Below are 98301 nucleotides of genomic sequence, written 5' to 3' on the forward strand. Positions count from 1 at the left end.
CAGTGTGGGTCCTTATCGACCGGATCAGCATGTTGTCGTAAGCGCGCTTGCCGGTCTGAACCGAGATGAGCTCGGCGCTGCGCTGCAGACTGATCAGCTTCTCGTACAGGTCGCGCAGCGGCTTCGCGCCGTCCTCGATGCCGGTTTGCTGATCCTGCGTTGCGGCGATGGTGGCGACGATGCCTGCCAGCGTTGCCGAAGCCTCCGGGCTGAACTCGTCGATCACCGGCGCGATCTGGCCATAGAGGTCGTTCAGGTTCTGCGTCGACGACCGCGAAGTCAGCGCGTTGCCCAGCGCAATCGTGTTGTAGGCAGTCGACAGCTTGGTAACAGCGCTGCTTCCGCCAGTTGCGGCGACGACAGGCAGGATCTGGTTGTAGGCGTCCGTCAGCTTCTGGAAATTGGACTTTGGCTTGGCGCCGGCCCTAAGCGAATTGGCCTGATCGTACGCGCCAGCTGCCGACCACCCGGCTTCGATCGTGAGCAGCGCCGGCATCCTGAAGGCATGGTCCGAGATTGGTGCACCGCGTTCCACCGGGTGCGTCGTGATGGTGAGATCATCGCTGTGCTGTTCACGGACCGTCACTTCGGCAATGAAACCGCCGAACACGCGGAGGATGCCGGTGTTTGAAATCATTGCACAATCAGTCCAAAGTTGGCGACCAAGCGCTGGTTGATGTCGTGCTGATTGGCCGCGATTTCGTGCGCGACGGCGCGCGGATCGGCATTGCTGTTGACGGTGTAGTTGTTGGTTTGGTTGACGGTGGCCGACCGGCCCGCGCCCGATACGCCGAGGCCACGGAAGCCTTCATGCTGAGCCATGGCCGCAGCAACCCGCTGGAGGTCGGATATCTGCAGCTGGTCGAACCTGCCGATGCCAGTTAGCTGCTCAACATGCGCAACATATGCGCCGACGTTGTTCTCGCTCGACGGTGCCCACTTCGCGATGATTTCGGCAATCGTATCGCGGCCCCGTGCCATGTAGCTCTTGAGAAGCCGTTCCATGGCATTCAGGCCGCTTGCCACGTCGTCGAAGATGGCAAACCGCCCGTCACTCCCGGCATAGCCGGGCTGGCTGCGCGCGAACGATCCATCGTTGATGTTACCGGGGTTGTTGTTTCGCTCGGCGCGGGTACCGCGACCTCGGCGGCCGGGCGCGTTGCTGCCGCCTCGCGTGTTGTCGTTGGCACCGCCGCCTCCGCCTGCGGCAGGAGCACTTTCACCGGGAATCGCATAACGCGTCAGATTATCCGGGCGCATAAAGCTCGGCAGTAGCTCTCTGCCAGCTTGCACTACATCGGCTGCAAGATTGTTCATCGCGATGCTAGACGCCCACCAATCCTTCTTGGCTTTGGAAAAGTCGCCGTTTTTTATGTCTGCAACCACTTCAATAAGATAGCCGATGGACTTAAAGATATCAGCGAATCCACGTGTCACGCCGCTTATGAAGTTGCCGATCCCGCTGCCCGCTGTGAGATCTCCAAACGCCTTGTTGAGATCATCGATTGCCTTGCGGAGAACGCCGACGCCGTCCGCAAGGTCCCTGACATCGCGAGCAATGCCAGTCAGATTTTTGCCCTTGTTGATATTCTCCACGATCTGCGCAAGCTCATTGAGCTTGGGCAGGAGCCACTTCAAGACCTCAAACTGCGCTGCCTCAAACGTGGTGTTTGCCTGCTCTCGCAGTTCTCTGAGTCGTTGCTGAAACTCCGCGGCTTTTTTCGCCGCTTCGTCGAAATTGAGGCCGGATGCCTTGGCCATCTCTTCAAGTTGCTTCTCGAATTCTCCGGTGTCCCGGATCATCGCCTGAAGCGTAAGCGGGTCAATACCGATCACACTGGCGATGTTCTTGGCCTGCCAATAGGGCATGCGCTTAAAGGTCTTCTCGAGATCGATCAGCGACTTTTCGGCATTGCCGATGTGTTCCGGCGAAACGCCGTACTGCAATAGGAAGTCAACGTTGCCCGGCGAACTTTTGAGAAATTCCGCAATGTTCTCAAGGGAAGCCCTCGCGCCTTGTGCACTGCCGCCAAGCTGCGAAATCGCATATTCAAATGCCTTTACATCGACGGCGGACGAGCCAAGGCGCTGGGTTCGCCAGTACAGTGTGTCAAGGTCCTGGGCCATCGAGACGACGGCGGCCGTGACCTGCTTGGCGACATCGTACATTGCTTCGCCGAGCGCGACGGCTTTCGTGGCGGCGAAATCGAGGCCTTCCTCGAACTTCTTCTGGCTCTTGGTGTCGACCTTGAAGCCGAGGCCGACCAGAAACTCGCGGATCACATTGTCGGCCATCAGTCAGTTCCAATGAAAAAGGGCGGCCCCGAAGGACCGCCCTTGTTGATTGCCGGCCATGCCGCGCCTAGCCCCGCAAAGCCGCGCCTTGCCATGCCTGCCGCGCCAAACCTAGCCTTGACTAGCCCGGCCTTGCCGTGCCTGCCGGGCCATGCCCCGCCCAGACCCACCTTACCTCACCTAGCCCCACCTGGACTTGCCTGCCATGTTTCGGGCCCTTTCAGGCGGCCCGAGCCTCGTCGATCGCGGCAAACACCGTCGCCAGTTCCACGAGCTCTGCGTAGCGCTTCCGCCACGCTTCCAGTTCCGTCAATGCCTGCTTGACGACCTGAGCGCGAAGTTGTGCGTCCGTCATCGCGTCGCGGATCGAGGTGTACCCTCGCTCCCGATCCTTCACAACCGAGACGAACGCGCGCACCGGTTTTGCCTTCGGCGTCTCTTCGACCACGACTTCAATCGAACGGATCACCTGCCGGGCCTGATCGACCCGGTAGTTTTGCGCCGCGACATTGTCGTCCCACTCAAACAGGTCGTGCAGCGGGTGGTTCGACGACTTGGCATAGTGCACGACCATGTCCGCATCGAGCCGACCGGCATGCTTTTCGCGAATGCGTTCAAGTTCGGTGCCAACGGTCTGCGCCGGTACCGCGTAGGAGCGGCTTTCCTTCCACTTGTAGATCATTGGTCCGCACCCCCGACATGGAAGCGGCCATAGGAGCCGTTCCGTTCCGGGCGCCATTCGCCGATGCCGACGCCGAAGCCTGCCACGTTGAGTAAGTTGGCGATTTGCTCCGGGCTGATCGCGCTCGCGTTGAACTTGATGGTGACCGGTATTCGCCAATCCGGAAACTCCGGGCGATAGCGGATGTCCGCCGTGCCCATGCCAACCCGGACCATGTCCTCCCGAGGGCGGGGTTCGCCGATCACTGTCAACATCTCGACATCGATGTGGAAGGCGCCGCGCAGGACGGTCATCTTCGCATCGACATAGCGCGCCGCCGAAACCATTGCCGCCTTCACCCCGATGGCGGGAAAACCATAGGCGCCGGTGTCGGTGCGGTAGAAACAGGCTTGGTAGTCGGCCTCGGGGTCTCTGGTCTCCCGGCCTTTGGTCGCCTTTTTCATCATTTTATCGAGCATCAGCTTCTTGGCCTTTTCGGACCAGGCATGCACGATCAGCGGGCTGTCCCCGATCAGCATCAGCGTGATCTGCTCGATCTGGAGCGCGGGAAGCTCAATCTTTTGGGTGGCAGCCATTTATGCCGCCTCCTTCAAACCAAGCCGGTGGAAGTCCGAAGCAAGGACCCCCATCGCCAGCGGCCCGACACCAGCGTCGCAGAACAGATCTTCCTTGAAGATCATGTTCGACTTGAACAGCGCGGCGGCGAGCGTAGGCGCCGGAGTGTGCATCAGATTGCTCGCGGCATCCCAATACGGTTTCAGGTACTGGGCTACGCGTGCTTCTTCGACGATGCCCGTCTCGCGCTGGGCCTCCTTGAAGCGCGTCATCGCTTCAGGGTACTGGGTGAAGTTCTTCCCGAAATCGATTTCGATATCGATCTTTGCCCGCGCCTCCTTTTCGAGAACGTCGGCCGTCACCCCGAACTCCATGTCCGCGAAAGCGAGGCCTTCCGCAGCCAGATATGCGGTGAGGCGCTTGTCCCATTCGGGATCGACGCCCATCGTGGCGAGTGCCTGCGCAACGTAGGAGCTGCGCTGGGCGAGTGTTTCCTGAACGCTCATCAGCTGCGCCCTCCGGTCTTGACCAGCTGGCGCATGATTTCGCGGATCGTGGCAGCGCGCTCCGGGTCGGTCGGGATGGATGGCGTAGGGGCTTCGAGTGGGGTAAAGACGAAAGAAGTCACGGCGATCTCCTCGGGTTCGCGGTGGTTAGGGCCGGTGCAAGGGTTAGGCTCCTTGCGCTGGCCCGACTTATATGGCACACATAAAATATGTCGTCAATATCTGTCCCACATAAAAAAAGGGGTCGGCCAGCTACTGGTCACTCACCCCGCATCGGCGTCAGATTTGCTGACGACCTCAAAGAGCGGATTGAGCGGTACGCCGAAACCCAAAACGTTTCGGTTTCGGAGGCGATTCGTCAGTTAGTCGAGGCTGGACTCTCTGCCATCTCAAAGTAGCTTCACCCCGAAGAATCGGGGGTAGGTATGCGCAAAATTGTTGCTGTGCTTCTCGCTCTGGCGCCAGCCGCTGCGCTTGCTCAGTCCATGATGCCTATCCGGCTTGTAGCTGGAGTGAATGTTGTCCGCGATGCAGTAGGGCCCGGCCAACACGCCACGATCGACTTGGCGTGGCGTGAGAACGGCAACGCGTGGGGCTATGATATCTATTCGGTGTCAGTTCGCGGCTCCATCGCCACCATCGACGGGCGCGATCATATCACGGATCAACCGCACGTCGGCGAGGACATGATTAAGTCGGTCCGATTTGCCAGAGTAAGTTTTAGGGGAAGGCCAACAATCATGTTGCTTCAAGCCGAACGGCATATCGAAACATCTACCTACGATCCGGCGCGAACGACTATAAGTGCTTACGTGCTTGAGCGAAATACTGGCGGCCTTGGAACGACTTATGAGTTTGTTCCGATCCGGCGATACTCGGCACAGCGCGCCTACTGCAATGCTGAAATGGCATTGAAGGTAGAAGAAGGTCTAGACCTTCCAAGATCATATTCAGGTCAAATGACTGTTTCCGGGTGTTAGGCGAATTTTGCTCATGTATTGGATATCTTATGAAGCACGGTAGGATCGTTTTTCGTGGAAACTTTTTTGAATATTTCCTTATCAGTCTGTTACTTATGATACTGAGTGTCGCAACACTTGGCCTATTTGCCCCATACCTGCTCTATTGGTCATTCAAGTACTTCTTCACACACATGACGATCGAGATGTACGACTAACGCCGCCGCGCCGCTTCCTCCATCCGCCGCTGATTCTCGTTCCGGACCGAGATCGCGTCGTTCATCCGCGCGACGTCGACCAAGCCAATCGACCCATCAATCAGCGACTCATACTTGCAGAGCCCCTCGACTACCGGCTGCATCAACCAGTCCTCGCCGTCGGGGAGTGATACCGGCGCGAAGCTCAGCTCGCCGCCGGGAGCGAACCCGAGCGGAGGCCGGTAAAAAAATCGCTGAGATTGCTCTGCAGCGTGGCCCAAACCAACTGGATCATGTCCGGCATCGATATGTCCGCAAACATGATCTGACCGTGGCGGAACACGGCGGCCCAACCGGCGTCACCGTCCTGACGGCGAGTGCAGCCGTTGAGGCACTTCGCGATGATGTATTCGCTGTCGGCGTCTGACATTTCGCCAATCGCCTGCATCAGGACGGCGAAGATATCGCCGCTTTCGGCTCCACCACGGATCGCCGCGAGGACACCACCTAGACGTCGGGTGATATGGAACTGCGTCATCGCGTCGAGCTTCGCCAGCCGGTAGCTATGGCCGTTGACCTCGATTTCCTCGGCGGCGGTCATCAGATACCTCCGATCACGGCCGCCGGCGTGCCGGTGCCGAGGCGTTCTTCGACCCGGGTGGCATCCCAGGTCCATTCGACCACTGCACCTTCCTTGTCCCAAGTCAGGTCCGGTGCCTTCTGGAAGGCGCAGCCGTAGCAAGTGACGTGGTCCCCGCGCGCGTAGTCGCGGATCGAGATCACGTTCTTGCCCCAGACGATCGAACTTGCCTTGTCGGCGTTGTACATCGACATCAGCAGCGCATTGACCGGCGAGGTTTTCAGGAGGCGCACGGTGACAGTGCCTGAGTTGTCGGCGTGGAGACTGTTCATGCCGGAACCATCAGCGCCGACCGTCAGCGTGTTCTTGGCCGCGCGCATAGCCACCGAAATGCCGCCTTCAGCAGTCCCGGACCCGGCACCAAGCTGGATATTGCCGTTGGGGCCCGCGATGCCTGCGACGACGTTCTGGAAAGAGTAGGATCCCATCGGTCAGGACTCCTTAGCGGTTGACGTTGAGGACGGCGTTCACGGTGTGGACCGCGCCCGCGAGCTTGACGGCCACCTGGATCGGCGGCGACTTTCGGGCGGCGCGGTCCGGCGCACTCTGGGTCGAGATCGGCGGGGCATAGATGTAGTAGCCGGTCGACAAGGTATCGCCGGTCTGAAGCTGGCCGAAGCCCGCTGCCTGCCAAGTACCCGGTGCCACGAGGCCATTGGTGATCGCTGCTTCCATCGACTGGTCGATGACGTTGACGATCTGGTGAATGCCCGGATCGGTCTGCGGCACCTTGGGCTGAGATGCGAGCAGGTTGAAGAGGTTGGTCTGAATTCGGTTCTGCAGCCAGTCGAGCCCGAAGATCTCGTCGATGTAGGCCTGACCGAAGCAGCACCCGTTCACCAGAACCGAAGCGCCGTTCTGGAAATTGGCAAAGTAGCAATACCTCTTCGTGTCGAGCACGCTCGCGGCATTCTGCGACAGCGGCTCGTAGGGCACGCCGGGCTCCACCTTCCACGCGACCGTGGGCATGGTGTTCGACCCGTTGAACTGGGTCGTGAGGATTGAGCCGAAGATCGAGATCACCGCGTAGGGATTGGTGGTCGAGAACTGGCCGAAGGTCCGCGTGTACCCGGCTGCGATCAGCTGCGAACCGATATCGGTGTTCGACGCGCTGTTGACCGCATTTGCGTCAGCCGTGGTCAGGCCGAAGATGTGCGTAGTCGCTTCGATGAAGGCCGCGACCGCGAGATAGTCCGAATTGCTGGGCATCGTCGCGGCCGCGAAAGTGAGGCCGTACCAGTAGGTCGGCAGCGCATCGAGCGCGACCACCGCGTTGAGCGCGCTTTCGGCCGCAATTCCCGCGACGGCGTATGCGCCTGCGGCAGCGGTGCCGCCAAGCAACCCGGAAATGTCCGATCCGCTCGCCGGGGCCTGGAGCAGCGATACCGCGGAGCTTGTGCCGGTCGTGGTCGATACGATTTGAAACTGGCTGCCCGTCCAGATGCAGGTTGCAGCGAGCGAAGCCCCCGTCAGTGCGGTCGTGATCAGCGAGGCGACCTGCGAGAGGCTTGTCGCGGTGGACAGGTTGATCCCGGTGACGCCCGTCAGCGAACCGCCGTTGACCTGCACCTTGAACCCGCCCGAGGTCACCGCCGTGAAGTTAGCGAGCGCTTGCTGCGCCGCTGTCAGCGGCGCGCCATAGACCGCGCCCGCCGTAGCGGTGCGGGCCCAGCGGCCAATGTATAGCTGCGTCGGCTGCGGGCTCTGGCCGAAGAACAGCTGGGCCGCGGCATATTCAGGCGCGCTGGTGCCGAAGTCGGCCGCGACGCCGGCGAGCGTATTGTAGCTGCGGATCCGGGTCAGAGTGTCGATGACGGGGGAGTCGCCGAGCAGCAGGAGGGTTTCAATGTTCGCATACTGCGCACCCGCAGGCGTCAGGTTCACACTTGCGGTGATCAGCCGCGAGACGGGAAGTCCAGTGGTCATGTGTCAGCCTCCGGGAGGTCAGTGGGGCGGATTGTCGGTGTTCAGCGGAAGCTGAGTGCCGGTGGTGTTCTTGATGCTGCCAACCACGCTCGCGACGGGCAGGATCGCGAAGGTGTCTGCGGTCTGGCGCTTGAAAGTGAAGGTGACGTCGATCCGATTGGCCCACCGACTGTTGATCATTTCCGGGGCCCGGACAGGCCTGCCGGCGTCCTGAAGGACGATTCCGGCCGCCGTCAGCGCCTCGCGGTTCTGAGCGATCTGAAGGCCGTTCCGCGCCGCACGCGCCGCCTGCTGTGCCTTGGCGCCGTAGAAGCTTGCCATCACCTGCAGGACTTCGTGCTGGACCAGCTTGTAGGTGTTGTCGGCTTGCATGACCTGATACGGAAAATCGTCGTCATCGATCGCGAGCACGCCGACGGCGGCCCATGTGCCATCGAACTGCGGCGGTGCACCCGGCTCCGCATTGAACCGGCGCACGACGTTGCGAGGCGTGAGGCCCGTCACTGCCGAAATGACGCCCCGGAATAGATCGTCCAGCGCCTCGTCGTTGATCGGGGCGGTGCCAGTCGGCAGCAGATAGCCGCCCGTACTGCTGTCATTGCTCATTGCGCGACCCGCCCGCGGTTCACCTTGCGCGCCAGTGCCTCGACGAAACCGGCTCCGTAGGTCGTCCAATCCTGCACGAGGAACACCTGATAGACATCGCCCTGAAAGACGACCGTGTCGGCCTTGAACCGCTCCAGATCGCTAGGCTCGATCGCGTTGCCGTAAGTGTCTGTCGCGACCGGTCCGAACGGAAGCGGCCCAGTGTCGCTGGCGAACTCGCCCTCGCGGTAGAAGCGGAAGGCGGTGTAGATCGTGATCAGATCCTCGGCCGTGGTCAGGTTGGCCTGGCGAAGCATTTCCGGATTTGCGCCAGACTGGATTGAGCCAAGTGGGGCGGGGCTGATCAGCGTCGGCGTGATCACTTCCGCGCCGCTTGTGTCGTAGGCGATCTGGCGCCGCCAGACAGTCATGGGCTGGAAGAAATCGTCGTCGCCGACCAGCTCGTCCATGTCGATCATGAGCGCGTGGCCTTGTCCTGTCCGGCTTTGCGAATGACGAAGTCAATGTTGCGGCGGTACTGGCCGGTGTCGAGCAGTGGTGTCTCTCCATCGCGGCCGCGGCGCTTGCGCTGCTTGATGGTCCGTTCCGCCAGCGGTGGATCGATACCGTCGGTGATGAGGCCCTTGACCGCCGACGTGACCGTGAAGCCCACTTTGCCGTGCGCGGCGCGGATAGCGGCCGCATCGCCGTCGAGCGCTTTGGGAGCAGCATCGCGGTAAATCTTTTCGACCTTCGGCAGCGCGCTCTGTGTGCCCGGAACTAGGTGAGGGCGTGCAGGGATATTTGCATCTGGCGCGCCGAACTCATTCAGGTAGCCGATCTCGGCATTGTTCAGGTGCGGAGTTGGGTCCTCGTCGTCGGGGTCACGGAACGCGTGTTCCGACGCGATGCCGACCAGTACGCGATCCTGCACCAACGCCTTGATTGCAGACTTGACGGCGGCGGTGCGGTCCAAGGTGACCTTGACATTCTTCACAGCTGCAGGCCGCCGGCGCCGACGATCTGAGCCAGCTGCCAGAATTGCACACCATAGGTCGTCGCGTTCCAATCGCCCGCGCCTTCCAGCGTGACTGCCGAGGCGTCCTGGCTCTTGGACAGCTTGTCGATCGACTTGGCGGTCGTCGGCCCTTCGATCGCGCCCACCGTGTTGCCCTTGGCGGCCGCTTTGGCGTTGCGGCGCTGCACCGCCATGTTGTGAGCCACGAACAGCATCGACCCGTGATCGAGCAGCTCGGCCCAGCGATCAGCGGGCAGACGCAGGACCGCGATGCCCTTCCAAAAATCGAAACTGGCCTCAGGATAGGCCGCCGTGTCCGAGAACTCCGGGAAAGCAGCGGTGAAGTCGCTGTAGGTGAAGCTCATCGGGCCAAGTCCTGAAAAACGACGGGAGCGCCGCGCTGGACGCCCCCGCCTTCTTGTCGGTGACCGGCTCTATCAGCCGATGCCGTCGCGGTAGCCGATCGTCTCCGGATAGACGGTCTCAACCCGGCCAAGGCGGCCGTAGTAGGGGACATCGATCCAGATGCCGCGGTACTGGGGCTGCATCGACTGCAGCGGCACCATCGGATAGCGAACATACGGCTCGTAGCGAGTGTATGCGGCCATGCGGTCGTAGGTCGCAGCCGCGCCGCCCGGACCGTTGAGGTTGGCCTTGTCGAGCCACTTCACCGGGTAGATTTCCAGCTCGATGTTCTTCTGGGCGGTGAAGACGTTGTTCTGCTTCACGTAATCCAGAATACTGACGTTGCCCGCCTCGGAGACCTTAGTGGTGGCGATGTAACCGAAGGGGTTGGGCGCGATGAGGACGTTCTTCGGCGGGGCCTTGTAGCCCGTCGCGGCCCACACCGACACGAGCAGCTCGTTGAAGTCGGCCGTGATCTCATCGGGCGTCTTCGTGATCCACGGCAGCGACGTGGCGGCGCCCGCAGCGACGTTGCCGGTGTTGATCACCAGCGCACCGTTGATGAGGCCGGTCGCGCTGATGGTCGGATCACCGACATAGACCATCTGGTCGACGTCCATCTGGTGCTTGAGGTTCAGGCCTGCAAGCATCTGGCTGTCGATCGGTCGACCGAGCTGCTGTGCGCTCAGCAGTTCGGTGATGGTGTAGCTCACCGTCTCGGTCCAGAGCGTGAGCGGGTTCACCTTCTTGTCGATGTCGACGTTGATGCGCGGCAGGGTCGTGGATTCCTTGCCGGCCCAGCTGATGCCGCTCGACGACGGTCCGCCCGTCGAGGCGAACGTCGACGTGGTGTAGGACGAACTCTCGTCGCCCATGGTCACGTCGGTGCGCAGGTCGATGTCACGATCCCAGGTCATGTCGACCAGGGGCTCATGGATCATCGGGTCAAGGCGTTCGAGTTCGCCGACGAGGAACGCACCGGCGCTGTCGATAGTGGCTTGGTCGAAGGTCTGGAACGCATCGCGCAGGTAGCGAGTGGCCTTGCGGTTATCGCCCCACGCGATCGCGGCGGCGATGGCAGGTGCGGCGGCCGATGCGACGAGCGCAATCGACGGCACGATAATGGCGGGACCGCTCCCCCGCAGGTGGTGGGTATTCATGACTGCAGTCTCCTCAGGAGAACGGCCCGGCCATTTCGGCCGGTGCCAGATGGGTGGATCAGTACGGGATGCCGATCGCGAGCTCGACGTTGCCCGCCGCGTCGGCAGGCCCCGTGAAAGTGAGCAGGGCGGGGGCAACCTGGCCGGAGCTGGTCGTGTTGTCCTCGATGCCGCCGATCGCGAGACCGCCGTTGACGGTGGTGCGGACATAGGCCTGCGCGCCGCGCGCGGCCGTGCCGTTCGCGAGCGTAGCACCGAGGAATCCGACCTTCATGATGTCGATCAGACCGGAGGTGGGCGGAGTGCCGCCCCCAAGCGTCGACGTGGCACCCGAAGCATCCTGCGTGGGATACGGGCGAACCGTATACCCGTAGATGACGCCGGCTGCGTCGCCGCTTGCAAGCGTGCGTACCTTGCCGTTGACCAGCTTCACGGGCTGGCCGTAGGCGGTAGGCGGGTTGGCAGTGTCGATGATCTCCTGCGAGATCACCTGGCCGGGGAAGGAGCGGCTGACGGCGCCCGGAATGGCAACGTTCATCCGCGTGGTAATTGCCGTCATGTCGGCTTCCTTTCGTTCGGAGGTGGTGGGCTGTGCGATCAGCGACCCGACGCCTTGGCACGGCGAGCTGCGATCTTCTCCTGCATGAGGGCGGCGGTCATCGGCCCCTGCGGGATGGCGGTGACGCGCGGGCGCGTGTTGTGCGCCTTTGCGACGGCGGCGGCGGCGTCGAAGAGCACGCGGACCTGCGCGGGCTTCGAGGTGGCCAGATCGACACCGGCGAGGATTGCCTCGACAGGTGCCTTGCGGGCGCTGTCCGTCAGAGCGCGGGTCAGCACATCGCGGCGCATATCGGTAATCGCGCGCCGCTTCGGCTGCCCGTCCATTGTGCCGGTCTTGTAGCCGGGAAAGATGATCTCGGCCTTGGCGGCCGCGTCCATCACTTCCTTGCTGTCCGCCGGATCGTCTTCCTCGGCGTCCTCGTCGGTGACCGCTACAACCGGATCGCTCGGGGCGCGAGCGGCGGCCATCTCGTCGAACTTGGCACTCATGCCGGCGATCGCATCCTCGAGAGCCTTGAAGCGGGCTTCATAGGGGTTTTCGTCGGTGTCGACGGTCGCGGCGGCGGCAGGCGTAACCGGGTCTGCAGGCGCGTTGTGGATGTGGACGTGAACACCGCCCTCATCGCCGTCCAGCTCTTCGGTGAGGCCTTCCGGTGCGTCGGCAAGGGCGCTCTCGAATGCGGTTTCATCATTGTCCCGAAAGGCGGCCCGAAGGCGGTCCATCAGGGACATCTTGCGAGGCTTCGCCATATCAGTCTCCTTGTCTTGGATGGCGCAGGTGGAGCCACCCCGACCGCGGTCGACGATGGCAAGGTGGTTTCCGAGAATGGAGGTTTGGCGCCCCAGGCCCGGCTTCACTTCTTCGAGTTCGGCGTCATAGCCGGGGCTGACCTCGCGCTTCTTCCTGGCAACGATCAGCGCAATTGTGGCCGCATCGGTGATGAGCAGGTCGGCCATCAGGTATTCGGAGTCGACGCCCTCGCCGCGACGCGGATTGAGCAGCACCCCGATCTGATACTTGCGGGTGTCGGTCTCGCTCAGCAGGGCCGGCGGGTGATCATTGGTGACCGGCTTGCCGCTGAAGCTTGCGATGGTCTCCGGCGCGAACAGGACGTCGGCATCGCGAATGATGACGACCATCTGGCCGTTGGCGGCCGGGCGAACCTCGGGCACCTCTTCGGGCCGGTAGAGCATCGCACCGGTGCGGGCGATGCGCACGTCGGAGCAAAGCAGGTAGCCCTCAGGCGTGAAGGCCTGGGTACGTCCGATCTGCTCCGGCGCGTAAGTTGCCTGCGAGCCACGGTCCAGCACCATGGCCCGGTCATGCTGGACCGTCATGGTCAGGCGCTGGGGACGCCGAGCTGCGCCGACGTAATCGCCGTCGCGCTCTTGCAGAAGAACGTCGCGCGCTTGGCATTGGTCAGCGTGACCGCTGCGCCCGCCGAGCCGCCATCGATCTGCACGTTGGCAGCAGCCGGGAACACCTTGATCGGGTTTGCACCATCATTGAACACGGTGACCGACTGGCCCGGTACAAGCGCGGGCAGCGATACCGCGTCGCCTGAGTTCGCCGAGGTGGCGACGAAGTTGAGCTTGGTGGTCAGAGCCGTCGCGCCGGCAAGCGTCTGCGTCGTGCTGGCCGTGATGCCGGTGGTGACACTTTGCGCATCGCCGACCGGCGAGAACCGCGGTGTCCAGACGGGCGAAGCCTGCGTGCCGGTGTTCTGGTAGACCACGCCTGCAGTGCTATCGAGCAGCAGATGGCCGGGCAGGGCGGTACCGGCTCCGGTACCGTTCGTGCCGTTGGTCGGCGCGCCGGCTTTGGTGAGGGTGACCGTCGCGGACAGGCCGTTGAGAAGAAATGCGGTAGCGTCGAGCAGGGCGCGACGGATCGCACCCTTCCGCTTGTAGGCGGCAAGAGCCATGGGTATCGTCCTTTGCTATGAGGCATGCACCGGATGACATCGTCGATCAGCTGCGGGCCATTGCCGCGCTGGACGCTGTCGAGCTTCCCGACCTTGCGGCCGAGGATCTCGTGGAGTTCGATGCCGCCGAGTACATCGAATACCTGTGGGGCTATTTGACCCGCATCAGGGACGGGGACGGCGACCCGGTTGAGCTGGCGCGCGAGGCGCTGGATTTCAGGAAATGGATTCTGGAGGCTTAGGCCTGCGCACCCTTGCCCGCGAACACGCGCGGCTTCGGTGCGGCACCCCCGTTCTTGATCAGCGCGATGTCGGCTTCGATCGCCTCCGCCTCGGCATTGTCCGCATCGGCGAGCGCCTGTGCTTCTTCGGCCTGGGCGAGCAACTGCTCCGACTTCTCGATATGACCGCGCGCGCTCTCGCGCTTGGCTGCGGCGGCTTCGGTGAGGATCTTGATCGACGACATGATGCTTCCTTTCCTTGCCGCTTACACGGCGACGACATGGCCGAGCGTGGCGGCCACCCCCGGGTGCAGCGGTGATGGTGCCTGATCTGGCAGTGCCCAGATGGCGTGGGTGTGTTCGCCGTTGAGGCGGGGTTCGAATGGTTCGGCGAGGTCGGCCCGGTAGGTCGCGAAACCCGACCTGGTATCGATCAGGCGCAGCGGCCAATCAGCAGTGACGCCCGCTTCCTCGCCGGTTTCGCGCCGGGCGGCTTCGACAGGGCTTTCGCCGTCCTCGATCTTTCCGCCGGGAAAGCACCACGTACCGCGATGGTCCCCTGCGCGCTCGCTACGCTTCAGGAACAGCATCCGGCCATCGCGGGTCACACACATGATTCCGGCCGCGCGCACCAGTTCGGCGCCGCTGTCACGGAGGTAGACATGGACGTGCATCGTCGCCTCAGAACACGGGTTCAGGGTAGCAGCGGCAATTCCAGATCGCGCCTGGCAGCGCGTGGTGACCCGGATCGCACTCGGGCGGTTCGTCCCAGCGGAACGTTTTGCCTTCGAGAGGCTTGTGGCTTTGCCGCACATCACTGTCGCGCGAGGTGCGCCAGATGAAGTGGGTCGAGCCGATATCCTCGGCACGGGCCCTCGTGAACTCGGTCGAGGTGCGGGCTACCTCGGTCCGGGCAATCAGGTTGGCGCGGCTCTTCGCCACGTCGCCCGATCGCATGATCTCGGACGCGATGTCCTTTGCCCGGGTGCCCTGTGTCAGGCCCTCAAGGGTCAGCTTTTGCACCCGCTCAGCGGCATCGCGGGGCAGGCTGGTGATCAGCCTGACCTGATCGGCGAGCCGCTGCTGTGTCAGCTGGCCGACGTCGCTTGCATCGAGCTGCACCTGCATGATGCGGGACATTTCCGCCGACACTTCCCGCCAGGCGCGCCGGTCCCGCGAATCGATTTCCTCGACCATCCGTCGCCCGACCACACGGGCCCATGGCTCGATGATCTGGGCATAGCGCTCCAGCGCCTGCCCGATCCGGTCAGCAACCGCCGGGTCATCCGGCGTCCAGACCGTGGCGACGAGTTCGCCGATATGCGTCGCGATCTTACGCAGCTGGCTCGCGTACTGCCGCTCCACCTTCGTCGTCTGGACCAGTCGGCGCGACGCCCTGGCCCGGTCCATCACCGCTGTCCGGCTGCAAGTCGGGATCAAGCTCGGTCGGGCGAGGGGGCGCAAGTTCAGCCTCCTTGATTTCCTCGTCGGTGATGTTCGAGAACACACCGGTCTGTTCGGCCGACTGCCTGAGCTCGCGCATTGCCGATGGCGCGCTGATCAGCCCCAGTTCCGAGGCGGTTCCAACGGCTTCAACAATGGTCTTTGCCAGTGCGCCCTTTTCGGTGTCGGACATCTGCCAGAGCGGGTTGAACTCTGCCCGGAAGCCTTCTGGCGGGTTACCCCCGACGGCTGAGCGGTAAAGGATCGTCGAGAGCTTGTTGACCGGCTCTCGCAGGTCCTTCTGCTGCTTGGCTTTGATGGCATCGTAGTAGTTGCGCAGGTCGCTCTCGCCGGTGCTGTTCAGCCCCGCTGGCGACTGACCGAAGAGGCGGACGAGCGGGATCTGCGTCGCGCCGGACAATTGCTGACCAAAGCCGAGCAGCAGATCGTTCAATCCCGCGAACGAGTAGGTGTGGGTCTCGAAATCATCGTCGGCATCGAGCAGGGTCAGGCCCTCGCTGGACTGGAACTTGCGGATAGCCTCGACATGCTTTTCAACCGCGGTTTGCGCCGCACCGCCTGCGGCGAGAATGCTCCGCAGCCCTTTGATCTTTAGCGTACGCAGGTAGGCCTTGTAGATCAGCTGCGCCGATCCCTGACTGGCGCTATCGTAGGCCACGAGGCGGTCATACATACGCTCGACCACCGACATGCCCCACCCCGATTCGGCGAGGCGCTGGAAGTACGGCAGTTTGACGCCTTCGATCCGGATCACGCGCGAGTGATGGATGTCCTGCATCGAAAACGCGGAGGCTTGTGGGCCAACCTTGTACAATTCGGGGCGGCCAACAATTTTGCCGTCGGTCGATACGACGTCGGTGGTGATCGGCAGCAATTCCCAGCGGCCGAGCGGCACCACACCGAGAAATTGGTCGCGATCAATCGTCTCGACACGGAGCGGCGTCGCCATGTCCTGGCCATCGATCGCGATCACGCCGATCGCGCCGCCGTAAAGCCGGCCCCACTGGATGGTTTCCTGCAGCGACTGCCAGATCTGTAGATCATCCTCGGCAGCGCGCATCAACTCGATAGCGTCGGGCTTGATCGTTGAGCCGAAATCGACGCCCTCGCGCGTCATGTCCTCGGCCACGGCATCGACCACGGCGCCGACCACCCACGAACCGCGGTACATCGCCTCCAGCGTGCGCGGCTGCCGAGTGAGCAGGTTCGACAACGCGTAGGTGTTGCTGTCGCTCATGTTGCCGGTACCGACGCCGAGGCGAGCCTGCATGTTCTGAAAGCTGTCTGCGGTCGCCCGGTCCATCTGCGGCCGCGCGGCGGCGGCGCGGCCACGGGCACGGCGCTGAGATCGTCGGCTCATGCGTAGGCCTTGATGTAGGTGTTGAGGTCGAACCCGTCAGGGGCGAAGGTCAGGCCGAGCGAGTCGGCGATGTCCGGCGAGCGCAGGCCGCGCTTCTTCATGTCAGCCTTGCCTTCGACCACGATCCGGCCGGAACTGTCGATGCGGTATCGAGGCGAAGTCAGCTCACCAGCGAGGTCCTCGGCGATTTCGCGCGGAAGGGCCCCAAAGCTCGGCTCCTCGGTTCGCACCCACTGGGCGACTTCAAGCCAGAGGTAATCGCGCAGCTTGAACGCTTGGCCATCGACCAAGTCCCATTGCGTGCGTTCCGGGGCTGACTCCGACACCATGACTGCGACAACTGGCTCACCCATCTCGATGAGCCGATCCGCGACGCCGGCGCCCAGGCCGTTGGCATCGACGTAGATCTTGTCAGCGCCCCACTGCTCCCGAAAGAGCTTGGCCTGGCCGGCTGTGGTCATCGTGTCCTGCTTGGACCTGATCTCGCACTTCTCAATGACGTTGCCGACGCGCAGGATAAACACGGTCCGGTCATCACCGAAGCGGGCGACGTCGACACCGAGCCGTCGCTCCATGCCGGGCTTGGCCGGTTCGTTCCGGGCAATTGCGGTTTCGGCATCCTCAAGCGCGATGAGGGTGTCATCGTCCTGCTTCGGGAAGTCGCCGTCGGCGCGAACGCGGACAACGTTCGAGCCTTCGCCGAACTTGCGGACGAGGCGCTCGCGGTAGGTCGGATCGACCAGCGGGCTGTCGGCGCAGCGGAAGTGCAGGGCGGTGAAGTCGGCCCGGTCCTGTTTGTGCGAGCGGGAAAAATACCCGGTATTGCGGGTCGGGTTTCCGACCATGAGCAGCCGCGCGCCGTGCGAGGACAGCGCGCCTTCAGCCACTTCGAAAATCTTGTCGTCGACGCCGCTCGCTTCTTCGACAACGAACATGATCTGACCGTCGTCCTCGATCTCCTCGATCGACGAGCCGTCCTGACTGATCAGGATGCCGCTGGCGTGGAACCCCTGCAGGGCGTCCGGGTTCTCTTTCCGCGCGGTCCGCGCCACCGCGAACCACTGATCCGGCGAGCCCTTGTCAGCGATCCTGTCTTGGTTGATCGTGAACAGGTTCGAAAGCCAGAGTTCGGGCGGCAGACCGTTCGCGCGGCTCAGCGCATCGGACTTGCGCGCCCATTTCCCAAGCTCTGACCACAGAACGTCGCGCAGCTGGCTGGCACTCGGCGCGGTGCAGGGGATCTTCGGATAGTCGAAACATTCGAGCATCCACCAGATCGCGGCGGAGACCGAGCCGGATTTGCCGACGCCGTGTCCGGCGCGGGCGCTGACTTTGGCACCGTCAGGCTGGATCGCTTCAAGCAGCTGGGTCTGCTGCGTGGTGGGGTTCAGACCAAGGCGTTGCTTGGCGTAGAGGACGTTGTTCTTGCGCCAGATTCCCCGAAGCTGCTGATACTCATCAAGCTGGGCTTCGGTCAGCATCTTCTGCGGCCTGCCTTGCAGCAGCCAGAAGTCCGGAGACGCCGCCGGTGCTGTTGATTTCGACCGGGCCGCCATCCTTGCCGGTCAGCTCAAGGCGATCCTTGAACATGCCGAGGTGGCGCGCGACGCTGTCCCAGGCCTTCTCGCGATCGTGCATCAGCACCTCGAGTCCGTCGCGGCCTTGCTTGATGCCAGCGTAGAGCGCTTTCCCCTTGGCGCTGAGGCGGCGGCTGTCGGCGAAGAATGTCCGCTCGACGCCGTCACCATCGCAGCGCGGGCAGTGCGGGGCGGGGGCCGCATGTGTGGTGTACCCGTACCCACCTTCGTCGGTGGGAAGCGCCCGCTTGTTCTGCGTCGCCTTGGCCGCTGCTTCCTCGAACTCGCCGATATCGCGCCACTGATAGGCGTGATCCTTGCCATGGCAGTGTCGACAGGCGTGGCGGCGGTACTGCACCAGCTCGTTCGGGTCTGCAGTGGCGAGGTCGTACCAATGTTGCAACACCATGTCCGCCGTGATCTCGGTCCGCTCGGAGCGCTGCTCCATTGCCAGCTTGATGGCGGCCTGGATCTCGGTCTTTTCGAGCAGCTCTACCGCGATCCGGCGGGCTGATTTGGCGCTGTAGCCGGCGCGGGTGGCAGCTTTTGAGCCGCATAGGTCGATCAGGTACTCGTTGACGAACGCCTGCTGTTTGGGCGTGAGGGCCATGGTTGAAGACCTTTCCGCCGGAGGCCCGAAAAATTATTTTCGACCCTGCATCGGCGATGACGGCCACGCTCAGGATCGGTGGACAGGATCACCTCCCTTCGATGGGCGGAAACGTAGGATTTCCGCGCTTTGCGTGGCCTGAAAACAACGAAGCCCGGACGCTGTTTCCAGCTCCGGGCATAGTTCGTGCGCCGACATTTATGCCCGTTCCCACTCACCTCCGCAAGAGCAAATCACAAGAGCACCCCGCAACCGATCATCGCATACCGCTGGAGCACGTCCCGCTCGTCCACATTCCGCCATGTCCGCTCCCGGATATCGATCCAGCGATCAAGGGCCGCGATCAGCCGTTTGCGCGCGGTTGGCCAACTGACCCGGAACACTCGGGCAGTCGCGAAGAGGTCTCGATCGGCGAGCACCATATCGATCACCATGCGCCGCGGCATCGGCAGAAAGCGGCGCCAATCCGAATAGGCACGCTCGAGCCTGACGATAGCCAGGCGCTCGACCAGAACATCCCGGCCCGAACCTGAACTATCCACCCGGGCTTCAAGGCTGGCTCCGCGAACCGACACGCTCCGCTCGATGAGCTCGGCAACCAGCGCGATCTCCATGGCAGCGGCGTGCTGGTCGGCGGTGATCTGTCCGTTCTCGTGCATCCTCGCCATCGATGACGCCGATCGCCGGCGCTTGGTCTTGGTGAGATGACCACCTTCGTCGGGCACGAAAACATCGTCGAACTCGCCGTGCGCCTCAGCCTCCGGCGTGATGATCGGCTCGCCGGTTTCCCGCTCGAAATCGCTCATCGCATCCATACGAGCCTGCCACTGGGCATGTGTTTCGTCCCGGCGCTTGACCCGAGGATCTCGTTTGCGGCTGAACGTCCGAGGCTGCATTTTTCCCCCTTGGTGGTGACCCGAGCGCCGTAGAGACCCAGGCGGCTTGGTTGTTGAGTTTCGTTGACAGGTCAGCGGATCATCGTCGGCGGCCGTAGAGCCGCTTGCCGATGGCTTCGATCCACATCGCGTCGACCTTGGCGACGTCGTTCGGAAAGATGACCACGATCCCGTGCTCGTCGTAGAGCTCCTGCGCGGCGCGGCGAGCACCGGCAGGGTCCGGATCGCGCATCGACCTCGCGAATGGTGTAAGGCTGGTGCGGGTCAAGTTCATGCCTGCGCCCCGATCTGGCGAGCCTGCCAGCGTTGGAAATCCTCCGGTGGCATCAGGGCGCGAGCTTCAAACTCGGACATCTGGCGCGGCGGGTACCGGGCGTCGAACAGGGCATCTGCCTGCCGCTGCTCCTCGGCGCGCTGGCTCGCCTCCTGCGCCAATCGGGTGAGGATGGACTGGATGTACCCCGCTGGCCGCTCCGGCTTGGCGACGAGGGCGCGGTCAAACGCTTCCGCCACGATCTCGGATCCGTGGGTCTTGATCCACCTCGCGATCTGGGGGCGCGCCGTCTCGCCGAGCAGCGCGACGCCGTTCAGCCACAGGGCGCGGTTGGGGTCGGGGGGATGGCTTGGCTCGCTCCGGGGTTGTTCCGGTGGGGGTTTGTCCTGCGAACGATTTTCGCCAGCGTCGCCGGTATCGCTAGATACCGTATATTCTCCCTCTCCCTCTCCCTCTCCCTTGGAGCCAATGTCACAGCCTTTTTTGTGTGACGTCCCATGAGACAGGCTATCACTGTCCCTTGGGACAACTTCGCTCTGTCCCAGAGACAGGAATGGGACAGACAGGGGGAAGTCACTAGCAACAAAATCGGAAAAAGCGGGCTGAATCAATTCAGTGCTGTGGCGCTGATTGTGCTTTCTCACCCGCGCGCATTCGGTCTTCCAGCGCTGATCGAGCTTGCGCATCCATGATGTCATGGCGCGCTCTGCTACAACGGGATGATACAGCCTTCCGTCGGAACATTTCACAAAACCGCGCAGCGAACCTCCGCGATGCTTCCGAAACGTCTTCAAATCGCGGCCCAGACCGATCAGCTTGCAGAGCACCGCATCGTTGTCCGGAAGGCTTGCAGCAGGCACCTGATGCCACGATGCCGCCCACAGCAGCACCGCATACCAGCATGCCTCAGGGTCTTCCTCGGCAGCGAGATCGCTATCGCGCAGACGGGCAACATGCAGCGGCATGAACTCGAAATCACGCAGATCGCAGTCGGCCGGGGTGAGGGGGTCGGGTAGATCTGTCATGGTCATCTCACGGCCTGGTAGGGTGCAAAGAACCGCCCGCGCGCGATCCCGGTTGTCCCGTTGCGACGCTTGGCGAGGATGAATTCGAGAACGCCGCGGATGCGCTCCATGCGGTCTTCCCAGCGCTCGTGCGCCTCGGGGTCGTTCTGCGGCTCGGTCTGGGCGAGGTAGTATTCCTCCCGGAGCAGGAAGAGCACAACGTCGGCATCCTGCTCGATCTGGCCGCTGTCGCGCAGGTCGGAAAGCTGTGGGCGCTTGTCCTGCCTCTGTTCGACGCTGCGGCTCAGCTGGGCCAGCGCCATGATGGCGACGTCCTCGTCCTTGGCGATGGCCTTCAGCCGTTTGGAGACCTCGGAGGTCGCCTGATAGGCGTCCTTCATCTTGGTGTCGGGATGGAGCAGCTGCAGGTAGTCGACGATGACAAGGTCCAGCGGGTGACCGCGCGCGGCCATGCGCCGCTTGTGACGGCGCACCAGCGTTTGGAGGCGCCCAATCGCAAGTGTGCCGGCATCGACGACGGTGAGAGGGATGCGGGACAGCAGCGAACCCGCCTCAGCAACCCGTTCCCGCTCCCAGTTGTTGAGCCGCCGGCGCTGCAGCACCGAGTAGGGGATACGGCAGCTCTCGTGGTCGAACAGGCTGTCCGATATCATACGTCCGATCAGATCCTCCTTCGACATCTCGAGGCTGACGAACAGGGTGCCATGACCACGGGAGGCGGCGCCGCGGGCGTAGGAGCAGGCGAAGGCGGTCTTACCCATGCCGGGTCGCCCGGCGACGATATTGAGGCTCTTGGGTCTGAGCTGGCCGAGCAACTCGTCGACGTTCGGGATGATGTGGCAGCTGACGCCGGTGACATCGGCATCAAGCTCGGCGAGCCAGGCATCGACGCACTCGGCCGCGTCCGCCTCGACGACACTGCTCTCAGCGCGCGCGGTGACTGCTGCGTCGGCAAGCGTGCTGATCTCCGGCAAGCTGGTGCCAAGGTCCGCGCACGCCTCGACGGCCTCGATGAGACCGGAGCGCATGCGGCGCCGATCGGCAAGGTCCGTGATCTGGCGGGCGAGATCCCGCACGTCGCTGACCATCGCCACAGGATTGCCGGTGAGGCGAGCAAGGTAAGCGGGGCCCCCAAGCTGCTCGAGCTGCGGGTCACCGTCGAAGTACCCCTTGATGGCGACGGGTGATGTGCCCCGACCGAGAGCGGCCTCGCGCACAATGACCTCAAACAGATGGCTGTGCAGCGCGATGGAGAAGTCATCTGGTTTGACTCGATCAGCGATGCGATCAATGAGGAGCGCATCCATCATCATTGCGCCGAGCAGCGTCGCCTCGGCCTCGACGTTGACGATCGCGGCCGGCGGAAGCTCGATAGGCGTCTGCATCCTCGAAATGGTGGCGATCCCCGAATTCATGCAATCTTGTCCATGGCGACGTAGAATTCCTCGAAGCTGTCCTGGCGCAGGATCAGCCAGAGGGGGTTGTTCTTGAGCTTCGGGTTCAAGGCTTCGGTCCGCAGCAACGCGGCGTGCACTTCGAACGCGAGGGTCGCTCGTTCCTCATCGGTCAGCCGCGCCGGCGCACTCATTCCGCAATCCTTTTCAGGTCGAGGGATGTTTCCGTCGCGCGGGTGAGGCGGCCGTTACGCAGCCAGTGCACAAGCCGCTTGCGATCGGCACCCATGACATAGCCGCGGAGCAAGCCCTTGTGGCGATGGACGTCAAAGGTGCGCTGTCCCTCGCGCGTGACCACGGCATGGATACGCTCCTCGTCTGGACAGCAGCGCGCCGGGGCATCGTCATCGTCATCGATCATCGGCGGCCACCCCCGCCAAGCATCGGCTGCAAGACCTCATCAGCGCGCCAGGGCGGGACGACACCGCGCATCGAGACGCAGTAGTCGAGGATGCCAAGCGCATCAGCCTCATCGGTCGTTCGCGGGTGGAACCCGAGCTGGCGGCAACGCTCCATGGTCAGCGATTTGAGGCTGTCCGTGGCGCTCTTGCCGGCGGCCTTAGCCTTGCGCTTGGCCTCCGAGGAGTTGATGCGGCCGATGAAGGCGGGACGCCATGAATCGATGTTGATGCCCTGGACAATGCGCAAACCCATGGCGTGGCCGAAGCTCTCGGCGTGGGCGGCGAGGCCGGACAGCACCCGCAGCGTATCGATGTTGGTGTGCCCCTTGAGTTTATTCGGGTTCAGCGGCTCTTCAAAGTAGAGCGCTTCGAACCGCGACACCGCACGTAGATCGAGCAGGTTGGCATGGAGCTTGGCGTAGGTCTGGCCGCGCCCGGTATATTCGGAGCCAAGCTCCCACGAGCCGAAGCGCGGCGCGGTGTCGTCGCCCATCCAGACAGCCCAGCCTGTGGAGCGCTTCGATAAATCGAGCGCGATCATTGGGATTCCGCTCACTTCGGCTCTCTCCGCGCGGCAGAGGCGGCGCTTGGAACGCCGCCCCCCGTCTCTTCAGTTCAGCTGCAGGCTGGTCGGCTCGGTGCCGCCGGCGAGCGCGAGGTCATCGTCGCCGGCGGTGTGGGGCTGCAGCGTCGCCATGCGGGGCTTGTCGGCCTTGCCGCCGCCCGGGACGACATCGCCACCGGCTTGGCCCGACGCGAGCGTGAGCAAGTCGGTGGGGCGCTTGAAGTTCATCTCAGTCAGGCCCTGATGCAGGGCGGTCAGGAAATGATCGCGCTTGGCATCCTCGCAGCCTTCGAGGAAGAACAGGAAATCGATGACCTTGCGCGGGAAGTTGCAGTCTTCCTTGATCCGCTTGTACGGGTCGGACAGGTCACCGCTCTTTTCCGAGATGAACGCTTTGCGGGGCGCGATCTCGTTGCGGTAAATCTTGATCGCCTCGGCGGCGTTGGGGGCATTGTAGACGCCGCCGTCATCGGGCGCTCCGGTATCGGACTCTTTCTTCGGTCTGGCCACAGCGGCCTCCTTTGCTTGGGTGGTGGAAGGGATTGGCAGGAGTTCGAACGCCTCTGCCGGCGGCGGATTGAGCTCTTCATCGCGCTGCTGAAGCCGGGCTTCGGCCAGCGACATGCCTGACTCTTCGGCTGCTGCCTCGATGCTCCATCCCAGTCGCAATGCGCGGCGCAGGATGCGGGCCTGCTGACTGCCGCCGATCATCCGCGCGGCTCCAGCAGCGGCGACGGGGGCAAGCCCATTTGCTCGCGCATCAGTCGGGCGCGGCCAGCATCTGCAGGGGTGGGCGCGCGGCGGCGGAAGAGGTTCATGTCAGTGCCTCCGGATAGTCGCCGGGGCGCTCAAGGCGTTTTCGGCAAGGCGCAATCCAGTCGAACCGCGTCAGTTCTTCGCCATCGATCCAGACCAGCCAGGCATAGGCCGTTGCCGTGCTGCCCTCGGGCGCGAGCCGCCCCTTGTGCATCACCACCCGCTCGGCAAACTGCAGCACGAAGCTAGGCGGATTGACCTTGAACAGGCTCTCGTATCGCGCCTTCCCTTCCAGAAACGCCGTGCGCGCGATCATCGCAAAGCCATGGCGGCTGCTGGCCGCCGCGCGCGCGATGAACTGCTCGGCAAGGCGGAACGGCGGATTGGTGATCGTCCAGTCGACCATTGGCGGCACCGGGCCCCACAGATAGTCAACCACCGGATAGCCCGCGCCATAATCGTGAACGTCCGCAGCCTCGACGGTGCCGAAATACTCGGCCAGCGGGCGCGCCATGTGTCCGCGGTTCGCAGCGGGTTCGCGGCAGGTGAACTCCTGCCAGTCGTCCGGCTCCCAGCACCAGTTCGAGCGCAGCCATTCGCACAGTGCCCGCGTGGCCCAAGGCGGCGTCGGAAAGTCATCGAGGCTGTCGTGGGGCTCGCTGCGCTGCTGCATGACGGCCGAAGACCGGTTCTGGCCGCTCATTGCGTGCCTCCCCGCACTTGCCCGGCGAGCTGCTCGTATGCGGTGTCGGACAGGCCATAGCGGTCCATGACTTCCGACTTTGGCCAGCCGGCAGCGATCGCCCGGCGCGCAGCATCATTGCGCTCGCGCACACGGGTTTCGCGCTCGGCCCGACGGTCCAGAAAGTCGAGGATGCGATCGCGAGGGGCCTCGCTGCCCAGCCGCATCGAGGTGCGATAAGCGGATTCGATGGGATCTGCCATCACGCCAGCGCCTCCAACGCGTGCGCTACGACCGGATTGCGGTCGGCGTATTTCGAAAAGTTGGCGATCAGATGCTTTATCGAGCTGTGCTCGCGGCCAAGCCGGATGCCTATCTTGTGCAGGGACAAGCCCCGGCGACGCAGTGCTACGGCGATCACGCAGCGTGCTTCGACTGCGGCAGGTAGTCTCGACTGGCCGATGATGTCGGCGCTGGTCAGTTCGAATTTCGGTGCGATCTTCGCCAGCATCATGCGGACCGTATCGTTGAGCTGCGGTGCGTGCTCCTTCGGCCTGCGATGCTCTGTGCACCGGCCCGACCTGTTCTTACGGTTCAGCGGAACCTGGCACACCGCGCACTTCCTTCGCGCCGGGCGCAGGTGAGCCTGAACGCACTTGAGGCAGCGCCCGGTCTTGTGCTTGCGGTTGTTAAGCGGGGTACCGCAATCAACGCAGTCGCACTTGAACGGAGAGGCCTGTAGCGGCGCCCGCTTCACGTTGTCGTTGATGTGCGGCAGCCCGATCGGCCCCAGTCCGCGCGCGACCAGGATGCTGTCGCGCAGCTTGGCAGATCCGCGGAGCATCGCGGTGTAGTCGCGGAAATCGGCGTGACGGAGCGCGGCGTTGTCGACAGGCTTGTACTGGGGGCGCGCCATCATGCAGCCACCTGCCAGACGTAGCCGACGCCGCGCTGGGTGGCGATCGGGCAAGGCGCGCTAATCTCTGCGCAAGCATCGCGGGCTCTATGGACCTGCACTGCCAGCGTATTCAGGTCCTCGCTCGCGCTGACACGCGCAAGCAAGGCCTCGCCCCGTACCGCCCGGTTCGACGCGGCAAGGGCATGCATGATACGAGCAGGTGTGGCTGCCATACGAAGCCGCTTGCCCTCGTAAAGCACCGTCGCCGCCCGCGGATCGATCTTGAAGCCGTCGCGCTCGACAACCTCGTCCTCGCGGAAATTGTACCCGCAGCACGGGCAGAAGGCAGGGGCGTTCACGCTGCGAGCCCCATCTTCGCACCTGCGGCGCGCAGGCCGGTAATCGCCGCATCAGCGGCGCGCAGCTCCGGCAGGAATGTCGCGATCGTCCGGTGATTGATCCCATCTGCCGCGATGGCGGCGAGCTTGGCAGCCAGAGCCGTCACAGCCGGGAGGGCCTCGACGATATCGATGGCGGCGATCGGTACCGCGCGGCAGCCGAACAGCTCGAAGTAGGGCTGCACATATTGCGGACCGAACTTCGCCGCGATGCCGCTGATGACAGAGGCCGGAACCTTGGCCGTCATTCCGCCTTCCAGCCGGTCGATTGTATCCGACGAGACACCGCCGATCACGACACCGAGCTGAGCGTTGTTCAGCGGACCGTTGTCGAGCTTCACCGCGCGGATGATGTCACGGACAACTTCCGCAATTTTGCCCGCGCTCGGCGCGTCGAAGAGGCTGTTTTGCAACGCCTTGTCAGGCATCTGTCTCTCCATGGAAACGCGAAAAAATCCGGGACAGCACGGCGCGCCAGCCTTTGGGCTTTGGGCAAGCCGCACTGTCCCGGTCAGGTGCCGCGCCGAGCGTTTGGGTGTCAGGGGCGCGGAATTCGGACACAGTGATGCTGTGGGGATAGGTGAGCGCTTCTGCCCACGATCCGGCGAGGCTCTCGTCGTCGATCATGCGGAAAACCCTCCGCCGGCAGGGTTGTTGGCCCCGCCGGCTTCGGTCATCCTGCGGTTCTCGACACCAACAGGAGAAACTGCATGTCCACTCAGGATATCCGCGTCACCAGCATGCCCGATAACTCGACTGCCGCCGTGGCATTTCAGCTGTGGGACGTTCTTCGCACCCTGCACGGGGGCGAGACGCTTGAAACCAAGCTCAAGCTCTACGTCGCATGCCGAAAAGCCGCAGTTGGCTCGTCTTATGACATTAGCGGCCTTAGCTGACTGCATCTCGGACGGCGTCCAGCTTGCGCCTGGCGTCGTCCACGTCCTGCCCCGCGACGAAAGCGTAAAATGTCGCCGCCCGCTGAACGACGTCCTCAACCCGGGCTTCCGGATTGTGCGCCAGCTTGAGGCATTCGAGCGCGACGTTCTGCTCTTCAATCGAGCGCATGAGTCGTTCCTTTCGGTGGGGAGGGAGGGCGCCATCGCTCAGCACCCTCCGCTGGGGGCAATTGACTTGCCCCCAGCTTCGGTCATCCTGTCGGTGCGACCCGAGACAGGAGAAAGGACAGGCCAACCATGGCTGATGATGGCGCAATCATTTCCGTGCAGTGCGGCAAATGCGGCGAACAGTTCGAGGTACCCATCGGCGGGGTGGTGCTCGAGACGGTGGACATTACCTGCGATCACTGCGGATCCAGCCGGCGCCTCACTGCAGACGAGATCGAAGGGCTCATCGCTGGATACAAGGCGCTCGAAGAAAAGGCGCGCGCTGCCTTGGAGGCTTTCCGCCGCCGTCTCTGACGGAACAAGGACCGCAAAATCGCGGATCGACGCAGCCATGGCTTCGAGGCTTGGCACGCGGATGGTGGTGGGGATTTGCCCCATCGCTCAGGCCGCCTGCTGGGGTGAGGCGGGGGTGTCGCTCGGCGTCGGCTTCTCGCTGCGCGGCGCCGGTGCATCAGGTCGATACGTTGCCATGAAGCGACGAACCCTCTGCTCCGTCTCGGGCCAGATGCGGCGAGGACGACCGTTGTCTCCGCGCAAATCGCGGATGAATGCCCAATCATTGACGGCGAGCCGTCCGAAGGTGCTTTCCTTGAGACCATGGGTCTCGACGAACGCCAGAACGTCGGCGAGGAGCGGGTGACTTTCCATGGCGCGATCTTATCGCGGGTAGCTACCCGCACGTCAACTCAAAATGCGGGATGCGTCCCTTTATTGCGGGACGTTGCCCGCTGGCCGACAATGGCAGGCATGCAAAAGCCTGTTCATATCGACGTTCCCAAGCTCCGCCGCGACGTACTCGCATGGCTGGAGAAGAACCCCGATGAGACCAGACGCGGGCTTTCACTCGCTGCCAGCGCCGGTCGAAACCCTGATGTGATCCGCGACCTGTTTCGGGTCGATAAACGAATGCCGACCTACGCGACCGTCGCTTCATTGGCTGAGGCTATTGATCAGGACGTGAGCAACTATGTGACGGGTGGTGTAATCGCAACGCAGGCGGAAGCGTGGCTTACCGTCTCCGGTGCGGTTGTAGCTGGCGTCTGGCGCGAGCAAGCCAATTGGCATCCTGATGACTGGTATCAGATTCGAGTGGACGGCCTGAGTGGGACCGGAGAGCTTGGCTTTGTTGTTGAGGGGCGGTCGATGGATCGGACGCTTCCTCCCGGTACAATTCTACGTTGCGTAGATGTGCTCCGATCTGACTTCCCCCCAGAAAGTGGGGATTATGTCATTGTCGAGCAAAAGCGCGGCGACCTCTATCAGGTGACCTGCAAACGGTTAAACCAACGGCGCAACGGCGACTGGGAACTGCTCTGTGAATCTAGCCTTCCAGAGTTTCAAGAACCCATATTTCTTGGCCGACCATACGACGAGAATGAAGCATTCGACCCCGTCATAGACGATGAGATTCGGGTGAAGTGCATTGTTATCGACGCCTACTTGCCACTTCGTCGGCGAATCACACGTCCGGTTCCTAGTAGCGGGTAGCATCCCGCATTTTGCGATTGACGCGGGCAGCGACCCGCACTAATGCTGTCTCCAACAGCCGCCGATCTCCTCCGGGACGAAGAAGTGGCCAGTTTGGAGACTTCCGATGGCAACCCCTGTCACCACCGCTGAACTGATCGCGATCCTCGCGCCGTTCGCTGGCTACAAGCTCAACCCGCCGCGCAGCCCCGAGGGCTATCCTCGCCAGAACGTCGCGGTCGATATTTACGCCCGCGCCGAGCACATGATCGACTGCGACCTTCGCGGCGTCGATGCCGATGGCGTCGTGGTGTTCTTCTACAACGCCCGCGAGGTCACGCCGTGGGACCGCATCCGCGAGGTCCGCATCGCTGGCCTTGATACCGATGGCGAGCGGGTCTCGACGCGCGTGTTCCAGCACGTCGGCGCTGCGAAGGTGGCCGCGTGATGGCCAAAAGTCTCATCCAGCGCGCCCGCGACATCGCGGCGGACCAGTACGTCCGCTTGTCGATGAAGAACCCGACGCCCTACCGGACCCTTGCCGATTGGGCTGACCAGATCGTCACTTACAGCGGCATGCTCCGCGACGGTCGCCTTGACCACGACCGCGAAGTCCAAACCGCGCTCGCTGCTCTCCGGAGCGCCGCGTGATGGCCTCCGCAGCCCGCACCGAGGCAGCTTGCACTGCCGACGCGATCCGCGCCCAGCGCCTTCGACCGATGCAGCCCGAGACGTTTCGGGCATGGCGCGACAACGGCACCGCGCTTGATGTCGCCGCTGCCACCACGCTCGCGGAAGCGGTCGATCTGGCCAAGCCCAACTGCTCGCACAAGACCTTCTTCGTGATCGAGCAGACCAAGGGCGCGCGCCGGTACCAGCATCACTACGCGGTCACCAAGTCCACGAGCAAGGGCTTCTACCGCGACAGCTACGATGGCGGGCCGCGCGTATTCGTCGGCTTCTGCGAGGCGAAGTTCCTGTTCACGATGCAGGTCTACGCACCGCTTGAGCCGGTCGCGCCGTGGCAGTGGTCCGACGCCGATCGCACCGGCGAGAAGCATGGTCTGTGCCCTGATCTCCTCGCTGCAGGAGGGCTCGCAGCATGATCGATACCTACAAGCGCCTGCACCGCGAAGAGCAGGAAACGCGCGTCGCCGCCGGCCTGGAGCCGAGCCGCATTGGCCCGATGATGGGCCTCGCGATCGGCGTAGGCGCGACCATCGCGGGCCTCGCAGCCATCACCATCGTTCTAGCCTTCATCGGGTGGGTCGTGTCGTGAGCCGGGCCTCCTACATCCTCATCCACCAGAGCCGCGCCGGGACCGCATTCCCGCCCGTGCGCGGCGGTGCCCCCACCATGGAGGAATGGGCCCGGCTCCGCGCCGCCCGCCGCCCATGGTGGAAGCGCCTGTTCTCTCTCCCCCGCGCAGCCTCGCCGATCCCGCACGGTGCGCGCCCCTCCCACATCGAAGCCGTCGAGGCCGGTTTCGATAACGGGGCATCGTCCGATGCGGAATGATGCCGTCCCCTATGCTGAGCTGCCCGTGTGCCCCGTTGCGGTGGCCGGCGCGGTCGACGTCACCCGGCCTGCCGAGGGCTACTATCGGTTTCGCCTTCGCTCGGGTTCCGTCTTCGGCGGCGTGCGCATTTGGTACGGTGCCCCGCTGGATCCGGTCACCGGTGAGGAACTCGATCGCTCCTGGCGCTGGCAGGCGCTTTTCAACGGCGAGATGATCGATCTCGATTGCGTCTGGCCGACCTGCGCCGGCGATCCGATCTCCGAGGATGAGTACCGCACATACTGCGCTCGCCAACACTGGGCCGCGCAGCACGCGCCGTGCAGCGCCTACGCCGACCCGCGCAAGCGGATCGACCCCCTTTCCACAAACGACCCCCAACTTTTCTAGCCGAGGAGCCATTTGCCATGGGCATCACTACTGCACGCAAGCTCGAGGACGAGGCAATTGCCCCGGCGCCGCGCGATCACAACAAGCCGCCGCTCGAAGAATTGATTCCGCTCGAATTCCGCGAGCAGCTGACGGCCGAGCACCCCGACTTTCTAGTGCTGGTCGACAACCGTTGCGGTGCCGGCGATCGCAACAGCGAGGACTATCAGACCGGCGAAGCCGATCGGGCCAATTGCGTCGATCAGGACACCTACGAGCGGTGCGGCAAGCTGGCGAAGAAGCTCCGCGCGATGGAGCAGCACGTCGATGCCACGCACACCGTCGTCAAGGCTCCTTACCTGCAGGGCGGCCGTATGGTCGATGCCGAGCGCAATGCGCTTCTCGGGCGGATCAAGGCAGCCCGCGACCGGGTGCAGGCCCAGATGGACAGCTACCTTGAAGCCGAACGCAAGAAGCAGCGCGAGGCCGAGCTGGAGCGTCAGGCCGAACTGCAGCGGCAGGAAGAGGAGCGCCGGAAGGCTGCCGAAGTGCTGCGCGAGAACGGCATCAGCGCCGACGTTCTCCCTGAAGCGCCGCCGCCTCCGCCGCTCGCCGCCCCCGCACCGCTTGCCGGTCCGGTCCGCACCGACGGCGCGACGATTTCCTCGGGGATCGAATGGCGCTCGCAGGTCACCGACTACGCCAAAGCCTTCAGGAAGGTGAAGGACGACGCGTCGGTGCGCGAGGCGATCGACAAGGCGATCCAGCGGTTCGTGAAGGCGACCAAGGGCCAGGTCGCAATTCCCGGCGTCACCATCACCGACCACGCGCGCGCCAGCGTCCGCTGAGCCGCGCCAACCATCCAGCCAGCGAACAAAGCAGGAATACCGCCATGCAGTACGTGAAGTGCAAGTTCCGCCCGTCCGACACCCGGACCTATACCTACCAGTGGGATGGCGAGCCGCTCCAGAAGGGCGATGTCGTCAAGGTCGCTGACAACCGCGACCCGACCGCATGGAAGCGCGTCTGGGTCGACGAGGTCACCAGCGAAGCGCCGTCCTTCGCCTGCAAGCCGATCCTCGGGATCTACAACCCGGACGCCGAAGCGGCAGACCGGCCTGCGGCTGCCGCCGCGCCCGCGACCGCAGACATGATCGGCGACCTTCTCGGCGACGAAGCCGACTTCTGATCCCTCATTTCAACCGGAGAAAATGAACATGAACGCCCGTAGCCAAGCCGTCCAGCGTGCCGATGCGCAGATTGAAGAGAGCCGCCTGCGCGCGGTTACTGCGCGCGAAACGCAGCGCCCCAAGCCCATGAGCGCGCTGGAATCGCTTGCCGCTCGCCTCGCGCTTGATCCCCAGAAGCTGCAGGACACTCTGGCGAAGACGGCCTTCGCCAGCTGCACCAGCTACGAAGAATTCATGGTCTGCGTGATGGTGGCGAATGAGTACGAGCTCAACCCGCTCACCAAGGAAATCTACGCGTTCCCGAAGCGCGGCGGCGGCGTGGTGCCCATGGTGGCCTACGATGGCTGGATCAAGATCATGAACCGCCACCCGCAGTTCGATGGCATCGAATACGAGCACATCGAGGACGAGAACGGCGAGATCAAGGCGGTCGAGGGAATCATCTATCGCAAGGACCGCACCCGGCCGACCAAGAAGATGGTCTATCTCGACGAATTCAAGATGAACACCGACCCGTGGAAGCAGAAGCCGCGCCACATGCTCGATGTGCGCTGCACCTGTCAGGCGGTGCGTCTTGCCTTCGGGATCACGGCGGGCATCGAGGGCGTCGACGATACTGACGGCGGTGAAGTGCGGCAAACTTCGACGCTCGTCATGCCCACTTTCACCGGTGCGATTGAGCAGAGCGCCAGCGCGCAGATCATCGACCAGCACAACCCGCAGACCGGTGAGGTGCTCCCGCGCGATCCTCGCACCGGCATGACCGAAGTCGACGAGGAAACCGCGCGCGAGCTCGATGCCGGCGAAGGCCGCGCCGACTACGAGCACGGCGACCAGCATGACGGCACGGCGGCGAACGGCGCCGAAGATCGCCCCACGCTCGACCAGGCTCTCGAATACCTGCAGTCGGCCACCACCATCATCGACCTGAACAAGCGCTTCGATGAGGTGAAGGGCTACTTCGTTGACGACGCCTACGCGGCGGTGAGCGACGAACGCGACGGCTGCGCCAAGCGCCTGCGCGGCGGGAAGGCCTGACCCATGGCCAGCACCGCACTCACCACCGCCGATCGTCTCCCCACCCTGATCAAGGAGCATTTCGGCGCCGATCTGCGCGACTTTCCGGAGCCGATGAAGGTCAACCTGATCGCCGATCTCAAGCTCGACAGCCTCGACCTGGTCGAGCTGATCATGGCGATCGAGGAAGAGTTCGGCATTGAGATCAGCGACGACGAGGCGAACCCGTTTGTCACCGACAACGGCGTCACGGCTCCGCATGCGCTGTCCGAGTTGGTCGAGCTGGTCGACCGCAAGCTGGCGAAGGTTTCGGCGTGAGCGCGGGTGCCATCAAGCCCACGCCGACGTTGGAGGCTCCAGCTGACTTGATGGCGGCGGCGCGGGCCAACTGCGCCGCGCGCGTCGCAGCGCGCGGGCAGGACGCCGAAGCAAAGCGCTACAACGCAGGCGAGAACGATCAGGGCTGGGCGCTTAGGCACGAGGTCGCAAAGCTCCGGGCGGAGCAGGCGCGATGATCCAGGTTGATCCTCGCGATTTCACGCCCGAAGCGTTGCGCAAGGTTGCGCCGGCATGCGGTGAATGCACCGGTCAGGGCGCGAGCGTCGTTGAGCTGGTCGCCGGTGCGGTGATTTACCCGCACCGGCCTGAGCTCTGGCAGAAGGATGGCGTCGACCGCTGGTGGTGGCGCTGTGAGAACTGCGGCGCCTACGTTGGAACTCACCAAGGTACGATCAACCCGCTTGGCACACCCTGCGGTCCCGAGACACGCCGGGCGCGCGAAGCGGCGCACGCTGCGTTCGATCCCATGTGGCGCAAGCGGATGCGGCTCTCCGGCCTCAAGCAGAGCGTCGCGCGTGGCCGCGGCTACAAGTGGCTGGCCGCGCAGATGGGGCTCAGCCGGAAGGACTGCCACATCGGTATGATGACCGCCGAACAGGCGTGGCGCGTCGTCGAGCTTTGCCGGGCGCGAGAGGCCGCCTGATGTGCCGTACCTCGGAAACCCAGGCTCGCTCCCGCCCGAGTGCGAAATCCTCGACGCCGAGGGCCACGTCATCGGCTTCCGAGCTGTCCACGTCCGGCTCTTCAACGGGTGGGACAGCCGCAAGGCCGGCTCCGGCCCTTGGCCCGCTCGCGACGGACGTCCTCCGACAAATTGGAGCATCCGCCGCCCGGTGCCTCACCCCTTCGACATCAAGGAATTCGAGCCACAATGACTATCAACCATAGCACCGCCGACAACCTGATTGCCGACGCGATCTGGTGGCTCAAAGGCTTCCGTGCTGCGCAGCCTGCCGACGCGAGCGACCCGACCGACAATCTCGGGGCGAGCCTGCTTCGCGTTCGTGAATGGCTCAATCGTCTGCCGCTGGGCGTGAGCAGATTGCTTGGCACCAATGAGCGCACGTTCGCCTGCGTGATCACCGAGCACGAGCTCGAAGTGATTATCGATGGCCTGCGCAGCAACACCAACGAGGACCGCGACTTGGCGCTGACCAAGGTCCGCGAGATCCACAAGCAGTTCATCGCCGAGTGCAATGAAGTGACGGCGCGGGTCTATGTCGAGATGCCGTTCTGATGAACGCGATCGCGCTTCCCCTGACCGTTGCTGACATCGTCGCCGAGTACGAGGCGAAGGACAGCGCCATGGCCGCCGAGATCAAGGCGCTGGAGGATGCCTTCACGCGGATTGATCACGCGACCACGGTGCAGGGTACCTATGTCGAGCGCGTCGCCCAGCGGCCCTACCTGCATCTCGATACGCTGCGGAAGAACCTGCTCAAGTCGGCTTGGCGCGCGGTTTACGAGCGCCTGCAGATCGACAGCATCGCCAGCGCCAAGGACAAGAAGCTCTTCGATCAGGCATTGGCCAATCCGCCGCCGCTGTCCGTCGAAACCGCCAAGGCCACCTTCGGCGATTACCTGATCCGCCCGCGCTTCCACATTCTGCGCGGCCTCGCCGAAGCCTTCTGCGCGCTCGATCCAGCCTACAAGTCGCACAGCCGGGTGCGCGTCGGGGTCAAGGGCCTGCCCAAGCGCGTTGTCCTGAACAACTGGGGCGGGTTTTCCAGCACATACGGTCGCGATCGGTTTCAGGACATGGCCAACGCCCTTGCCGCGTTCCGCCGCCAGCCGCGCGTCGAGTGGTGCGAGATGCTCGACATCGACGACCAGCACAAGCTCGGCAGCGATGCCGTGATGAATGGCCGCACCCTGTCGCGGTACAGGTCCGGCGTGGGCGAGGAAAAGTACCACGCCCCGGACCGTGGCCTCACCATCCGCAAGTTCGGCAACGGCAACGCCCATGTCTATTTCGACAAGGATGCCCTGCACGCCGTCAACCGCGCGCTGGCCGAGTTCTACGGCGAAGTGCTGCCCGATGCTGAACCCGAAGGCGTGAAGCCCAGCGCCAGCACGGCGGTGTCGAAGGACCTGCAGTTCTACTGGTCACCGCCTGAAGTGATCGAACGCGCGCTGGCTTTCGCCGGCGTGCCCGACTTGCGCGGATGGCGGCACAATCCGCCCGCACCGATGAACGTGCTGGAGCCCAGCTGCGGTGACGGCCGCATCCTCAACGTGCTGCGCACCTACGGCCACGCCGGATACGGGATCGAATACCACCCCAGCCGCGCGGCCGAGGCGAAGGCCAAGGGCCACAGCGTGCTATGCGCCAACTTCCTCGATTGCGAGCCGATGCCGTTCGAGACGGTCGTGATGAACCCGCCGTTCTATGGCCGGCACTACCTCCAGCACGTCCGCCATGCCCTGCGCTTCGTCCAGCCGGGCGGCGTGCTGGTGGCCATCCTCCCCGCCACCGCGCGCTACGACCACGGCGAGCTTGATGGCGACTGGGAAGACCTGCCGGTCGCCAGCTTCGCCGAGGCCGGTACCAACGTCCCCACCACCATGCTCAAGATCAGGAAGCCTGCATGAGGGCGGGCGAGCCTCTAACCGTGCACGGCGTCTCGCACGAAGGCGTCGAGCTGACGCTGCAATCGCTGCTCGCCTACTGGGGCAACCACCAGCACTTCGCCGTGGCATGGTCCGGCGGGAAAGACAGTACCGCACTGCTCACCCTGATCATCCACCTGATAGATGCCGGCTATCTGCCGCAGCCCGAATGCCTGCATGTGTTCTATGCCGACACCCGGCAGGAGCTTCCGCCGATCCAGCTCGCCGCCGAGCAAATCATGGCGCGGCTTAGCACCCGCAACTGGATCAAGTTCCATGTTGTGCGCGCCGCGCTCGACAAGCGCTTTATGGTCTACATTCTGGGGCGCGGCGTTCCCCCGCCGAACAATAACACGCTGCGCTGGTGCACTCGCCAGATCAAGGTAGAGCCGATGGCAGCCGCGCTGGCCGAGGCCATGGCCGAGCTGCCCGGCACTGCCCTTATGCTCACCGGCGTGCGCCAGGGCGAAAGCGCGATCCGCGATGGTCGGATTGCCATGTCCTGCTCGAAGGACGGGGCCGAGTGCGGGCAGGGCTGGTATCAGCAGGTTCTGCCCGAAGCGAAGGGGATCAAGGGCCGCATCGCCACGCTGGCACCGCTGCTGCACTGGCGCGTCTGCTGGATCTGGGATTGGCTGAAGATCTTCGCGCCCATGCCCGAGTTCGGGGGCTGGCCGACGCAAATCCTCGCCGATGCTTACGGCGGCGATGATGCGACGGAAATCAACGCCCGCACCGGCTGCATCGGTTGTCCCCTCGCGTCGAAGGACACCGCGCTCGAAACCGTGGTCGCCACGCCGCACTGGGCGCATCTGGCGCCGCTCATGGAGCTCAAGCCGCTCTATCGCTGGATGCGCAAGCCAAGCCAGCGCCTGCGCAAAAGCGGCGTGGAGCGGCTGAAGGATGGATCGATCGCCAAGAACCCGCAGCGCATGGGGCCGCTTACCTTGGAGGCCCGCAGCGAGGCACTGGAGCGCATTCTCGATATCCAGCGCCGCGCCCGCATCGATCTCATCAATGCCGAGGAAGAGGCCCGCATCCGCGAACTGATCGCCGCGCGCACCTTCCCCGACAAATGGGACGGCGACGAACCCCGCGCCGATCTCTGGCTTGATGCCGTCTACGGCGACGGCACCGAACAGCCCATCCTTTTCAGGGAGCTTGTAGGATCATGACCAATACTATCGAACTACAGCGGAAGATTCTGCTGTCAGCCATCAAGGCGGGCAGCAACCCGCGCCGCTACTTCAATCCCGACAAGCATGCCGAGCTGGTGGCATCGATCCGGCGCAACGGCGTGCTGCAGCCGATCTTGGTGCGCCCGATCGGATATGACGATGCGTTTGGTGGCGAGGTGTTTGAGCTCGTAGCCGGCGGCCGGCGCTTCCGCGCTGCAGAGGAAGCGTTCGGCACCGATGGCCTGATCCCCGCCATCATCCGCACCATGACCGATCAGGAAGCGCTCGAGGCGGCGATCGACGAGAACGATGTCCGCGAAGATGCCTCGGAAACCGAACAGGCCGATGCCGCGCTCCGCGTGCTCGCCGCATGCCAGGACGATCGGGCCGAAGCCGCGCGGCGTCTGGGCTGGTCGACCGCGAAGCTCGATCGCCGTCTCGCCCTTGCCGGTCTCTCTGATGCGGTGAAGGCCGCGCTGGACGAGCGCCGGATCAAGGTCGGCCATGCCGAGCTGCTAGCTGCCGTCCCGGCCGACAAGCAGGACAAGGCGCTCGATACGATCCTCACCTCCGGCATCGATGTCGCGAAAACGCGCGAGCTGCTGATGCGCGTGACGCAGAACCTCGCGGCGGCGACTTTCGACAAAACCGAATGCGCCGGCTGCGGTTACAACTCCGCCCGCCAGCGCGCACTGTTCGAAACGCACGTCGACGACGGCCACTGCACCAACGGCGCCTGCTTTGCGCTGAAGGTCGAAGCGGCAGCCAAGCTGGCGGTCGACCAGGCACCCCCGGCTACAGCCGAGCCGGGCGGAGCCACTTCCGGTTTTGACGCCTCGGATGAGGGCGAAAAACCGGAAGCGCCTGCCTCGGTCGCAAAGCAGGGCAAGTGCCGTATCTGCGGCTGCACCGAGGATCGCGCCTGCGAAGGCGGTTGCAGCTGGGCCGATGAGGCGCAAACGCTGTGCACGAACTGCAAGGCTACGAGCCCAGCCGCTCTTCCCAAGCCCAAGGTCACCGCCGAAGGCCTGCGCGCCAAGCTCAAGACCACGCGCGAACAGGCCTGGCGCAGTGCCGTCGCCGCCTTGCTGGCCGATAGCGCCGATACCATCCGGATCGCGGACTTTGCCGCCAAGTGCATCACCAGCAACGCCCCGGTGGCATTTCTGGACGTCGCCGATCTGGCGCGTGATCTCGAGGTCGATCTGCGCACCAGCTGGACGCTCGACGAGAGCGTGCTCGATCAGCTCAACAAGGACGAGCTGAAGTTCATCGCCGAGGAATGCGGCCTCATCGCTCACATGGGTGCGAAGAAGTTCGCACAGATCTTCGGCCAGACCACGCAATCGGTCGCCAGTTCGATGTTTCACGCCACCGGCTTCGACTGGGCCGGCCGCATCCCGAGCTGCATGTCGCTCGACGGCAAGTACGGGCCCCCACCCACTGCCGACACGCCCACCGGCGATGCACTAGCCGCTGCCGAGGCGGCTGCCGAACCCGCCACCCCCGAAACCGAAGAGGCCTGATCCGATGCTGATTACCAACCTGCTGCCGCTGCTCGTCCGATATTCGCTCAGCTTCGATCTCGTCGCCAGTGATTCCCATCTTGTCACGCTGACGATCATTCCGCGCAAGGCCGAAGGATCAAAGGCCACGGCGGAACCGGCAGAGGTCCGCCCGATCTCCATCACCGCCACGGCGGTCGAGATCGATGCCGAGCTCGCCTTGGGAGAAGCCGGCGCGCTTGGCCAGATCTTCATGGCGCGCAAGGCGCTGGGCGATCAGCTCGCCGAACAGCGCGCCGCTGCCGAGGCAGCGAAGACTGCTGCCACCAGCAAGGCCAAGCCCGCTGCCAAGGCACCTGAACTCAAGCCAGAACCCGCCCCTGCAGCTGCTGCCCCGGCGAAGCCCGGCGAGCCCGTTGCCCTGTTCTGAAGGACAAGTCCATGCAAGTCACCACGCTCACCCGCGTCTACCGCTACGACGGCATCGATCTGCCGGTCCCGCCGCATCTTGCCGGGGATGCCGCCGCGCTGCGCGCCTACCACTCCACGCTCTACCCCGCGATCCTGAACGCCGAGGCGGTCGATGCCGGCGTCAGCGGTGGCGTGCTCGTCACCGAGTACCGCCGCGCCGTCGGCACCAAGGGCCGATGAGTCCAGCCGTCCCGCCGCCGCCCCGCAAAACCCTGCTCGAATGGATCACCGATGATGATGGCAACCAGCTCAGCGATACCCGGCCTGTCTGCAGCCCGGCCATCGGCGCGCTTCATGCATGCATCGGCGGCAGTATCGAAGGCCAGCGCGAGCCGCTCGCGCCGCCCGCAGGCCTCGCCCTCGCGCCGCTCGGTTGATCTCCCCGGCCGCGCGGTGCGGCTGTCTCCGGCGGTGCCAGCCCAGTTCGATGCGCCGCTCGCACCGCACCACCGGATCATCGGCCAGTGGGTGGCCCGCCAGATGCCAGCCGGTCAGCTGCTCACCCGCGCCGAGGCACGCCGCCACATCGAGCAGAGCTTCCAGCAGGCCGTGCTCGATATCATCGGCATCAACACCCTCGCCGATCTGCGCGTCGTCGTCCTTGCTGGCGACGGCGCCGAGCAGCCGCCCGCGATCGCGATCATCTGCGACAGTGTCGGCCAGATCGATCTGGGCTGGATTGAGCTGACCAATGTGCTGGCCAACACCCTGAACGGTTTTGTCGCCCCGGTGGGCTGGCGCGCCGCAGCCTACAAGGTGCTGTGGCAGCTCGCAGCCGTCCTCCCGATGTTCGGCTTCGAAGAAATGATGGAAGAGCTGTCCGGCTATTACTGGGACGGCGAGATCGAGGATGAGGGCGCCAGGCACGCGCTGGTCACCTTTCACGGCCACGATCCCGACGACGTGATCCTGCCGTCGCAGATCAGGGACCGCCGCCCCGACTATATGCTGCCGAAAAATGCTGCTCCGCTGAAAGCCCTGCCGCGCGCGCTGCAGGCTGCCATGCGCCGAGTCAACGCCGCTTGGAACGCGGTGGAGGGTCACAAGGCTCCGGGCAATGCCTGGCACTTCGATTTCGATCAGATCACGGATTATATGCCGGAGTACCATGACGCCGCGACGCTCCCGGCGCTGACAATCGTCCCGTTCGATGTCTTCGCCGAAGAGCTCGACAACATCGCTCAGACCGGCATGGAAGTGGGCTTCCACAACATCGCCGGCATCTGCCTGCTGACCGGCCCGGACGTGCTGGACCAGTGGTTCGCCTCGCTCCGCCTCGGGGCCGAGCTGATCGCTGCCGCGCAGGATCTGATCGACCTCGATGTCGCCAAGGTGCGGCCATGACTGGCGTCGCCGAACTGCGCGCGGCCAGCAACAAGGTCGAATTCGAAACAGTGGGCTGCGGTCTCACGCTGACAAACGCGATCCTGCTCTATGGCCCGGATGGGGCAGGGCGCCCGATGACCGGGGCCGCCTTCGCCAGCATTCACGATGTCGAGCACGGCGACGCTGGCCCGGTCATCGCCGCCGGCAAGCCGCTGACCCGGCAGCACCTCCGCCGCTGGACCGAAGCGCTCGGCCGCAATGCCCCGCCAGAGGTACTGCCCGCGAACGTGATCGCCGCGCACCCCGATGTGCTGGCCTGGTGGGTGCCGGCGCAGGTCCGCAACGCCTATTTCGATCTCAGCCCGCACTACCGGAAGAGGTGCAAGGCGCTGGGTCAGAAGACCAACGTCCCAGTGCCGTACCCGGCGCACCTGTTCGTTGCCACGCGGCGCGGCCTCGGCGTCTATGCGCTGCCCGAAAGCGCGCGGCCGACGGCAGACACACCTGTCCTGCACTCGCCGGTGCTGAACGTCTTCATCAACGGCCAGCTCTGCTGGGGCTCTGTCGCCAAGCCCAAGGCGCTGAACGTCGCATCCATGGCGCAATTCGAAGCGGCGGTGTTCGACTCCTGGTCGACCCATCCCAACGCCGGGCAGGACCAGAGCGTCACCGGAAAAGGCGGCTTGGTGCGCCTGTGGGACATCCTCGCCGCGTCTGGCGTCAAGACGTTCCCGGTCGCCCGCCTCAAGCCCTTCCATCCCGATCAACGTCGCCCCGCCGCGCCTCAGCCGGTCACCGTGGCGCAGCTTCTCGCAAAGGCCGCATGATGCTGAAAACCCGTGAGCCCGACGCTACCCATGAACGCCTGCGCAAGGCCGTGGAGAAGAAGCGGTCGTCCTATCTCTGGACGCCGCGCGACATGATCACGTTCACGCCGCGCCTGCTGCCGGTGATCTATGGCGATGGCCGCGCGCTGTTCGCCATCGCCACAATAAACCAGCGTCCCAGATATTGGGTCATCCGGGGATGCAGCACGTGGGGCTGCGGGTGCGATCGCGAGGACTCGTCGGGCCCCGACTTTGCCGAGCTTACCGATGACCTGATGTCCGAACTTGAGGACCATTTCGGGCGCGGGCGGTGCGGCTACTCCGGCAACAGCCTGTTCTACCCGCGCCGGGAACGCATCCAATCGTGCGAATGTGAGGAGTGCGACGAGAAGCGCTGGAAAGCCAGTTGGCCGATGGTCGACGATGACGGCGGTTGTTCTTGGAGCCGTATGGACTGGCCGAAGGGCTTTCCCACCGTTCGGCACCCGCTGAGCTGGCAGGGCAATCTTCTCGACAACCAGCCGCGCTGGCCAGCCGATGTCGCGGTGCCGCTGCGCGCGCTTGATGCGCAGGGGGCGGCATGATGCTGGCCTCCGATCCCACCGCCGCCGCCGTGCTCGATGCGGTGCCGTGCTATCCGGTTCCGCCCAGCGGCCGCTCACCCGCCATCGATGCCTTGCGCGCCAGCCGGGCAGGGCATGGCTTCATCGTCGGCCGTGACGGCATGATGCTGATCCTGCGCCGCCCATGGCTCGCGCTTGATTGGCGCGTCACCGAAGGGCCGGAATGCCATGCGCCCTATGGCGAGGTCGGCGCCGATGGGGTCGTGATGCGCTGCGGCCTGATCCCGGGCGAGTTATTTGAGCAAGCGCGCCAGCATTTCGCGGCGGCGCTGCCGAACGAGGCGGCGGCATTCATTCTCTGGAACGACCAGACTCGCGAGTTCGCGCTGGAATTTCCCACGATCGATGAGGCGACGCCTTCGCGCCTTGTCTACCGGACACCGCAGCCCGGGCCCGATTGGCACGTCGTTGTAGACATCCACAGCCATGGCCGGGGCGGGGCCTTCTTCAGCGCGACTGACAATATCGACGATGCCAACGCGACCAAGATCGCGATGGTCATGGGTCGCTTCGATCTGCCTGAGGTCCAGATCGTCACCCGGCTTTGTGCATGCGGCATGTTTCTACCGCTGAACCGTATTCCAACCGATCTGGCGGAGGAACCGGCCGATGCAGCCTGAGCGCCACTTCCTCCCCGCCAAGCTCCAGAACGGCACCATCCGGCTGCTGCTCGTCGGCTGCGGCGGCAACGGCGCCCAGATGCTCATGGGGCTGGCGTCGCTCGATACGGCGCTGCGCGCCATCTCTAGCCGTTCGCTGCAGGTCACCGTTGTTGACGACGACATCGTGAGCGAGGCGAACCTCGGTCGCCAGCCGTTCTACCGCTGCGATCTCGGCGCATCAAAGGCGCGCACGCTCGTCGAGCGCGTCAACCTCGCCCATGGGCTGGACTGGACGGCGGTGCATGGCCGCGCGCCTGGCGCGGTCAATCTCCAGACCTTCGACCTGCTGATCACCTGCGTCGATACCGCCGCCGCCCGCCGCGCGATCGGTGCCGCCGTCGAGGCCAAGCCCGAGCGCTATGACCGTTATCCGCCGCACTACTGGATGGATCTCGGCAACCGTGCCACCGATGGGCAGTTCCTGATCGGTCAACCCGCACGCCCGCACGATCGCGACGATCTGGTCCGCCTGCCCACCGTGCTCGAATACTTCCCCGAGCTGGCAGACGAAGGCGTGCCCGAAGACGACACGCCCAGCTGTTCGGTCGCCGAAGCGCTCGAGCGCCAGTCCCTCTTCGTCAACCGCGTCGTCGCCAGCCACGCCCTGGCGCTGCTGTTCGAGCTGCTCGGCCGCGGTTCGATCGGACACGCCGGCGGGTTCATCAATCTCGCCAGCGGGCAGGCGGTGCCGATCCCCTTGCCACTCACCGCGAACACCACCGCGCAGGAGGCGCAAGCAGCATGATTTCCCTATTTGGCGATCTCAGTGAAGCGCAGCCGGAGCACGTCTTTGGGAGGCCGCCGATTTTCAAACCTTCCCTCGATCAAGTTTCTCACCTGATCCTTCCATCCAATTGGCATCAACTGTTGATGGGACGGCAGTTTGATCTCGACATTGATCGTGCAGGATTCGGTCAGCCAGACCTGTCCGTGCTGAATAGCACCCCCGGGTCCAACTCTGGCCTCTTCCCAGTAGTCGAGCTGTCGCAATGTATTGCGATCCATCGTTATACTCCGATCAAGCAAATGTTATGCAGGATAGCAGAGGCGGCAACAATACGGCACTTTTGCCCCTTAGGGCAGCGGAAATCGAGTACTGAGGCGCTGGCGCACGTGCTGAACGGGCAGGTGGTTCTCCCAGCGCTGCCGATCGACAAGCAGGAATGGATCGCGGAGGCGCTTTGGCCTGATCTCTGGTGCTGGGGGAGGACCGGCAGCGGCGCGCACCGCATCGCGCCGGATCAGCAGCCGATCCTGTGGAGGGCTGCATGAGCGAGCGCTTCACTACCTGCGGCAAGGAAGTCCTCCGCGACGACGAGCACTTCGCCGACATGCGCTCGCCCGGCGCGGCGGTCGCGGCCGCGCTGCTGTTCAACCGCGGCGTCCTGATTTGCCAGAACGTAGACGAGACCGAATTTGCGCTGGTGCGCGAGGAGTTGTGGGGATGAGTTACGCCGAGAACACGTCCGTCTCAGTCGAGCGATCGATCGCCGACATCATCACGCTGGTGAAGCGTGCCGGTGCCAGCCAGATCGGCCAGATGGACGACGACGCCTTCTACGCGATCCAGTTCACGCTCGCCGACCGGATGATCCGGTTCCGGCTGCCGTGGCCCAAGCTGGACGCCATGCCGACGCACAATGGCAGGCATCAGGCGCTCACCCGGGCGCAGCGCCTGGACAAGCTCGAGCAGGTGAAGCGGTCGAAGGCGCGCGCTCTGTTGCTGGTGATCAAGGCGAAGCTCGAGAGCGTCGAGAGCGGCATCGAGACGATGGAGCAGGCGTTCCTTGCCAACGTGGTGCTGCACGGCGGGCAGACGGTCTATGACCGCATCGCCGAGCCGATCGCTCTCGAATACCAGACGGGCAGGCCGACCGTCGCCGGATTGCTGGCGGGGCCAAGCACATGACAACACCCCAAGACTTGGTCAGCCTTGACCGGAAAGTTAGCCGCGCGCTCAACGCCGGCAAGGGCATCAAGCTCACAGCCGAGGAGTTGGAACTTCTCGCCGGGCTCGGCATGATCGAACAGCTCGCCGATTCGAAGGCGAAGGCATTGAAGGAACAGGCGCGGTGTCGGCAGTTAAGGGTGGTATCTACCAGCGAGGGCCTTTCTGGCTCGACTACGTCAGGGGCGCCGACGGCCAGCCAGCCAGCGATCGGTGGTACATCTGGTGGTACGATGCCGCCGCCGGTCGGCAGCAACGGCGAAGCACGCGCACGTCAGATATTCGGCTAGCCTGCGATAAGCTCGACGAACACTACCTTGCCACACACCGCCCGACGCCAGCCGATCAGGCCGTCTACAGCGTGCACGATGCGCTGACCGACTACTACCTTGAGCACGGCCAGAACCTGCCCAGCGCCGAACCGATTCGCGCGCGGTTCAAGCTGCTCACCCGCTTTCTGGAGATCGAGCGCGCTGCGGGCCGCGTTTCCTCTCCGCTCCTCCCAGATCACATCGATGACCAGCTGCTCGAGCGTTTCCGCGCATGGGGCGCAGCGGATCCGATCGTCGCGCGGCGCAAGGATGCGGACGGCAACTGGATCAATGGCAAGTCCCGCGCGCGCAGCCCCTCGACGGTCGAGGAATCGGTCATCCAGCTGAAGGCCGCGCTGAACCATGCGTTCAAGGCACGCCGCGTCCGCTACGTGCCACCGCTGCGCCACAAGACACGCGATCAAGTGACGCCGGAGCGGTCCTTCCGCCTAAGCCTCGATGCGCTGGGCGAGCTGCTGGACTACAGCCTGCGCGGGGCGGGGAACTATGCGGGACACGGCGACCGGCTATTGCCGCTGCGGCGCTACCTCATCGGCGCGATCTGCACGCTGGGCCGCCCTGACGCCATCCTCGACATGAACGTGTCGCCGGAGCGCGGGCAATGGCTGAAAGCTGAAGACCTGTTCGCGCTCAACCCTGCGAATCGGCCCCAGACGCCCAAGCGCCGCCCAGTCATGCCGGTCGTCCCGCTCCTGCGCTCATGGCTGGAGGTGACGGACGAATGGTTCGTCTGCGCCGAGCGCATGCAGTGGGATCCGAAGCAGAAGATCGATGTCGTCGAGCAGCACGGCGTGACCGGCATCCGCACAGCCTGGGGGGGCGCTTGCGAGCGGTTCAAGATACCGGCCGGGTGGGGGCCCAAGCTGATCCGGCATTCCATGGCGACGATTCTCGCCAATCGCGGTGTTGATCTGATCCAGCTCGAAATGGCGCTCGGCCACCGCGTTCTGGGCAAGACATCCAGCCGCTATGCGATCTTCGGACCGGACTATCTGAGCAGCGTCCGCGCCGGTATCGAGGACGTGATCGCGGACCTCACCAAGGCCGCTGGACCGGCACTTCACGCAAAGGTCACGCAAAAGACTGCGGATGTCGCCGTGCTGCGGGCATGAAAAAGCCCCGCAAAAGCGAGGCTTTTCAATCATCTGGCGATGGTGGGCGTAGCAAGGATTGAACTTGCGACCCCTACGATGTCAACATAGTGCTCTACCACTGAGCTATACGCCCGCACCATCAAGCTTCCGCCGCGCCGGAGCGCTTTGGAGAGGCAGCCCATTAGCCTTGGGCGGCTGGGCTGGCAAGGGGGGTTTTTCTGACTCCTCCGACCGTGCGATTGGAAGAAGTTACCCCTCTGTCAGTCCTGCGGACTGCCGCCGCCCCATTTGTGCTGCGCAAAAATGGAGAGGATCAGGACGTCAGCGCAAATTGCCGGTCATCGGCGAATCGGCGAAGACGCGTTCCACTTCCATCACGAGATCGCGCAAGTGGAAGGGTTTCGACAGCACGCGCGCGCTTGGTGCCTCGCGGTTGGCCTTGAGCGTGACGGCAGCAAAGCCAGTGATGAACATGACCTTGGTGGCCGGACTGATCTCCGCGCAGCGCTGTGCGAGTTCGATCCCGTCCATTTCGGGCATGACAATGTCGGACAGCAGCAGATCGAAATGCTGGCTTTCCAGCAGGGGTACCGCCTCGGTGCCGCGATCGACCGACACCACTTCGTAGCCCGCGTTCTCAAGCGCGCGTGCGAGGTAGGTGCGCATCGCTTCTTCGTCTTCGGCGAGGAGGATTCGAATCATGGTCACCTTCAATCGTCTTGCCAGTCTGCCTGGACCCGGTCAGCCTGGGTTTCTGTGCCCGCGAGCCGTAGCTGACGGCATTCCTTACCCGATTGCCTAAACCCGCGCAGGTTAAGATTCCGTCCAGATCGGCTCCCGGGACTTAATCGCGATCGCAAAAGGGCAAACTCTGAACCCGCGCCGGACAAGGACGATTTCCGGCCTGCAAAGCACCATGGAGCACTTTGACATACGCGCCAAACCCCGGCAGCTTTTGGTCATGGATCGACTTTTTGCGTCGCCGGGCGAATCGCCTGCGCACGGCAGTGCCGCAAGCTTCAACGGGGCCACCGCCTCGAGTGGAGGAAGTGTCCCCGGTCTGGAGGGTTCACCTGCCTTCACCGTGTGGCAGAGCGATCCTTCGCCGGTGCCGGTGGTGATCGCGGTGCCGCATGCCGGACGCAGCTATCCACCCGAACTGGTTTCGCGCATGCGCCAGCCTGCCTATAGCGCGCCGCGGCTGGAGGACCGGCTGGTCGATCTGGTCGGCCGCGCGGTGGCGGACCGCACCGGGGCGGCGCTGCTGGTGGCGCATGCGCCGCGCGCGATGATCGATCTCAACCGCGCTAGCGACGATGTCGATTGGGACATGGTCGGCGGCGGGGCGCCGGATGCGAGCTCGCTCCCGGTTGCTTCTTCAACCTGGCGCCGTGCGCGCAGCGGGCTCGGCCTCGTGCCGCGGCGGCTGCCGGGGTTGGGCGAACTGTGGAAATGGCCGATCGCGCACGATGACCTCGCCGCGCGGATCGAAGGGGTGCACCAGCCTTATCACACCACGCTGGCGGCCCTGCTAGAAAACGTGCGAGAGCGCTGGGGCGCGGCGCTGCTGATCGACCTGCATTCGATGCCGCCGCTGCCGGCGCGCGCGGGTGAACAGGCGGCGGAGTTCGTGGTGGGCGACCGGTTCGGCGCAGCCTGCGACGGCGCGCTGGTTGCGGAGGCCTTTGCCGCGCTGGGGCAGGCGCGGCGGCTGACAGCGCACAACCGTCCTTACGCGGGCGGTTATGTGCTGGAGCGGCATGCGCGCCGCCAGGCCGGTGTGCATTGCCTGCAGCTGGAAATCGACCGCCGGACCTACCTTGACGCCGCTCTGGCCGAACCGGGGCCGGGGCTTGATGAAACGATCGAGGTGGTTGCAGCGCTCGTCCAGCGCATGGCGATTGCAGTCGCCGATCTGGGCCGCGAGCGTGGCTTCTGGCGCGCGGCCGCGGAGTAAATCCTTGAATCCAAGAAAAAACCGCCTGGAGCTTTGCTCCAGGCGGCCAAGGTTCAGGGAGGAGGTGCACCAGGTGCACCCGCCGCGCCGAGCCATGAGGGGAGCCCGTCGCGACTTACGGAAGATAGGTTGCGTCCTTCGACAGTGCAAGCAGTTTTGCCGCTCGCACTGTCGCGAATGGTAACAGCAACCGATCTGATCTGTAATACTGGCGATCAGAACGCCGGCAGCGGCGGCGTGGGGCCGACGCCCTGCTCAACCTGCTTGCCGAAAATCGTGCTCATCAGATCGAGCGAGAAGATGTGCGCATAGACCAGCGGCAGCAGGCCGCTCTGCGCCCAGCCGCGCAGGACATCGCCGCGCATGTCGCGCAGCTTTTCCTGATTCACCATCTGGAAGCCGCGGTAGACGAAAGGCTGCTCGACACCGGGCTGCTGGATCGCAGCTTCGCCGTCCATCAGCAGATCATGCTTGGCAAGTTCTTCGACGAAGGCCTGCGTGCGCTGGCCGGCCTGCTCGAACTGCTCGCAGAACTGCAGGACGTTGCGGGTGGCTTCCGAAGGCTCCTCACCGCTGAACAGGGGTTCGCCTTCGGGGAAATCGCCGAGCAGGCCCGAGGAGGGATCGAAGCACAGCGAAAGATCGGTGGTTTCCTGCGTCAGCTTCGCGAGGAGGAAGGGATAGCGGCGGGCATAGGCCGGCACGTAGGCACCGGGGGCCACGTTGCCTTCGGCATCGACAAACACGTTGATGCCTTCGTTGAGGCCCATCAGCGCCAGCGGCACCGGGTTGTCGCCCGCAGCGAAGATGATCGGGAAGTGGCGCGCGGCCTGCGGAAATTCCTCAACCGTCAGCGGCACGGCATGCTGGCCGACCATCCATGTCGCGGTCTGCGAGGCACGGGCCTTCCAGTTCGCATGATCGCGCAGGTTGAGCGGCGTGAGATCGTTGTAGAACAGGGGCAGGGATGCTTGCGGCGCGCTCGCCATGAAATTCTCTCCGTCAGACTGGTTGCCATGCACGCGCCAGAGCCGGCGGGATTGCGGCGGGAATTGGCCGTTTAGGGATTGTCCGTAGCCTGCGCAAGAGTGCCTGAAACAGCGGTGTCACACGCCGGGACTGGTCCCATCAAATCAGCTTGCCGGGATTGAGCAGTCCGTGCGGATCCAGCGCGGCCTTGATCTGGCGAAGCAGCGCCAGCGCGACCGGATCGCCAAGGCGCGCAAGCTCGTCGCGCTTGAGCTGGCCGATGCCGTGCTCGGCCGAAATCGAGCCGCCCCACCGGGTGACGAGATCGTGGACTTCGGCGCTGATCGCCTTGCCATCGCCCTGCTGCCATGTGGCCGGATCGACCCCGGCAGGCGCGATGACGTGGAAGTGGATGTTGCCATCGCCAAGGTGGCCGAAGCCGACCGCGCGCGTGCCGGGCCACGCCGCCTCGATCTGCGGCACCGCCTGCTCGACGAAATCCGGCATCAGGTGCGTGGGCACGCTGATATCGTGCTGGACGGCGGGGCCTAGCGCCCGCTCTGCCGGGGCGATGCTGTCGCGCAAGGTCCAGAAGGCTTCGGCTTGCGTTTCGCTGGCGGCGATGGTCGCATCGGCAATCAGACCGGCCTCGAAGGCGGAGGCCAGCAAGGCTTCGGCGCGTTCGGGCAGGGTGGCGGCAGCGGCTTCGTTGGTTGCGACGAGCTCGATGAGGGCGTGCCAGGCGTGGGGCTCTGCCAGCGGAGGGCGGGCGGAAGGGAGGTAGGTGCAGACCGCTTCGAGCGAATGGCGCGGCATGACCTCGAACCCTTCGAGCGCGGCGGCGGCGTGGCGTTCGGCATGGAGCAGCAGCGCGCGGGCGGCGTGGAGCGATGCCAGGCCAGCCCAGAGCACGGCGCGCCCCGCAATGCGCGGCTCGAGCCGGAGCGTGGCGGCGGTGACGATGCCCATGGTGCCTTCCGAGCCGATCAGCACTTGCTTCAGGTCGAAGCCGCGATTGTCCTTCTTGAGCGGGGTGAGGGTATCGAGCACCGAGCCATCGGCCATGACCGCCTCGAGCCCGAGCACCATCGCGCGCATCGTGCCGTGGCGCAGCACTTGCGTGCCGCCGGCATTGGTGGAGACAAGGCCGCCGATTGTGGCCGAACCCTTGCCGCCGAGGGTGAGGGCAAAGCGCAGACCGGCCGCGTCCGCCGCTTCGTGAAGCGTTTGCAGGACGACCCCCGCATCGGCGGTGACCATGTGGTTTTCGGCATCGAGCACGCGGATCGTGTTCATCCGGCGCAGGCTGAGCAGCAGGGCGTGGCCGCCGCTATCGGGCGTGGCGCCGCCCGACATCCCGCTATTGCCGCCCTGCGGCACCAGGGCCACGCGGTGCTGGGCGCAAAGCTTCACCAGCGCGGCGACTTCGGCAGTGGAGGCGGGCGAGGCCATGGCCATCGCGCGGCCAGTGAAGCGCCCGCGCCAATCGGTGAGCCAGGGAGCCATGAGATCGGCATCGGCCGTGAAGCCGCGCGGGCCAAGCAGCGCGGCAGCCGCCGCAAGGAACGGGGTGTGATCGGTATCAGCCATCGCCTGCCGGGCTAATCCCGCCAGGGTGTTGTGGGCAATTCATTTTTTCTGAAAGGCGAGTTAAGCCGGGGTTCAATCAAAAGTGCTAACGGGGACAGGCGATTCTCCGGTGGCTTTCAGGGCCTGAAAAAGAGTCGGGGCGGGAAAAGAGTTTCGAGGGACCACACTGCTGTTGCAGTCATCATGACAACGTTATTCGATCTTTTTGCGAGCATCGCCCTGACCTTGCCGGGATTCCCGGCAGGCGAGAGCGCGTTTGCGCCGATCGATGACGCGGCGGTGGCGCAGGATGTGTGGGACGTGGCGGCGTTGCCGGCAGGCACGCTCCTGCTGGTCAACCCGCCGGCCTCCGCGCCGGCCGCAAGCGCTGCAGGGATCAACCCGATCGCGCCCGATGTGTGGGATCAGGTGCGCATCGAACAGCAAGTAATCATCCGCGTGACGCCGCGCGATGCCGGACGCAATGCAGTGGCGCCGCAAATCATGCCGCTTCAGCCGATGCAGCCGATCCTGCAGCCGATGCTGCCGCAGGCGCGCTCGAATGCCGTGCGGTTCCGCGAGCGCAAGACGGGCAAGTGCATGCCCGCAATGGGAATCGCCGCAGTTCAGCCGATCACCGATGGGCGGCTGATGTTCTACATGCGCGATCGGCGGATGCTGGCGGCGGGCCTCGAAAAGGCCTGCAGCGCGCGCGATTTCTACCTTGGCTTCTACATGTCGAAGACAACGGACGGCCAGCTTTGCGTGGGCCGCGATGCCATCCATTCGCGCGCAGGGACGACCTGCAAGCTCAAGGATGTGCGCGAATACGTTCCGGTTGACGGAAACTGACGTTCGGGCGGCGGCCTCCGTAACCACTTTCCTTGACTTTCTAGGCCGTTTGGGACTAGGCGCGGGGCCACGATGGCGGTCCGCGAGGTCCGGCCTTCCGCGCGCCGGACAATCTGGCACGCATCTGCTTTTCGGAAAAACCACCACCCATGAAATTTGCCGATCTCGGCCTGTCTGACGAATTGCTCCAGTCGGTTCTCGACGCGGGCTACGATACCCCGACCGCGATCCAGGCGCAGGCCATCCCCTCGGTGCTGATGATGCGCGATATCATCGGCATTGCGCAGACGGGGACGGGCAAGACGGCGAGCTTCGTGCTGCCGATGATCGACATTCTGGCGCATGGCCGCCGCCGCGCGCTGATGCCGCGCTCCTTGATCCTTGAGCCGACGCGCGAGCTTGCCGCGCAAGTCGCCGAGAATTTCGAGAAGTATGGCAAGAACCACGACCTGAAGATGGCGCTGCTGATCGGCGGCGTGCAGATGGGCGATCAGGTGAAAGCGCTGCAGGACGGCGTGGACGTGCTGATCGCGACGCCGGGCCGGCTGATGGACTTGTTCGAGCGCGGCAAGATCATGCTCAACGGTTGCAGCCTGCTGGTGATCGACGAGGCGGACCGCATGCTCGACATGGGGTTCATCCCGGACATCGAGACGATCTGTTCGAAGCTGCCCCCGCAGCGCCAGACGCTGCTGTTTTCGGCGACGATGCCGCCGGTGATCAAGAAGCTGGCGGACAAGTTCCTCAGCAATCCGAAAAGCATCGAGGTGGCGCGGCCCGCATCGAACAACACCAATATCGCCCAGCACAAGGTGCATGTCTCCACGCGCGGCAAGCGTGAAGCGCTGCGGCACCTTCTGCGCACCGACAACGTGGGCACCGCGATCATCTTCGCCAACCGCAAGACGACGGTGCGCGAACTGGCCAAGAGCCTGCAGCAGAGCGGCTTTTCGGCGGGCGAGATCCATGGCGACATGGACCAGAACGCACGCAATGCCGAACTGCAGAAGTTCAAGGACGGGGTGATCTCGATCCTCGTCGCGTCCGATGTCGCCGCGCGCGGGCTGGACGTGAAGGGCGTGAGCCACGTGTTCAACTATGACACGCCGTGGCACCCCGATGACTATGTCCACCGCATCGGCCGCACGGGCCGCGCAGGCGCGACGGGGCGGGCGTTTACGTTCGTGACCGACGACGATGCCGAAGCGATCGCCAACGTCGAGAAGCTGACGGGGATGAAGATCCCGGTGTTCACGCTCGATGGCGCGGACGCGGCGGCTGCGCCGGTGGCGGAGAAGCGCGAGCGGGCGCCGTGTGCCGAACGTGCGCCGCGTGCTGAAAAGGCCCCGCGCCGTGAGCGGGCACCGAAGGTTGCGGCGCCGGTTGACGAGATCGAGGTTTCGCCTGAACTGGCCGAGGCTCCGGCAGTAGCACCGGCGCGGGCACCCCGCGCGCGGCGCGACGAGCCGCGTCCGCCCAAGGATGTGCTGACCGAGCTGCCTTCGCAGCCGGGCGAATGGAACGGTCCGGTTCCGGGGTTCCTTAGCGTTTCGGCGCTTTAGAGCGTTGGCTTGATCTCGAGGTCGGTGAACAGAAACTCACCGGTTGAGCAGATCACCCGAACTACCGGCTCTGCCGTCTTGAGCGGAAATCTCCGTGTTTCCTCACCGAGCGTGACTGTAACTTCGCTGCCAGAGTAGGTCAGTTTGAACGGCTGGACCGTGCCTGGCTTGGTAAGCATGGAAAACGGCAGCATCTCGTCCTCCGCGCCCCGATTGGTGAATTTCAGAGCCTGGACAACCTCCTCGCCGGTTGGCGACTTGCGCTTGTCTATTGGCAGGGCAATCATCGAGAAACCGGCGAAAGCTTCAGGGGAAGCACCGGGCTGGAAAGCAGAGCTGATATCAACGCGGCCAAGCGGGGCCCATTTCTTGACCTCTGCGATCGTGCGCAGCTGAAGATTGCCGGTGACCGTGAAGGGGCTGGACGGTGCAGGGAGTACGAGTTCGGAAAAGTGCTGGCTGGCCGTATCGCAATCGTATGTGATCCCTGCAGCTCTTGCCGATACTGGGAAGGCAGCGCCGGCAAGAGCCGCAACTGCGAGTAAGGGAAGCGCTCTCATTCCAGACTCTCCGTTTGTGCCGGCCTCGGTGCGCCGGAGGCGAACGATGGTGGGGTCGGCCTCGTTGGACAAGGGGAATTGCAGCCGGATCAGTGTTATTGGTCTCAAGCAGCCTTCACAAAACTATCAATCACCCGCTTCCGATCCCCGGTCTCGAAATCGATCTCCAGCTTGTTGCCTTCCTGCGCGGCGACCACGCCGTAGCCGAACTTGTCGTGGAACACGCGGGTGCCGATGGTGATGTCGGTACGGGGCTTGGCGGCAAAGCTGGCGGCGCTGCGGCTGGGTTCGGCGATGCGTTTGGGGGTGGCATCGTAGGTCGTGGCGGCGGCGCGTTGCCAGCCGGGGCCGCGGGTGAGGTTGCGCGCGGGGTTGGCGCGGGCGACTTCGGCGAAGGGGTCCGAGTGTTCGGACCACTGTGCGCGCCACAGGGATGCTCCGCCGCTCATCGTGGTTTCTTCCTCGATATGATCGGCGGGCAGTTCGCCGACGAAGCGGCTGGGGATCGAGCTGGTCCACTGGCCATAGATGCGGCGGTTGGCGGCGTGGAGAATGGTGCAGCGTTTGCGCGCGCGGGTGATCGCGACATAGGCGAGGCGGCGTTCCTCCTCGAGGCTGGCGAGGCCGCCTTCATCGAGCGCGCGCTGCGAGGGGAACACGCCTTCTTCCCAGCCGGGTAGGAACACGTTGTCGAATTCGAGGCCCTTGGCGGCGTGGATGGTCATCACGGTGACCTTCTCGGTATCCGCCGCGGCGTCGTTGTCCATGACAAGGCTGACGTGTTCGAGGAAATCGCCGAGCGTCTCGTATTCCTCCATCGCGCGGGCGAGTTCGGTGAGGTTTTCGAGGCGACCTGAGGCTTCGGTGCTTTTTTCGGCCTGCAAGGCGGCGGTGTAGCCAGATTCATCGAGCACGGTGCGCATCAGTTCGGCGGGGGTGAGCGTCGCGATCCCGTCGCGCCAGCCGATGAAGCTGCGCATCAGGCTGGACAGCGTGGCGCGGGCGCGGGCGGGGAGTTCGTCGGTATCGCACAGTTCGATTGCGGCGGCGGCCAGCGGAATGCCGCGCGCGCGGGCGTGGCGATGAAGCTTCTCCAGCGTCTTGTCACCCAGCCCGCGCTTGGGGGCGTTGTAGATGCGCTCGAAGGCGAGGTCGTCTTGCGGGGAGGCGATGACGCGCAAGTAGGCGAGCGCGTCGCGCACTTCGGCGCGTTCGTAGAAGCGGAAGCCGCCGACGATCTTGTAGGACAGGCCGATCTGGATGAAGCGGTCCTCGAACTCGCGCGTCTGGAACGAGGCGCGCACGAGGATGGCGATGCGGTCCAGCGGCGCGCCTTCGCGCTCGAGGCGCTCGATGTCCTCGCCGACGCGGCGGGCTTCCTCGGGGCCGTCCCACACGCCGATGACGCGGACCTTGTCGCCGCCGTTCACCTCGGTCCACAGCGTCTTGCCGAGGCGCTGGCTGTTTTCCGCGATGACCCCGCCGGCGGCGGCGAGGATGTGCGGGGTAGAGCGGTAGTTCTGCTCCAGCCGGATCACCTTGGCGCCGGGAAAATCCTTTTCGAAGCGCAGGATATTGGCGACTTCTGCGCCGCGCCATGAGTAGATCGACTGGTCGTCATCGCCCACTACGCAGATGTTCTTGCGCCCTTGCGCGAGGAGGCGGAGCCAGAGGTACTGGACGGCGTTGGTGTCCTGATATTCGTCCACCATCACGTATTTGAAGCGGCTCTGCCAAGATTCCAGCACTTCGCGGTGCTGCTTGAAGATGGTGAGCATGTGGAGCGTGAGATCGCCGAAATCGCAGGCATTGAGCGCGCGCAGGCGGTCTTGATAGAGCGCGTAGAACTTCGCGCCCTTGCCGTTTGCATAGGCCTCGTTGTCGAGCGCATCCAAGTCCTTGGGGCCGAGGCCACGGTTTTTCCAGCGGTCGATCAGGCCCGCGAGCTGGCGCGGGGGCCAGCGCTTGTCGTCGATCCCTTCGGCCTGGATGAGCTGCTTCAGCAGGCGCAGCTGGTCGTCCGTGTCGATGATCGTGAAGGTGCTTTGCAGGCCGACCAGTTCGGCATGGCGGCGCAGCATCTTGGCGGCGACCGAGTGGAACGTGCCGAGCCAGGGCATACCTTCTACCGAAGGGCCGATCAGCTGGCCGACACGCTCACGCATTTCGCGCGCGGCCTTGTTGGTGAAAGTGACGCAGAGAATCTCGGGCGGCCAGGCGAGGCGCGAGCGCAGCAGGTGCGCAAGGCGCGCGGTGAGCGCGGCGGTCTTGCCGGTGCCCGCGCCCGCGAGCATGAGCACGGGGCCTTCGGTCGTCAGCACGGCCTCGCGCTGCGGGGGATTGAGGCCTTCAAGCCAGGCGGAATCAGGTGCGGTTACAAGCGTCACACCGGAACAAGTAGGGAACTTCGCCGGTGCGTGCAAGTCTGCGGGGAGGAGGCTGGTTGCGCCAACCGAAGCGAGCGGGCATGGCACCCATGAAGCCGGGGTAGGGGATATATGAACACTGCAAATCCGTTCGTGGTCCACGCGCGTGTGCTCATGGCCAGCCTCGTCGGCACGGCGGTCGAGTTCTACGATTTCTACATCTTCGGCACCGCCGCCGCGCTGGTAATCGGGCCGCTGTTCTTCCCCGCCGAGAGCCAGGCCGCGCAAACGCTGCTGGCGCTGATGACCTTCGGGATCGCGTTCTTTGCGCGTCCGGTGGGCGCGGTGGCGTTCGGCCATTTCGGGGACCGGATCGGGCGCAAATCAACGCTGGTCGTCTCGCTGCTATTGATGGGTGTCTCGACCTTTCTGGTCGCCTTCCTGCCCGGTTATGCGGTGGCAGGATGGCTTGCACCTGCGATGCTGTGCTTGCTGCGCTTTGGCCAGGGGTTCGGCCTTGGCGGTGAATGGGGCGGGGCGTCGCTGCTCGCGGTCGAGAATGCGCCAAAGGGTATGGAAGCCCGGTTTGGCATTGCCGCGCCGCTGGGGGCACCGCTGGGGTTCCTGTTTGCCAATGGGTTGTTCCTGCTGCTGGGGCTCTTCCTGTCCGAGTCGGACTTCCTCAGCTGGGGGTGGCGCGTGCCGTTTCTGGCGAGTTCGCTGTTGGTGATCCTGGGGCTGTGGATCCGGCTGCGTATCGGCGAGACGCCCGCGTTCAAGGCCTCGCTGGAAGCCGCGCCGCCGCCGCGCGTGCCGCTGGGCAAGCTGCTGGCAGACCATCCCGGCGCGGTGCTGGCGGGCACGATGGGCGTGATCGCGTGCTTTTCGCTGTTCTATCTTGCGACGACCTTCGCGCTTTCATTCGCGACGACCAAGCTGGGTTACCCGCGCGAGACGGTGCTGGCGATCCAGCTGGGCGCGGACGTGGTGTTTGCGATCGGCATCGTGGTTTCGGGCTGGTGGTCCGATGCCGCCTCGCCGCGGCTGGTGATGGCGGTGGGGGCGGCGCTGACCGGGCTGGTAGGGCTTGTCTTTGGCAGCGGGCTTGCGGCGGGATCGCTGCCGGTGCTGTTCCTGACGCTCTCGGCCACGCTGTTCGTGATGGGGCTGTGCTATGGCCCGATCGGGGCTTGGCTGCCTTCGCTCTATCCGGTGGATGTGCGCTATACGGGCATTTCGCTGGCGTTCAATCTGGGCGGGATCGTCGGCGGAGCGCTGGCGCCGCTGGGAGCCGCGTGGCTTGCGGTGCATGGCGGTGTGGTGTGGACAGGGCTGGTGCTGACGGCGGCTGGGGTGGTGACGCTGGTGGGGGTGCTGGCGGCGCCGCGGGGGGTTTAGGAAGATTACCCCTCCGACCCGCCTGCGGCGGGCCACCTCCCCATTTGTGCTTTGCAAAAATGGGGAGGACCGTATTGCCCTCCCCATTTTCACGAAGTGCAAATGGGGAGGTGCCTGAGCGAAGCGAAGGCGGAGGGGTTATTCCGCCACCCGCATCAGTGTCAGCCTTGCCTTGCCGACCTTTCGCTCCGCATCGATTTCAAGGCTGCGCACGCCGGCGGGTTCATCGGCATGGGTTTCAAGGCTGACCCAGGTGCCGGGACCGATCCAGCCGAGCCGCAGCAAGCGGTCGATGGCAACTGCGCCCGCGCCCGAGCCGTAGGGCGGATCGAGCATCACCACATCGAGCGGGGCTGGCACGGGGCCGAGCGCGAGGACCGAGGCGGCGCGCACGTCGCACTGGGCCTGCGCATGAAGCGCGGCGATATTGGCGCGAAGGGCGCGGATCGCGGCGGCGTCCTGCTCCACGAACACGGCCTTGGCCGCGCCGCGTGAAAGCGCTTCGAGGCCGAGCGCGCCCGAGCCTGCGAAGAGGTCCGCAACCGTGAGCTCCTCGAAGCTGCCTAGGCGGCTGGTGAGCATCGAGAACAGCGTTTCGCGCGTACGGTCTGCGGTCGGCCGCGTGGTGTCGCCCGCCGGGGCCGAGAGCTTGCGACCGCGCCAGGTGCCGGCAATGATCCGCAGCATCAGCGCTTGGCTCCGGGCCGCCCGCCGGGCTTTCTGGGCGAACTGCGCAGCGTCCTGCTCGGCGCGCGTTGATCGGGCCCGGGTGACGGCGCCTCGGCGGGAGTCTTGGCATAAGGCCGGTTGGGATAGGTTTTCGCGGGCTGCTTGGGTGCGGAAGGCTTGGCGACAAACTGACCAGCATCGGCGGAAGGCCGCACACGTTCGGCGCGCGCGCGCGAAGGCCGTTCGGGCTCGCGCAGCGGGCGCGCCGGCCTTGCGGGCTTGGCGGCTTCTTCAACCGGCTTCGGCGCGCGCGGCGCATAGGCCTTTCCGGCGTGGACGGCCTGCTGCACGCGGGTGGCGTGATCGCCGGCGAGGCCCTTGCGGAAGCGCTCGACCACGACCTGCGGCACTTCCTCAGCGCCCCCGCGCGGCAATTCGCCGAGATCGAAGGGGCCATAGCGCAGGCGCAGCAGGCGCGAGACTTCGAGGCCGAGATGTTCGAGCACGCGGCGGACTTCGCGGTTCTTGCCTTCGGTGAGGGTCAGCTCGATCCACTTGTTGCGGCCGGCGCTGCGTTCGAGATTGGCGTTGATCGGGCCGTAGTGGATGCCCTCGATCTCGATCCCCTGCATCAGATCGTCGAGCTGGATCTGCGAGACATCGCCGAACGTGCGCGCGCGGTAGGTACGCGGCACGGCGTTGGCGGGCAGTTCCATCGCGCGCTTCAATTCGCCGTCGTTGGTGAGGAGGAGCAGCCCCTCGGTGTTGATGTCGAGCCGGCCGACCGGCATCACGCGGCCAGCGCCTTCGGGCAGGGCATTGCGCAGCGCGGTGTAGATCGTCGGGCGGCCGGTGGGATCGCGCTCGGCCGTGATCAGGCCCGAGGGCTTGTGGAACATGAACAGGCGCGGAGGTTCCGGGGCGGCGACGGGATTGCCGTCAACCGTTACGCCGCGCAGGTTCTTGAGGATCGTGGCGGGGGTGGTGATCACCTCGCCGTCGAGCGCGATGCGCCCTTCGGCGATATAGCGCTCTATCTCGCGGCGGCTGGCAACGCCGGCGCGGGCGAGGAGTTTCGCGATCCGGTCGCCTTCGCGCGGGGTGCCATCTTCCGCCAGCGCGCGGGTCTGCGGCACGGCGGCGGCCTTGGGCAGGCGCGGCTTGGGGATCTTGTAGGGGGCGGGGGCTGCCGGGTTGCGGCGCGAGCCTGCAGCGTTAGGAGCCGCGGGCCTTCCCGGGCGGCCGCTCCTGTCTTTGGGGGGGAATGCCATGGCTAGCCCTTACGCCGGAGAGTGCGCGCCGTCACCCTGCTTCGTGCAGGGCGATCTCACGCTGGCAGATTTCGTGGAAACGGCGGATGCCGCCTTCGAGCGTGCCGAGGGTAAGCTGGGGCACCGCGCCGGTGGCGAGGCCCTGCTGGCCGAGTTCGGCAGCGCGGAAGTCTTCCGAACCGAAGACCTGCCCGTCGAGCAGTTCCCAGCTGCGACGCCAGTGATCCTCGGCCTTGGGGGTGGCCGGGGCTTCGGCAATCAGCATGAAGTCCTCGACGAGGGTGAGATCGTGCGCCTGCGGCATGATCGTCATCAGGTTCACATAGTCCGGGCTGATCACGATGACGGTGGCGGGAAAGAGCTGGTAAGCAAACGTGGCGACACGGCGCAGCGCGGGCCAGTCCGCCAGATCGAGCCCTTCGAGTTCGGTCGCGCGGCCGACCAGCGAGCGCATGTGCGGGCCGACTTCGTCGCCCGCCGTCACCCCGTCCTTGAAGTAGGGGCCGATGGTGCGGGCGTGGAGGCGCTGCACGTGGTAGCTTTCGAGGAAGGCGTCCATGATCAGCTTCCAGTTGGAGGCGACCCGGTGCGTGCGGCGGGCGTAAAGATGGTGCGCGCCAAGGTCTGCGGCGGCGAAATCGGCGCTGATCTCGGTCGCCTGCGCGAAATCTGTCTGCTGGGGCGCGAACCAGATCAGGCCGCCGGCTTCGAGGCTGGGCAGTTCGATCAGGCCCAATGCGGGCTGGTCGAGGCCGGGGAATGTATCAGGGCGCGGGAGCGCGAGGAGCTTGCCATCGGTGCCGTAGGTCCAGGCGTGATAGGGGCAGACGAGCCGCTTGGCGCATTGCACCTCACCGCCTTCGACCAGCCGCGTGCCGCGGTGGCGGCAGACGTTCATGAAGACGTGCAGCTTGCCGGCGGTATCGCGGGTGAGGAGCAGCGGGCGGCCAGTGGCATCGTGGGGCACGGCCATGCCCGGCTCGGGCAGCAGGGCAGATGGCGCGAGGACTTGCGGGAAGCGATCAAACAGCGCCGCCTTCTCACGCGCCCAGTGTGCGGGGTCGGTATAGACGCTGGCGGGCACGTGGCTGATTGACGTGCCCTTGCGGCCCGCGCCTGCCGCGACAAGGCGGGCCAGTTCCAGCTGGCCATCCGTGGGCCGCTTCGCTCTTTCAGTGGTGGCCATTTCGCGGCTCTCCCCGGATTTCATCACTCTCCGCCGCTAGGCATAGCGCAATTTGCCGCTTAGCATGCAGGGTAAATTGAAAGCGGGGACAAGGGTTTCGCATGGCTTCGACCGGGGCATCGACAACAGCAGAAGCGGAGAAGCCGCCGCGCCCCAAGGGCTTTCGGCTGCTGATGATCGCGCTGGCGACGCGCAAATCCGCCACGATGCTGGGCTTCGGGTTTTCGTCCGGCCTGCCTTACGCGCTGCTGATCGGCACCCTCAATGCCTGGCTGGGCGAAGTGAAGATCGATCTGGCGACCATCGGCGTGCTTTCATGGATCGGGCTTTCCTATTCGTTCAAGTTCCTGTGGTCGCCGCTGGTGGACCGCATGGCGCTGCCGGGGCTGGAGGCGCTGGGGCGGCGCAAGAGCTGGATCCTGCTGTGCCAGATCACGATGGTGTTGGGCTTTTCGGGCCTCGCCGCGACCGATCCGGCGCATGCCATCGGCACCTTTGCGCTGTTCGCCTTCCTCGCCGCGCTGGCTTCGGCGACGCAGGACGTGGCAGTGGATGCCTGGCGGATCGATGTGGCGGACGCGGATACGCCTGTCGAGCTGCTCTCTTCGATCTACCAGTTCGGGTACCGGATTGCCTCGATTGTCGGCGGCGCGCTGGCGCTGGTGCTGGCGGGGCGCATGTCGTGGCCGCTGGTCTATTGCCTGATGGCGGGGCTGATCGGGTTGATCTGCATCGTTACCCTGCGCGCGCCCGATACGCCGCGGCCCGAGCAGGGCACCTTGCACGAGGCACTGGCGCAGCCGGGTGAACTGGAACCACGCGCGCGGTGGCTGGCGCTGCTGATCGTCGGCACGAGCTGGGCCTGGGCCATCGGCACAATCATCCGCTTCATGGTGACGATGCTGAGCCCGCTGGGGCCGGGCGAGAAGCACCCCTCGGTTGGCGATTTCACGCGCGAATATGCCCCGTTGATCGTTCTGGCGACGGTGGCCGTGCCGCTGCTGGTAGCTGCGACCACCAATGTGCTGAAGCGGAATGGCCGCGCGGTGCTGACCGAACCTGACCGCAGCGTTTCCCCTGCGCGGACGGCTGCGAACCATCTCTATGTTGCTTTGATTTCGCCGCTGGCCGAACTGGTGGCGCGGCTCGGCTGGGGGGTGCTGGTGGTGATCGGCATGATCCTGACCTACACCTTGTGCTACAATGTGTGGTCGAGTTTTGCCTTCCCGTTCTACCTTGATTTCCTGCACTATTCGAAGGACGAGGTTGCCTTCGCCTCCAAGCTCTTTGGTATTTTCATGACGATCGCGGGGATCAGCCTGGGCGGCTATCTGTTCCTGCGGCTGGGGCGGATGCCGACGATCCTGATCGGCGCGATCCTGCCGATGCTGGGCAATTTCGTCTATGCCGATCTGGCCGAGGGCGCGGTGCATATCGATGCGGTGGGGCAGACGCTGGGGCTGCATTGGCTGTTCGCGCTGTTCGGCTTCGATCCGCGCATGGTGCGGCTGCTGCTGGCGATTTCGTTCGAGAACATCTCCACCGGCATCGCGGGGGCGGCCTTCGTGGCCTATCTCTCCGGCATCGTTTCCAAGCGCTACACGGCGGTGCAATATGCGCTGATGTCGTCGCTGACGTTCCTGATCGGCTCGCTCGGGCGCGGGATCGCGGGGGAGGCGTTCGATCTCTACGGCTATGCGACGGTATTCCGCTGGACGGCGGCGGCGGGGCTGGTGGCGGTGCTGTTCGTGTGTCTGGAATGGGTGCGGGTGAGCCGCGAGGTGGTGGTGGTTGTTCCCACCGAAGTCTGACGTTGCGCCTGATCCTTCGACAAGCTCGGGATGAGCGGGCCTTGGGCTCTTCGTAAACCAGACCTTGCTCGGGATGAGCGCGTCTTGGTCTTTCTCACAATCACAAACCCCGCTCAGGACGAGCGAATCTTGGTTTTTCCGCAATCACAAACCTCGCTCACCCTGAGCTTGTCGAAGGGTGCTCGCGCTGCGGTTCAGTCCGGCGCTTCGTCGTTGCGCTTCAGCACATCGCCCGCGAGGTAGAGCGAACCCGCGATCAATACGTCGCCTTCAGGCGGCAGCGCGGCGAGGGCTTCGGCCACATTGGCGAAACTGTGCACGCGCAGCGAGGTGAATGGCGCGAAGTCTGCCGGGGTGTGCGCTTCGTGGCCGGGGGCGGGGACGATGGAGACCGAAGCGACTTTGCCGGCAAGGGGGCGCAGGATGGCGCTGGGGTCCTTGCTCGTGAGCATGCCCATGACGAGATGGAGCGGGGCGCTGTCCGTGAAGTGGCGGGCGATGGCCTGGCCTGCATCGGGATTGTGCCCGCCGTCTAGCCAGACGGTGCGCTGACCGGCGAGCGCGGTGAGCGGTCCTGAGCCAAGGCGCTGGAGGCGGGCGGGCCAGCGGGCGGCGCGGATGCCTTGGGCCATGGCTTCGGGGGTGACGGGGACCACGCTTTGGTGGCGCAGCATGGCGATAGCGAGCGCGGCGTTGTCGGCCTGATGCGCGCCAACCAGCGAAGGGAGCGGGAGTTCGAGCGTGCCGTGGGAGTCGCGATATTCGATGGTTTCACCAACCTCGGCCCACCAGTCGCGGCCGCGCAGGTGGACGGGCGCGCCGATGTGGCTCGCGGTGGCGAGAACGCTGGCGAGCGGGCTTGCGGCATAGCTTTGCACCACGAGCGGCGCGCCGGGCTTGGCGATGCTGGCTTTTTCGAAGGCGATGCGGGCAAGGGGCTCTGCGGGTGTGCCTTCCTCCGGCACCAGCAGGAAGGACTCGTGGTCGATGCCCAGGGTAGCGATGCCGCAGACGGCGGGGTTTTCGAGGACGTTGGTTGCGTCCAGCCTGCCGCCGAGGCCGGTTTCGATGACGCAAGCGTCTGCCGGTGTCTCGGCGAAGGCGAGGAAGGTGGCGACGGTGGTGACTTCGAAGAAGCTGGGGCCAAGGTCTTCGGCAGCATCGAGAACGCGTTCGAGGAGATCGGCGAGGCTTTCGTCGCTGATGAGTTTTCCGGCGATGCGGATGCGTTCGTTGTAGCGCACGAGGTGCGGCTTGGTGGCGGTGTGGACCACGAGGCCCTGTGCTTCGAGGATGGCGCGCAAGTAGGCGCAGGTCGAGCCTTTGCCGTTGGTTCCCGCGACGTGGAACACCGGCGGCAGGCGGCGCTGCGGATTGCCGAGGCGCGCGCAGATCTCGCGTACGGTATCGAGGCCGAGGCGACCCTGGGGCAGGGACAGTGCGCCGAGACGGTCGAGCTGCGCCTGCACGCGCTGGTTTTCGGAAATGGCGAAGTCGCGCAAGATTACCCCTCCGTCAGCGCTTCGCGCTGCCACCTCCCCATTTGCACTTCGCGAAAATGGGGAGGACCTTTCTTGTTCCTCCCTGTTTTGGCGAAGCCCAAACGGGGAGGGGGACCGCCCGCGTCAGCGGGTGGTGGAGGGGTCTACGCCGCCTGCGCGGCCATCAGGTAGCCGATGGTGCGGGCGAGGGTGGCCTTCAGCATGTGGCGGCTGACGACCATGTCGATCATGCCGTGCGCGTGGAGGTATTCGGCGCGCTGGAAGCCTTCGGGAAGCTTTTCGCGGATCGTGTCCTGGATCACGCGCTGGCCGGCAAAGCCGATGAGGGCGCCGGGTTCGGCAATCTGGATATCGCCGAGCATGGCGTAGCTCGCAGTAACGCCGCCGGTGGTCGGATCGGTGAGGACGACGATATAAGGCAGGCCCGCCGCGCGCATGCGATTGATGGCCACGGTGGTGCGCGGCATCTGCATGAGGCTCAAGATGCCTTCCTGCATGCGCGCACCGCCTGCCGCCGTCACGGCAATGAAGGGGCACTTGTTGGCGATGGCGGCCTCGGTCGCGGCGATGAAGGCATCGCCCACGGCCATGCCCATCGAGCCGCCCATGAAGCCGAAATCCTGCACGCCGACGACGGCCTTGTGGCCATCGATCTTGCCGACCGCGGCGGTTAGCGCATCAGGCAGCGGGTTGGCGGCGCGGGCGGCCTTGAGGCGATCCGTATAGCGCTTGGTATCGCGGAACTTGAGCGGGTCTTCGCGCACCTTGGGGGCGGGCAGGATCTCGAACCCGGCGTCGAGCAGCTGGGTGAGGCGCTCCGTCGCGCCGATGCGGCCGTGGTGATCGCAGCGCGGGCAGACCGAGAGGTTTTCCTCATACTCCTTGGTGAACAGCATTTCGCTGCACGAAGGGCACTTGATCCAGAGGTTGTCCGGCGTGTCGCGCTTGGGCGAGAACGGCAGCGAATTGCGGACGCGGGTTAGCCAGCTCATGCATCAACCTTTCGTGCCGAATGGACGGCCTTGGCTAGCGCGGAAACGAGATCGCGTACAGGTCCGGCGGCGTTTTCGCCGTGCTCGGCGATGATGTCGATCAGCGCGGAGCCGACGACGACGCCGTCTGCCACCTGGGCAATGGGGCCGGCCTGCTCGGGCGTGCGCACGCCGAAGCCGACGGCGACGGGGATCTGGGCGGTCTGCTTGATGCGGTCGACGGCCTCTTCGATGGATGCGAGCGCGGCGGACTGCTTGCCGGTGATGCCTGCGACCGACACGTAGTAGAGGAAGCCCGAGGAGCCTTCGAGCACGGCGGGCAGCCGCGCGGCGTCGGTTGTCGGCGTCGCGAGGCGGATCGGGCTGATCCCGGCCTTGCGCAGATAGGGGCCGAGTTCGCCGTCTTCCTCGGGCGGGATATCGACGCAGATCACCCCGTCGACCCCGGCCTTGGCGGCCTCGGCGGCGAACCATTCCGGCCCGCGCGTGATCATCGGGTTGGCATAGCCCATGAGGACCAAAGGCACATCCGGGTGGCGCGCGCGGAAATCGGTGGCCATCTGCAGGATGTCGGCGGTCTTGGTACCGGCGGCAAGGCTGCGCAGATTGGCGCGCTGGATCGCCGGGCCATCGGCCATCGGATCGGTGAAAGGCATGCCAAGCTCGATCACATCGGCGCCGCCTTCGACGAGCGCATCGAGGATCGCGGGCGTGGCGGCGGGCGTTGGATCACCTGCGGTGACGAAGCAGACGAGGGCGGGGTGGCCCTTGGCGAAGGCGGCGGACAAACGCGTCACTGAGCCCTCTCCCCTTCAGGGGAGAGGGTTGGGAGAGGGGGCAGCATCTCGGCAATCACCCCGGTCAGATGGATCAAAACGCCCTCCAGATTCTGCATAACGTCAATATTCGAATAGCGTACGACTCGATAGCCTTGCGCTTCCAGAAAGCGAGTCCTCATCGCGTCGTGAGCATCATCGACGTCGTGGGTTCCACCGTCGATTTCGATCACCAGCTTCGGTTCGTTGGCCGCGAAATCGGCAATGAAGTTGCCAATCACCTTTTGCCGCCGGAACTTGATGCCTGCAAATCGTTCGGCCCGCAGCGCCAGCCACATGCGGGTTTCGGGTTCGGTCATGTGCTTGCGGTTATCCCGGGCGTGGCCCGTGAGCTTCGCGTCGCGCATTTCCCCTCTGCCCCTTTTTGCCCCTCTCCCAACCCTCTCCCCTGAAGGGGAGAGGGCCTTTTAGAGCTTCACCCCCAGATGCTCGGCGACCGAGAAGATGTCCTTGTCGCCGCGTCCGCAGAGGTTGGCGAGGATGATTGCGTCCTTGTCCATGGTCGGCGCGATCTTCTTGACCGCGGCGATGGCGTGGGCGGGTTCCAGCGCGGGGATGATGCCTTCGGTGCGGCAGAGCAGCTGGAAGCCATCGAGCGCTTCGGTGTCGGTTACCGAGGTGTATTCGACGCGGCCCGTTTCCTTGAGCCAGGCGTGTTCGGGGCCGATGCCGGGATAATCGAGGCCCGCCGAGATCGAGTGGCCCTCGAGGATCTGGCCGTCCTCGTCCTGCAGGAGGTAGGTCTTGTTGCCGTGGAGCACGCCGGGGCGCCCGCCCGCGAGGCTGGCGGCGTGGAGCTGGTCGAGCCCGTGGCCCGCAGCTTCGACGCCCATCATCTTGACGCTGGGATCATCGAGGAACGGGTGGAACAGGCCGATGGCATTGCTGCCGCCGCCGATGGCCGCGACGAGGAGATCAGGCAGGCGGCCGACGCGGCTCAGCATCTGGGCGCGGGCTTCCTTGCCGATCACGCTCTGAAAATCGCGGACGAGCTCCGGATAGGGGTGCGGGCCAGCGGCGGTGCCGATGATGTAGAAGGTGTTGTGGACGTTGGCGACCCAATCGCGCAGCGCCTCGTTCATCGCGTCCTTAAGCGTCGCGGCACCGGCGGTGACGGGGACGACTTCGGCGCCGAGGAGCTTCATGCGGAACACGTTGGGTGCCTGGCGCGCCACGTCCGTCGCGCCCATGAAGATCACGCAGGGCAGGCCAAAGCGCGCGCAGACGGTGGCGGTGGCGACGCCGTGCTGCCCCGCGCCGGTTTCCGCGATGATCCGCGTCTTGCCCATGCGGATGGCGAGGAGGATCTGGCCGATGCAGTTGTTGATCTTGTGCGCGCCGGTGTGATTGAGCTCGTCGCGCTTGAACCAGACTTGCGCGCCGCCCAGTTCCTCGGTGAGGCGCGGTGCGAAATAGAGCGGGCTGGGGCGGCCTACGTAGTGTTCGAGGAGATCGTCGAATTCGGCATGGAAGGCGGGATCGGCCTTGGCCTTGCGATATTCCGCTTCCAGATCGAGGATCAGCGGCATCAGCGTTTCGGCGACATAGCGGCCGCCGAACTGGCCGAAGTGGCCCTGTGCGTCAGGCTGGTTGCGGAAGCTGTTGGGGATGGGCGCGTTCATGGCGCCTCGCTTGGCAGAGGGGCGCGCGCTTGTCCAGATTCGTGGGCTTAAGGGAAGGTCAGGCGGCGCGGGCAGCCTTGCAGAACTGAGTGATGAGGGCATCGTCCTTCACGCCGGGCGCAGATTCGACGCCGGAGGAGACGTCGACCAGCGGGGCCTGTGTTACGCGGACGGCTTCGGAGACGTTGGCGGGGGAGAGGCCGCCGGCGAGGCCCCAGGGGAGCGGGGCCTTGTAGCCTGCGAGCAGGGTCCAATCGAACACGAGGCCGAGGCCGCCGGGTATTGCGGCGCCTTTGGGGGGCTTGGCATCGAACAGGACGAGATCGGCGGCGCCCGCGAAGGTTTCAGCGCGGGCGATGTCCGCAGCGGTCGAGACGGCGGTGGCTTTCCACACCGGCTTGCCGAAAGCGGCGCGGATCGCGGCGACGCGGGCTGGGTCTTCCTTGCCGTGGAGCTGGATCACATCGAGCTCCACGGCGGCGACGACTTCGGCGATCAGGCTTTCTGCGGCATCGACGAAGAGGCCGACGAGCTTGATCCGGCCCGCGGCACGAGCGCCGAGTGCTGCCGCATCCTTGAGCGCGAGGTGGCGCGCGCTGGCCGGAAATATCACGAGGCCCGCATAATCGGCGTGCGCGGCGATCGTCGCTTCGAGGGCGACGGGGGTTGTGAGGCCGCAGATCTTGATTTGGGGGGCGGGCATGAGGTGCGGATAGGGGTTGGATATGCGGTCTGTCCACCTCTTCGTCATTGCGAGGAGCGGAGCGACGAAGCAATCCAGAGCGGTTGTGCGTGCCGCTCTGGATTGCTTCGCTGCGCTCGCAATGACGAGGTCTTGGGTGTCTTACTGCCCCAGTTCGAACGTCACCGTCACATTCGCAGCCACCTGCACTTCGCCTGCTGCGATGGGGCTGGGGGCGCCGGCCATCGCCTTTTCGGCGCGGGCGTACATCACCATCGGCTGGGGGGCATAGCCGCCGCTTTCGCTGATGGTGAGGATGCGCTTGACGGTGAGGCCAGCCGCCTTGGCATAGAGCTCAGCGCGCGCGCGGGCCTTTTTCATCGCTTCGAGCCGGGCTTCGTCGCTTGCCGTATCGGGGTTGTCGAGCTGGAACGAGGGGCCGCTGACCTGATTGGCGCCGGCGTTCACCAGTGTGTCGATCGTCTTGCCGTAGTTGCCGATCTTGCGCTGCTTGACCTCGACCTGGTTGTTGGCCTGATAGCCGATGATGACCGGATCGCCGCTGACGTTGCCGTTCGCATCCGCACGCGGCTGGCCGTAGACCGGGTTCACCGAAAGGTTGCTGGTCTGGATGTCGCGCTCGGCAATGCCCGAGGCCTTGAGCGCGGTGATCACCGCGTTCATGCGGTCGGCGTTTTCGGAGAGCGCGGCAGCGGCGGTCTTGGCCTGCGTGGTGACGCCAGCGCTGAACACGGCGAGGTCCGGCGTGCGGCTCGACTTGCCATCAGCGCTGAGCGTGAGCACGGCATTGCCGGGGGCGACCACGGGGGCGGGTGAAACGGCCTGCGCCATGGCGGGCGAGACGGCCCCGGAAACGGCGAACCCAGCGGCAAGCGCGGCGGCCATCAGGAGCGAGGTGGAGGTAGTCGTCATCGGTTGGTCCCCTTGAGAATATGCCGCCCATGTGGGGCGAGGGGGCTTTCGCGGGGCTGAACCGCGATGACAGGAGCGCTTCAGGAGATGGACCGTTCGAGCACGACCATCTGGAAGGGCACGTCCATCGGCAGCGGGAAGGGGCGCAGCTCTCCGGTGCGGGTGTAGCCGCGCCGTTCGTACCACGCGATCAGTTCCTCGCGCACGTCGACGACGATGAGTTCCATGCGAGTGGCGGCGAATTCGCGGACGGCAAGCCGTTCGACTTCGCTGACGAGAGCGCGGCCGAGGCCGCCGGCCTGGCGCTCGGGATCGATGCAGAGCAGGCCCATGTAGGCGAGGCCCTGCCCGAGATCGGTGATCGTGACCGTGCCGACGAGTGTGCCGCACTGTTCGGCAAGCAGCACGCGCTTTTCGGGTGCGGCGACCATCGCGGCGACTTCTGCGGGCGTGGTGCGGTCGCCGCCGAGGAGGTCCGCTTCGTTGGTCCAGCCCTTGCGGGCGCTGTCGCCGCGGTAGCCGCTCTCGATCAGGGCGCGTAACGCGGGCGCGTCGGCAGGCTGCGCAATACGGTAGGTCGTCATGGCTCGGTTCAGAGCGTGGCCTCGATGGCGCGGGCGGCAGCGACCGGGTCTTCGGCACGGCTGATCGGGCGGCCGATGACGAGGACGCTGGCGCCGTCCCGCCGCGCGGCGCCGGGAGTGACGATGCGCTTCTGATCGGCGGTATGACCCGTATCTGGTCTGAGGCCGGGGACGACGAAGAAGCCGTTCTTCCAGCGCTTGTGGATCGCGCCGACTTCGTGGCCCGAGCAGACGATACCGTCGAGCCCGGCTTCCTGCGCCAGATCGGCAAGCCGCAGCGCCTGATCGTGCGCGCCGCCGGGGACGCCGACGCCGGCGAGGTCGTCGTCATCGAGGCTGGTGAGCACGGTGACGGCGACGACCTTGCAATGCTCGCCCGCCGCGGCCTTGGCGTCTTCCATCATTGCGCGCCCCCCCGCAGCGTGAATCGTGACGATGGCGGGTTCGAGCACGTGGATCGACTGCATCGCGGCGGCGACGGTGTTCGGAATGTCGTGCAGCTTGAGATCGAGGAAGATCGGCAGGCCGAGCTTGGCCACTTCGTGCACGCCGTGGTGGCCATGCGCGCAGAAGAATTCGAGGCCGAGCTTCACCCCGCCGATGTGGCCCTTGACCTTCTGCGCCAGCGCAATGGCGGCATCGAGGCGGGGGAGATCGAGCGCGAGATAGACGGGATTGCTCATGAGGCTTCGCTTGCTTTCCGGGCTTCGAGCTGGGTGGAGGAGAGCGAGGCGCTTCCGGCCAGCGTGGTTTCAAGATTGGCGATGCGGCGCTGGAGCCGCCAGCGCGTGGTGCGATGGATCAGCCACATGGGGACGAGGCCAAGGAGGAACGCGCCGATCACGAGCGCGGGCAGCTTGGTATCGAGAACGAGGCCCTGCCACACGACGAGTTCGACCGGTTGCCAGTTGGCGGCGGAGAATGCGGCCAGCGCGGCCACGATGACCAGCCACAGGATCGAACGAAACACTTTCATCAGGCTTTGTCCCCAGCCCCCGCCGCGTTGGCATCCATGCTAGGGCGCTTTGCGGAGGAAGGCCAGACCTCGAAGTTGAGAGGGGCATCGGGCGGTCCGTTCCCCTCTCCCAACCCTCTCCCCTGAAGGGTAGAGGGCTATCAACTCAGGCTTACTCCCCGAACACGCGGGCGAAGATCGTGTCGACAGCCTTGAAGTGGTAATCGAGGTTGAACTTGTCCTCGAGGTCCTTGGCGCTGATCACCGCGCTGACTTCGGGATCGGCTTTCAGCAGTTCGAGCAGCGAGAGCTGGCCGTCCGACTGCCAGACCTGCATCGCATTGCGCTGGACGAGGCGGTAGGAATCATCGCGCGTCAGGCCAGCCTGCGTGAGCGCGAGCAGAACGCGCTGCGAATGGACGAGGCCGCCCATGCGATCGAGGTTCTTCTGCATGCGCTCGGGATAGACGAGCAGCTTGTCGATCACCGAAGTGAGGCGGGCGAGCGCGAAATCGAGCGTGATCGTCGCGTCCGGCCCGATGTACCGCTCGACCGAGGAGTGCGAGATATCGCGCTCGTGCCACAGCGCGACATTTTCGAGCGCGGGGGTGACGGCGGAGCGGACGACGCGAGCGAGGCCGGTGAGATTCTCGGTGAGCACCGGGTTGCGCTTGTGCGGCATGGCCGAAGAACCCTTCTGGCCGGGCGAGAAGTATTCCTCCGCTTCCAGCACTTCGGTGCGCTGCAAGTGGCGCACTTCGGTGGCGAGGCGTTCGATGCTGCTGGCCACGACGCCGAGGACGGCGAAGAACATCGCATGGCGATCGCGCGGGATGACCTGCGTGGAGACGGGCTCGACTGCGAGGCCCAGCTTTTCGGCGACATGGGCTTCGACCGCCGGATCGATATTGGCGAAAGTGCCGACCGCACCCGAGATGGCGCAAGTGGCGACTTCGGCGCGGGCGGCAACGAGGCGCGCGCGGCAACGGGCGAATTCGGCATAGGCCTGCGCCAGTTTGAGCCCGAAGGTGGTCGGCTCGGCATGAATGCCGTGGCTGCGGCCGATGGTGGGGGTGTACTTGTGCTCCACCGCGCGGCGCTTGATCGCCTCCAGCAGCGCGTCAAGGTCGGCGATAAGGATATCGGCGGCCTGCGTGAGCTGGACGTTGAGGGTGGTATCGAGCACGTCGGAGCTGGTCATGCCCTGATGCATGAAGCGGGCTTCGGGGCCGACTTCCTTGGCCACCCAATCGAGGAAGGCGATGACATCGTGCTTGGTCACGGCTTCGATCGCGTCGATCGCGGCGACGTCGATCTTGGGGTTCGTCGCCCACCAGTCCCACAGCGCCTTGGCGGCGGAGGGCGGGACCACGCCGAGTTCGCCCAGCTTCTCGGTCGCATGGGCCTCGATCTCGAACCAGATGCGATAGCGCGCCTCCGGTTCCCAGATCGCGGTCATCGCGGGGCGGGCATAACGGGGGACCATGGACGACTCCTCAAGCGCGGTTTGTTGGGGTTGCCGCTAGGAGGGAGGGTGGCGGAAGGCAAGAGGGCGCGGGTCAGGCGGTGAAGCTGAGGTCGGTCTCGCCCGTGGTCTGGCCTGCGGCATCGAATCGGCGCTCGATGATGCGCGCGGCTCCGTCTGCCGCGATGGTGAGCACGGTCGAGCAGCGGGTGCCGTAGAGCGGATTGCGGATGAATACGCCGGAGAAGCGCGGGTCCGGGCCTTCGCCGGGCAGTTCGGTGCGATCCGCGAGCGCGGCGAAGAGCGCGGCGGGATCGTCTTCACCCATCTCCAGCCATGCGCCCAGTGCGGCTTCGAGCGCGCGGGTCTTGGCCCAGGGCGCGTGGTGCGGGCCGTTGGAGAGGCCGTGGATGCCGGGCGCAAGCGCGCGGCGCTGCGGCCGGGGGTGGTTGGTGAGATGCCACGCGCTCTCAGGTTCGGCCATGAACAGGTTGAACGGGTTCATGGTTTCGGGCGCGGCGGGTTCGCGGCCCGCCAGCCAGTCCGTCACCAGTGCGCCGCGCGAGGCGAGGTGGGGCTGCGGATAACCCTCGACGCGCAAGTTGGTGACCAGCGCGGCGCGCCCGGCAGCGTTGACGCCGAGCCAGGTGCCGCCGGCTTGCAGATCGCGTCCGGCGATGACGCCGCTTTCCCACTCCGCCAGGGGCGCGGTTGGGCGTTCGTGGAACTCATCGCGGTTGCCGATCACGACGAGGCGCCAGCGCGGATGCGCGCGGAAGGCGGCAGCGGCAACGCACATCAGATCAGGCCCTTCGCCTTCAGGCTGACATGGCCCTGCCGCCCGATGATCACATGATCGTGGACGGTAATCCCCAGCAGGCGCCCGGCTTCGATGATCTTGTGGGTGATCTGGATGTCGGCGCGGCTGGGCTCCGGGCTGCCGGAGGGGTGATTGTGGACAAGGATCAGTGCGGCTGCGCCGATGGCCATGGCCTTTGCGATGATCTCGCGCGTGTAGATCGCGGATTCGTCGAGCGTGCCGTCACTGACGATCTGATCGAGGATCAGGCGGTTTTGCGTGTTGAGATAGAGTACGCGGACGCGTTCGTGGTTGAGGTGCGCCATATCGATGTGGAGGTAATCGAGCAGGGCCTGCCAGCTGGAAAGGACCGGCTCTTCGCGGACGGTCTGCCGGGCGAGGCGGCGCGCGGAAATGCCGACGATCTTGAGGGCGGCGGCGGCGGCGTCCTTGATCCCAGACACACCCATCAGAGTTTGCGCATCCGCGTTGAGCACACCGGCAAGGCTGCCGAAGCGCTGGAGCAGCATACGCGCGTGGGGTTTCACATCCTGCCGGGGGATGGCGGTCATCAACAGATATTCGATCACCTCGTGATCGCCGAGCGCATCGTCGCCGCCTTCGAGCAGGCGTTTCCTGAGGCGGGCACGGTGGCCGGACGGATCGAGCCCGGCCTCGCGCACCCGGTCCTTCTCCGACTTGTCGCGACCGGGCTGGGGAAAGAGGCTGGGCGGTTCGTCCATCACGCGCAGACTTTGCCCGCGCGGGCGGCAGGGCGCAAGCGGCGGCATTGCGTCCGCCCGCCTGCTGGGCAACAAGGCGGGCAATGCCGGACGAGACCGCGCCTCTGAACGAATCGCCGGATGGCAAGCCTGGGGCACCGCGCAGCGCCAAGCGTCGCAGGATTGCGCTGGTCTCCGCCGGGGCTCTCGCCGCGCTGGCCATTGGGCTGTGGTCTGCGCGCGAGCAGATTGCAGGCGGCCTGATCGACAGGCAGCTGGCGCAAATGGGCCTGCCCGGTCGCTATGCGATCGAGGGCATCGGCGCGGATCGGCAAATCCTGAAGAACATCGTGATCGGCGATCCGGCGCATCCCGACCTCACCATCGCGCGCGCCGAAATCCGCCTGTCCTATGGCCTGCTGGGGCCACGCATCGGGCAGATCATTCTCGAACAGCCAAGGCTTTACGGGGCATATCGGCAAGGCCACCTGAGCTTCGGCGCGCTCGACAGGATGGTGCTGGCCAATGCGCCCTCCGGCACGGCGCCGGGGCTGCCCGATCTTGATCTCCGGATCGTCGATGGCCGCGCATTGCTGGAAACCGACTTTGGCCGCCTTGCCGTGAAGGCCGATGGCGCGGGCAATCTGGCAGACGGGTTCAAGGGAACGATGGCCGCGATCATGCCCGGCGTGGCGGCGGGCGGATGCAGCGGCGAGCGGCTGACGGGCTATGGCACAGTTTCGGTAGCGGACGGCCGGCCGCGCTTTGCGGGGCCGGTGCGGCTTGCCGGGCTGACCTGCGGGAAGGATCTTGCCGCAGGTCCATCGGCACTGGCGCTTGACGTGTCGGGGGACAAGGACCTCGGCGGCGCGACCATCAAGGGCAAGCTGGAAGCGGGCGCGCTGGCCGCGCCGGGCATGACTGCCGCACGCCTCACGCTGGGCGGTGCACTGGCCTTCAAGCTGGGCGAACTGCGCGGCCATGTGCTGAGCGAGGCGCAAGGCGTGCGCACGGCGAGCCTGACGGCGGGCTCGCTCGGTATCGACGGCGATCTCGATATGAAAGGGGGCGGGGAGAGCCTCGTCTTCCGGGGTGCGGTTTCCGGCCGTAACCTTGCGCGCGGGGCCGCGAGCGAAAAGGCGCTGGCAGGGGCGCAAGCGGCGGCGAAAGGCACGCTGGCCGCGCCGCTGCTCGCCCGCCTGCGCAGCGCGCTGGGCCGCGAGGAACGCGGTAGCCGCCTGGCCGGCGATATCGCGCTGCGCCGCGATGGGGCGCGCTTCAGCCTTGTTGCGCCAAGCGCGGTGCTGCGCGGCGGGAGCGGCGCGGTGCTGCTTTCGGTTTCGCGCCTGCAGGTCGCCTCGGAACCAGAAAAGCTGCCCACGCTTACCGGCAATTTCGTGATGGCGGGCGAAGGTCTGCCGCCGATCACCGGGCGCATGGAGCCTGGCGCGGGCGGACGCCCGGCGCTCAAGCTGCGTATGGCCGAATATCGCGCCGGGGCAGACATGCTGGCGCTGCCCCTGCTCGAGATCGCGCAAGGGCCGGGCGGATCGCTCAGCTTTGCCGGCACGGCGCTGGCTTCGGGGGGCATCCCGGGCGGCGCGGTGAGGGGGCTGACCCTGCCGATTGCGGGCACGATCGGGCCGCGCGGCGATCTCGCGCTGTGGCCGCGCTGCGTGACGCCGTCATTCGCCAGCCTGCAACTGAGCGCGCTCACGCTCGACAAGCGGCAGCTGACGATCTGTCCAGCGGGCGGACAGGCTATCGTGCGCTATGGTCCGCAGGGGCTGAAGGCCGCGCTCGGCATCAATGCGCTCGCGCTGAGCGGGCGGCTGGGCGAGACCCCTCTGCTGCTGAACACGGGGCCGGTAGGCCTTGCATGGCCCGGCACGCTGACGGTTCGCGGCGCGGACGTAGTGCTGGGGCCGGGGGATACGGCGACGCGGCTGCGCCTCGTCAATCTGGTGGCGCGGCTGGGCCGGGACTTTACCGGCACGTTTGACGGCGTGGACGCCAAGCTCGCCGCCGTGCCGATCGACATGAGCGGAGCCGCGGGCGACTGGCGCTTTGCGGACGGGGTGCTGACGCTGAGCGGCGTGCGCTTCGCCGCCGCCGACCGGTTTGCGCCGGCGCGGTTCAAGACGCTGGCGGGGGAAAGCGCGGTTCTGACGCTCAAGGACAACCGCATAACTGCGCAGGCCCTGCTGCGGGAGCCGGATTCGCGGCGCGAGGTGCTGCGGGTGGCCGTCCGCCACGATCTCGCCACCGCGCGCGGTCATGCCGATCTCGCGGTAGATGGGCTGGTGTTCGACAAGGGCAAGATCGTGCCCGGCAAGGTCGGCGGGCTGCAGTTGCGCGATCTGGCGCCGCAGTTCCGCGGCGTCGTCGCCGATGCCGAAGGGACGGTGCGCGGCAAGGGCGTGGTCGACTGGACCGCCGAACGCGTGACAAGTTCTGGCAGCTTCGGCACCGAAGACCTTGATTTCTCCGCCGCGTTTGGCCCGGTAAAGGGCATTTCCGGCATACTGGTCTTCACCGATCTGATCGGCATGGTCACCGCACCGCACCAGACCCTGCACGTGGCTTCGGCCAATCCGGGGATCGAAGTGACCGACGGTGTCGTCGATATCGAACTGCTGCCCGAGCAGGTCGTGCGCATCAATAGCGGGATATGGCCGTTCCTTGGCGGCAAGTTGAAGCTGGCGCCGGGCGACCTGCGCATGACGGTGAACGAGCCGCGCCGCTTCCGGATCGAGATGGAAGGGATCGATGCGGCCAAGTTCCTTGAGCGGATGGAACTGGCGAACCTTTCCGCAACCGGTGTCTTCGATGGCCACCTGCCGCTTGAATTCGATGCCAATGGCGGGCGCATCACGGGCGGACAGCTGGTCTCGCGGCCTCCGGGCGGCACAGTGTCCTATGTCGGCGCGCTATCCTACAAGGACCTCTCGACCATGGCGAACTTCGCGTTCGATGCGCTGAAATCGCTTGATTATTCGAGCATGACGATCGGGATGGACGGCAACCTCGCGGGCGATGTCATCACGCGGGTCGAGTTCTCCGGGATCAAGCAGGGCAAGGACACCAAGCAGAACTTCATCACCCGGCAGGTCTCGCGCGTGCCGATCCAGTTCAACGTCAACATCCATGCGCCGTTCTATAGCCTGATCAGTTCGATGAACCCGCAGCCGCCGCCGGGGGCGTTTCGTGGCCTGCCGGGAACTTTGACGCCGGGAACCTTGGCGCCGGGAACCTTGCAGCCACCTGCAAGCGGCGTTCAGCCCCAAGTCAGCAGCACCAAGCCAAAAGGACCCAGCAATTGACGTTGGTCAGCAACCCTGCAACCAAGTGGCCCATCCAAGGTGAGGGGCATAACAGAATGGCTGGGACAGGCAGACGACTGCGGCAATTGTGCCTCGCGGCCGTGATGGTGGCAGGCTCGATGCTGACGGCGGGCTGCATAACCGTGAAAGCGCCCGACAAGCCGATCGTCATCGAGCTCAACATCAACATCAAGCAGGAAGTGGTCTATCGCCTGGCCGGGGATGCCAGCCAGACGATCGACAAGAACAAGGACATTTTCTGAGATGGCACGCACATTTGGAAACTTCACGATTGCGCTTGCCGCGCTGGCCGTGGCGGGCATGATTCCCGCCGCCGCGCTGGCCCAGCGCGATCCTGCCTACGCCGCCGCGCGCGCCGCCGGGCAGGTGGGCGAGAAGGTCGATGGCTACCTCGGCTATGTCGTGCCGCCGCCGCCCTCGCTCAAAGGGGTGATCGACGAGCTCAATATCAAGCGCAAGGCGGTTTACGCCGAAAAGGCCGCCGCCGCCCACGCGACGGTGGAGGAATATGCGCTCACGTCTGGCTGCCTGCTGATCTCGCAGACCCAGCCGGGCGAGAAGTACCAGGGCCCCGATGGCAGCTGGCAGACGCGCACCTCCGCGCCCCCATTGCGCGATTCGCGCTGCCCCTGAGGTAAAATCGCGGCAAATTCGGGCGCGCGCCGGGTCGATGATCCGGCGCGCGTCTTCGCACATGCCGCAAATCTGCGGTTTACAGCTGCTTCCGCCGCGGTTGACTTGATAAGCCGCCCTTCCTAAAGGGCCGGTGCCCTTGACGGGGGACCGTTTCCCGCGCCAGGCCCCTTGCGCTGTTTCAGGCGAAAAGAAGGCTGGCATGGTTGACGACCCTGACCGTGAGGACCCTATCGGCGCGGATGCCCGGATCGCATCGCTTGAGGCGCGGCTTGCCGCGGCGAAGGCGATCGAGGCGGAGCGGACGCGCAGCGGCCAGCAAGGTGCCGATGCGGGTTACCGCCTCGGCAATCGCGTTCTGGCCGAACTGTTGGGGGGAATGATCGGGGGTGCAGCGGTTGGCGTGGCCATTGACTGGTTCGTCGGACGCGGCCACTGGGGCCTGATGGTGATGCTGTTCCTCGGGATCGCAGTCGCCTTCAGAAACATTATCCGGATTGCGAACCGGCGTTCCGATTGACCCCCTGGACCGAGGGGGCCGCATTGGAAGGCCGTTTTGGCATAAGTTTTTGTGGTTTTCTGGGAAACGGGATTTTCGCGCGTGGCAACCGAAGCCAAAGTTGATCCGATGCACCAGTTCACGATCGAGCCGCTGTTCGGCACCGATCACTGGGCCCTTGGCGGCTTCAACATTGCGTTCACCAATTCTGCGCTGTGGATGCTGATTTCCGCAGTGGTGCTCTATGCCTTCATGCTGGGCGGGATGAAGCGTGAGCTCGTCCCCGGCCGCTGGCAGATGATGGTCGAGACCATGACCGGCTTCATCGAGAACATGCTTTCGGCGAACGTCGGCAAGGAAGGGCGCAAGTACCTGCCTTACGTGTTCTCGCTGTTCATGTTCATCCTGTTCGCCAACCTGCTCGGCCTGCTGCCGCTGGGCCTTGTCGGCATTCACCCCTTCACCTTCACCAGCCACTTCACCGCGACGGGCGTGCTCGCCATCCTGTCGTTCTCGATCGTGCTGGTGGTGGGCTTCTGGAAGCACGGCTTCCACTTCTTCTCGCTCTTCGTGCCGCATGGCACGCCGCTGCCGATGATTCCGCTGATCTTCGTGATCGAGCTGGTCTCGTTCCTCGTGCGCCCCTTCAGCCTTGGCCTGCGTCTCTTCGTGGCGATGATGGCAGGGCACGTGCTGCTCGAAGTGCTGTCGAGCTTCGTGATCGGTGGCGCCAATGCCGGCGCGTTCTTCATGGGGCTCGTCTCGATCCCCAGCTTCATCCTGATGGTTGCCATCTGCGCGCTCGAGATCCTCGTCGCCGGCATCCAGGCCTACGTCTTTGCGCTGCTCACGTCGCTCTACATCAACGACGCCGAGCATCTGCACTGAGTTTTCTTCGTACAGTATCCATCCATCTGATTTTGAGAGAAAAGGGAGTTTAAGTCATGGAACCTGCAAGCGCCAAGCTCATCGGTGCGGGTCTCGCTGCGATCGGCGCCGGCATGGCCGCCATCGGCGTGGGTAACGTCTTCGGTTCGTTCCTCGAGAGCGCGCTGCGCAACCCGGGTGCGGCTGATGGCCAGCAGGGCCGTCTGTTCATCGGCTTCGCGGCCGCCGAACTTCTCGGTCTGCTCTCGTTCGTCGTGGCGATGATCCTGATCTTCGTCGCCTGAACCATGCGCAAGGGCGGCACTCCGGGCACGGGTCCGGAGTGCCGGCCCTTCCCTTGTTTTTCAGCGTTTTGATCGCCGGGAACCCCAATGCCCCAGATTTCGCAGCTAGCCGCGACCTACTCCAGCCAGATTTTCTGGATGCTGGTCATTTTCGGCGCCGTCTTCTTCCTCGTCGGCCGGGGCATGACGCCCAAGGTTCTCGAGACCATGGAAGGTCGCGACCAGAAGATTGCCGCGGATCTCGCCGCTGCTGAAGCCGCGCGCCACGAGGCGCAGGCGCAGGACGATGCGTGGAAAGCGGCAGCTGCCAAGCAGCGCGGGGAAGCCCAGGCGCTGATCGCTGCGGCCAAGGCCGAAGGGGCCAAGGCTACCGAAGCCCGGCTCGCCACGGCGAGTGCCGGTGCCGAAGCCCGCGTGGCCGAAGCGGAGGCGCGGATTGCCGCGGCTCGCGAAGGTGCGCTGGCTGAAATCGAAACTGTGGCGGCCGAAGCCGCTGCCGATATCGCTGCCCGCGTTGCGGGTCTGACGGTCGCGGCCGATGCCGCGCGCGCGGCGGTGAAGGACGTTCTCCATGGTTAAGCTCGCTCTGCTCGCTCATGCGGCAAACGCAGTCGCTGAACATGGGGCCGAGCATGCCGAACCGGTTGCGTTCGGGTTCGTGACCCCGGGTATGTGGGTCGCGCTCTCGATGACCGCGTTCATCGCCATCGTGATCTGGAAGAAGGTGCCGGCTGTGATCGCTGGCGGGCTCGATGCCAAGATCGTCGCGATTCGCGCTCAGCTTGATGCAGCCACAGCGCTGCGTGCCGAAGCCGAGGCGCTGCGCGCCGAATATGCCAAGAAGATCGCCGGCGCCGAAGCAGATGCCGCCGCGATGGTCGAGCATGCACGTCATGAAGCTCAGGCGATCATCGCCAAGGCCGAAGCGGACACGACCGCGATGATCGCGCGCCGCGAGAAGATGGCGACCGACAAGATTGCGGCGGCGGAACGCGCTGCGGTCGAAGAGCTCCGCGCTCGCGCGGCTGCTGCTGCTGCTGCTGCGGCCGGCCAGCTCATCGCCCAGCACCACGGCGCCAGCGCGGACAAGGCGCTTGTCGACAGCGCCATCGCTGGCCTCGCCAACTGATTCCATGCCCTGCCTGCGGGGCGGGGCATGGTTAACTCTACCCTAAGGGTTTTCGCCTAGGTCCGCTCTCATGAAGAGGATTGGGACTGGGTGCGAGGCATGAGCCGCGGACAATTCCGGCAGTTTGCGGCGCTGCTTCTGGCGCTGCTGATGCTGAGCTTTGGCGCCGGGCGCGCCGAGGCGGCGAGCTGCTTTTACGCGACATCGCAAGGGTCAACCGGCCCGGCCAACTGGAACTCCTACTGTTGGCTCGATTTCACCGGCTATAACGACACGGCCGCACGCTCGACCGCCGGACAGGCCATGTCCTACACGCTGCCCGATGGCACCGTGATGACCTTTACGCTCAAGATCAGCGGCGCGGCGATCACGGGTGCTGCGGCGCCTTCCTGGACCGGCGCGGCGATCGGCAATACCGCGTTCCTCGGCATCGGCGGCCGCCCGATCCTCTATCAGAGCGCGGCGGGCACGACGACGGCCGCGATCTCCAACATCGTGCTGACCCCGCCCGCCGGCGTCTCGCAGATCACCAGCTACATGTTCGTGGCGGCGGACGGCGAATCCTCCAACGAAAGCGAATCGCTCAGTTTCCAGACCAATGGCGGCAACTGGGTTGCGCTCGACAATGCCGGGCCGATCAGCGGCTCGACTTATCCCACAAGCTCGGGGCTTGGCACATCGACCTTCAATATCGGGGGCGTGGCCGGCACGGTCGGCGCGAACATCGTGGGGTCGAGCACGCCCACCTCGCTCACGACCACGATCGTCGGCGGGGGCCTGCAGGGCGTGATGTTTGCAGTGCGCTTTGCCTCGATCCGCCTCAATCTCCAGCTGACAGGGGCGCGAGCGGCGGCTGCTGACCAGTTTACCTTCAATATCAACGCGACCTCTGGCGGCGCTACTTTGGCGAGCGGCACTTCGAGCGGAACGGGCAACGGACCGTTCTCGGCTGCCACGCTCACCACCGCGTCCGCGCTGCCGCTGACACTGACGCAGGCGATGGCGGCTGGCAGTGTGAACCCGCTCACCGACTACCGCTCAAGCCTCACCTGCACCAATTCGGTCAGTTCGAGCACGCCGCTGCCAAGTGGGGTGATATCGACCAACTACAGCTTCGGCGCGTTGCAGTTCGGCGATCTTGTTACTTGCACGTTCACCAATACAGTGTTTCCGCATCTCCAGCTGACCAAGGCGCTGGGCACCGGCGGGCGGCGCTTCAGCACCGACCAGTTCGTTATGCAGATCAACCAGGGCACGACCACGGTGGCGACGACGACCACCACAGGCACCTCGGCGACTGTGACGAACGGGACGACGCCGCAGGTCATGGTCTCGGCAGGCACGGCCTATGCGTTCACCGAGTTGGGTTCGGGGACGACGAGCCTGACGCAGTACACTTCGGCAATGACCTGCACGAATGCCTTCACCGGTTCATCGACCACGCTGCCGAGCGCGGTGGGCGGCACCGTCACGCCGCAGATGGGCGATGTGATTTCGTGCACGATCACCAACACCCGCCGGGGTACAAACGCGACGCTGACGCTGGTGAAGACATCGAGCGTGCTGTCGGACCCGGTCAATGGCGCAACCAACCCCAAGATGATCCCGGGCGCGATCGTCCAGTATTCGATCTTGGTTTCGAACACCGGGCCGACGCCGGTGGACAACAACACCGTCCTTTTGATCGATTCGCTGCCAAGCCAGATGCGTGTCGGAACCGCAGCGACCCCGACGTTCACGCAAGGAACGCCGACGAGCGCGCTGACCTTCAACGCCACCAACGACATCCGCTATTCGAACGCGGCGAGCGCGCCGACGACCTATGCCGGCTGCACCTATACACCGACGTCGGCCTATGATGCGGCGGTGAAGTTCATCTGCGTGAATCCGAAGGGAACGATGGCGGGATCGTCCGGTACGCCGCCGAACTTCACGATCTCGTTCAGGGCGCAGATGCAGTAAGCTTGCGGCGCAGGCCTGCCAGCAGGCGCGGCCCCAGTTCCGGGCCTTGCAGCGGATAGAGAAACGGTTCGATCAGCTCGGCTTCCATCAGGAGCAGGCCGCCTTCGGGCCCGCGCACGAGATCGATGCGGGCATAGAGCGGCGCAGGGAAGGGGAGGCCAGCGATCACGGCCTGTGCAGTCGCGAGGTCGTCAGGGGCGGGGGTGACGGCCGTGTCCCACCCGCCATAAAGCGATTGCACGCGGTAGTCGCCCGGCGCGGGGCGCTTGATTAGGCCGTGGCTGAAGGCGCCATCGATGAAGATCAGCGAATGTTCGCCTTCTGCGACGATGCCGGGGATGAACGGCTGAACCAGCGCGGCATGGCCCATGCGCCAATCGGCAGCGGGCGGCGCGTCGCGCGTGAAATCGAACTGCCCTTCCGCCCCCGCGCCGACGCGGCGCTTCACCACCACGCGGTCGCAGGCGAAGTGATCGAAGGCAGCGAGGATTTCCGCGCGACCCGGATTGTCCAGCAGCAGGGTGGGAATGGTGGCGACACCGCGCGTGCCAAGTTCGGCGAGGTAGCCCTTGTCGATGTTCCAGCGTACCACTTCGGGCGCATTGCACACCGGCACGCCGAGCGCAGCGATGGCATCGAGCTTGGCGAGGAAGGCCTCGCGATTGTCCTGATAATCCCACGGTGTGCCGATCAGGGCGGCATCGAAGGCGGCGAAGGCTTCGAGTGGGGCCTGCCAGTCGATGTCCGTCACTGTCTCGCCCGGAGCAAGCGCTGCAACGAGCGCGGCCATCTGCTGGTCATGCTCGAAGGCATCGGCGCGGCGATCAGGGGCGCCGGGCAGCGTGGTGCTGCAGGCGAGGAAGGCAATATTCATGGACGTCCTGACGTTGTGCGGGTTCCCGGGCCGATCAGTGGAATGCGGACAGCCGGAGCAAGGATACCAAGGCGACATAGGCGCTGGCGAGACAGTAGAGCACTTCCGGGATAACCCCGAGGTTCACGCGTCTGCCCTGGCGGATCAGGACGAGCATGTAGCCGGCCACCGCGAGGAACAGGACGATCTGGAGCCCAAGACGCGCGCGGGTTTCAGGGTAGTTGCCGAGCACGGCAAGGACGCCGCCGATAAGCAGGGTGTAGACAATGAGCCTGATGACGCTGCGCATGGAGTCGCTTGCGATCAGGGACGCGTGGAGCCGCGCACGACGAGGCGCACGGGCACCCGGCGCGGGGTTTCTGGCTCGCCCGCCATCGAGGCGAGCAGCCGTTCGACAAGGAGCGCGCCGGCGGTTTCGAAATCGGATTCGATCGTGGTGAGCGGCGGGGTGGACCACGCGCCCGCGCGCACCCCATCGAAGCCGACAATGCCGATCTCGTCCGGGATGCGATAGCCGCGCTGGCTCAATTCCTTGAGCGCGCCGAGGGCGATCTCGTCGCTCACTGCAAATATCGCATCGAAGGGTTGGCCACTTTCCGCCAGCATGGCGGCCGCGCGGCTGCCCTGCTCCTCGCGCGCCAGCCCGCGTTCGATGCGCTGGAGCACCGGCTCGCGCCCCGCATCGCGCATCGCGCCGGCGTAACCGTCGTAGCGTTCCTTGAACTGGCGCTGGGGTGATGTTTCCGAGCCGATGCAGACGATCTTCTCGTATCCGCGAACAAGCATGTGACGCACCGCGAGCGCGGCGCCGGCCTCGTTGTCGCTGCGCACCCACGGGAAGGCATCGCTGGGGGCGCCCCAGCAGACCCAGCAGGTGGCAGGGTCGAGCTCGCCGAAATAATCCCACGCGGGCGTGTTCTCGCTCGTACCGATGACGATCATGCCATCGGCCTTGCGGCGCTCCTCGTAATGGCCCCAGAAATTTTCCGCGCTATCCTGGAAGGAGACGAGCACTTCGTAGCCGCGCGCGGAGGCGGCAGCGCAAGTGCTGCCCAGCAGCGCGAAGTAGAATGGGTTGAGATCCTTGCGGTCTTGCCCGGCACGGCAGATCATCACCACCGCGAGCGTGCCGGTCTTGCCCCGGCGCAGGCGGGCGGCGTTTTCGTTGACCTGATAGTTGAGCCGGGCGGCGGCAGCGATCACGCGCTGGCGGGTGGGTTCGCTGATCGAGGTATCGCCCGCCAGCGCGCGGCTGACGGTGGACTGGCTGACCCCGGCTTCCTCCGCCACATCGAACGAAGTGACGCGGGTGATCCGGCGTGTGGTGTCGGTGCTCTGCGGCATCTAGCGGAAATTGTCCTTGGCGCTGCGCAGCGCGGCGAAAGTTTCGGTGGGCGAGGCGCCGCCCCAACGGGCCTGCAGCGCGGGATCATCGGCGCGCAGGAAGGGATTGGTGGCGAGTTCGCGGCTGAGCAGGGTGGGGACGGTCCACTCGCTGCGGCTGCGCTTGTCCGTGATCTCTGCCGCATAGGCGGCGAGCGCGGCGTTGTCGGGATCGGCGTGAAGGGCGAACTTCGCGTTCGAGGCGGTGTATTCGTGGGCGCAGTAGAGCGTGGTTTCGCCCGGCAGCGCCTTCACGCGGCTGAGGCTGGCCCAGAACTGGTCCGGCGTGCCTTCGAACATGCGCCCGCAGCCCAGTGCGAAGACGGCATCGCCGACGAAGGCGATCGCCGCTTCGGGGAGGTGATAGGCGCAGTGGCCGATCGTGTGGCCGCCCACGTCGATTACATGGGCTGAGTACGCGCCGAAGGTGACGGTATCGCCTTGCGCGACGGTGCGGTCGATCCCGGCGATGCGGGCGGCGTCTGCAGCGGGGGCGATGATCTTGCAGCCTGTTGCGGCCTTGATCGCTTCGTTGCCGCCCGCATGATCGGGATGCCAGTGGGTGTTCCAGATCTGGGTGATCGTCCAGCCCTTGGCCGCCGCCTCGCGCAGGTAAGCCTCCGCGTCGGGCGTATCGATGCACGCAGTTTCGCCGCTCGCGCTATCATGGAGGAGATAGCCGTAATTGTCTGACAGGCAGGCGAACTGGTGGACTTCGAGCGTCATGGGTCCTCTCGGGCGTCTTTGCAGCAAAGCCTAGCGGAGTGTGCGCCGCAATGCAAAAGCCCGCCCGGATCGCTCCGGACGGGCTTTTGATTTGCCTTGCCTTGCGGCGAAAGGCTTACTGCTTGGCCTTGAGGGCCGCGCCGAGGATGTCGCCCAGCGAAGCGCCGGCTTCCGACGAGCCGTACTGCTCCACGGCTTCCTTCTCTTCGGCGAGCTGACGCGCCTTGACCGAGAAGTTGGGCTTCTTCGAACGATCGAAGCCGATGACCATGGCATCGAGCTTCTGGCCGACCTGGAAGCGGTCCGGACGCTGTTCGTCGCGGTCGCGGCCGAGGTCGGTGCGCTTGATGAAGCCGGTCGCGCCATCTTCGCCAGCCTGCACTTCGAGGCCGCCATCGCGGACTTCGAGCACGGTGACCGTAACGACTTCGCCGCGGCGGAGCGAACCAGCACCGCCGGCCGAAACGCCACCAGCCGCCGGAGCGCCCTTTTCAAGCTGCTTCATGCCGAGCGAGATGCGCTCCTTCTCGACATCGACGTCGAGGACGATGGCCGAAACCTGCTCGCCCTTGCGGTGCAGCGCCAGCGCGTCTTCGCCCGAGATGCCCCAGGCGATGTCCGACATGTGGACCATGCCGTCGACGTCGCCATCGAGGCCGATGAACAGGCCGAACTCGGTCGCGTTCTTGACTTCGCCCTCGACAGTCGAGCCGACCGGGTGGCCTTCTGCGAAAGCTTCCCAGGGGTTCTGCTGGGCCTGCTTGAGGCCGAGGCTGATGCGGCGCTTGTCGCTATCGACCTCGAGGACCATGACATCGACTTCCTGCGAGGTCGAAACGATCTTGCCGGGGTGGACGTTCTTCTTGGTCCACGACATTTCGGAAACGTGGACGAGGCCTTCGATGCCAGCTTCCAGCTCCACGAAGGCGCCGTATTCGGTGATGTTGGTGACAACGCCGTGCAGCTTCGCGCCGACCGGGTACTTGGCGGCCACGCCATCCCACGGATCGCTTTCAAGCTGCTTCATGCCGAGGCTGATGCGCTGCGTATCCTGGTTGATGCGGATGATCTGCACCTTCACGGTATCGCCGATGGCGATCACTTCGCTGGGGTGGTTGACGCGCTTGTAGCTCATGTCCGTGACATGGAGCAGGCCGTCGATGCCGCCGAGATCAACGAACGCACCGTAATCGGTGATGTTCTTGACCACGCCGTCGATGATCTGGCCTTCCTTGAGGTTCTGGATCAGGCCCGAACGCTGCTCGGCGCGGGTTTCTTCCAGCACAGCGCGGCGCGAAACCACGATGTTGCCGCGGCGGCGGTCCATCTTGAGGATCTGGAAGGGCTGCGGCATGTCCATCAGCGGGGTCACGTCGCGCACGGGGCGGATATCGACCTGCGAGCCGGGGAGGAAGGCCACGGCGCCGTCGAGATCGACGGTGAAGCCGCCCTTGACGCGGCCGAAGATCACGCCCTCGACGCGCTTGCCTTCGCCGAATTCGTTCTCGAGCTTGTCCCATGCGGCTTCGCGGCGGGCGCGATCGCGGCTGAGCATCGCTTCGCCGTCGGCGTTCTCGACGCGGTCGACATAGACTTCGACTTCATCGCCGACCGAAAGACCGTGCGGCTGGCCAGGCATCGCGAATTCGCGAAGCGGCACGCGGCCTTCGCTCTTGAGGCCGACGTCGATGACGGCCTTGTCGTTTTCGATGGCGGTGACGGTGCCCTTGACGACCCGGCCTTCAAAGCCGCCGTTTGCGGCGCCGCCGAGGGTTTCGTCGAGCATCGCGGCGAAATCGTCGCGCGTGGGATGAGATGCCATTGCTGGTAGTCCTGTTATCGCTGTTTCCGGCCAGGCGGTTGTCTCCGCCGGTCTTTCACCGAGCTTCCGCACCATGCGGACCCGGGGCAAGGGGCCGAACCATCTGCCGGGCCGAATGCCATGGCAGATATCCACACCGGAGCGATGCCCCGGTAAGGACGTGCGGCCCCTATGTCAGGAACGGGGAAAAAGCAAGCTGAACTGCGCCCTTTCAGGCCGCTATGGCACGGGGCCGCGCGGCGGTGGTGCGGGCGGACGTCCGGAACCGGGAAACCGCCGTAGCCAGCTCGCCCGCTTCGTCCGCGAGCGAGCGGGCGGCGGCGGCGGTCTGTTCGACCATGGCGGCGTTGCGCTGGGTCATCGTGTCCATGCCCGAGACGGTCGCGCTGACCTGATCGAGACTGGTGGACTGGTCCTGCGTGGCGAGCGCAATCTCGCCCATGAGCCGGGCGAGGTGCCCGACGCGCCCGACCATGGCATTGAGCGCTTCGCCGGTGCGGCCAACAAGCGAGACGCCGCCGGCAACCTCGCGCGAACTGGTGGCGATGAGCGCGCGGATTTCGCTCGCGGCATCGGCGCTGCGCTGGGCAAGCGCGCGCACTTCGGTGGCAACGACGGCGAAACCCTTGCCGGCATCCCCGGCGCGCGCGGCTTCGACCCCGGCGTTTAGAGCGAGCAGATTGGTCTGGAAGGCGATCGAATCGATGAGATTGACGATCCGTCCGATTTCCTGTGACGAGCGCTCGATGGCGCTCATCGCCGCCATCGCCTCGCTGACGAGCATGCCGCCGGCCTCGGCATCCTGCGTGGTCATGCCGATCTCGGACTCGACCTCGCGGGTGCGTTCGGCGGTCGCGGAAACGAGGGTGGCCACTTGCTGCATCGCCGCGCTTGATTCCTCCACGCTGGCGGCCTGGTTCTGGTTGCGGTTGGCCAGATCGCTGGAAGCGCTGCGGATTTCTGCGGCACCGGTGCTGACGCTGCTGGCCGTACCGCCGACGCGGGCCAGCACGCTGTCGAGCCGTTCGGCAGCAGCGTTGTAGGCACCGCGCAGTTCTTCGTACTCGGCAGGGAAGGGGGGCTCGATGCGGTGGACGAGATTGCCTTCGGCGAGCTGGTCGAGTGCTGTTCCCATGCGCGAGACGACGATGGCCTGCTTCTCGGCATCCTCGCGCTGCGCGCTGGCGGCACGGCGGAACACTTCGATTGCGCGGGTCATATCGCCGATCTCGTCGGCGCGGTGATCAGTGCGCCGGCCTGTTTCGAGATCGCCGGCGGCCATCGCAGACATCACCTCTGCCGTTCCTGCAAGCGGATCGAGGACGTGGCGGCTGAGCAGGCGGATAGCGGTGAAAATGAGCGCGACCGTGCCGGCGCCGGCCAGAGCCATCACCACGAGCAAGGCAGAGACAGTCGTCGTGCTGGTCGATACGAGCGCATTGCGCGCAGCCATCGCGTGCTCGGTGAGCAGCAGGATCGCGCTGCGTTCGCGCGCGAAGATCGCATCGAGCCGCTGCTTGCTGGCCTCTGCCGCCGCCGCATCGCTACGCCCTAGTGCAGGCAGCAGCACGGTGTTCACTTCCTGCCAGAACGCATCCGCTTCCTGTGCCACTGACGTGCGCAGCTCACCTGCCAGCGCCGGATCGACATCGTCTGCCGTCCAGTGCGCAAGGCTGGCGCGATACTGCTTTTCGAGCTCGGCAAGGTCGGCGCGGTTCTGCGCGAGGTGTGCCGGATCATCGATTGCCTGCCGCGCCTTGAGCGCTGGTTCGACGATGTAGAGCGGCGGAGGCAGGATATCGGCAGTAAAGCCGGTCACGCTGTCGATGCGGTTCTGCACCGTGCCGCCGACCCGGATGTGCTGCACGGCAAGGCCGATCAGCAGGAGTAGCGCAGTCACTGTTCCGGCCAGTGCCAAGCCGCTGCGGCGACTCTGGATTCGGATGGACATGACTACGGTACTCCCCTGCTTTTTGCTGCCGGGCGACGTTTTTCCGGGCAGTGTGGGGAGGGCATAACGCCGTCATGCAAACCAAAGGCTTGCACGGATTCGAAGGTGCTTTGCCTAGCCTCGCAAAGCGTGATGTTAACGATTGCAGAGCCGCATCCTGCCCAAAGGTGCAGGATTCACGATCCGGCAAGAATCGCCGGATCGCCTGCGGCCCTTGGTCAGGCGAATTTTGTCCGCAGGGCAAGCAGGGCAAGGGCTGCCTTCGCCGCCTCGCCGCCCTTGTCCTTTTGCGCCGGATCGGCGCGGACGAGTGCCTGCGCTTCGTTTTCGACGGTGAGAATGCCGTTGCCCACGGCAAGGCCGTCCATCGTCAGCGCCATCACGCCGCGCGCACTTTCGCCCGCGACGATTTCGAAGTGATAGGTTTCGCCCCGGATCACCACGCCGATCGCGACAAAGCCGTCATATTGACCGGACGTATCGGCCAACACGATCGCGCCGGGGATTTCCAGCGCGCCGGGGACGGTGATCACGTCGACCTTGTGGCCTTCGGCCTCGAGCGCAGCACGCGCGCCTGCCACCAGCATGTCGTTGAGGTGATCGTAGAAACGAGCTTCGACGATAAGGAACTTTGCCATGCGCGCTTACTCCGCAGTGATCGGCTGCTCGCCGACGATGTTGAGGCCGTAGCCTTCGATGGCGACGATGTTGCGATGCGAATTGGTGAGCAGGATCATGTCGTGGATGCCGAGATCCGCGAGGATCTGCGCGCCGATGCCGTAGCTGCGCAAGTCCATGTCGCCGGTGCGGCCCGCGATCTCGGCCTGGAGGTGCTCGCTGCCGCCGGGCATGAGCAGCACGATCACGCCCGCGCCGGCCTTGCCGATCTCGCTCATCGCGCGCTGCAGGCTGCGCTTGCGGGGCCCTGGCTGGCCGAGCACGTCGGAGAGGATCGAAATGCCGTGCATGCGCACGAGTGTCGGCACATCGGCGCGCACGGCGCCCTTCTGCAGCACGAGGTGGACGACGCCGTCGATTTTGTTGCGATAGGTGCGGATCGTCCAGTCGCCGCCGTAGTCCGAATGGAACGGCTGCTGATCGACGCATTCGACGAGATGGTCATGGCGGCGGCGATACTCGATGAGATCGCGGATCGTGCCCATCTTGAGGCCGTGGCGCCGCGCGAAGGGGACGAGATCGTCCATCCGCGCCATGGTGCCGTCGTCCTTCATGATCTCGCAGATCACGCCCGAAGGATTGAGCCCGGCAAGGCGCGAGATATCGACCGCCGCTTCAGTATGGCCGGCGCGCACCAGCACGCCGCCATCGCGGGCGATCAGCGGGAAGACGTGGCCGGGGGTGACGATATCGTCCTTCGTCTTGGAGGCATCGATGGCAACCGCCACGGTGCGGGCGCGGTCGGCCGCGGAAATGCCGGTCGTCACGCCCTCGCGCGCCTCGACCGAGACGGTGAAAGCGGTTTCGTGGCGCGTGCCGTTGTTGCGGCTCATCAGTTCGAGACCGAGCTGTTCGGTGCGGGTGCGTGTGAGGGTGAGGCAGATCAGGCCGCGGCCGTGCGTTGCCATGAAGTTGATCGCATCAGGTGTCGCCATCTGCGCAGGGATGACGAGATCGCCCTCGTTTTCGCGGTCCTCGTCGTCCACCAGAATGAACATGCGCCCGTTGCGCGCCTCGTCGATGATTTCCTCGATGGGCACGAGGGCGGGGGTGTCGTCGCTCTCGCTCAAGACGCGTTCGAGCTTGGCGAGCGTATCGGCGGTGGGATTCCAGCCGGGCAGGCCCGCATCGCGCAGGGTGTTGGCATGGAGCCCCGCCGCGCGGGCGAGGCCGGAGCGGGACATTCCGCCCTCGATGACGAGGTGGCGGATGCGGTCGATGAGTTCACTGGACATGCAGCGCATATCTCACATCACAATGTGATATGCAAGAAGGCGCATCACATCGCGATGCGATTTTGCGAAGTTGATTCGCGATTCCAACCATTTCCGCTGGCAGAGGGTTGCTGTCAGGTCACACCTTGGTGCAGCCTGCCGCTACGGAATGGGCAAAATTTAATTGAGCGGTTGACAACGCCAGTGTTCCGCTATGTTCTGTAGGCAGAAGGTCGACCCTCAAAAATGATGGGCGCCCGCTGAAGAGAGAGGATATTGATATGAGGGGCAAACTTACCCTGCTCGCAGGTGTGTGCGCAGCAGCCGTAGCAACGCCGTCGTTCGCGCAGAACGCGCAGAGCGCAGCCAGCGGCGATACCGGCCCGGGTGTTCAGGAAATCATCGTTACCGCGCAGCGCCAGTCGCAGCGCCTGCAGACTGTGCCGATCGCGATCAGCGCGTTCACCAAGGAAAACCTCGACAGACAGCAGATCCGCAACCCGCTCGATCTGCAGCTTTCGCTGCCGAACATCACCTTCACCAAGACGAACTTCACCACGTCGAGCTTCACGATCCGCGGCATCGGTGACCTCTGCACCGGCGTGACCTGCGACAGCGCGACCGCGATTCACATCAACGATGCGCCGCTTTTCGCGACCCGCCTGTTCGAAGGCGAATTCTACGATCTGCAGCAGGTCGAAGTTCTGCGTGGTCCGCAAGGCACCCTGTTCGGCCGCAACGCGACCTCGGGCGTGGTCAACTTCCGCACCGCCAAGCCTGACCTCAACGGTTTCAGCGCTTCGGGCGACGCAGAATACGGCAACTACAACTCCATCCGCGTGCGCGGCATGATCAACGTGCCGCTGAGCGAGACGCTCGCGGTGCGCGCTGCCGGCTTCTACCTGAAGCGCGACGGCTACACCAAGAACCTCTTCGACAACTCCAAGATCGACGACCGCGACATCTACGGGTTCCGCGGCTCGCTGACCTGGCAGCCATCCTCGTCGACCACGATCGACCTCATGGGCCAGTACTTCCGCGAGAAGGATAGCCGCATGCGCATCCAGAAGCAGTACTGCCAGGAGGATCCGACCGGTATCCTGGGCTGCCTCAACACCACGCGCGGCACCAGCACCACCAACGGCAATGCGCTGCTTGCCAACGTGCTGACATCGAGGGAATTCTTCGCGATCCGCGGCCTGCCGACCGCCTTCGCGCTGGGCAGCATCTATGGCCCGCAGGTCTATCGCAACGAGGTGAACCCGGCTGATCCGCGCGTCGTCAACACCGACTTCAAGCCCAGCTACTTCACCGAGGAAACCATCCTCCAGGGCGTCCTCAAGCAGGACATCGGCGAAAAGTTCAGCCTGCGCGTCGAAGGCAACTACCAGAACGTCAAGGTCGATTCGCAGCAGGACTACAACAACGCGGTTGCCGATCGTTCGGGCTTCACGCCCGGCCTGAGCGCCCTTGCTGCGGCAGGTGCAGGCCTGCTCGGGCCTGGCCTCAAGAGCTACCTTGGCCCGATTGCCAATGCGCTGATCCCGCAGGGCCCGGGTGGAGCACTCTGCACCTCGATTGGCGAGCCGACCGGCACCGGCGTCTTCGGCGGGCACAGCGTCTGCGCCTCGACCCCGCTCGACTTCGACCGTTCGGTCCAGAACAACAAGAGCTGGACGGCGGAAGCGGTGCTGACCTCGAAGTTCGACGGTCCGTTCAACTTCCTGCTCGGCGGCATCTACGGCAAGTACACCCTGACCGAGAACAGCTACTATGTGAACTCGTTCGGGCTTGACTACTTCGCCGGCGTGGTGGGCGCGTTCTCGGCGCTTGGCGCCGGTGCGCCGCCGGCCTACCTTGCCACGCCGACCTATCGGAACAACACGCCTGATTACAGGCTGACGACCTATGGCATCTTCGGTGAAGCTTATTGGAAGTTCAACGACAAGGTGAAGCTGACCCTCGGTCTGCGCTACAACAACGACAAGAAGGCAGTGAAGGCGCGCACGACGCTGTTCAACTTCCTCGCGCCGGTGGGCATTGCCAATGCCTATGACTCGCCGTTCCTCGCCGCCAGCTACGATGCGGACTCGGCCATCGCCGGCAACCAGCCGTTCCAGGTGCGCAACGTGAAGTTCGGCGAATTCACCGGCCGCGCGGTGCTCGACTTCCAGATCTCGCCGGACAACCTGGTCTATGCCTCGTACTCGCGCGGCTACAAGTCGGGTGGTATCAACCCGCCGCTGTCGCCGATCTTCGCGGTTCCGGAAAGCTTCACGCCTGAATTCGTGAACTCGTTCGAAATCGGTTCGAAGAACACCTTCGCCAACGGCGCGCTGCAGCTGAACCTCACCGGGTTCTACTACCAGTACAAGGGTCTGCAGCTCTCGCGCATCGTCGCCCGTACCTCGGTCAACGACAACGTGAGCGCCAACATCTGGGGTGTGGAAGCCGAAGCGATTATCCGCCCGGTCCGCGAGCTGACGATCAACATGAACTTCAGCTACCTCAACACCAAGGTGTCGGAAGACAAGTTCCTCTCGAACCCGCGTGACTTCGGCAATGGCCGCAAGGATGCGGTGATCATCAAGGACATCACCAACACCGCGAACTGCGCTGTCGGTTCGAACTCGGGCAACGTCGCAGGCGTGAATGCTTTCGTGAACACGGCCAACACGCTGATCAACAGCGGGGCGATCCCCGGCGTTGCTGGTGGTGCCGGTCTTCAGGGCACGACGGCGTTCCCGGCTGGCGGCGGCATTGCCTCGACCGGTGCCTACTCGATCTGCGCCGTGCTCAGCGCGCTCGCTCCGACGCTTGGCAATGCGCCCGGCATCGGCGGCGTGACGGTCTACTCGTCGGGTATCGCCACCAATATCCGTGGCAACAAGCTGCCCGGCGCGCCTAACGTGAAGTTCTCGGCCGGCGTGCAGTATGCTGCGCCGATCGGCAACCTGACGCTGACGCCGCGCTTCGACCTCAACTTCACCGGCAATTCGGATGGCACGATCTTCAACGGGGTGGTCGACAAGGTTCCGTCGTTCACCCAGCTGAATGCCCAGCTCCAGCTCGATGGTCCGGACAAGAAGTGGTTCATCCGCGGCTTTATCCAGAACATTACCAACGACAACTCGGTGACCGGTCTCTACGTGACCGACCAGTCCTCGGGTAACTTCACCAACGTCTTTACGCTGGAACCGCGGCGCTACGGCATCGCCGCCGGCTTCAAGTTCTGATCGTTCGGGGGGAACCGGCCCGGCGCCTGCAAAGGTGCCAGCCGGTCTGAGGCGGGCGCCGGGGGGTAACCCCGGCGCCTTGCTTTTTGCCCGCTGCGCGCGCCAAACTGCTGCGGAAAGGGGTACTGCGAGGGGGAACGGCAGGATGCGGACCAAACGGAAGTGGGGCGCGGGCGCGGCGCTGGCGCTGGCGCTGGTGCTTTCAGGCAAGATCGAAGCCAAAGGCGTCAGTCCGGCCGATCTGGTGATCCTCAACGGCAAGATCGTGACGGTGGACAGCCGGAGCCGGGTGGTCCGCGCGGTAGCGGTGCGGGGCAGCCGCATTGTCGCGGTCGGCGATGTCCGCCGTTATCGCGGGCGCGGGACGCGCGTGATCGACCTCAAGGGGCGCACGATGCTGCCCGGCTTCATCGATGCCCATTCGCATGTCGGCGGCATGGCGGAAGTGGAGGCACACACCGTCGATATCCAGGTGCCGCCGCTTGAGGACGGCGCGGCGGTGATCGCACGGCTGAAGGAGAAGGCCGCCCATCTGCCGCCGGGGGCATGGCTGATCGGCAACGGCACCTACAACCAGCCGATGCCCACACGCGAGGCGCTCGATGCCGCCTTTCCGGATTATCCGGTGGACCTGCGCTGGAGCGCGCATGACCACCTGATCAACCACAAGGCGGCCCAGATCATGGGGCTGGATCGCAGCTTCCCCGATCCGCCGGCCGGCTCTGCCGCGCGCTTCGAGCGGACGGCGGAGGGCGAGATCGCGATCATCCGCGATGCCGAAGTGCCTTGGCCGAAGGACATGATCCCCGCCTTCACGGCGCCCGAGCGCAAGGAGGCAGTACGCGCCATCCTTGATGACTTCTACCTGAAGCGCGGCGTGACGATGGTCTCGGACATGTCGGACATCCCGAGCTATACCGCGATGGCCGAGCTCAGGGCCGAAGGACGCCTGCCGACGCGGGTGCGCATGAACTTCCTGATCGGGCCGCTGATGCACGCGGGCATTACTGTCGCTTCCTCGAAGCAGCCGGACCCGGTCGGGCGGATCGAGGTGATGGGCTACAAGCCGGGCGGGGGCACCGAATGGCTCAAGGTCGGGGCGATCAAGTTCATTCAGGACGGCGTCTGGGGCACGACTTCGGCGGTCTACCGGCCGCACTGGAAGGGTTCGGCCACGACCTGGAAGCCGGACAATGTGGGCGGCGTGACCTATGGGCAAGACGAACTCGACGCGCTGGTTGGCGATGCCTATCGGCGCGGCTGGCAGGTGCAGATCCACGCCAATGGCGACCGGTCGCAGGACATGGTGCTCGATGCCTATGAAGCGGCGCAGGCGCGCTGGCCGCGCGCCGATGCGCGCCTGCGGATCGAGCATTTCGCGCACTTCCTCAGCCTCGATCCGCAGCGCACCGAGCGGCGGCTGCAGCGCATGGTGGCGGATCAGGTGATCCCCTCGATGCAGGTCGCGTTTCTCTGGCGGCTCGACGCGACCAATGCCGCCGAGCCTGATGTCGCGTTCTTTCCGCTGAAGATGCTGATCGCGAAGGGCATGCATCCGGCGGGCGGGGTCGATACGATCGGGACGCAGAACTTCGCCACCAACCCGTTCTTCTCGATCGCGCGGGCGGTGAACCGCGACAGCAAATACGGGACGATCGTCCAACCGGACGAAGCGATTCCCGTGATGGACGCGATCCGTATGTTCACGATCTGGAGCGCGGAGGCGAACTTCCTCGAAAAGGACATGGGGTCCATCGAAGTCGGCAAGCTGGCTGATTTCGTGGTGGTGGATGCCGATCCGCTGACGATCCCGAAGGCGAGGATCGGCGCGGTGAACGTCGACATGACGATCATGGACGGCAAGATCGCCTATCAGCGCGCGCCCCGGCGATAACGCCCAAGGGGCGGATTCAGGGGGTCCCGAACCTGCGCATCACCGATCAGCGGTTAGTCCGTCCAGCATTCCATCAGCGGCAGGCTGTCTCCCGCCTGTTCGATCAGGCGGAAACGGTAGCCATGCGGCGAGAGGGCGCGTTGCACGGCATCGGTGGTCATCTTGCCGCCGACAGGGTGCACCTCCACGATGATACGCGGCTTGAAGCGCACGAAAAAGGCGCCGTCGGTGAAGATCACGCCTTCGCTGCCTTCGATGTCGCACTTGATGAAATCGATGCGATCAAGGCTGAACCGATCGGCAATGTCCGAAAGCGTGAACGAGGGGACAAGGTTGGCCGCGCCGACGCGGTTGCCGACTATCTCGACGGCAGACGAACCCATGTTGCCTTCGCTGGAAAAGCTGATCCCGTTGCCGTGAGTCCACACCGCTCCCTCAAGCAGCTCAATCTTGCGGCCGGTCCGCTCCTGATACATCTCGAAGTTTTCGCGGATGGCGGCGATATTGCCGTCATCGGCATCGACGGCGATCACGCGTCCGTTGGTCCCGCACAGTTTGCGAAACATGATCGAAGTGAGGCCCGAGTAGGCGCCCAGGTCCAGCGCAACCGAACCCTCCGCAAGATTGGCAAAGCCCAGATACTGCTCGGTCGTGGCGGTCGGTTCCGCCAGCGAGGGGAAGCGGATCGGATGAAGATCGAACCCTTTGACTTGGTGCAGATTGGGCCTGGAATAATCGATCAGACCGGCTTCAGCTGCTTCAACGGCTTCGGAAAAATAATCAAAATTACCAATCACATCCTGCAAATAGATCGCATGGCTTCGGGAAATTCTGATGCAGCTCGTGGCGCTGAAGACGTCGATCGCAAAAGCGCTATAATGGACGTTGAGGCCTTTTTAATTGACCAGATTGATGATCTTGTAGGGCTGAACAACGGAGGTGTAGAACTGAGTCGCGACGATATTCAAGGTATCTCTCTAGATGATGGTGCCTTTCAAGGTTTCCCCAGACCCACACTGTTCTCCATTTTGCCATTTGAATCAGTCTGGCCCAGTCGCGATTGTGCCGCTGCGCGCCCGCCGAGTTGTCTAGCCGGTGATGGCGGGCAAGCGCTAGGAGAAATGCTCCGGCTCCCTAACCAATTCCTGCCGCGTCTGCACAGACGCTCCCGGCTGCCAGTCCTTGGCCGCGCCGGCCGCTCAGGCTGGGCCAGGATGGGTCAGATAGCCGAGCACGGCGGTCGCCACCCGCTGTTCCAGCAGCGCAATATTGGCTTCGCCGCGCCGGTTGGCTGAAAGCGCCATGCCCTCCACAATTCCGAGGACATCCCGCGCCGCGGTTACGCAATCGCCGCGGGCATGATCGGCGCGGTTATGCTCGAGCAGGCGGGTGATCGTCTCGGCCATGCGTTCTCCGGCGGAAACGAACGCTTCATCCTTGCGCATACGCGCCTCATGATACGAAAGAATGCGCCCCAGCTGCGGCCGGGCATAGATGATCCCGAACGCGAGGTGGATCAGCGTGCGCGCCTGCTCTTCGAAAGCCAGGCCAGCCACGGAGGCGCTCGCCTGTTCCAGTTCGTCTGCCGTGGCAAGTTCTGTGCTGCGTGCAAGTTCTGCAAGGATGGCGTCCTTGCTGCCGAAATACTGATAGAGTGATCCCACGCTGATCCCGGCGAGCGCGGCGATTGCGTTGGTGTTGGCGGCTTCGAGTCCCTGTTCCTCAAGAATGCGAGCAGCCGCTTCGAGTATGACCGCCACGGTGTTTTGCGCGCGCGCCTGCTTAGGGCGTTTGCGCGGATTCGGGGCGGTTTGCCGGGCGGGGGAAGGGATGGGCGCGGGCATGGAAAATGCGAGTCCAGTTTTGCGAGCAATCCATCATAATGGGCGCAGGCCGACGAGCAAGCCCGCGAGTGTCCGCTGCCCCATGGGAGCCGGACTCTCCGCCAAGGAAGGATGAAGCTATGATCCCTGTCGACTATATTGGCCTGCGCCCCGATCTGCCAGTCTACAGCTCCGCTCGGCCGACTCCGCGCCAGCGCCCGATTGCCGCGTTGCGCCACTTTGCCGATGTCGCGCGGGACAAGGACGATACCGCCGCCGTCTTCCGCGTGTTCGATGCTCTGCCTTGGACGGGGCTGCGTGAGTGCGCCGAGCGCTTTGCCACTGATGAGCGCCTGCACCGCATCCGCGCCGAAGAGCCCTGGTTGCCCGCAATCCTCGATGATCACGAACGGTTGCGGCGCATGCCGCTCGGCTCGCTCGCCCATGCTTATTGCGATTTCATGGAGGGCGAGAACCTCTCGGCCCAAGGGCTGGTCGAGGAATACGAGAAATTCGCCGAGCCGGGCCTGCGCCACGATGACCTGGCCGAATGGACCCAAGACCGCACGCGCGACACGCACGATCTGCTGCACGTGCTGACAGGCTATGGACGCGATGCGCTGGGCGAGGCCTGCGTGCTGGCGTTTACCTATGGGCAGGAGCCTTCGCTGGGCAACCTGTTCATCGCCTATCCGGTCGGGCTGACCATCCTGACTGGCGGCGGCTGGGGTGCGCCAGTGCTGCGTGCGATCCGTGAAGGGCAGCGGCTCGGCCGCAATTGCAAGCACCTGATCGAGGAATCCGTGCTTGAACTCCTCCCCTTGCGCGTGTCCGAAGTGCGCCAGCGCCTCGGGATCGGGGATACCGTGCTCTACAACCGGTGCCACCAGATCTGGCGTTCGCGGAACATCGATCCCTATGCGCTGATGGCGGGTGGGGCTGCGGCCTGAGGCCAAGGTTGAGGCCAAGGTTTGGGCGATATCCAGATAGTTTCAAAAAAAATGCAAAAACCGTTTGACGACTCACGAGCTCGTCCGTATCTGACCGGCCTCCGGCAGGGAGATGCGGTTTTGCTTCTTCTTCCACCGGTCGCCAACATAGACGGA

The 98301-nt window shown here is 64.9% G+C and carries 122 protein-coding genes, 1 tRNA gene and 1 pseudogene (1 of these 124 running past the window's edge); 52 read left to right on the forward strand and 72 right to left on the reverse strand.

Translation table 11 applies throughout. The features are described from left to right. The 6 genes from ACODS2_RS14020 to ACODS2_RS14045 form a co-directional block, all read right to left on the reverse strand. Positions 1-637, reverse strand: partial view of a phage baseplate protein gene (locus ACODS2_RS14020; protein WP_488999380.1) — the 5' portion only. Its footprint begins 185 nt before the window's first position; the window shows 637 of its 822 coding nt (coding positions 1-637); the start codon lies at positions 635-637; its stop codon lies beyond the left edge, outside the window. Beyond that, positions 634-2295, reverse strand: coding sequence for a hypothetical protein (locus tag ACODS2_RS14025; RefSeq protein ID WP_488999381.1), 1662 nt, complete (start codon positions 2293-2295; stop codon positions 634-636). Before ACODS2_RS14025 ends, ACODS2_RS14020 begins: the two co-directional genes overlap by 4 nt. 220 nt (positions 2296-2515) lie before the next feature. Next, complete coding sequence (locus ACODS2_RS14030) at positions 2516-2977, reverse strand: hypothetical protein (RefSeq protein WP_488999382.1); 462 nt, start codon at positions 2975-2977, stop codon at positions 2516-2518. Further along, positions 2974-3552: a hypothetical protein gene (locus ACODS2_RS14035; RefSeq protein WP_488999383.1), complete on the reverse strand. Its 579-nt coding sequence runs from the start codon at positions 3550-3552 to the stop codon at positions 2974-2976. The genes ACODS2_RS14030 and ACODS2_RS14035 overlap by 4 nt, the downstream gene beginning before the upstream one ends. Beyond that, positions 3553-4038: a hypothetical protein gene (locus ACODS2_RS14040; protein WP_488999384.1), complete on the reverse strand. Its 486-nt coding sequence runs from the start codon at positions 4036-4038 to the stop codon at positions 3553-3555. Continuing rightward, complete coding sequence (locus tag ACODS2_RS14045; RefSeq protein WP_488999385.1) at positions 4038-4160, reverse strand: hypothetical protein; 123 nt, start codon at positions 4158-4160, stop codon at positions 4038-4040. Before ACODS2_RS14045 ends, ACODS2_RS14040 begins: the two co-directional genes overlap by 1 nt. A gap of 87 nt (positions 4161-4247) precedes the next feature. Between ACODS2_RS14045 and ACODS2_RS14050 the strand changes: the two genes are divergently transcribed. Together ACODS2_RS14050 and ACODS2_RS14055 are read left to right on the forward strand one after the other, a co-directional pair. Next, on the forward strand, positions 4248-4436 hold the full coding sequence (locus ACODS2_RS14050) for a ribbon-helix-helix domain-containing protein (protein WP_488999386.1): 189 nt from the start codon (positions 4248-4250) through the stop codon (positions 4434-4436). 87 nt (positions 4437-4523) lie between these two features. Continuing rightward, positions 4524-5018 (forward strand): hypothetical protein, encoded by a 495-nt coding sequence (locus tag ACODS2_RS14055; RefSeq protein WP_488999387.1) that lies wholly within the window; start codon positions 4524-4526, stop codon positions 5016-5018. Between the two features lie 193 nt (positions 5019-5211). Here the strand turns inward: ACODS2_RS14055 and ACODS2_RS14060 are convergent, their stop codons facing one another. The 12 genes from ACODS2_RS14060 to ACODS2_RS14115 all read right to left on the reverse strand — a co-directional run bounded on the left by ACODS2_RS14060 (position 5212) and on the right by ACODS2_RS14115 (position 13414). After that, the gene (locus tag ACODS2_RS14060) at positions 5212-5358 is read right to left on the reverse strand and encodes a DUF6889 family protein (protein WP_488999388.1); all 147 of its coding nucleotides are present in this window, start codon (positions 5356-5358) and stop codon (positions 5212-5214) included. Positions 5359-5399: 41 nt separating this feature from the next. Next, complete coding sequence (locus tag ACODS2_RS14065; protein WP_488999389.1) at positions 5400-5795, reverse strand: phage tail assembly chaperone; 396 nt, start codon at positions 5793-5795, stop codon at positions 5400-5402. Next, positions 5795-6262 carry a phage structural protein gene (locus ACODS2_RS14070; RefSeq protein WP_488999390.1) on the reverse strand — a complete coding sequence of 156 codons (468 nt, stop codon included), beginning with the start codon at positions 6260-6262 and terminating at the stop codon, positions 5795-5797. The genes ACODS2_RS14065 and ACODS2_RS14070 overlap by 1 nt, the downstream gene beginning before the upstream one ends. Before the next feature lie 13 nt (positions 6263-6275). Continuing rightward, on the reverse strand, positions 6276-7760 hold the full coding sequence (locus ACODS2_RS14075) for a DUF3383 domain-containing protein (RefSeq protein WP_488999391.1): 1485 nt from the start codon (positions 7758-7760) through the stop codon (positions 6276-6278). Positions 7761-7778: 18 nt separating this feature from the next. Then, positions 7779-8366 (reverse strand): phage neck terminator protein, encoded by a 588-nt coding sequence (locus ACODS2_RS14080; RefSeq protein WP_488999392.1) that lies wholly within the window; start codon positions 8364-8366, stop codon positions 7779-7781. Further along, positions 8363-8824 carry a hypothetical protein gene (locus ACODS2_RS14085; RefSeq protein ID WP_488999393.1) on the reverse strand — a complete coding sequence of 154 codons (462 nt, stop codon included), beginning with the start codon at positions 8822-8824 and terminating at the stop codon, positions 8363-8365. Before ACODS2_RS14085 ends, ACODS2_RS14080 begins: the two co-directional genes overlap by 4 nt. Then, positions 8821-9342, reverse strand: coding sequence for a hypothetical protein (locus tag ACODS2_RS14090; RefSeq protein ID WP_488999394.1), 522 nt, complete (start codon positions 9340-9342; stop codon positions 8821-8823). The genes ACODS2_RS14085 and ACODS2_RS14090 overlap by 4 nt, the downstream gene beginning before the upstream one ends. Continuing rightward, positions 9339-9728 (reverse strand): DUF4054 domain-containing protein, encoded by a 390-nt coding sequence (locus ACODS2_RS14095; protein ID WP_488999395.1) that lies wholly within the window; start codon positions 9726-9728, stop codon positions 9339-9341. The genes ACODS2_RS14090 and ACODS2_RS14095 overlap by 4 nt, the downstream gene beginning before the upstream one ends. 72 nt (positions 9729-9800) lie before the next feature. Then, positions 9801-10928: a DUF2184 domain-containing protein gene (locus ACODS2_RS14100; protein WP_488999396.1), complete on the reverse strand. Its 1128-nt coding sequence runs from the start codon at positions 10926-10928 to the stop codon at positions 9801-9803. A 58-nt stretch (positions 10929-10986) separates the two neighbouring features. Next, positions 10987-11487 (reverse strand): gp53 minor capsid family protein, encoded by a 501-nt coding sequence (locus ACODS2_RS14105; protein WP_488999397.1) that lies wholly within the window; start codon positions 11485-11487, stop codon positions 10987-10989. A 38-nt stretch (positions 11488-11525) separates the two neighbouring features. Continuing rightward, entirely contained in the window at positions 11526-12803 is a 1278-nt protein-coding gene (locus ACODS2_RS14110) for a DUF2213 domain-containing protein (RefSeq protein ID WP_488999398.1), read from the reverse strand. Positions 12804-12829: 26 nt separating this feature from the next. Further along, positions 12830-13414: a hypothetical protein gene (locus ACODS2_RS14115; RefSeq protein WP_298165097.1), complete on the reverse strand. Its 585-nt coding sequence runs from the start codon at positions 13412-13414 to the stop codon at positions 12830-12832. A gap of 17 nt (positions 13415-13431) precedes the next feature. On the opposite strand from ACODS2_RS14115, the gene ACODS2_RS14120 reads away from it, so the two are divergent. Continuing rightward, positions 13432-13656, forward strand: a complete 225-nt coding sequence (locus tag ACODS2_RS14120; protein ID WP_298165095.1) for a hypothetical protein — start codon at positions 13432-13434, stop codon at positions 13654-13656. Here the strand turns inward: ACODS2_RS14120 and ACODS2_RS14125 are convergent. The 20 genes from ACODS2_RS14125 to ACODS2_RS14220 form a co-directional block, all read right to left on the reverse strand. Next, the gene (locus ACODS2_RS14125; protein ID WP_488999399.1) at positions 13653-13880 is read right to left on the reverse strand and encodes a hypothetical protein; all 228 of its coding nucleotides are present in this window, start codon (positions 13878-13880) and stop codon (positions 13653-13655) included. The two genes, ACODS2_RS14120 and ACODS2_RS14125, sit on opposite strands and share 4 nt — an antisense overlap. Positions 13881-13901: 21 nt before the next feature. Beyond that, on the reverse strand, positions 13902-14309 hold the full coding sequence (locus ACODS2_RS14130; RefSeq protein ID WP_488999400.1) for an NUDIX hydrolase: 408 nt from the start codon (positions 14307-14309) through the stop codon (positions 13902-13904). 7 nt (positions 14310-14316) lie between these two features. After that, positions 14317-15045, reverse strand: coding sequence for a phage head morphogenesis protein (locus ACODS2_RS14135; RefSeq protein ID WP_488999401.1), 729 nt, complete (start codon positions 15043-15045; stop codon positions 14317-14319). Then, positions 14969-16459, reverse strand: coding sequence for a DUF1073 domain-containing protein (locus ACODS2_RS14140; RefSeq protein ID WP_488999402.1), 1491 nt, complete (start codon positions 16457-16459; stop codon positions 14969-14971). The genes ACODS2_RS14135 and ACODS2_RS14140 overlap by 77 nt, the downstream gene beginning before the upstream one ends. After that, a complete protein-coding gene (locus ACODS2_RS14145) occupies positions 16456-17940 on the reverse strand; it encodes a hypothetical protein (protein WP_488999403.1) in 1485 nt (494 codons plus the stop codon). Before ACODS2_RS14145 ends, ACODS2_RS14140 begins: the two co-directional genes overlap by 4 nt. Beyond that, positions 17918-18646: a terminase small subunit gene (locus ACODS2_RS14150; protein WP_488999404.1), complete on the reverse strand. Its 729-nt coding sequence runs from the start codon at positions 18644-18646 to the stop codon at positions 17918-17920. The genes ACODS2_RS14145 and ACODS2_RS14150 overlap by 23 nt, the downstream gene beginning before the upstream one ends. 233 nt (positions 18647-18879) lie before the next feature. Then, on the reverse strand, positions 18880-19452 hold the full coding sequence (locus tag ACODS2_RS14155; RefSeq protein WP_488999405.1) for a hypothetical protein: 573 nt from the start codon (positions 19450-19452) through the stop codon (positions 18880-18882). A gap of 169 nt (positions 19453-19621) precedes the next feature. Next, the gene (locus ACODS2_RS14160; RefSeq protein WP_488999406.1) at positions 19622-19816 is read right to left on the reverse strand and encodes a hypothetical protein; all 195 of its coding nucleotides are present in this window, start codon (positions 19814-19816) and stop codon (positions 19622-19624) included. Further along, the gene (locus ACODS2_RS14165; RefSeq protein WP_488999407.1) at positions 19813-20847 is read right to left on the reverse strand and encodes a hypothetical protein; all 1035 of its coding nucleotides are present in this window, start codon (positions 20845-20847) and stop codon (positions 19813-19815) included. The genes ACODS2_RS14160 and ACODS2_RS14165 overlap by 4 nt, the downstream gene beginning before the upstream one ends. After that, positions 20844-22256 carry a replicative DNA helicase gene (locus tag ACODS2_RS14170; RefSeq protein WP_488999408.1) on the reverse strand — a complete coding sequence of 471 codons (1413 nt, stop codon included), beginning with the start codon at positions 22254-22256 and terminating at the stop codon, positions 20844-20846. The genes ACODS2_RS14165 and ACODS2_RS14170 overlap by 4 nt, the downstream gene beginning before the upstream one ends. Further along, positions 22253-22429, reverse strand: a complete 177-nt coding sequence (locus ACODS2_RS14175; protein ID WP_488999409.1) for a hypothetical protein — start codon at positions 22427-22429, stop codon at positions 22253-22255. The genes ACODS2_RS14170 and ACODS2_RS14175 overlap by 4 nt, the downstream gene beginning before the upstream one ends. Continuing rightward, positions 22426-22656, reverse strand: a complete 231-nt coding sequence (locus ACODS2_RS14180; protein ID WP_488999410.1) for a hypothetical protein — start codon at positions 22654-22656, stop codon at positions 22426-22428. The genes ACODS2_RS14175 and ACODS2_RS14180 overlap by 4 nt, the downstream gene beginning before the upstream one ends. Then, positions 22653-23237 carry a hypothetical protein gene (locus ACODS2_RS14185; protein ID WP_488999411.1) on the reverse strand — a complete coding sequence of 195 codons (585 nt, stop codon included), beginning with the start codon at positions 23235-23237 and terminating at the stop codon, positions 22653-22655. The genes ACODS2_RS14180 and ACODS2_RS14185 overlap by 4 nt, the downstream gene beginning before the upstream one ends. Before the next feature lie 69 nt (positions 23238-23306). Then, entirely contained in the window at positions 23307-23972 is a 666-nt protein-coding gene (locus ACODS2_RS14190; RefSeq protein ID WP_488999412.1) for a hypothetical protein, read from the reverse strand. Positions 23973-24075: 103 nt separating this feature from the next. Then, positions 24076-24720, reverse strand: coding sequence for a hypothetical protein (locus ACODS2_RS14195; protein ID WP_488999413.1), 645 nt, complete (start codon positions 24718-24720; stop codon positions 24076-24078). Next, the gene (locus tag ACODS2_RS14200) at positions 24717-24962 is read right to left on the reverse strand and encodes a hypothetical protein (protein WP_488999414.1); all 246 of its coding nucleotides are present in this window, start codon (positions 24960-24962) and stop codon (positions 24717-24719) included. The genes ACODS2_RS14195 and ACODS2_RS14200 overlap by 4 nt, the downstream gene beginning before the upstream one ends. Beyond that, positions 24962-25618: a hypothetical protein gene (locus ACODS2_RS14205; RefSeq protein WP_488999415.1), complete on the reverse strand. Its 657-nt coding sequence runs from the start codon at positions 25616-25618 to the stop codon at positions 24962-24964. The genes ACODS2_RS14200 and ACODS2_RS14205 overlap by 1 nt, the downstream gene beginning before the upstream one ends. Then, positions 25615-25956, reverse strand: coding sequence for a winged helix-turn-helix domain-containing protein (locus ACODS2_RS14210; RefSeq protein ID WP_488999416.1), 342 nt, complete (start codon positions 25954-25956; stop codon positions 25615-25617). Before ACODS2_RS14210 ends, ACODS2_RS14205 begins: the two co-directional genes overlap by 4 nt. Then, entirely contained in the window at positions 25953-26423 is a 471-nt protein-coding gene (locus ACODS2_RS14215) for a hypothetical protein (protein ID WP_488999417.1), read from the reverse strand. Before ACODS2_RS14215 ends, ACODS2_RS14210 begins: the two co-directional genes overlap by 4 nt. Beyond that, entirely contained in the window at positions 26416-26622 is a 207-nt protein-coding gene (locus ACODS2_RS14220) for a hypothetical protein (RefSeq protein ID WP_488999418.1), read from the reverse strand. Before ACODS2_RS14220 ends, ACODS2_RS14215 begins: the two co-directional genes overlap by 8 nt. Positions 26623-26705: 83 nt before the next feature. On the opposite strand from ACODS2_RS14220, the gene ACODS2_RS14225 reads away from it, so the two are divergent. After that, positions 26706-26891 carry a hypothetical protein gene (locus tag ACODS2_RS14225; RefSeq protein WP_488999419.1) on the forward strand — a complete coding sequence of 62 codons (186 nt, stop codon included), beginning with the start codon at positions 26706-26708 and terminating at the stop codon, positions 26889-26891. Here ACODS2_RS14225 and ACODS2_RS14230 read toward each other — a convergent pair. After that, positions 26884-27060, reverse strand: a complete 177-nt coding sequence (locus ACODS2_RS14230; protein WP_488999420.1) for a hypothetical protein — start codon at positions 27058-27060, stop codon at positions 26884-26886. The genes ACODS2_RS14225 and ACODS2_RS14230 overlap by 8 nt on opposite strands. 128 nt (positions 27061-27188) lie before the next feature. Between ACODS2_RS14230 and ACODS2_RS14235 the strand changes: the two genes are divergently transcribed. Then, complete coding sequence (locus ACODS2_RS14235) at positions 27189-27413, forward strand: hypothetical protein (protein ID WP_488999421.1); 225 nt, start codon at positions 27189-27191, stop codon at positions 27411-27413. Positions 27414-27500: 87 nt separating this feature from the next. On the opposite strand, the gene ACODS2_RS14240 is transcribed toward ACODS2_RS14235, so the two are convergent. Next, positions 27501-27767 carry a hypothetical protein gene (locus ACODS2_RS14240; RefSeq protein ID WP_488999422.1) on the reverse strand — a complete coding sequence of 89 codons (267 nt, stop codon included), beginning with the start codon at positions 27765-27767 and terminating at the stop codon, positions 27501-27503. Between the two features lie 99 nt (positions 27768-27866). Here ACODS2_RS14240 and ACODS2_RS14245 point away from each other — a divergent pair, with 99 nt between their 5' ends. The 30 genes from ACODS2_RS14245 (at position 27867) to ACODS2_RS14390 (ending at position 45611) form a co-directional block, all read left to right on the forward strand. Continuing rightward, a complete protein-coding gene (locus ACODS2_RS14245) occupies positions 27867-28607 on the forward strand; it encodes a hypothetical protein (RefSeq protein ID WP_488999423.1) in 741 nt (246 codons plus the stop codon). Positions 28608-28713: 106 nt separating this feature from the next. Next, entirely contained in the window at positions 28714-29034 is a 321-nt protein-coding gene (locus tag ACODS2_RS14250) for a hypothetical protein (protein WP_488999424.1), read from the forward strand. Continuing rightward, positions 29034-29237: a hypothetical protein gene (locus ACODS2_RS14255; protein ID WP_488999425.1), complete on the forward strand. Its 204-nt coding sequence runs from the start codon at positions 29034-29036 to the stop codon at positions 29235-29237. The genes ACODS2_RS14250 and ACODS2_RS14255 overlap by 1 nt, the downstream gene beginning before the upstream one ends. After that, the gene (locus ACODS2_RS14260) at positions 29237-29692 is read left to right on the forward strand and encodes a hypothetical protein (protein ID WP_488999426.1); all 456 of its coding nucleotides are present in this window, start codon (positions 29237-29239) and stop codon (positions 29690-29692) included. Before ACODS2_RS14255 ends, ACODS2_RS14260 begins: the two co-directional genes overlap by 1 nt. Beyond that, entirely contained in the window at positions 29689-29865 is a 177-nt protein-coding gene (locus ACODS2_RS14265; protein WP_488999427.1) for a hypothetical protein, read from the forward strand. The genes ACODS2_RS14260 and ACODS2_RS14265 overlap by 4 nt, the downstream gene beginning before the upstream one ends. Further along, positions 29862-30104 (forward strand): hypothetical protein, encoded by a 243-nt coding sequence (locus ACODS2_RS14270; RefSeq protein ID WP_488999428.1) that lies wholly within the window; start codon positions 29862-29864, stop codon positions 30102-30104. The genes ACODS2_RS14265 and ACODS2_RS14270 overlap by 4 nt, the downstream gene beginning before the upstream one ends. Then, the gene (locus tag ACODS2_RS14275; RefSeq protein WP_488999429.1) at positions 30094-30492 is read left to right on the forward strand and encodes a hypothetical protein; all 399 of its coding nucleotides are present in this window, start codon (positions 30094-30096) and stop codon (positions 30490-30492) included. The genes ACODS2_RS14270 and ACODS2_RS14275 overlap by 11 nt, the downstream gene beginning before the upstream one ends. A 17-nt stretch (positions 30493-30509) precedes the next feature. Continuing rightward, a complete protein-coding gene (locus ACODS2_RS14280; RefSeq protein ID WP_488999430.1) occupies positions 30510-31319 on the forward strand; it encodes a hypothetical protein in 810 nt (269 codons plus the stop codon). Positions 31320-31363: 44 nt separating this feature from the next. Continuing rightward, a complete protein-coding gene (locus ACODS2_RS14285; RefSeq protein ID WP_488999431.1) occupies positions 31364-31660 on the forward strand; it encodes a hypothetical protein in 297 nt (98 codons plus the stop codon). A gap of 28 nt (positions 31661-31688) precedes the next feature. Next, complete coding sequence (locus ACODS2_RS14290; RefSeq protein ID WP_488999432.1) at positions 31689-32699, forward strand: RecT family recombinase; 1011 nt, start codon at positions 31689-31691, stop codon at positions 32697-32699. A 3-nt stretch (positions 32700-32702) separates the two neighbouring features. Further along, positions 32703-32996, forward strand: coding sequence for an acyl carrier protein (locus ACODS2_RS14295; protein WP_488999433.1), 294 nt, complete (start codon positions 32703-32705; stop codon positions 32994-32996). After that, a complete protein-coding gene (locus tag ACODS2_RS14300; RefSeq protein ID WP_488999434.1) occupies positions 32993-33193 on the forward strand; it encodes a hypothetical protein in 201 nt (66 codons plus the stop codon). The genes ACODS2_RS14295 and ACODS2_RS14300 overlap by 4 nt, the downstream gene beginning before the upstream one ends. Next, positions 33190-33660, forward strand: coding sequence for a zinc-finger-containing protein (locus ACODS2_RS14305; RefSeq protein ID WP_488999435.1), 471 nt, complete (start codon positions 33190-33192; stop codon positions 33658-33660). The genes ACODS2_RS14300 and ACODS2_RS14305 overlap by 4 nt, the downstream gene beginning before the upstream one ends. 228 nt (positions 33661-33888) lie before the next feature. Next, positions 33889-34254: a hypothetical protein gene (locus ACODS2_RS14310; protein WP_488999436.1), complete on the forward strand. Its 366-nt coding sequence runs from the start codon at positions 33889-33891 to the stop codon at positions 34252-34254. Then, the gene (locus ACODS2_RS14315) at positions 34254-35609 is read left to right on the forward strand and encodes a DUF4942 domain-containing protein (RefSeq protein ID WP_488999437.1); all 1356 of its coding nucleotides are present in this window, start codon (positions 34254-34256) and stop codon (positions 35607-35609) included. The genes ACODS2_RS14310 and ACODS2_RS14315 overlap by 1 nt, the downstream gene beginning before the upstream one ends. Continuing rightward, the gene (locus ACODS2_RS14320; protein ID WP_488999438.1) at positions 35606-36802 is read left to right on the forward strand and encodes a phosphoadenosine phosphosulfate reductase domain-containing protein; all 1197 of its coding nucleotides are present in this window, start codon (positions 35606-35608) and stop codon (positions 36800-36802) included. The genes ACODS2_RS14315 and ACODS2_RS14320 overlap by 4 nt, the downstream gene beginning before the upstream one ends. Beyond that, positions 36799-38331: a PRTRC system ParB family protein gene (locus tag ACODS2_RS14325; RefSeq protein WP_488999439.1), complete on the forward strand. Its 1533-nt coding sequence runs from the start codon at positions 36799-36801 to the stop codon at positions 38329-38331. Before ACODS2_RS14320 ends, ACODS2_RS14325 begins: the two co-directional genes overlap by 4 nt. A 4-nt stretch (positions 38332-38335) precedes the next feature. Continuing rightward, positions 38336-38740 (forward strand): PRTRC system protein E, encoded by a 405-nt coding sequence (locus ACODS2_RS14330; RefSeq protein WP_488999440.1) that lies wholly within the window; start codon positions 38336-38338, stop codon positions 38738-38740. 11 nt (positions 38741-38751) lie between these two features. Then, a complete protein-coding gene (locus ACODS2_RS14335) occupies positions 38752-38961 on the forward strand; it encodes a PRTRC system protein C (protein ID WP_488999441.1) in 210 nt (69 codons plus the stop codon). After that, complete coding sequence (locus ACODS2_RS14340) at positions 38958-39158, forward strand: hypothetical protein (protein ID WP_488999442.1); 201 nt, start codon at positions 38958-38960, stop codon at positions 39156-39158. Before ACODS2_RS14335 ends, ACODS2_RS14340 begins: the two co-directional genes overlap by 4 nt. Continuing rightward, positions 39076-40125, forward strand: coding sequence for a hypothetical protein (locus ACODS2_RS14345; protein ID WP_488999443.1), 1050 nt, complete (start codon positions 39076-39078; stop codon positions 40123-40125). The genes ACODS2_RS14340 and ACODS2_RS14345 overlap by 83 nt, the downstream gene beginning before the upstream one ends. Beyond that, positions 40122-40934, forward strand: coding sequence for a PRTRC system protein B (locus tag ACODS2_RS14350; protein ID WP_488999444.1), 813 nt, complete (start codon positions 40122-40124; stop codon positions 40932-40934). Before ACODS2_RS14345 ends, ACODS2_RS14350 begins: the two co-directional genes overlap by 4 nt. After that, on the forward strand, positions 40931-41518 hold the full coding sequence (locus ACODS2_RS14355; RefSeq protein WP_488999445.1) for a hypothetical protein: 588 nt from the start codon (positions 40931-40933) through the stop codon (positions 41516-41518). Before ACODS2_RS14350 ends, ACODS2_RS14355 begins: the two co-directional genes overlap by 4 nt. Further along, a complete protein-coding gene (locus ACODS2_RS14360; protein WP_488999446.1) occupies positions 41515-42177 on the forward strand; it encodes a PRTRC system protein A in 663 nt (220 codons plus the stop codon). Before ACODS2_RS14355 ends, ACODS2_RS14360 begins: the two co-directional genes overlap by 4 nt. After that, positions 42167-42964 (forward strand): PRTRC system ThiF family protein, encoded by a 798-nt coding sequence (locus ACODS2_RS14365; protein WP_488999447.1) that lies wholly within the window; start codon positions 42167-42169, stop codon positions 42962-42964. The genes ACODS2_RS14360 and ACODS2_RS14365 overlap by 11 nt, the downstream gene beginning before the upstream one ends. Next, on the forward strand, positions 42961-43491 hold the full coding sequence (locus ACODS2_RS14370; protein WP_488999448.1) for a hypothetical protein: 531 nt from the start codon (positions 42961-42963) through the stop codon (positions 43489-43491). Before ACODS2_RS14365 ends, ACODS2_RS14370 begins: the two co-directional genes overlap by 4 nt. After that, positions 43488-43667 (forward strand): hypothetical protein, encoded by a 180-nt coding sequence (locus ACODS2_RS14375; RefSeq protein WP_488999449.1) that lies wholly within the window; start codon positions 43488-43490, stop codon positions 43665-43667. Before ACODS2_RS14370 ends, ACODS2_RS14375 begins: the two co-directional genes overlap by 4 nt. Then, on the forward strand, positions 43664-44128 hold the full coding sequence (locus ACODS2_RS14380; RefSeq protein ID WP_488999450.1) for a hypothetical protein: 465 nt from the start codon (positions 43664-43666) through the stop codon (positions 44126-44128). The genes ACODS2_RS14375 and ACODS2_RS14380 overlap by 4 nt, the downstream gene beginning before the upstream one ends. After that, positions 44125-44457 carry a hypothetical protein gene (locus tag ACODS2_RS14385; RefSeq protein WP_488999451.1) on the forward strand — a complete coding sequence of 111 codons (333 nt, stop codon included), beginning with the start codon at positions 44125-44127 and terminating at the stop codon, positions 44455-44457. The genes ACODS2_RS14380 and ACODS2_RS14385 overlap by 4 nt, the downstream gene beginning before the upstream one ends. 71 nt (positions 44458-44528) lie before the next feature. After that, on the forward strand, positions 44529-45611 hold the full coding sequence (locus ACODS2_RS14390) for a hypothetical protein (protein WP_488999452.1): 1083 nt from the start codon (positions 44529-44531) through the stop codon (positions 45609-45611). A gap of 40 nt (positions 45612-45651) precedes the next feature. On the opposite strand, the gene ACODS2_RS14395 is transcribed toward ACODS2_RS14390, so the two are convergent. Together ACODS2_RS14395 and cpdR are read right to left on the reverse strand one after the other, a co-directional pair. After that, positions 45652-45726: transfer RNA gene (locus tag ACODS2_RS14395), tRNA-Val, on the reverse strand. Positions 45727-45914: 188 nt separating this feature from the next. Beyond that, a complete protein-coding gene (gene cpdR, locus ACODS2_RS14400; RefSeq protein WP_298174675.1) occupies positions 45915-46295 on the reverse strand; it encodes a cell cycle two-component system response regulator CpdR in 381 nt (126 codons plus the stop codon). 259 nt (positions 46296-46554) lie between these two features. Here cpdR and ACODS2_RS14405 point away from each other — a divergent pair, with 259 nt between their 5' ends. After that, on the forward strand, positions 46555-47550 hold the full coding sequence (locus ACODS2_RS14405; RefSeq protein WP_488999453.1) for an N-formylglutamate amidohydrolase: 996 nt from the start codon (positions 46555-46557) through the stop codon (positions 47548-47550). Between the two features lie 215 nt (positions 47551-47765). Here the strand turns inward: ACODS2_RS14405 and ACODS2_RS14410 are convergent, their stop codons facing one another. Together ACODS2_RS14410 and ACODS2_RS14415 are read right to left on the reverse strand one after the other, a co-directional pair. Beyond that, the gene (locus ACODS2_RS14410) at positions 47766-48539 is read right to left on the reverse strand and encodes a SapC family protein (RefSeq protein WP_298174671.1); all 774 of its coding nucleotides are present in this window, start codon (positions 48537-48539) and stop codon (positions 47766-47768) included. Positions 48540-48678: 139 nt separating this feature from the next. Further along, positions 48679-50109: an FAD-binding oxidoreductase gene (locus ACODS2_RS14415; RefSeq protein ID WP_488999454.1), complete on the reverse strand. Its 1431-nt coding sequence runs from the start codon at positions 50107-50109 to the stop codon at positions 48679-48681. 183 nt (positions 50110-50292) lie between these two features. Between ACODS2_RS14415 and ACODS2_RS14420 the strand changes: the two genes are divergently transcribed. Next, positions 50293-50940 carry a hypothetical protein gene (locus ACODS2_RS14420; RefSeq protein WP_488999455.1) on the forward strand — a complete coding sequence of 216 codons (648 nt, stop codon included), beginning with the start codon at positions 50293-50295 and terminating at the stop codon, positions 50938-50940. A 149-nt stretch (positions 50941-51089) separates the two neighbouring features. Continuing rightward, positions 51090-52502 carry a DEAD/DEAH box helicase gene (locus ACODS2_RS14425; RefSeq protein WP_488999456.1) on the forward strand — a complete coding sequence of 471 codons (1413 nt, stop codon included), beginning with the start codon at positions 51090-51092 and terminating at the stop codon, positions 52500-52502. On the opposite strand, the gene ACODS2_RS14430 is transcribed toward ACODS2_RS14425, so the two are convergent. After that, the gene (locus ACODS2_RS14430) at positions 52499-53134 is read right to left on the reverse strand and encodes a hypothetical protein (RefSeq protein ID WP_488999457.1); all 636 of its coding nucleotides are present in this window, start codon (positions 53132-53134) and stop codon (positions 52499-52501) included. The genes ACODS2_RS14425 and ACODS2_RS14430 overlap by 4 nt on opposite strands. 32 nt (positions 53135-53166) lie before the next feature. Further along, entirely contained in the window at positions 53167-55449 is a 2283-nt protein-coding gene (locus tag ACODS2_RS14435) for an ATP-dependent helicase (RefSeq protein ID WP_488999458.1), read from the reverse strand. Between the two features lie 111 nt (positions 55450-55560). Here ACODS2_RS14435 and ACODS2_RS14440 point away from each other — a divergent pair, with 111 nt between their 5' ends. Then, on the forward strand, positions 55561-56826 hold the full coding sequence (locus tag ACODS2_RS14440) for an MFS transporter (RefSeq protein ID WP_488999459.1): 1266 nt from the start codon (positions 55561-55563) through the stop codon (positions 56824-56826). Between the two features lie 138 nt (positions 56827-56964). On the opposite strand, the gene rsmD is transcribed toward ACODS2_RS14440, so the two are convergent. The 3 genes and pseudogenes from rsmD to ACODS2_RS14455 all read right to left on the reverse strand — a co-directional run bounded on the left by rsmD (position 56965) and on the right by ACODS2_RS14455 (position 59952). After that, a complete protein-coding gene (rsmD, locus tag ACODS2_RS14445; protein WP_488999460.1) occupies positions 56965-57513 on the reverse strand; it encodes a 16S rRNA (guanine(966)-N(2))-methyltransferase RsmD in 549 nt (182 codons plus the stop codon). A 353-nt stretch (positions 57514-57866) separates the two neighbouring features. Continuing rightward, positions 57867-58766 (reverse strand): annotated as a pseudogene (locus tag ACODS2_RS14450) (pseudouridine synthase); the annotation flags it as partial. Positions 58767-58797: 31 nt separating this feature from the next. After that, a complete protein-coding gene (locus ACODS2_RS14455; protein ID WP_488999461.1) occupies positions 58798-59952 on the reverse strand; it encodes an aromatic ring-hydroxylating oxygenase subunit alpha in 1155 nt (384 codons plus the stop codon). 101 nt (positions 59953-60053) lie between these two features. On the opposite strand from ACODS2_RS14455, the gene ACODS2_RS14460 reads away from it, so the two are divergent. Beyond that, a complete protein-coding gene (locus ACODS2_RS14460; protein ID WP_488999462.1) occupies positions 60054-61763 on the forward strand; it encodes an AmpG family muropeptide MFS transporter in 1710 nt (569 codons plus the stop codon). Between the two features lie 194 nt (positions 61764-61957). Here the strand turns inward: ACODS2_RS14460 and ACODS2_RS14465 are convergent, their stop codons facing one another. The 13 genes from ACODS2_RS14465 to radC form a co-directional block, all read right to left on the reverse strand. Continuing rightward, a complete protein-coding gene (locus ACODS2_RS14465; RefSeq protein WP_488999463.1) occupies positions 61958-63265 on the reverse strand; it encodes a bifunctional folylpolyglutamate synthase/dihydrofolate synthase in 1308 nt (435 codons plus the stop codon). A gap of 143 nt (positions 63266-63408) precedes the next feature. Beyond that, complete coding sequence (gene accD, locus ACODS2_RS14470) at positions 63409-64257, reverse strand: acetyl-CoA carboxylase, carboxyltransferase subunit beta (protein WP_488999464.1); 849 nt, start codon at positions 64255-64257, stop codon at positions 63409-63411. Beyond that, the gene (gene trpA / locus ACODS2_RS14475; RefSeq protein ID WP_488999465.1) at positions 64254-65054 is read right to left on the reverse strand and encodes a tryptophan synthase subunit alpha; all 801 of its coding nucleotides are present in this window, start codon (positions 65052-65054) and stop codon (positions 64254-64256) included. The genes accD and trpA overlap by 4 nt, the downstream gene beginning before the upstream one ends. Then, positions 65051-65440, reverse strand: coding sequence for an endonuclease domain-containing protein (locus ACODS2_RS14480; RefSeq protein WP_488999466.1), 390 nt, complete (start codon positions 65438-65440; stop codon positions 65051-65053). The genes trpA and ACODS2_RS14480 overlap by 4 nt, the downstream gene beginning before the upstream one ends. A 60-nt stretch (positions 65441-65500) precedes the next feature. Next, entirely contained in the window at positions 65501-66715 is a 1215-nt protein-coding gene (gene trpB, locus ACODS2_RS14485) for a tryptophan synthase subunit beta (protein ID WP_488999467.1), read from the reverse strand. A gap of 58 nt (positions 66716-66773) precedes the next feature. Then, positions 66774-67418: a phosphoribosylanthranilate isomerase gene (locus tag ACODS2_RS14490; RefSeq protein ID WP_488999468.1), complete on the reverse strand. Its 645-nt coding sequence runs from the start codon at positions 67416-67418 to the stop codon at positions 66774-66776. Positions 67419-67559: 141 nt separating this feature from the next. Then, positions 67560-68330: an SIMPL domain-containing protein gene (locus ACODS2_RS14495; RefSeq protein WP_488999469.1), complete on the reverse strand. Its 771-nt coding sequence runs from the start codon at positions 68328-68330 to the stop codon at positions 67560-67562. An 80-nt stretch (positions 68331-68410) separates the two neighbouring features. Then, on the reverse strand, positions 68411-68914 hold the full coding sequence (locus tag ACODS2_RS14500) for a GNAT family N-acetyltransferase (protein WP_488999470.1): 504 nt from the start codon (positions 68912-68914) through the stop codon (positions 68411-68413). Positions 68915-68922: 8 nt separating this feature from the next. After that, entirely contained in the window at positions 68923-69597 is a 675-nt protein-coding gene (gene pyrF / locus ACODS2_RS14505; RefSeq protein WP_292941178.1) for an orotidine-5'-phosphate decarboxylase, read from the reverse strand. Next, positions 69594-69890 carry a DUF1049 domain-containing protein gene (locus ACODS2_RS14510; protein WP_488999471.1) on the reverse strand — a complete coding sequence of 99 codons (297 nt, stop codon included), beginning with the start codon at positions 69888-69890 and terminating at the stop codon, positions 69594-69596. The genes pyrF and ACODS2_RS14510 overlap by 4 nt, the downstream gene beginning before the upstream one ends. A gap of 151 nt (positions 69891-70041) precedes the next feature. After that, positions 70042-71355 carry an adenylosuccinate lyase gene (purB, locus tag ACODS2_RS14515; RefSeq protein WP_488999472.1) on the reverse strand — a complete coding sequence of 438 codons (1314 nt, stop codon included), beginning with the start codon at positions 71353-71355 and terminating at the stop codon, positions 70042-70044. 73 nt (positions 71356-71428) lie between these two features. Next, positions 71429-72133 carry an NRDE family protein gene (locus tag ACODS2_RS14520; protein WP_488999473.1) on the reverse strand — a complete coding sequence of 235 codons (705 nt, stop codon included), beginning with the start codon at positions 72131-72133 and terminating at the stop codon, positions 71429-71431. After that, positions 72133-72876 carry a RadC family protein gene (gene radC, locus ACODS2_RS14525; RefSeq protein ID WP_488999474.1) on the reverse strand — a complete coding sequence of 248 codons (744 nt, stop codon included), beginning with the start codon at positions 72874-72876 and terminating at the stop codon, positions 72133-72135. The genes ACODS2_RS14520 and radC overlap by 1 nt, the downstream gene beginning before the upstream one ends. A gap of 83 nt (positions 72877-72959) precedes the next feature. On the opposite strand from radC, the gene ACODS2_RS14530 reads away from it, so the two are divergent. The 9 genes from ACODS2_RS14530 to ACODS2_RS14570 all read left to right on the forward strand — a co-directional run bounded on the left by ACODS2_RS14530 (position 72960) and on the right by ACODS2_RS14570 (position 81594). Continuing rightward, positions 72960-76178, forward strand: coding sequence for an intermembrane phospholipid transport protein YdbH family protein (locus tag ACODS2_RS14530; protein WP_488999475.1), 3219 nt, complete (start codon positions 72960-72962; stop codon positions 76176-76178). A 56-nt stretch (positions 76179-76234) separates the two neighbouring features. Beyond that, a complete protein-coding gene (locus ACODS2_RS14535) occupies positions 76235-76441 on the forward strand; it encodes a YnbE family lipoprotein (RefSeq protein ID WP_488999476.1) in 207 nt (68 codons plus the stop codon). 1 nt (position 76442) lies between these two features. Continuing rightward, positions 76443-76832 carry a YdbL family probable chaperone protein gene (locus tag ACODS2_RS14540; RefSeq protein ID WP_488999477.1) on the forward strand — a complete coding sequence of 130 codons (390 nt, stop codon included), beginning with the start codon at positions 76443-76445 and terminating at the stop codon, positions 76830-76832. Between the two features lie 202 nt (positions 76833-77034). Continuing rightward, positions 77035-77352, forward strand: coding sequence for an AtpZ/AtpI family protein (locus tag ACODS2_RS14545; RefSeq protein ID WP_292941152.1), 318 nt, complete (start codon positions 77035-77037; stop codon positions 77350-77352). Between the two features lie 81 nt (positions 77353-77433). Then, positions 77434-78219: a F0F1 ATP synthase subunit A gene (locus ACODS2_RS14550; RefSeq protein ID WP_488999478.1), complete on the forward strand. Its 786-nt coding sequence runs from the start codon at positions 77434-77436 to the stop codon at positions 78217-78219. A gap of 56 nt (positions 78220-78275) precedes the next feature. Continuing rightward, positions 78276-78503, forward strand: a complete 228-nt coding sequence (locus tag ACODS2_RS14555) for a F0F1 ATP synthase subunit C (protein WP_054122335.1) — start codon at positions 78276-78278, stop codon at positions 78501-78503. An 87-nt stretch (positions 78504-78590) separates the two neighbouring features. After that, positions 78591-79082, forward strand: a complete 492-nt coding sequence (locus ACODS2_RS14560) for a F0F1 ATP synthase subunit B family protein (protein ID WP_488999479.1) — start codon at positions 78591-78593, stop codon at positions 79080-79082. Beyond that, on the forward strand, positions 79075-79632 hold the full coding sequence (locus ACODS2_RS14565) for a F0F1 ATP synthase subunit B family protein (protein ID WP_488999480.1): 558 nt from the start codon (positions 79075-79077) through the stop codon (positions 79630-79632). The genes ACODS2_RS14560 and ACODS2_RS14565 overlap by 8 nt, the downstream gene beginning before the upstream one ends. Positions 79633-79731: 99 nt before the next feature. Further along, positions 79732-81594, forward strand: a complete 1863-nt coding sequence (locus ACODS2_RS14570) for a hypothetical protein (protein WP_488999481.1) — start codon at positions 79732-79734, stop codon at positions 81592-81594. Here ACODS2_RS14570 and ACODS2_RS14575 read toward each other — a convergent pair. The 8 genes from ACODS2_RS14575 to ribB form a co-directional block, all read right to left on the reverse strand. After that, positions 81575-82468 carry an ATP-grasp domain-containing protein gene (locus ACODS2_RS14575; RefSeq protein WP_488999482.1) on the reverse strand — a complete coding sequence of 298 codons (894 nt, stop codon included), beginning with the start codon at positions 82466-82468 and terminating at the stop codon, positions 81575-81577. The two genes, ACODS2_RS14570 and ACODS2_RS14575, sit on opposite strands and share 20 nt — an antisense overlap. 34 nt (positions 82469-82502) lie before the next feature. Beyond that, entirely contained in the window at positions 82503-82757 is a 255-nt protein-coding gene (locus ACODS2_RS14580; RefSeq protein WP_488999483.1) for a hypothetical protein, read from the reverse strand. A 14-nt stretch (positions 82758-82771) separates the two neighbouring features. Beyond that, the gene (locus tag ACODS2_RS14585; RefSeq protein ID WP_488999484.1) at positions 82772-83812 is read right to left on the reverse strand and encodes a LacI family DNA-binding transcriptional regulator; all 1041 of its coding nucleotides are present in this window, start codon (positions 83810-83812) and stop codon (positions 82772-82774) included. Next, a complete protein-coding gene (gene gloB, locus ACODS2_RS14590; protein WP_488999485.1) occupies positions 83813-84577 on the reverse strand; it encodes a hydroxyacylglutathione hydrolase in 765 nt (254 codons plus the stop codon). It abuts the gene before it with no gap. Positions 84578-84692: 115 nt separating this feature from the next. Continuing rightward, positions 84693-86399, reverse strand: a complete 1707-nt coding sequence (rpsA, locus tag ACODS2_RS14595) for a 30S ribosomal protein S1 (RefSeq protein ID WP_488999486.1) — start codon at positions 86397-86399, stop codon at positions 84693-84695. 211 nt (positions 86400-86610) lie between these two features. Then, positions 86611-88299, reverse strand: a complete 1689-nt coding sequence (locus tag ACODS2_RS14600) for a methyl-accepting chemotaxis protein (protein ID WP_488999487.1) — start codon at positions 88297-88299, stop codon at positions 86611-86613. Between the two features lie 269 nt (positions 88300-88568). Continuing rightward, positions 88569-88988 carry a 6,7-dimethyl-8-ribityllumazine synthase gene (gene ribH / locus ACODS2_RS14605; RefSeq protein WP_488999488.1) on the reverse strand — a complete coding sequence of 140 codons (420 nt, stop codon included), beginning with the start codon at positions 88986-88988 and terminating at the stop codon, positions 88569-88571. Between the two features lie 6 nt (positions 88989-88994). After that, positions 88995-90263, reverse strand: a complete 1269-nt coding sequence (gene ribB, locus ACODS2_RS14610) for a 3,4-dihydroxy-2-butanone-4-phosphate synthase (protein ID WP_298169451.1) — start codon at positions 90261-90263, stop codon at positions 88995-88997. Between the two features lie 260 nt (positions 90264-90523). On the opposite strand from ribB, the gene ACODS2_RS14615 reads away from it, so the two are divergent. Both ACODS2_RS14615 and ACODS2_RS14620 read left to right on the forward strand, forming a co-directional pair. Then, positions 90524-93478 carry a TonB-dependent receptor gene (locus ACODS2_RS14615; RefSeq protein WP_488999489.1) on the forward strand — a complete coding sequence of 985 codons (2955 nt, stop codon included), beginning with the start codon at positions 90524-90526 and terminating at the stop codon, positions 93476-93478. Positions 93479-93623: 145 nt separating this feature from the next. Next, a complete protein-coding gene (locus ACODS2_RS14620; RefSeq protein ID WP_488999490.1) occupies positions 93624-95372 on the forward strand; it encodes an amidohydrolase in 1749 nt (582 codons plus the stop codon). A 53-nt stretch (positions 95373-95425) separates the two neighbouring features. Here the strand turns inward: ACODS2_RS14620 and ACODS2_RS14625 are convergent, their stop codons facing one another. Next, positions 95426-96169 carry an FkbM family methyltransferase gene (locus ACODS2_RS14625; protein ID WP_488999491.1) on the reverse strand — a complete coding sequence of 248 codons (744 nt, stop codon included), beginning with the start codon at positions 96167-96169 and terminating at the stop codon, positions 95426-95428. A 402-nt stretch (positions 96170-96571) separates the two neighbouring features. Then, positions 96572-97132, reverse strand: coding sequence for a TetR/AcrR family transcriptional regulator (locus tag ACODS2_RS14630; protein ID WP_488999492.1), 561 nt, complete (start codon positions 97130-97132; stop codon positions 96572-96574). Between the two features lie 203 nt (positions 97133-97335). Between ACODS2_RS14630 and ACODS2_RS14635 the strand changes: the two genes are divergently transcribed. Further along, positions 97336-98145: a Coq4 family protein gene (locus ACODS2_RS14635; RefSeq protein ID WP_488999493.1), complete on the forward strand. Its 810-nt coding sequence runs from the start codon at positions 97336-97338 to the stop codon at positions 98143-98145. The last annotated feature ends 156 nt before the right edge of the window (positions 98146-98301 follow it).

This window comes from Novosphingobium sp. FG137, from assembly GCF_057809735.1.

Coding starts and splice junctions, on each gene's coding strand:
- ACODS2_RS14025 (WP_488999381.1), bottom strand. CDS start 2,295: ATGGCCGACAATGTGATCCGCGAGTTTCTGGTCGGCCTCGGCTTCAAG.
- ACODS2_RS14030 (WP_488999382.1), bottom strand. CDS start 2,977: ATGATCTACAAGTGGAAGGAAAGCCGCTCCTACGCGGTACCGGCGCAG.
- ACODS2_RS14035 (WP_488999383.1), bottom strand. CDS start 3,552: ATGGCTGCCACCCAAAAGATTGAGCTTCCCGCGCTCCAGATCGAGCAG.
- ACODS2_RS14040 (WP_488999384.1), bottom strand. CDS start 4,038: ATGAGCGTTCAGGAAACACTCGCCCAGCGCAGCTCCTACGTTGCGCAG.
- ACODS2_RS14050 (WP_488999386.1), top strand. CDS start 4,248: ATGTCGTCAATATCTGTCCCACATAAAAAAAGGGGTCGGCCAGCTACT.
- ACODS2_RS14055 (WP_488999387.1), top strand. CDS start 4,524: ATGATGCCTATCCGGCTTGTAGCTGGAGTGAATGTTGTCCGCGATGCA.
- ACODS2_RS14060 (WP_488999388.1), bottom strand. CDS start 5,358: ATGCAGCCGGTAGTCGAGGGGCTCTGCAAGTATGAGTCGCTGATTGAT.
- ACODS2_RS14065 (WP_488999389.1), bottom strand. CDS start 5,795: ATGACCGCCGCCGAGGAAATCGAGGTCAACGGCCATAGCTACCGGCTG.
- ACODS2_RS14070 (WP_488999390.1), bottom strand. CDS start 6,262: ATGGGATCCTACTCTTTCCAGAACGTCGTCGCAGGCATCGCGGGCCCC.
- ACODS2_RS14075 (WP_488999391.1), bottom strand. CDS start 7,760: ATGACCACTGGACTTCCCGTCTCGCGGCTGATCACCGCAAGTGTGAAC.
- ACODS2_RS14080 (WP_488999392.1), bottom strand. CDS start 8,366: ATGAGCAATGACAGCAGTACGGGCGGCTATCTGCTGCCGACTGGCACC.
- ACODS2_RS14085 (WP_488999393.1), bottom strand. CDS start 8,824: ATGATCGACATGGACGAGCTGGTCGGCGACGACGATTTCTTCCAGCCC.
- ACODS2_RS14095 (WP_488999395.1), bottom strand. CDS start 9,728: ATGAGCTTCACCTACAGCGACTTCACCGCTGCTTTCCCGGAGTTCTCG.
- ACODS2_RS14100 (WP_488999396.1), bottom strand. CDS start 10,928: ATGAATACCCACCACCTGCGGGGGAGCGGTCCCGCCATTATCGTGCCG.
- ACODS2_RS14105 (WP_488999397.1), bottom strand. CDS start 11,487: ATGACGGCAATTACCACGCGGATGAACGTTGCCATTCCGGGCGCCGTC.
- ACODS2_RS14110 (WP_488999398.1), bottom strand. CDS start 12,803: ATGGTGCTGGACCGTGGCTCGCAGGCAACTTACGCGCCGGAGCAGATC.
- ACODS2_RS14115 (WP_298165097.1), bottom strand. CDS start 13,414: ATGGCTCTTGCCGCCTACAAGCGGAAGGGTGCGATCCGTCGCGCCCTG.
- ACODS2_RS14120 (WP_298165095.1), top strand. CDS start 13,432: ATGAGGCATGCACCGGATGACATCGTCGATCAGCTGCGGGCCATTGCC.
- ACODS2_RS14125 (WP_488999399.1), bottom strand. CDS start 13,880: ATGTCGTCGATCAAGATCCTCACCGAAGCCGCCGCAGCCAAGCGCGAG.
- ACODS2_RS14130 (WP_488999400.1), bottom strand. CDS start 14,309: ATGCACGTCCATGTCTACCTCCGTGACAGCGGCGCCGAACTGGTGCGC.
- ACODS2_RS14135 (WP_488999401.1), bottom strand. CDS start 15,045: ATGGACCGGGCCAGGGCGTCGCGCCGACTGGTCCAGACGACGAAGGTG.
- ACODS2_RS14140 (WP_488999402.1), bottom strand. CDS start 16,459: ATGAGCCGACGATCTCAGCGCCGTGCCCGTGGCCGCGCCGCCGCCGCG.
- ACODS2_RS14145 (WP_488999403.1), bottom strand. CDS start 17,940: ATGCTGACCGAAGCCCAGCTTGATGAGTATCAGCAGCTTCGGGGAATC.
- ACODS2_RS14150 (WP_488999404.1), bottom strand. CDS start 18,646: ATGGCCCTCACGCCCAAACAGCAGGCGTTCGTCAACGAGTACCTGATC.
- ACODS2_RS14155 (WP_488999405.1), bottom strand. CDS start 19,452: ATGAGCGATTTCGAGCGGGAAACCGGCGAGCCGATCATCACGCCGGAG.
- ACODS2_RS14160 (WP_488999406.1), bottom strand. CDS start 19,816: ATGAACTTGACCCGCACCAGCCTTACACCATTCGCGAGGTCGATGCGC.
- ACODS2_RS14165 (WP_488999407.1), bottom strand. CDS start 20,847: ATGACCATGACAGATCTACCCGACCCCCTCACCCCGGCCGACTGCGAT.
- ACODS2_RS14170 (WP_488999408.1), bottom strand. CDS start 22,256: ATGAATTCGGGGATCGCCACCATTTCGAGGATGCAGACGCCTATCGAG.
- ACODS2_RS14175 (WP_488999409.1), bottom strand. CDS start 22,429: ATGAGTGCGCCGGCGCGGCTGACCGATGAGGAACGAGCGACCCTCGCG.
- ACODS2_RS14180 (WP_488999410.1), bottom strand. CDS start 22,656: ATGATCGATGACGATGACGATGCCCCGGCGCGCTGCTGTCCAGACGAG.
- ACODS2_RS14185 (WP_488999411.1), bottom strand. CDS start 23,237: ATGATCGCGCTCGATTTATCGAAGCGCTCCACAGGCTGGGCTGTCTGG.
- ACODS2_RS14190 (WP_488999412.1), bottom strand. CDS start 23,972: ATGATCGGCGGCAGTCAGCAGGCCCGCATCCTGCGCCGCGCATTGCGA.
- ACODS2_RS14195 (WP_488999413.1), bottom strand. CDS start 24,720: ATGAGCGGCCAGAACCGGTCTTCGGCCGTCATGCAGCAGCGCAGCGAG.
- ACODS2_RS14200 (WP_488999414.1), bottom strand. CDS start 24,962: ATGGCAGATCCCATCGAATCCGCTTATCGCACCTCGATGCGGCTGGGC.
- ACODS2_RS14205 (WP_488999415.1), bottom strand. CDS start 25,618: ATGATGGCGCGCCCCCAGTACAAGCCTGTCGACAACGCCGCGCTCCGT.
- ACODS2_RS14215 (WP_488999417.1), bottom strand. CDS start 26,423: ATGCCTGACAAGGCGTTGCAAAACAGCCTCTTCGACGCGCCGAGCGCG.
- ACODS2_RS14220 (WP_488999418.1), bottom strand. CDS start 26,622: ATGATCGACGACGAGAGCCTCGCCGGATCGTGGGCAGAAGCGCTCACC.
- ACODS2_RS14225 (WP_488999419.1), top strand. CDS start 26,706: ATGTCCACTCAGGATATCCGCGTCACCAGCATGCCCGATAACTCGACT.
- ACODS2_RS14230 (WP_488999420.1), bottom strand. CDS start 27,060: ATGCGCTCGATTGAAGAGCAGAACGTCGCGCTCGAATGCCTCAAGCTG.
- ACODS2_RS14235 (WP_488999421.1), top strand. CDS start 27,189: ATGGCTGATGATGGCGCAATCATTTCCGTGCAGTGCGGCAAATGCGGC.
- ACODS2_RS14240 (WP_488999422.1), bottom strand. CDS start 27,767: ATGGAAAGTCACCCGCTCCTCGCCGACGTTCTGGCGTTCGTCGAGACC.
- ACODS2_RS14245 (WP_488999423.1), top strand. CDS start 27,867: ATGCAAAAGCCTGTTCATATCGACGTTCCCAAGCTCCGCCGCGACGTA.
- ACODS2_RS14250 (WP_488999424.1), top strand. CDS start 28,714: ATGGCAACCCCTGTCACCACCGCTGAACTGATCGCGATCCTCGCGCCG.
- ACODS2_RS14255 (WP_488999425.1), top strand. CDS start 29,034: ATGGCCAAAAGTCTCATCCAGCGCGCCCGCGACATCGCGGCGGACCAG.
- ACODS2_RS14260 (WP_488999426.1), top strand. CDS start 29,237: ATGGCCTCCGCAGCCCGCACCGAGGCAGCTTGCACTGCCGACGCGATC.
- ACODS2_RS14265 (WP_488999427.1), top strand. CDS start 29,689: ATGATCGATACCTACAAGCGCCTGCACCGCGAAGAGCAGGAAACGCGC.
- ACODS2_RS14275 (WP_488999429.1), top strand. CDS start 30,094: ATGCGGAATGATGCCGTCCCCTATGCTGAGCTGCCCGTGTGCCCCGTT.
- ACODS2_RS14280 (WP_488999430.1), top strand. CDS start 30,510: ATGGGCATCACTACTGCACGCAAGCTCGAGGACGAGGCAATTGCCCCG.
- ACODS2_RS14285 (WP_488999431.1), top strand. CDS start 31,364: ATGCAGTACGTGAAGTGCAAGTTCCGCCCGTCCGACACCCGGACCTAT.
- ACODS2_RS14290 (WP_488999432.1), top strand. CDS start 31,689: ATGAACGCCCGTAGCCAAGCCGTCCAGCGTGCCGATGCGCAGATTGAA.
- ACODS2_RS14295 (WP_488999433.1), top strand. CDS start 32,703: ATGGCCAGCACCGCACTCACCACCGCCGATCGTCTCCCCACCCTGATC.
- ACODS2_RS14305 (WP_488999435.1), top strand. CDS start 33,190: ATGATCCAGGTTGATCCTCGCGATTTCACGCCCGAAGCGTTGCGCAAG.
- ACODS2_RS14310 (WP_488999436.1), top strand. CDS start 33,889: ATGACTATCAACCATAGCACCGCCGACAACCTGATTGCCGACGCGATC.
- ACODS2_RS14315 (WP_488999437.1), top strand. CDS start 34,254: ATGAACGCGATCGCGCTTCCCCTGACCGTTGCTGACATCGTCGCCGAG.
- ACODS2_RS14320 (WP_488999438.1), top strand. CDS start 35,606: ATGAGGGCGGGCGAGCCTCTAACCGTGCACGGCGTCTCGCACGAAGGC.
- ACODS2_RS14325 (WP_488999439.1), top strand. CDS start 36,799: ATGACCAATACTATCGAACTACAGCGGAAGATTCTGCTGTCAGCCATC.
- ACODS2_RS14330 (WP_488999440.1), top strand. CDS start 38,336: ATGCTGATTACCAACCTGCTGCCGCTGCTCGTCCGATATTCGCTCAGC.
- ACODS2_RS14335 (WP_488999441.1), top strand. CDS start 38,752: ATGCAAGTCACCACGCTCACCCGCGTCTACCGCTACGACGGCATCGAT.
- ACODS2_RS14340 (WP_488999442.1), top strand. CDS start 38,958: ATGAGTCCAGCCGTCCCGCCGCCGCCCCGCAAAACCCTGCTCGAATGG.
- ACODS2_RS14345 (WP_488999443.1), top strand. CDS start 39,076: ATGCATGCATCGGCGGCAGTATCGAAGGCCAGCGCGAGCCGCTCGCGC.
- ACODS2_RS14350 (WP_488999444.1), top strand. CDS start 40,122: ATGACTGGCGTCGCCGAACTGCGCGCGGCCAGCAACAAGGTCGAATTC.
- ACODS2_RS14355 (WP_488999445.1), top strand. CDS start 40,931: ATGATGCTGAAAACCCGTGAGCCCGACGCTACCCATGAACGCCTGCGC.
- ACODS2_RS14360 (WP_488999446.1), top strand. CDS start 41,515: ATGATGCTGGCCTCCGATCCCACCGCCGCCGCCGTGCTCGATGCGGTG.
- ACODS2_RS14365 (WP_488999447.1), top strand. CDS start 42,167: ATGCAGCCTGAGCGCCACTTCCTCCCCGCCAAGCTCCAGAACGGCACC.
- ACODS2_RS14370 (WP_488999448.1), top strand. CDS start 42,961: ATGATTTCCCTATTTGGCGATCTCAGTGAAGCGCAGCCGGAGCACGTC.
- ACODS2_RS14375 (WP_488999449.1), top strand. CDS start 43,488: ATGAGCGAGCGCTTCACTACCTGCGGCAAGGAAGTCCTCCGCGACGAC.
- ACODS2_RS14380 (WP_488999450.1), top strand. CDS start 43,664: ATGAGTTACGCCGAGAACACGTCCGTCTCAGTCGAGCGATCGATCGCC.
- ACODS2_RS14385 (WP_488999451.1), top strand. CDS start 44,125: ATGACAACACCCCAAGACTTGGTCAGCCTTGACCGGAAAGTTAGCCGC.
- cpdR (WP_298174675.1), bottom strand. CDS start 46,295: ATGATTCGAATCCTCCTCGCCGAAGACGAAGAAGCGATGCGCACCTAC.
- ACODS2_RS14405 (WP_488999453.1), top strand. CDS start 46,555: ATGGATCGACTTTTTGCGTCGCCGGGCGAATCGCCTGCGCACGGCAGT.
- ACODS2_RS14410 (WP_298174671.1), bottom strand. CDS start 48,539: ATGGCGAGCGCGCCGCAAGCATCCCTGCCCCTGTTCTACAACGATCTC.
- ACODS2_RS14415 (WP_488999454.1), bottom strand. CDS start 50,109: ATGGCTGATACCGATCACACCCCGTTCCTTGCGGCGGCTGCCGCGCTG.
- ACODS2_RS14420 (WP_488999455.1), top strand. CDS start 50,293: ATGACAACGTTATTCGATCTTTTTGCGAGCATCGCCCTGACCTTGCCG.
- ACODS2_RS14425 (WP_488999456.1), top strand. CDS start 51,090: ATGAAATTTGCCGATCTCGGCCTGTCTGACGAATTGCTCCAGTCGGTT.
- ACODS2_RS14440 (WP_488999459.1), top strand. CDS start 55,561: ATGAACACTGCAAATCCGTTCGTGGTCCACGCGCGTGTGCTCATGGCC.
- rsmD (WP_488999460.1), bottom strand. CDS start 57,513: ATGCTGCGGATCATTGCCGGCACCTGGCGCGGTCGCAAGCTCTCGGCC.
- ACODS2_RS14455 (WP_488999461.1), bottom strand. CDS start 59,952: ATGGCCACCACTGAAAGAGCGAAGCGGCCCACGGATGGCCAGCTGGAA.
- ACODS2_RS14460 (WP_488999462.1), top strand. CDS start 60,054: ATGGCTTCGACCGGGGCATCGACAACAGCAGAAGCGGAGAAGCCGCCG.
- accD (WP_488999464.1), bottom strand. CDS start 64,257: ATGAGCTGGCTAACCCGCGTCCGCAATTCGCTGCCGTTCTCGCCCAAG.
- ACODS2_RS14480 (WP_488999466.1), bottom strand. CDS start 65,440: ATGCGCGACGCGAAGCTCACGGGCCACGCCCGGGATAACCGCAAGCAC.
- trpB (WP_488999467.1), bottom strand. CDS start 66,715: ATGAACGCGCCCATCCCCAACAGCTTCCGCAACCAGCCTGACGCACAG.
- ACODS2_RS14490 (WP_488999468.1), bottom strand. CDS start 67,418: ATGCCCGCCCCCCAAATCAAGATCTGCGGCCTCACAACCCCCGTCGCC.
- ACODS2_RS14495 (WP_488999469.1), bottom strand. CDS start 68,330: ATGACGACTACCTCCACCTCGCTCCTGATGGCCGCCGCGCTTGCCGCT.
- ACODS2_RS14500 (WP_488999470.1), bottom strand. CDS start 68,914: ATGACGACCTACCGTATTGCGCAGCCTGCCGACGCGCCCGCGTTACGC.
- pyrF (WP_292941178.1), bottom strand. CDS start 69,597: ATGAGCAATCCCGTCTATCTCGCGCTCGATCTCCCCCGCCTCGATGCC.
- ACODS2_RS14510 (WP_488999471.1), bottom strand. CDS start 69,890: ATGAAAGTGTTTCGTTCGATCCTGTGGCTGGTCATCGTGGCCGCGCTG.
- purB (WP_488999472.1), bottom strand. CDS start 71,355: ATGGTCCCCCGTTATGCCCGCCCCGCGATGACCGCGATCTGGGAACCG.
- ACODS2_RS14520 (WP_488999473.1), bottom strand. CDS start 72,133: ATGTGCGTTGCCGCTGCCGCCTTCCGCGCGCATCCGCGCTGGCGCCTC.
- radC (WP_488999474.1), bottom strand. CDS start 72,876: ATGGACGAACCGCCCAGCCTCTTTCCCCAGCCCGGTCGCGACAAGTCG.
- ACODS2_RS14530 (WP_488999475.1), top strand. CDS start 72,960: ATGCCGGACGAGACCGCGCCTCTGAACGAATCGCCGGATGGCAAGCCT.
- ACODS2_RS14535 (WP_488999476.1), top strand. CDS start 76,235: ATGGCTGGGACAGGCAGACGACTGCGGCAATTGTGCCTCGCGGCCGTG.
- ACODS2_RS14540 (WP_488999477.1), top strand. CDS start 76,443: ATGGCACGCACATTTGGAAACTTCACGATTGCGCTTGCCGCGCTGGCC.
- ACODS2_RS14545 (WP_292941152.1), top strand. CDS start 77,035: ATGGTTGACGACCCTGACCGTGAGGACCCTATCGGCGCGGATGCCCGG.
- ACODS2_RS14555 (WP_054122335.1), top strand. CDS start 78,276: ATGGAACCTGCAAGCGCCAAGCTCATCGGTGCGGGTCTCGCTGCGATC.
- ACODS2_RS14560 (WP_488999479.1), top strand. CDS start 78,591: ATGCCCCAGATTTCGCAGCTAGCCGCGACCTACTCCAGCCAGATTTTC.
- ACODS2_RS14565 (WP_488999480.1), top strand. CDS start 79,075: ATGGTTAAGCTCGCTCTGCTCGCTCATGCGGCAAACGCAGTCGCTGAA.
- ACODS2_RS14570 (WP_488999481.1), top strand. CDS start 79,732: ATGAGCCGCGGACAATTCCGGCAGTTTGCGGCGCTGCTTCTGGCGCTG.
- ACODS2_RS14575 (WP_488999482.1), bottom strand. CDS start 82,468: ATGAATATTGCCTTCCTCGCCTGCAGCACCACGCTGCCCGGCGCCCCT.
- ACODS2_RS14580 (WP_488999483.1), bottom strand. CDS start 82,757: ATGCGCAGCGTCATCAGGCTCATTGTCTACACCCTGCTTATCGGCGGC.
- ACODS2_RS14585 (WP_488999484.1), bottom strand. CDS start 83,812: ATGCCGCAGAGCACCGACACCACACGCCGGATCACCCGCGTCACTTCG.
- gloB (WP_488999485.1), bottom strand. CDS start 84,577: ATGACGCTCGAAGTCCACCAGTTCGCCTGCCTGTCAGACAATTACGGC.
- rpsA (WP_488999486.1), bottom strand. CDS start 86,399: ATGGCATCTCATCCCACGCGCGACGATTTCGCCGCGATGCTCGACGAA.
- ribH (WP_488999488.1), bottom strand. CDS start 88,988: ATGGCAAAGTTCCTTATCGTCGAAGCTCGTTTCTACGATCACCTCAAC.
- ribB (WP_298169451.1), bottom strand. CDS start 90,263: ATGTCCAGTGAACTCATCGACCGCATCCGCCACCTCGTCATCGAGGGC.
- ACODS2_RS14615 (WP_488999489.1), top strand. CDS start 90,524: ATGAGGGGCAAACTTACCCTGCTCGCAGGTGTGTGCGCAGCAGCCGTA.
- ACODS2_RS14620 (WP_488999490.1), top strand. CDS start 93,624: ATGCGGACCAAACGGAAGTGGGGCGCGGGCGCGGCGCTGGCGCTGGCG.
- ACODS2_RS14635 (WP_488999493.1), top strand. CDS start 97,336: ATGATCCCTGTCGACTATATTGGCCTGCGCCCCGATCTGCCAGTCTAC.